This window comes from Clostridium mucosae, from assembly GCF_024622765.1.
GTDB lineage: Bacteria > Bacillota > Clostridia > Clostridiales > Clostridiaceae > Clostridium.
Genome location: NZ_JANKAF010000001.1, coordinates 576,715 through 664,193, shown reverse-complemented (window position 1 = coordinate 664,193; position 87,479 = coordinate 576,715). Strand labels below are relative to the sequence as shown.

70 protein-coding genes, 1 riboswitch and 1 other annotated feature (1 of these 72 running past the window's edge) are annotated in these 87,479 nt (G+C 26.4%); of the genes, 43 read left to right on the top strand and 27 right to left on the bottom strand.

Annotated features, from left to right (window positions below):
• Window positions 1–245: 245 nt before the first annotated feature.
• The 8 genes from NSA50_RS03285 (at window position 246) to NSA50_RS03250 (ending at window position 8,236) form a co-directional block, all read left to right on the top strand.
• Window positions 246–677 (top strand): MarR family winged helix-turn-helix transcriptional regulator, encoded by a 432-nt coding sequence (locus NSA50_RS03285; protein ID WP_195263104.1) that lies wholly within the window; start codon window positions 246–248, stop codon window positions 675–677.
• A gap of 128 nt (window positions 678–805) precedes the next feature.
• Complete coding sequence (locus NSA50_RS03280) at window positions 806–1,534, top strand: pseudouridine synthase (RefSeq protein WP_195428189.1); 729 nt, start codon at window positions 806–808, stop codon at window positions 1,532–1,534.
• Between the two features lie 8 nt (window positions 1,535–1,542).
• Window positions 1,543–2,085 carry a tRNA (mnm(5)s(2)U34)-methyltransferase gene (locus tag NSA50_RS03275; RefSeq protein ID WP_195428187.1) on the top strand — a complete coding sequence of 181 codons (543 nt, stop codon included), beginning with the start codon at window positions 1,543–1,545 and terminating at the stop codon, window positions 2,083–2,085.
• 149 nt (window positions 2,086–2,234) lie between these two features.
• Window positions 2,235–3,131 carry a MurR/RpiR family transcriptional regulator gene (locus tag NSA50_RS03270; RefSeq protein WP_195263107.1) on the top strand — a complete coding sequence of 299 codons (897 nt, stop codon included), beginning with the start codon at window positions 2,235–2,237 and terminating at the stop codon, window positions 3,129–3,131.
• Window positions 3,132–3,256: 125 nt separating this feature from the next.
• Window positions 3,257–4,477, top strand: a complete 1,221-nt coding sequence (locus tag NSA50_RS03265; protein ID WP_257442914.1) for a BaiN/RdsA family NAD(P)/FAD-dependent oxidoreductase — start codon at window positions 3,257–3,259, stop codon at window positions 4,475–4,477.
• A 78-nt stretch (window positions 4,478–4,555) separates the two neighbouring features.
• Window positions 4,556–5,209 carry a (d)CMP kinase gene (cmk, locus tag NSA50_RS03260; RefSeq protein WP_195428184.1) on the top strand — a complete coding sequence of 218 codons (654 nt, stop codon included), beginning with the start codon at window positions 4,556–4,558 and terminating at the stop codon, window positions 5,207–5,209.
• Window positions 5,210–5,287: 78 nt separating this feature from the next.
• Entirely contained in the window at window positions 5,288–7,195 is a 1,908-nt protein-coding gene (locus NSA50_RS03255; protein WP_195428182.1) for a bifunctional 4-hydroxy-3-methylbut-2-enyl diphosphate reductase/30S ribosomal protein S1, read from the top strand.
• 129 nt (window positions 7,196–7,324) lie between these two features.
• On the top strand, window positions 7,325–8,236 hold the full coding sequence (locus tag NSA50_RS03250) for a GNAT family N-acetyltransferase (RefSeq protein WP_195263111.1): 912 nt from the start codon (window positions 7,325–7,327) through the stop codon (window positions 8,234–8,236).
• Between the two features lie 92 nt (window positions 8,237–8,328).
• Here NSA50_RS03250 and NSA50_RS03245 read toward each other — a convergent pair whose 3' ends face one another.
• Window positions 8,329–9,048 carry a ferritin-like domain-containing protein gene (locus NSA50_RS03245; protein ID WP_195428179.1) on the bottom strand — a complete coding sequence of 240 codons (720 nt, stop codon included), beginning with the start codon at window positions 9,046–9,048 and terminating at the stop codon, window positions 8,329–8,331.
• A 225-nt stretch (window positions 9,049–9,273) separates the two neighbouring features.
• On the opposite strand from NSA50_RS03245, the gene miaB reads away from it, so the two are divergent.
• From miaB to pyrE, 11 genes are all read left to right on the top strand, one after another.
• Entirely contained in the window at window positions 9,274–10,608 is a 1,335-nt protein-coding gene (gene miaB, locus NSA50_RS03240; protein WP_195428177.1) for a tRNA (N6-isopentenyl adenosine(37)-C2)-methylthiotransferase MiaB, read from the top strand.
• Between the two features lie 123 nt (window positions 10,609–10,731).
• Complete coding sequence (locus NSA50_RS03235) at window positions 10,732–11,577, top strand: TerC/Alx family metal homeostasis membrane protein (protein WP_195428175.1); 846 nt, start codon at window positions 10,732–10,734, stop codon at window positions 11,575–11,577.
• A gap of 80 nt (window positions 11,578–11,657) precedes the next feature.
• Window positions 11,658–11,914: a binding site (T-box leader), on the top strand.
• 43 nt (window positions 11,915–11,957) lie between these two features.
• Window positions 11,958–12,440, top strand: a complete 483-nt coding sequence (locus NSA50_RS03230) for an Lrp/AsnC family transcriptional regulator (RefSeq protein ID WP_195263115.1) — start codon at window positions 11,958–11,960, stop codon at window positions 12,438–12,440.
• Window positions 12,437–13,603 carry an aminotransferase class I/II-fold pyridoxal phosphate-dependent enzyme gene (locus NSA50_RS03225; RefSeq protein WP_257442908.1) on the top strand — a complete coding sequence of 389 codons (1,167 nt, stop codon included), beginning with the start codon at window positions 12,437–12,439 and terminating at the stop codon, window positions 13,601–13,603. Before NSA50_RS03230 ends, NSA50_RS03225 begins: the two co-directional genes overlap by 4 nt.
• A 220-nt stretch (window positions 13,604–13,823) precedes the next feature.
• Window positions 13,824–15,155, top strand: a complete 1,332-nt coding sequence (gene glnA / locus NSA50_RS03220) for a type I glutamate--ammonia ligase (RefSeq protein ID WP_195428173.1) — start codon at window positions 13,824–13,826, stop codon at window positions 15,153–15,155.
• 25 nt (window positions 15,156–15,180) lie between these two features.
• Window positions 15,181–15,732 (top strand): ANTAR domain-containing response regulator, encoded by a 552-nt coding sequence (locus NSA50_RS03215; RefSeq protein ID WP_195428170.1) that lies wholly within the window; start codon window positions 15,181–15,183, stop codon window positions 15,730–15,732.
• Between the two features lie 96 nt (window positions 15,733–15,828).
• Window positions 15,829–20,370: a glutamate synthase large subunit gene (gene gltB, locus NSA50_RS03210; protein ID WP_257442903.1), complete on the top strand. Its 4,542-nt coding sequence runs from the start codon at window positions 15,829–15,831 to the stop codon at window positions 20,368–20,370.
• Window positions 20,370–21,845, top strand: a complete 1,476-nt coding sequence (locus tag NSA50_RS03205; RefSeq protein WP_257442901.1) for a glutamate synthase subunit beta — start codon at window positions 20,370–20,372, stop codon at window positions 21,843–21,845. The genes gltB and NSA50_RS03205 overlap by 1 nt, the downstream gene beginning before the upstream one ends.
• Before the next feature lie 24 nt (window positions 21,846–21,869).
• Window positions 21,870–22,844: an aspartate--ammonia ligase gene (gene asnA, locus NSA50_RS03200; RefSeq protein WP_195263121.1), complete on the top strand. Its 975-nt coding sequence runs from the start codon at window positions 21,870–21,872 to the stop codon at window positions 22,842–22,844.
• A 75-nt stretch (window positions 22,845–22,919) separates the two neighbouring features.
• On the top strand, window positions 22,920–23,354 hold the full coding sequence (locus NSA50_RS03195; protein ID WP_257442898.1) for a hypothetical protein: 435 nt from the start codon (window positions 22,920–22,922) through the stop codon (window positions 23,352–23,354).
• A 289-nt stretch (window positions 23,355–23,643) separates the two neighbouring features.
• Window positions 23,644–24,327: an orotate phosphoribosyltransferase gene (gene pyrE / locus NSA50_RS03190; protein WP_195428164.1), complete on the top strand. Its 684-nt coding sequence runs from the start codon at window positions 23,644–23,646 to the stop codon at window positions 24,325–24,327.
• 141 nt (window positions 24,328–24,468) lie between these two features.
• Here the strand turns inward: pyrE and NSA50_RS03185 are convergent, their stop codons facing one another.
• On the bottom strand, window positions 24,469–25,449 hold the full coding sequence (locus NSA50_RS03185) for an alpha/beta hydrolase (RefSeq protein WP_195428163.1): 981 nt from the start codon (window positions 25,447–25,449) through the stop codon (window positions 24,469–24,471).
• 165 nt (window positions 25,450–25,614) lie between these two features.
• Between NSA50_RS03185 and NSA50_RS03180 the strand changes: the two genes are divergently transcribed.
• From NSA50_RS03180 to NSA50_RS03135, 10 genes are all read left to right on the top strand, one after another.
• Entirely contained in the window at window positions 25,615–27,681 is a 2,067-nt protein-coding gene (locus NSA50_RS03180) for a hypothetical protein (RefSeq protein WP_195428162.1), read from the top strand.
• A gap of 284 nt (window positions 27,682–27,965) precedes the next feature.
• Window positions 27,966–28,466, top strand: coding sequence for a QueT transporter family protein (locus NSA50_RS03175; protein WP_195263126.1), 501 nt, complete (start codon window positions 27,966–27,968; stop codon window positions 28,464–28,466).
• Window positions 28,467–28,557: 91 nt separating this feature from the next.
• On the top strand, window positions 28,558–30,465 hold the full coding sequence (locus NSA50_RS03170) for an ABC-F family ATP-binding cassette domain-containing protein (protein WP_195263127.1): 1,908 nt from the start codon (window positions 28,558–28,560) through the stop codon (window positions 30,463–30,465).
• Between the two features lie 92 nt (window positions 30,466–30,557).
• A complete protein-coding gene (locus tag NSA50_RS03165) occupies window positions 30,558–31,028 on the top strand; it encodes a DUF4358 domain-containing protein (RefSeq protein ID WP_195428160.1) in 471 nt (156 codons plus the stop codon).
• 62 nt (window positions 31,029–31,090) lie between these two features.
• On the top strand, window positions 31,091–32,461 hold the full coding sequence (locus NSA50_RS03160; protein ID WP_257442889.1) for an MBOAT family O-acyltransferase: 1,371 nt from the start codon (window positions 31,091–31,093) through the stop codon (window positions 32,459–32,461).
• A 12-nt stretch (window positions 32,462–32,473) separates the two neighbouring features.
• Complete coding sequence (locus NSA50_RS03155; protein ID WP_257442888.1) at window positions 32,474–33,598, top strand: DHHW family protein; 1,125 nt, start codon at window positions 32,474–32,476, stop codon at window positions 33,596–33,598.
• 87 nt (window positions 33,599–33,685) lie between these two features.
• The gene (locus tag NSA50_RS03150; RefSeq protein WP_195263131.1) at window positions 33,686–34,294 is read left to right on the top strand and encodes an acetate uptake transporter; all 609 of its coding nucleotides are present in this window, start codon (window positions 33,686–33,688) and stop codon (window positions 34,292–34,294) included.
• A 137-nt stretch (window positions 34,295–34,431) separates the two neighbouring features.
• A complete protein-coding gene (locus NSA50_RS03145) occupies window positions 34,432–34,617 on the top strand; it encodes a hypothetical protein (RefSeq protein WP_195263132.1) in 186 nt (61 codons plus the stop codon).
• 260 nt (window positions 34,618–34,877) lie between these two features.
• A complete protein-coding gene (locus NSA50_RS03140; RefSeq protein WP_257442885.1) occupies window positions 34,878–36,329 on the top strand; it encodes a DUF2828 domain-containing protein in 1,452 nt (483 codons plus the stop codon).
• Between the two features lie 978 nt (window positions 36,330–37,307).
• A complete protein-coding gene (locus NSA50_RS03135; RefSeq protein WP_195428330.1) occupies window positions 37,308–38,303 on the top strand; it encodes a tyrosine recombinase XerC in 996 nt (331 codons plus the stop codon).
• Between the two features lie 86 nt (window positions 38,304–38,389).
• Here the strand turns inward: NSA50_RS03135 and NSA50_RS03130 are convergent, their stop codons facing one another.
• The gene (locus tag NSA50_RS03130) at window positions 38,390–38,773 is read right to left on the bottom strand and encodes a hypothetical protein (RefSeq protein ID WP_195263134.1); all 384 of its coding nucleotides are present in this window, start codon (window positions 38,771–38,773) and stop codon (window positions 38,390–38,392) included.
• Between the two features lie 268 nt (window positions 38,774–39,041).
• Here NSA50_RS03130 and lexA point away from each other — a divergent pair, with 268 nt between their 5' ends.
• Window positions 39,042–39,647, top strand: coding sequence for a transcriptional repressor LexA (gene lexA, locus NSA50_RS03125; RefSeq protein WP_195263135.1), 606 nt, complete (start codon window positions 39,042–39,044; stop codon window positions 39,645–39,647).
• Between the two features lie 65 nt (window positions 39,648–39,712).
• Window positions 39,713–40,477 (top strand): metalloprotease family protein, encoded by a 765-nt coding sequence (locus NSA50_RS03120; protein ID WP_257442881.1) that lies wholly within the window; start codon window positions 39,713–39,715, stop codon window positions 40,475–40,477.
• A gap of 58 nt (window positions 40,478–40,535) precedes the next feature.
• On the opposite strand, the gene NSA50_RS03115 is transcribed toward NSA50_RS03120, so the two are convergent.
• The 7 genes from NSA50_RS03115 to NSA50_RS03085 form a co-directional block, all read right to left on the bottom strand.
• Window positions 40,536–41,816, bottom strand: coding sequence for a methionine gamma-lyase family protein (locus NSA50_RS03115; protein WP_195263201.1), 1,281 nt, complete (start codon window positions 41,814–41,816; stop codon window positions 40,536–40,538).
• A gap of 265 nt (window positions 41,817–42,081) precedes the next feature.
• Entirely contained in the window at window positions 42,082–42,318 is a 237-nt protein-coding gene (gene hfq, locus NSA50_RS03110; RefSeq protein WP_257442880.1) for an RNA chaperone Hfq, read from the bottom strand.
• 39 nt (window positions 42,319–42,357) lie between these two features.
• Entirely contained in the window at window positions 42,358–43,284 is a 927-nt protein-coding gene (gene miaA, locus NSA50_RS03105; protein ID WP_195263138.1) for a tRNA (adenosine(37)-N6)-dimethylallyltransferase MiaA, read from the bottom strand.
• Window positions 43,285–43,295: 11 nt separating this feature from the next.
• The gene (gene mutL / locus NSA50_RS03100; RefSeq protein WP_257442879.1) at window positions 43,296–45,341 is read right to left on the bottom strand and encodes a DNA mismatch repair endonuclease MutL; all 2,046 of its coding nucleotides are present in this window, start codon (window positions 45,339–45,341) and stop codon (window positions 43,296–43,298) included.
• A 46-nt stretch (window positions 45,342–45,387) separates the two neighbouring features.
• The gene (mutS, locus tag NSA50_RS03095; RefSeq protein WP_257442878.1) at window positions 45,388–48,207 is read right to left on the bottom strand and encodes a DNA mismatch repair protein MutS; all 2,820 of its coding nucleotides are present in this window, start codon (window positions 48,205–48,207) and stop codon (window positions 45,388–45,390) included.
• Between the two features lie 212 nt (window positions 48,208–48,419).
• Window positions 48,420–49,577 carry a flagellin lysine-N-methylase gene (gene fliB / locus NSA50_RS03090; RefSeq protein WP_257442877.1) on the bottom strand — a complete coding sequence of 386 codons (1,158 nt, stop codon included), beginning with the start codon at window positions 49,575–49,577 and terminating at the stop codon, window positions 48,420–48,422.
• A gap of 306 nt (window positions 49,578–49,883) precedes the next feature.
• The gene (locus tag NSA50_RS03085; protein ID WP_195263143.1) at window positions 49,884–50,621 is read right to left on the bottom strand and encodes an SDR family NAD(P)-dependent oxidoreductase; all 738 of its coding nucleotides are present in this window, start codon (window positions 50,619–50,621) and stop codon (window positions 49,884–49,886) included.
• A 191-nt stretch (window positions 50,622–50,812) separates the two neighbouring features.
• Here NSA50_RS03085 and NSA50_RS03080 point away from each other — a divergent pair, with 191 nt between their 5' ends.
• Together NSA50_RS03080 and hisS are read left to right on the top strand one after the other, a co-directional pair.
• Window positions 50,813–52,072, top strand: a complete 1,260-nt coding sequence (locus NSA50_RS03080; protein WP_257442876.1) for a helix-turn-helix domain-containing protein — start codon at window positions 50,813–50,815, stop codon at window positions 52,070–52,072.
• Window positions 52,073–52,486: 414 nt separating this feature from the next.
• The gene (hisS, locus tag NSA50_RS03075) at window positions 52,487–53,785 is read left to right on the top strand and encodes a histidine--tRNA ligase (protein WP_257442874.1); all 1,299 of its coding nucleotides are present in this window, start codon (window positions 52,487–52,489) and stop codon (window positions 53,783–53,785) included.
• A gap of 114 nt (window positions 53,786–53,899) precedes the next feature.
• Here hisS and NSA50_RS03070 read toward each other — a convergent pair whose 3' ends face one another.
• The 6 genes from NSA50_RS03070 to NSA50_RS03045 all read right to left on the bottom strand — a co-directional run bounded on the left by NSA50_RS03070 (window position 53,900) and on the right by NSA50_RS03045 (window position 58,461).
• Window positions 53,900–54,274: a hypothetical protein gene (locus tag NSA50_RS03070; protein ID WP_257442872.1), complete on the bottom strand. Its 375-nt coding sequence runs from the start codon at window positions 54,272–54,274 to the stop codon at window positions 53,900–53,902.
• Between the two features lie 89 nt (window positions 54,275–54,363).
• Window positions 54,364–54,825 (bottom strand): 6,7-dimethyl-8-ribityllumazine synthase, encoded by a 462-nt coding sequence (ribH, locus tag NSA50_RS03065; RefSeq protein WP_195263163.1) that lies wholly within the window; start codon window positions 54,823–54,825, stop codon window positions 54,364–54,366.
• A 20-nt stretch (window positions 54,826–54,845) separates the two neighbouring features.
• On the bottom strand, window positions 54,846–56,042 hold the full coding sequence (locus NSA50_RS03060; protein WP_257442870.1) for a bifunctional 3,4-dihydroxy-2-butanone-4-phosphate synthase/GTP cyclohydrolase II: 1,197 nt from the start codon (window positions 56,040–56,042) through the stop codon (window positions 54,846–54,848).
• Window positions 56,043–56,054: 12 nt separating this feature from the next.
• On the bottom strand, window positions 56,055–56,720 hold the full coding sequence (locus tag NSA50_RS03055; RefSeq protein WP_195263165.1) for a riboflavin synthase: 666 nt from the start codon (window positions 56,718–56,720) through the stop codon (window positions 56,055–56,057).
• Window positions 56,721–56,724: 4 nt separating this feature from the next.
• The gene (gene ribD / locus NSA50_RS03050) at window positions 56,725–57,813 is read right to left on the bottom strand and encodes a bifunctional diaminohydroxyphosphoribosylaminopyrimidine deaminase/5-amino-6-(5-phosphoribosylamino)uracil reductase RibD (RefSeq protein ID WP_257442866.1); all 1,089 of its coding nucleotides are present in this window, start codon (window positions 57,811–57,813) and stop codon (window positions 56,725–56,727) included.
• A gap of 216 nt (window positions 57,814–58,029) precedes the next feature.
• Window positions 58,030–58,145: riboswitch (FMN riboswitch) on the bottom strand.
• A gap of 151 nt (window positions 58,146–58,296) precedes the next feature.
• Window positions 58,297–58,461: a hypothetical protein gene (locus NSA50_RS03045; RefSeq protein ID WP_257442864.1), complete on the bottom strand. Its 165-nt coding sequence runs from the start codon at window positions 58,459–58,461 to the stop codon at window positions 58,297–58,299.
• Window positions 58,462–58,628: 167 nt separating this feature from the next.
• Between NSA50_RS03045 and NSA50_RS03040 the strand changes: the two genes are divergently transcribed.
• The 4 genes from NSA50_RS03040 (at window position 58,629) to NSA50_RS03025 (ending at window position 60,278) form a co-directional block, all read left to right on the top strand.
• Complete coding sequence (locus NSA50_RS03040; protein WP_257442862.1) at window positions 58,629–58,952, top strand: hypothetical protein; 324 nt, start codon at window positions 58,629–58,631, stop codon at window positions 58,950–58,952.
• 49 nt (window positions 58,953–59,001) lie between these two features.
• Window positions 59,002–59,322 carry a hypothetical protein gene (locus NSA50_RS03035; protein WP_257442860.1) on the top strand — a complete coding sequence of 107 codons (321 nt, stop codon included), beginning with the start codon at window positions 59,002–59,004 and terminating at the stop codon, window positions 59,320–59,322.
• 277 nt (window positions 59,323–59,599) lie between these two features.
• Window positions 59,600–59,893: a zinc ribbon domain-containing protein gene (locus NSA50_RS03030; protein WP_257442858.1), complete on the top strand. Its 294-nt coding sequence runs from the start codon at window positions 59,600–59,602 to the stop codon at window positions 59,891–59,893.
• A 22-nt stretch (window positions 59,894–59,915) separates the two neighbouring features.
• On the top strand, window positions 59,916–60,278 hold the full coding sequence (locus NSA50_RS03025) for a DUF2085 domain-containing protein (RefSeq protein ID WP_257442856.1): 363 nt from the start codon (window positions 59,916–59,918) through the stop codon (window positions 60,276–60,278).
• Window positions 60,279–60,473: 195 nt separating this feature from the next.
• On the opposite strand, the gene NSA50_RS03020 is transcribed toward NSA50_RS03025, so the two are convergent.
• The 4 genes from NSA50_RS03020 to NSA50_RS03005 form a co-directional block, all read right to left on the bottom strand.
• Window positions 60,474–62,114 carry a peptide ABC transporter substrate-binding protein gene (locus NSA50_RS03020; RefSeq protein WP_257442854.1) on the bottom strand — a complete coding sequence of 547 codons (1,641 nt, stop codon included), beginning with the start codon at window positions 62,112–62,114 and terminating at the stop codon, window positions 60,474–60,476.
• Window positions 62,115–62,591: 477 nt separating this feature from the next.
• A complete protein-coding gene (locus NSA50_RS03015) occupies window positions 62,592–64,013 on the bottom strand; it encodes a hypothetical protein (RefSeq protein WP_257442853.1) in 1,422 nt (473 codons plus the stop codon).
• Between the two features lie 182 nt (window positions 64,014–64,195).
• The gene (locus NSA50_RS03010; RefSeq protein WP_257442851.1) at window positions 64,196–66,037 is read right to left on the bottom strand and encodes an ABC transporter ATP-binding protein; all 1,842 of its coding nucleotides are present in this window, start codon (window positions 66,035–66,037) and stop codon (window positions 64,196–64,198) included.
• A 4-nt stretch (window positions 66,038–66,041) separates the two neighbouring features.
• Window positions 66,042–67,769: an ABC transporter ATP-binding protein gene (locus NSA50_RS03005; RefSeq protein ID WP_257442849.1), complete on the bottom strand. Its 1,728-nt coding sequence runs from the start codon at window positions 67,767–67,769 to the stop codon at window positions 66,042–66,044.
• Window positions 67,770–67,877: 108 nt separating this feature from the next.
• Here NSA50_RS03005 and NSA50_RS03000 point away from each other — a divergent pair, with 108 nt between their 5' ends.
• Window positions 67,878–68,696 carry a MerR family transcriptional regulator gene (locus NSA50_RS03000; protein WP_257442847.1) on the top strand — a complete coding sequence of 273 codons (819 nt, stop codon included), beginning with the start codon at window positions 67,878–67,880 and terminating at the stop codon, window positions 68,694–68,696.
• A gap of 132 nt (window positions 68,697–68,828) precedes the next feature.
• On the opposite strand, the gene NSA50_RS02995 is transcribed toward NSA50_RS03000, so the two are convergent.
• The 6 genes from NSA50_RS02995 to NSA50_RS02970 all read right to left on the bottom strand — a co-directional run bounded on the left by NSA50_RS02995 (window position 68,829) and on the right by NSA50_RS02970 (window position 79,009).
• Window positions 68,829–70,235, bottom strand: a complete 1,407-nt coding sequence (locus NSA50_RS02995; protein WP_257442845.1) for a CsxC family protein — start codon at window positions 70,233–70,235, stop codon at window positions 68,829–68,831.
• A gap of 400 nt (window positions 70,236–70,635) precedes the next feature.
• Window positions 70,636–71,421: a CsxC family protein gene (locus NSA50_RS02990; protein WP_257442843.1), complete on the bottom strand. Its 786-nt coding sequence runs from the start codon at window positions 71,419–71,421 to the stop codon at window positions 70,636–70,638.
• A gap of 181 nt (window positions 71,422–71,602) precedes the next feature.
• Window positions 71,603–72,385, bottom strand: coding sequence for a DUF4489 domain-containing protein (locus NSA50_RS02985; protein WP_257442841.1), 783 nt, complete (start codon window positions 72,383–72,385; stop codon window positions 71,603–71,605).
• An 869-nt stretch (window positions 72,386–73,254) separates the two neighbouring features.
• Window positions 73,255–75,909, bottom strand: coding sequence for an amidohydrolase family protein (locus NSA50_RS02980; protein WP_257442839.1), 2,655 nt, complete (start codon window positions 75,907–75,909; stop codon window positions 73,255–73,257).
• A 23-nt stretch (window positions 75,910–75,932) separates the two neighbouring features.
• On the bottom strand, window positions 75,933–78,506 hold the full coding sequence (locus tag NSA50_RS02975; RefSeq protein WP_257442837.1) for a P-loop NTPase fold protein: 2,574 nt from the start codon (window positions 78,504–78,506) through the stop codon (window positions 75,933–75,935).
• 11 nt (window positions 78,507–78,517) lie between these two features.
• Window positions 78,518–79,009: a DUF4231 domain-containing protein gene (locus NSA50_RS02970; RefSeq protein ID WP_257442835.1), complete on the bottom strand. Its 492-nt coding sequence runs from the start codon at window positions 79,007–79,009 to the stop codon at window positions 78,518–78,520.
• A gap of 197 nt (window positions 79,010–79,206) precedes the next feature.
• Here NSA50_RS02970 and dndB point away from each other — a divergent pair, with 197 nt between their 5' ends.
• From dndB to NSA50_RS02945, 5 genes are read left to right on the top strand one after another with little or no spacing between them, the layout of a single operon-like run.
• Window positions 79,207–80,298 carry a DNA sulfur modification protein DndB gene (gene dndB, locus NSA50_RS02965; protein WP_257442833.1) on the top strand — a complete coding sequence of 364 codons (1,092 nt, stop codon included), beginning with the start codon at window positions 79,207–79,209 and terminating at the stop codon, window positions 80,296–80,298.
• Window positions 80,299–80,300: 2 nt separating this feature from the next.
• On the top strand, window positions 80,301–81,923 hold the full coding sequence (gene dndC, locus NSA50_RS02960; RefSeq protein ID WP_257442830.1) for a DNA phosphorothioation system sulfurtransferase DndC: 1,623 nt from the start codon (window positions 80,301–80,303) through the stop codon (window positions 81,921–81,923).
• Window positions 81,913–84,069, top strand: coding sequence for a DNA sulfur modification protein DndD (dndD, locus tag NSA50_RS02955; RefSeq protein WP_257442828.1), 2,157 nt, complete (start codon window positions 81,913–81,915; stop codon window positions 84,067–84,069). The genes dndC and dndD overlap by 11 nt, the downstream gene beginning before the upstream one ends.
• A gap of 2 nt (window positions 84,070–84,071) precedes the next feature.
• Window positions 84,072–84,461 (top strand): DndE family protein, encoded by a 390-nt coding sequence (locus tag NSA50_RS02950; protein ID WP_257442826.1) that lies wholly within the window; start codon window positions 84,072–84,074, stop codon window positions 84,459–84,461.
• Window positions 84,458–85,651, top strand: coding sequence for a cysteine desulfurase family protein (locus tag NSA50_RS02945; RefSeq protein ID WP_257442824.1), 1,194 nt, complete (start codon window positions 84,458–84,460; stop codon window positions 85,649–85,651). The genes NSA50_RS02950 and NSA50_RS02945 overlap by 4 nt, the downstream gene beginning before the upstream one ends.
• A 156-nt stretch (window positions 85,652–85,807) precedes the next feature.
• Here NSA50_RS02945 and NSA50_RS02940 read toward each other — a convergent pair whose 3' ends face one another.
• On the bottom strand, window positions 85,808–87,479 hold the 3' portion of the coding sequence (locus NSA50_RS02940; RefSeq protein ID WP_257442822.1) for a DUF262 domain-containing protein. Its footprint extends 5 nt past the window's final position; 1,672 of the gene's 1,677 nt are visible here — the last part of the coding sequence; its start codon lies beyond the right edge, outside the window; its stop codon occupies window positions 85,808–85,810.

Below are 87,479 nucleotides of genomic sequence, written 5' to 3'. Positions count from 1 at the left end.
CCTTGCATAAATCTCTGTTTGACATAATTAATCCTCCTAATATGCTAAGGACAAATATCAAATTAATTATATCAGATACTTTGCAAGACTAACTTCTGTTTAAGTAAAAAAACGGAAGTTACTTTTTCAATTTACAATAAAATAAAACATCTATATAATAGATATTGACATAAAAGCTTTAAAAATGTAAAATCAATTTAATTTAATAAAATTGAATTTGATATTTATATTGTAGGTGAATAACAATGAATGATTATAATAATCTAAAGTTAGATAATCAAATATGCTTTTCTCTTTATGCTGTATCACGGGAGATAATAAAACTGTATAAACCAATATTAGATGAATTTAATCTTACATATACTCAATATATAGTTATGCTTGTATTGTGGGAAGAAAGAAAAGCAACTGTAAAACATCTTGGTAATAGGCTACATTTAGATTCTGGCACCTTAACACCATTACTAAAAAAGTTGGAAGGAATGGAGCTTATAACTAGATATAGAGATGAAAATGATGATAGGGTTGTAATAGCTGAATTAACTGAAAAAGGTTCTAGTCTTCAAGAAAAAGCAAAAGATATTCCAAGTAAGATGATGTGTAATATTAATATTTCAAAGGAAAAAGCTATTGATTTAAAAAAAAATCTAGATGAATTACTTAAAAGTTTAGAATAATTTTAAATAGAGTATGTTTAGTTTTTAATTAAATATACTCTATTTTTATATATAAACAAATTTATTGCATAAAACTTTATACTAGAGTACTATATTAGGTGTTTATTAAAAAAACGGAGTGATTAATAATGGAAGAAAGATTACAAAAATATATGGCAAGATGCGGTGTAGCATCAAGAAGAAAATGTGAAGAAATCATATTAAGTGGTAAGGTAAAAATAAATGATAAGATTATAAATGAGTTAGGAGTAAAAATTGATCCTTCTAAAGATAAAGTATTTTATAACGGGAAACGAATACTTCCTGAAGAAAATAAACTATACATAATGTTAAATAAGCCTGAAGGGTATATTACTTCTGTAAAAGATGAAAAAGGTAGAAAAACTATATTAGATTTAGTAAAAGTTAATGAAAGAATATATCCTATCGGAAGATTAGATTATGATAGTTCAGGATTAATTTTATTAACTAATGATGGTGATATATATAATAAAATAATACATCCAAGAGTTGAAGTTGAAAAGAAATACATTGCCTTATGCAAAGGTATGTTTTCTGATGATGAAATTAAAAAGTTTGAAAATGGAATTGATATAGGTGGATACATAACCGCTGATGCAGAAATTAGACTAATTGACACGGAAAAAGATAAAAAAACTAATACAATTAATTCTTTAGTTGAAATTATAATTCATGAAGGGAAAAATAGACAAATAAGAAAAATGTGTTCAGCATTAGGTCATGAAGTTATAACACTAAAAAGAGTAGCTATTGGAGATATAAAATTAGGTTATTTAAAAAGAGGTGAGTGGAGAAATTTAACTAAAGAAGAATTAAATTATATAAATTCATTATAGGGGGAAATATGTACAGATACGTAGGAAATATTAGTGATTTATCACATTACATAATAAAAGATTTTGTATTAAGTAAAAGAGTAGCTATAGATGCAACATTAGGTAACGGACATGATACAGATTTTTTATCTAGCATATTCGAAAAAGTTTATTCATTTGATATCCAAAAGCAAGCTTGTGATAACTATAAATTAAAAGAAATTGAGAATGTAGAAATTATAAATGATTCTCATCACTTATTAAAAAAATACATTGATGAAAATGTTGATTGCATAATGTATAATTTAGGATTTTTACCAGGAGGAGACAAAGAAATTACTACGTTGCATAATACTTCCTTAGAGAGTATTAAAGAAGGTCTTAATATTTTAAATAGTGGTGGAATAATGACTATATGTATATATAGAGGTCATTATGAAGGTAAAATAGAAGAAACTTGCATTTTAGAGTATTTAAAAAATTTACCTAAAAATAAGTTTGGAGTTATGGTTCAATCATACCTAAACAGAGAAAATATCTCGCCTTTACTTGTAGTTATAGAGAAAAAATAAAATTGACAACTTTACAATTTGTTATAAGTTTTTATAATGAATATATAATAAAATGAAATAATTATTGATGAATTATTCAAAAAATGATAATATATAAATATAAATTTATAAGTAAAAGTTGTTAAGTTTAACGAAAAGAAGGGATACAGATGGATAATAATCTTAATGAAAACTCAAAAGATTTGATGCGATTAATACAAGCGAGGTTCCCAAGGTTAAGTAAAGGCCAAAAGTTAATTGCAGAATATATCTTAAAAAATTATGATAAGGCTGCATTTATGACTGCAGCAAAATTAGGGGTCTCTGTTGGGGTTTCAGAGTCAACAGTAGTTAGATTTGCTAATGAATTAGGTTTTTCTGGCTATCCTAAGCTTCAAAAAGCATTACAAGAATTAATAAAGAATAAACTGACAACAGTTCAAAGATTGGAACTTTCTAATGATTATGTTAGTGAGGGATATGCTCTTAAAGGCGTACTTAAAGCAGATATGGAAAATATAAGAGCAACTCTTGAAAAGATAAATTATAACACATTTGAAGAAGTTGTTAATAAGATATTTGAAGCTAAGAGAATATATATTATAGGGCTTAGAAGTTCAACAGCTTTAGCTGAGTTTTTAGGTTTTTACTTAAATATTATTTTGCAAAATGTTAAGACAGTGGGCTATGGAATTTCTGATATATTTGAACAAATGATTAATGTGGAAGAAGGAGACTTGGTAATAGGAATAGGTTTTCCTAGATATGCTTCTAGAACTATAGATGCGCTTGCATTTGCACAAGATAGAGGGGCGGATGTTGTAGCAATTACAGATAGTCTTTTATCTCCATTAGCTTCTAAAGCTGATTATGCATTAATAGCTCAAAGTAATATGGCATCATTTGTTGATTCACTTGTAGCACCTTTATCTGTAATTAATGCATTAATAATTGCTGTAGGTATGAGGGAAAAGCAAAGTATTACAGATACATTTAACAACCTTGAGTTAATTTGGAAGGATTATAATGTATATTCTTATAACAATAGAAATGTTGGAGACGATTAATAATAAAAGTGTTAAGTTATGTTTATTAAACATTTCTTAGCACTTTTTAATTACTTGTTATATTGAATTAAAGATGTTAAGATGATATATTTATTATGACAAAATAATGCATTAGGAGGATTATAATGAAAAAAGTAATAGTTATAGGAGCAGGACCAGCAGGAATGATGGCAGCTATAACAGCATCTAAAAATAATAATGTTATCTTATTAGAAGGTAACGAAAAGTTGGGTAAAAAGTTATTCATTACAGGTAAAGGAAGATGTAATGTTACAAATATTAAGGATATATCAGAATTCTTTGATTATATACCAGGTAATCCTCATTTTTTATATAGTGCATTATATACATATACAAATGAAGATACAATTAATTTTTTTGAATCTCAAGGAATAAAATTAAAAGCAGAACGTGGAGGTCGCGTTTTTCCATTTTCAGATAAATCATCTGATATAATAAAAGGTTTATCAAATGAACTTCTTAAAAATAATGTTGAAGTAAAATTGAATAGTAAAGTCACTGATATAATTTTAAAAGAAGGTAAAATAGTATCTGTAAAAGTAAATAATGAGTATTTTATAAAAGCTGATTATTTTATTATTGCAACAGGTGGCGTTTCTTATCCATTAACAGGTTCTAAAGGAGATGGATTAAGATTTTCAAGAAAGCTAGGCCATAATATAACAGAATTAAAACCATCATTGGTTCCAATAGAGTTAACAAATGGCTGGGTTAAGGAGTTAACAGGATTAACTCTTAAAAATATAGAAATATCAATTTTTGATGAAAATGTAAAAAAACCTTTATATAAAGATCAAGGAGAAATGCTATTTACAAGCTACGGAGTATCAGGACCTCTTGTTCTTAAAGAATCAAGATACATAAAAAATCAAGGTAATTACAATATTAATTTAGATTTAAAGCCTGCTTTATCAAATGAAGAGCTAGATAAGAGGATTCAAAAGGATTTTAAAAAATTTATTAATAAAGATTTTAGAAATTCGCTAGATGAATTACTTCCTAAAAAACTTATACCAATTATTATTGGACTTTCTAAAATACCAGAAAATAAGAAAGTAAATGAAATAACAAAAGAAGAAAGAAGAAATCTTGTGAATTTAATAAAGGAAATCAAATTGAAAATAAAGGGGCTCAGACCTATAGAAGAAGCAATAGTAACATCGGGTGGAGTAGATACTTTGGAAATTGATCCTTCTACTATGAGATCTAAGATAATATCTAATTTATCATTTGCAGGGGAAGTTATAGATGTTGATGCTTTTACTGGAGGATATAATGTTCAAATTGCATTATCAACAGGATTTTTAGCTGGAAGCAATATATAAAATTACTTGTTAAAAATAGATAATAATAATATAATTTATATGAAAATGTTTTTCAAATACGAAAGGTGGAATATTATTTTGAGAATATCAGTTGCTATAGATGGACCAGCAGGAGCTGGAAAAAGTACAATCGCTAAATTAGTTGCCAAAGAATTTAACTTAATGTACATAAATACAGGAGCGATGTATAGAGCTGTAGCTTTAGTTGCAAGAGAAAATAATATAAAAGATACAGATATTGAAGGTTTATGTGATTTAATTGATACACTTGAAATGAAATTTGAAAATGATGATTTGATTTTAAATGGAGTTAATGTTCAAGAACAAATAACAATGCCAGAAATAAGTGCAATAGTATCTAAATATGCGTCTATCCAAGAGGTAAGATCAAGATTAGTTAAATTACAAAGAGATATGTCAAATAAATTTGATGTTATAATGGATGGGAGAGATATTGGTACAGTGGTACTAAAAGATTCTAAATTTAAATTCTTTTTAACTGCAACACCAGAAGCTAGAGCAGAAAGAAGATATAAAGAATTAAAAGATAGAGGTTTAACTGTTGATTACTCAAATATACTTGAAGATATAATAAAAAGAGATTATATGGATAGTAATAGAGAAGTTGATCCTTTAAGAAAAGCAGATGATGCTATTGAAATTGATACAACAGGATTATCAATTTCAGAAGTAACAGAAAAAATATGCGTAAATATAAAAAATAATATTTAATAAAAATATTATAGTCTAAACATTTAAAATTATAATATACTTAAAATATAATATGTAATTAAACTTAGGAGAATTAATATGAGTAAAGTGGTATTAGCTGAAAGTGCTGGATTTTGCTTTGGAGTACAAAGAGCCGTAGAAGAAGCACTTAAAGTAAAAAAACAATATGATAAAAAGATATATACATTAGGGCCATTAATACATAATAATGATGTAGTTAGATATTTAGAAAAAAATGATATATATTCAATTGACTTTAGTGAAATTGACAAGTTAGAAAAGGGAGATGTAATAGTAATTAGATCTCATGGAGTAACAAAACAAGTTGTAAATACTTTAGAAGAAAAAGGTCTAGTAGTAGTAAACGCAACATGTCCATATGTAACTAATATTCATAAGAAGGTTAATAAATATTCAGATTTAGGATATAATATTGTTATATTAGGCGATGACAAGCATCCAGAGGTTATTGGAATAAATGGATGGTGTAATGATAGTGCTATAATAACAAAAGATGGTAGTTTCGAAGAAGAACTTCCTAAAAAGATTTGTGTTGTATCACAAACTACTGAAAAGGAAGAAACATGGAAAAAAACATTAAACAATTTATCTTCTAATTCTAAGGAATTATTAGCATTTAACACAATTTGTTCTGCTACAGAAGTAAGACAAAAAAGTGCTAATGAATTATCTCAAAATGTAGATACTATGATTGTAATTGGAGGAAGAAATAGTTCTAATACGACTAAACTTTATCAAATAGCAAAATCTAATTGTCCAAATACAATTCATGTTGAAAATGCTAAAGAACTTACTAAAGAGTTTATAGAAGAAAATAAGGGTAAAGTTGTTGGGGTTACTGCTGGTGCATCTACTCCTGACTGGATAATAAAAGAAGTAATTGATATTATGGAGGGAAAGATTAATATGGAAGATCAATTAAAGCTAATGGAAGAAATGGATAGAAGATTTAGAATTGGAGACGAAATAAAAGGTGAAATTTTATCCATTGGAAGAGAAGAACTAGTTATTTCTCTTATTGGATATAAATCAGATGGAGTTATTCCATTTAAAGAACTTACTTCTGAAGCAAATTTAGAATCATATCTTTCTTCAGTAAAAGTTGGAGATGAAATAACAGCAAAGGTTATAAAGCTTAAAAATGAAGATGGTAATGTGGTACTTTCAAGATTAGAATATGAAAAGAAAGCTACATTAAGTGAACTTGAGAACTTATTTAATAATAAAGAAGTATTTTCAGTTGTAATAAAAGACGCAAAAGAAAAAGGTGTAATAGGATATTATAAGGGTGTTAGAATATTTATACCAGCATCTCAAGTTGATATAAGATTTTCAAACGATAGAAGTAATTTAATAGGCCAAGAATTAGAAGTAAGACTAATAGACTTTTCATTAGAAAATCCTTCAAAGATAGTTGCATCAAGAAGAGTTATATTAGAAGAAGAGAAAAAGGTAAAAGAAGATGCTGCATGGGAAAATATAAATGTTGGTGATGTTGTAAAAGCTGAAATTAAGAGATTTACAAACTTTGGAGCATTTGCAGATATAAATGGAGTAGATGGATTAATACATTTATCTCAAATATCATGGAGTCATGTAAAGTCAGCAGAAAGTGTTCTTAAAAAAGGACAAATAGTTGATGTTAAGATAATAGAAGCAGATAGAGAAAATAATAGACTTTCTCTTAGCATAAAAGCATTAACTCCAGAACCATGGAGCAATATAGAAGAAAAATATCCAGAAGGTTCTGCAGTTCTAGGAAAAGTAGTAAGAATTAGTGATTTTGGTGCTTTTGTTGAATTAGAACCAGGAGTAGATGGATTAGTTCATATTTCTAAAATAACTCATGATAGAATCAATAATCCTGGAGATGTTTTAAAAATTGGAGACGAAGTAAAAGCAATAATTCTTTCAGTAGACGCAGAAAATAAAAAAATAGCATTAAGTATAAAGGATGCTGAATAAGTAATATATATATTAAGACACACATATAATTTTATGTGTGTCTTTTAGATTTTAATATTTATTATCTTGACCAGAATATTATGGAAGAAGTATACTAATTTATATAGAGAATAAAAGGGGTTTACAATAATGTTAGAGAAATTGACATTAAATAATATGGAATCTTTTAAAGGACTTTATTCTAAAAGTATGCAACATGAAAATTATGATAAAGATTTCTTTAAGTGCTATAATAATCAAAATTTCTTAATAAAATTTTTATATAGAAAATTTATGAGAATTATAAAATTGAATAATACTGATATCGGATATATATGGTACGAAACACCAATAGATAAATATATTAGAATTTGGGCATTATATATAGATTCAAATTATATAAATCTAATAAACAAATCTACATTATCTTATTTTGATAATAATACACTTTCTTATGAAGCAATAGATAATATAGAAAACTCAGTTATTTTAGAAAAATTAGGGTTTAAAAAATTTAAATATACTTCATTAATGGAAATGAATATAGAGGACTATAATAATACTGAGAGAATTTATGAAGTCTATAATAAAATGACCAAGAAATTAAACTGGAAGAAGAATATTAATTCTAGCACCTTATTTTCCACAAGAAAATTACTAGTAGGAAAAGATGAGGAGCTAAGGTGTAATATTCAAAATGAAATATTTGGCGAATGGAATAGAAGACCATTAACTGTAGAAGATATATATAACGATATGACACAAGACTATTTTCTAAAAGACTTATGTATATTTGGAATGATTAATAACTCATATATTGGGTATGGTCAAATAATATTTAATAGAGAAATGTTTACAATAGTTAATTTTGGTATAGTTAATGACTTTAGAGGGATTGGTTTAGGAAAATTATTATTGCATGAAATAATCTTATATGCTAAAAAGTCAGGGATTAAAGATTTAGCTATTAGAGTAGATTGTAATAACATAAATGCTATAAATTTATATAAATGGATAGGATTTAAGGAAAAATATAAAATAGTTATTTGGGAAAGAGAATGATATCAATAAATAAAAACTGGATCATTATATAAGCTAATAATCCAGTTTTTATTTTTGTCTTAAAGATTCATAATATACTATTAATAAATTAATTAATAAAATCTTGACATTTTACTCTTAGCTAATAGTGTAGACTCTCCTGTTTTTTCCCATTTTTCAACTTGATTAATAGCTTCTTCAGGCGCTTTTCCCAAACCAACAAGTACACCTGATAAGATAAATTCTTGATATAAATGTTCAGGATTTATACCTTCTTTTGATTCCATTAAAGCACGATCAACTAATGGGGTAATATATTTAACCCAGTCGTCTGGAGTAAATTTAGATGTATCCTGTTGAAGAGAATCCCTACTTTTTGATGACTTATTAGTATTATTTAATGAAAATAAATAGTTATATTTTGAAGCATGTTTTAATTCATCCATAATAATATCAAATAACATATCTTTATATGCTCCAATTGGAAGTGCTCTTCTAATTGCTTTATATTTATCTACAGCTTTTAATTCACCAAACAAAGCTGTTCTTATTCCATCTATAAAAAATGATGGTTTTTTTAAGTTTTCTTCATTCATCGTATTAATTTCATTACCAGTAAAGTCTTTATAAATTTTTCTGAAAAGTTGATTATGCTTACGTTCATCATTTCTAATTGACTCAATTATTTCTTTCTCTTCTTTTGTAGGAGCTAAACTAATTAAAAAGTCATAAAACAACTCATCTTCTCTTTCGCCTTGAACAGCTTTTCTTATTTCATCAAGAGCTAAAGATAATTGCGGATGAGGTTTTTGATTATTTTGTAATTCATCCATAAATATTAATAATCCTCCTACGATTAAATATGTTTTATATATTATATTAATATGAGATAAAATGGATATACTTAATGCTTATTATTTTTAAAATTATTATTAAAAAATAAATTAAAATATAGTGAATAAATATTTAATAATAATAAATATTTAGCTATTTAAAAATAATTAAATATTTATTATAATGTTATTGGGGAAAATATATTTCTAAAAAGGAGAATACTTATGAAAGAAGAAATTAAAGAATTAAAATATTACATAGAGACATGGGGATGCCAAATGAATGAAGAAGATTCGGAAAAGCTATCAGGTATGCTTAAAAGTGTAGGATACACTAAAACTGAATCAATAGAGGAAGCTGGCATAATAATATATAATACTTGCTGCGTAAGAGAAAATGCAGAAAATAAGGTTTTTGGTAATTTAGGAGAATTAAAGCACTTAAAAAAGAAAAATCCAGATTTAATAGTTGCAGTATGTGGTTGTATGATGCAACAAGAAGGAATGGCAGATAAAATACTTCAAAAGTTCCCTCATGTTAACATAATATTCGGGACACATAATGCATATAAATTCCCAGAATATTTAAACAGAGTTAGAACAGAAGGTGTTCAAGTTAAAGAAATATTTAATAAAGAATCTGAAATAGTGGAAGGCCTTCCAATAGATAGAGAAAGTGATGTAAAAGCATTTGTTACTATAATGTATGGTTGTAACAATTTCTGCACTTATTGTGTAGTTCCTTATGTTAGAGGAAGAGAAAGAAGTAGAAAATCTGAAGATATAATAAATGAAATAAAAGATTTAGTATCAAAAGGATATAAAGAAATAACTCTTTTAGGCCAAAATGTTAATTCTTACGGAAAAGGGCTAGAAGAAGACATAGACTTTGCTAAGCTTTTAAGAAAAATTAATGAAGTTGATGGATTAGAAAGAGTTAGATTTATGACATCTCATCCTAAGGATTTAAATAAAGATGTTATTTTAGCAATAAAAGAATGTGATAAGTTATGTGAACAAATTCACTTACCAGTACAAAGTGGTTCTGATAGAATTCTTAAGAAGATGAATAGACATTATACTAAAGAATACTATTTAGAATTAATAGATATGATAAAGAGAGAAATACCTGATGTATCATTAACAACTGATATTATCGTTGGTTTCCCAGGAGAAACAGAAGAAGATTTCTTAGATACATTAGATTTAGTTGAAAGAGTTGGATATGATTCAGCGTTTACATTTATATATTCAAGAAGAAATAATACACCTGCTGATATGATGTTAAATCAAGTACCAGATGCTGATAAACATAATAGATTTGATAGACTTATTAAAGTTGTTAATGAAGGTGTTATAAAGAGTAATAAGGTTTATGAAGGGAAAACAGTAGAGGTATTAGTTGAAGGCCCTAGTAAGAATGATGAAACTAAGTTAACTGGAAGAACAAGAAATGGAAAGTTAGTTAACTTCTCAGGTGAAAATGTTAAGGCTGGAGATTTAGTAAATGTTAAGATAGTTAGAGCACAACCATTTTCTCTTATTGGAGAAGTTGAATAATTAGAAATATTAATGTCAAAGAAGTTATGTATTTGCACATAACTTCTTTTTTATTTTATTGAAATAAATTTAAATTTATTTTCATATAATACCAAGAATAATGATTTAGAAAGTGGAGATTATATGAGGGTAAAAAAATCTTTTTTCAATTTAATATTTTGGATTGGACTAGCCATACTATTTAATATATACATATATTTTTCAATGGGAGCTAAACCTGCTATAGAGTTTTTAGGTGGCTATATAATAGAAATGTCTCTTAGCTTAGATAATTTATTTCTATTTTTAATGGTCTTTTCGACTTTTAACATCTCATTAGAGTATCAAGAAAGAGTACTAAAGTATGGAATAATTGGGGCAATGATATTGAGGCTCATTTTTATATTACTTGGTATAGGAATTATAAATAAATTTCATTTTATAGTATATATATTTGGAATAATTTTAATGTTTAGCGGTCTTAAAATGATATTTCATGATGATAATAATATAGATTTTAATAAAAATCCAGTTATTAAGATATTTAAAAAAATTATGCCTGTACATGACAAATTAGCAGGTCATAATTTCTTTATAAGAATAAATAGAAAGCTTTATGCAACTCCTTTATTTATAATTTTAATAATAATAGAAAGTTCAGATGTATTATTTGCTTTAGATTCGATACCAGCTATTTTTTCGATAACTCAAGATCCATTTATAGTTTATACATCTAATATTTTTGCTATAATATGTTTGAGAAGTATGTATTATATACTTAATAGATTAAATAGTATGTTTAAATTTATGAAATATGGGGTAGCTCTTATATTAATGTTTACTGGAATAAAATTGCTAGTTTTATATTTTAATATAGAGATATCTGTATCTATATCAATTTTAATAATATTAATAATTCTATTATGTAGTATTTTATTTTCACTTATTTTTTCTAATGATAATGAAAATAAAAATTTGAGAATTAGGTAATTAATAAAATTATATAGTATTTAATGATAAAATGTATTGAATTATTTTACTTTTATTATTATAATAATAAAAAACATATAAGAAAGATAATGATAAGGAAGAGTAGTTTAACTAAGCATTAAAGAGAGCTAAAGAATGGTGAAAGTTTAGTATGATATGTTAAATGAAGCAGCCTTTGAATCTCGTATTGAAAAATAAGAATACAAATTCTTAATTAGGTATTGACGTTGTTCTCACGTTATAGAGAATTGAATATTTTATATATTCAAGTTGAGTGAGTAAATTAAATTTTACTTATTAGGGTGGTACCGCGGAAGCTATATCCTTCGTCCCTTGTTTTAGGGATGGAGGGTTTATTTTTTTATATGGAGGTAGTTAAAATGGATGAAATTTTAGAAGTCTTAGAAAAAAATAGTAGGTACAGTGATGAAGAAATTGCTTTAATGACTGGTAAAACTGTTGAAGAAGTTAGAAAAGTTATAATGGATTATGAAGAAAAAAACATAATTGCAGGATACACAACTCTTATTAATTGGGAAAATACAGGTAAGGAAACAGTAACAGCTTTAATTGAAGTAAAAATTACTCCACAAAGAGGTGTGGGATTTGATAAAGTAGCAGAAAGAATATATAAATTTAAACAAGTTAAGGCTTGTTACTTAATGTCTTCAGGTGGTTTTGATTTAACTGTAATTGTAGAAGGTAAAACAATGAAAGAAGTGGCTTTATTTGTTTCAGAAAAACTTGCAGTTCAAGAATATGTAACAGGTACTGCTACACACTTTGTATTAAAAAAATATAAAGATCATGGAACTATATTCAAAGAAAGAAAAACAGAAGATAGGGAGGCTATTTTTATATGATTTTAGAAAATATGATATTAGATAATGTTAGGAATATGCCTCCCTCAGGCATAAGAAAATATTTTGATTTAATAAATGAAATGGATGATGTTATATCATTAGGAGTAGGTGAACCTGATTTTGTTACTCCTTGGAATGTTATAGAAGCAGGAATTTATTCATTAGAAAAAGGACAAACTCATTACTCATCTAATTCTGGGTTTGTTGAGTTAAGAGAAGAAATATCAAAGTATTTAAATAGAAGATTTAATTTAAAATATAATGCAACAGATGAGATATTAGTAACAGTTGGTGGAAGTGAAGGAATAGATTTAGCATTGAGAGCTCTTGTTGGGCCAGGAGATGAAGTTATAATTCCAGAGCCTAGCTTTGTTGCTTATAAAGGATGTGCAACATTTTGTGGAGCTACTCCTAAAATAATAAACTTAAGGGCAGAAGATGAATTTAAACTTACAGCTAAGCTTTTAAAAGATGCTATTACTCCTAAAACAAAGGTTGTAATAATTCCATTTCCTAATAATCCAACTGGCGCTATTATGACAAAAGAAGAGTTAAAAGAAATTGTTGATGTTTTAAAGGACAAGGATATTATAATTTTATCTGATGAAATTTATGCTGAATTATCTTATGATAAAGATCATTTTTCAATTGCTAGTTTTAGTGAAGTAAGAGATAAAACTTTAGTTATAAATGGATTCTCAAAAGCTTATGCAATGACTGGATGGAGATTAGGATATGTTTGTGGGCATAAAGTATTAATTGAAGCTTTAAAAAAGATACATCAATATGCAATAATGTGTTCTCCAACAACTGCACAATATGCTGCAATTGAAGCTCTAAAAAACGGTGATGATAGTGTAAGAGAAATGGCTAGAGAATATAATAGAAGAAGACGAATCCTTGTTGAAGGATTTAGGAAAATGGGACTGGAATGTTTTGAACCAATGGGAGCTTTATATGTCTTTCCTTGTATTAAGTCAACTGGAATGAGCTCAGATGAATTTTGTGAAAAGCTATTGATGGAAGAAAAGGTTCTTGCTGTACCAGGTAATGCTTTTGGCGAATGTGGAGAAGGTTTTATCAGAGCATGTTACGCCTCTTCAACTGAAGATTTAATAGAAGCAGTGAAAAGAATAAAGAGTTTTGTTCAAAGAATTTCATAACATATTTTACTATAATGTTAAAGAAATTATATAGATAATGAATGATTATTATGAAAAATTAAAAAAATCCAAATAATTTTCATAAAAATAGTTGCAAAATTGAAAAAATAATAATATAATGGTAAAAAATAACTTTGAACAATGGCGTTCAATAGAAGTCTTACAGAAGTCTTTCTATTGTGCGCTTTTTTTTATAAAAGATTTTAAGGGGGAATGCTTTATGGCAAAATATTCAAAAGAGGATATAAAAAAATTAGTAGAAGAAAATGGGGTTAAATTTATAAGATTGCAATTTACTGATATATTTGGGTCTCTTAAAAATGTAGCAATTACTGATAGGCAATTAGAAAAAGCTTTAAATAATGAAATTATGTTTGATGGGTCTTCTATATCTGGATTTGTTAGAATAGAAGAATCAGATATGTATTTAAGACCAAACTTAGATAGTTTTGTAATTTTTCCATGGAGACCACAACAAGGTAAAGTTGCAAGATTAATATGCGATGTATATAGACCGGACGGAACACCATTTGAAGGAGATCCAAGAAATATATTAAAGAAAGTTTTAAAAGAAGCTGCTGATTTAGGATATTCTATGAATGTTGGACCTGAGTGTGAATTTTTCTTATTAGATACTGATGAATATGGAAATCCAAAATTAAAAACTCAAGATGATGCAGGATATTTCGATTTAAGTCCTTTAGATTCAGGTGAAAATGTTAGAAGAGATATAAGCTTAGTTTTAGAAGATATGGGATTTGAAATAGAGGCATCACATCATGAAGTTGCAGCTGGTCAAAATGAAATAGATTTTAAATATGAAGATGCACTTACAACTGCAGACAATATCATGACATTTAAGTTAGTAGTAAAAACAATTGCCCAAAGACATGGTGTACATGCTACCTTTATGCCAAAACCTTTCTTTGGAATAAATGGATCAGGAATGCATGTTAATATGTCATTAAATAAAGATGGGAAAAATGCTTTTGTTGATGAAAATGATGAATTAGGATTAAGTAAAACAGCATATAGTTTTATAGCAGGATTAATAAAGAACATTAAAGGTATATCTGCAATAACTAATCCATTAGTAAATTCATATAAAAGATTAGTTCCTGGATATGAAGCTCCTGTTTATATTGCTTGGTCAGCAAAGAATAGAAGTCCTTTAATAAGAGTTCCTGCTTCAAGAGGAAATGGAACTAGAATTGAGCTTAGATGTCCAGATCCAAGTGCAAATCCGTATTTAGTACTAGCTTGCCTTTTAGCTGCTGGACTTGATGGTATAAAGAATAATTTAGTTCCACCTGAAAGAGTAGAGAAAAATATATTCAAAATGACTTTAGAAGAAAGAGATCTAGATGGAATTGATAGCTTACCAGGTAGCTTAGAAGAAGCAATTAAGTATATGGAAGAAAGTGAATTAGTAAAAGAAACTTTGGGTGATCATACATTTAATAATTATATAAAGGCTAAAAAGAATGAATGGGATGATTATAGAAGTAAAGTTCATAAATGGGAGCTAGATAACTATTTGAAACAATATTAAATTTACTTGTAAGGGAGCAATGTAGATGGCAATAGATGTAATAGTTGCAGTGAATAATGAAGAAATAGGACAAAAGATAAAAACTATTTTAATTGGAAGTGGTTATAATGTTTTAGCATTATGCACCTATGGAAATGAACTTATACGTGCTATAAGGCAACTTTCACCATCTATAGTTATTAGTGGTTATAAATTTAAAGATATGACATTAATAGATATATATAATAATGTCGGTGAAGTATGTAGTTTTCTTGCAGTAGTTAATGAACCATATAAATCCATTGTTCAAGAAGAAACTGATATATTTTGTGTATCTAGCCCTATAAATAATTCAATATTATTAACTTCATTAGATATGATTTATCAAAGTAATCGAAAAGTTAAAAAGCTAAAAGAAAAGGTAAATGTATTAGAAACAAAAATAAATGAGCGAAAAGTTATAGAAAAAGCCAAAGGTATACTTATGCAACAAAAAGGTATGACTGAAAATGAAGCTTTTAGATATATTCAAAAAAATAGCATGGACCTAGGAGTAAAAATGATAGACTTTTCAAAGAAAATTCTATTAGAAAAATAGATAAAATTTAGGTTGCTAATTCACCATAATAGGAGCTGCCTACGGCAGCTCCATAAAACTAAATTTAAATATAGGAAAAGTGAAAGGAGGATAAAAATGCATAATGATATAGGCTTATATAGAAGCTCTTTTGAGCATGATGCATGTGGAATAGGTGCAGTAGTAAATATTGATGGTAAAAAGACTCATACGGCAGTAGAAGATGCTTTAAATATTTTAATTAACTTAGAACATAGAGGTGGAACAGGAGCTGACGGTAAAACTGGAGATGGGTCAGGCATATTATTTCAAATTCCTCACAGATTTTTTAAAGAGGAAGTCCAGAGACTCGGAGTTATACTGCCAGATGAAGAAGAATATGCAGTTGGAATGTTCTTTTTACCAGTAGATGAATTTGACAAAGTAAATTGTATAAATATATTTGAAAAACTTTGCAATGAAGAAAGTCTTAAAATATTAGCATGGAGAGAAGTTCCAGTAAATCCAGCAGAGCTTGGAGATTTTGCAATTTCATCAATGCCATGTATTAAACAAGTTATAATAGAGAGACCTTATTATATTAAAGATGTTAAAGAATTTGAAAGAAAATTATATATATTAAGAAGAAGATTTGAAAAAGAATTAGTAACTGAAAATGCTTATATTTCATCTCTTTCATGTAAAACAATTGTTTATAAGGGATTACTTTTAGCTGGACAACTTAAAAACTTTTATAAAGATTTATCTAGTGCAAAAGTTGAATCTTCAATTGTAATGGTTCACTCAAGATATAGTACTAATACTGTTCCTAGTTGGAAAAGAGCACATCCTAATAGATATATAATTCATAATGGAGAAATTAATACTCTTAGAGGAAATATCAATAGCTTACTTGCTAGGGAAGGTAATTTAAAATCAAAAGTGCTCAAAGAAAACTTAAATAAAGTTCTACCTATTATAAAAGCAGAAGGATCAGATTCAGCTATACTAGATAATACCCTAGAATTTTTGATTATGAATGGAAGAAGTATTGAAGAGGCTATAATGATGTTAATTCCAGAACCATGGGATAAAAATCAATCTATTTCTAAAGAAGAAAGAGCATTTTTTGAATATAATGCAACTTTGATGGAGCCATGGGATGGGCCAGCAGCTATAGTATTTACTGATGGAGATGTAATGGGAGCAACTTTAGATAGAAATGGATTAAGGCCTGCTAGATATTATATAACTAAAGATAATAGGTTAGTACTATCTTCAGAAGTTGGTGCACTTGATATAAAAAATGAAGAAATAATTTCTAAAGGTAGATTAACACCAGGGAAAATGCTTTTAGTTGATACTAAAAATAGAAAACTTTTAAACGATTCAGAACTTAAAGAAAAGTATTATTCAAGATTACCTTATTTAAATTGGATAGAAAATAATATAATTACTCTTGATAAAATTAAAGTTTATCAAGATAATACTACTGTAATTTCAAAGGATGATAGGCATGTTTTAATGAAAGCTTTTGATTATAGTTATGATGACTTAAAAAATACTATATTACCTATGAGTGAAAATGGACAAGAACCCTTAAGCTCAATGGGGATAGATACACCACTTGCAGTTTTATCAAACTCACCACAATTGCTGTTTAATTATTTTAAACAGTTATTTGCTCAAGTAACAAATCCTCCAATAGATGCTATAAGAGAAGAAGTTATTACTTCTACTACAGTATATATAGGCTCACAAGGAAATATAGTAGAAGATTCAGAAGATAACTGTAAACAAATTAAATTATCATCTCCAATATTATCAAATGAAGATTTGTTAAAAATAAAGAATATAAATAATGAAGATTTTAAAACTAAAACAATCAGTATTTTATATGGTAAGGAAAGTGGAGAGTATGATTTAGAAAAGGCACTATATAACTTATCTTTAGAAGTAGAAAAAGCTTGTTATGAAGATTATAATATTTTAATTTTAAGTGATAGAGGATTAAATAATAAACTAATACCAATTCCTTCATTACTAGCACTTTCTTCAGTTCATAATTATCTTATTAAGAAAGGTTTAAGAAGCAAAATTGACATTTTAGTTGAAAGTGCTGAACCTAGAGAAATACATCATTTTGCAACACTCATATCCTTTGGAGCATCTGCTATAAATCCTTATTTAGCTTATGAATCTATAAAACAATTAGAAGATGATAACTTATTAAAAGAAGATTATGAGATATCAGTTAAAAAATATAATAAAGCTATACTAAAAGGATTAGTTAAGATTATATCTAAAATGGGTATTTCAACTATTCAATCTTATAGAGGAGCACAAATCTTTGAAGCTGTTGGAATTAACAGTGAAGTCATAAATAAGTATTTTACTAATACTGTTAGTAGAATTGAAGGAATATCATTAAAGGAAATACAAGAAGAAGTTTTAATAAGGCATAAAAATGCATTTAGGAAAAGTAATGTGAATTTCGACTTTGTTTTGGATTCGAAAGGAAGAGATAAATTACGTTCTGGAAAAGAAGAACACTTATATAATCCACTAACTATTCATAAATTGCAACAAGCTACAAAGACAGGTAGTTATGAAACATTCAAAGAATATTCAAATCTAGTAAATAGTGATGAAAGATTTTTTACATTAAGAAATTTAATGGATTTTAAATTTTTAAGTAATCCAATACCTATAGACGAAGTAGAGTCTATAGAATCAATTGTGAAGAGGTTTAAAACTGGAGCTATGTCATATGGGTCTATTTCTAAGGAAGCTCATGAAGCTTTAGCCATAGCAATGAATAGGATAGGTGGAAAATCTAATACTGGAGAAGGTGGAGAAGATAGTGATAGATTTACACAAGATGCAAATGGTGATTCAAGAAAATCCTCAATAAAACAAATTGCATCAGGTAGATTTGGAGTTACTTCTGAATATTTAATTAATGCAAATGAATTACAAATTAAGATGGCTCAAGGGGCAAAACCTGGAGAAGGTGGCCAACTTCCAGGTAATAAAGTATATCCTTGGATAGCTAAAACTAGAGGAGCTACTACAGGTGTTGGCCTTATATCGCCTCCTCCACATCATGATATATATTCAATTGAAGACTTAGCTCAACTTATATATGATTTAAAACAAGCTAATGATAGAGCAGATATATCTGTAAAGCTTGTTGCAGAGGCTGGCGTTGGTACAGTAGCAACTGGAGTTGCAAAAGCTGGTGCAAATGTGATATTAATTTCTGGACATGATGGAGGTACTGGTGCTTCACCTAAGACTTCAATTCAAAATGCAGGATTACCTTGGGAATTAGGACTTGCAGAAACTCATCAAACATTAATTTTAAATGGTTTAAGAGATAGAGTTAGATTAGAAACTGATGGTAAGCTTATGACAGGAAGAGATGTAGCTATAGCTGCATTATTAGGTGCAGAAGAATTTGGCTTTGCCACTGCTCCATTAATTTCTTTAGGTTGTGTTATGATGAGAGTTTGTAATTTGGATAGTTGTCCTGTAGGTATTGCTACTCAAAATAAAGAACTTAGAAATAGATTCAAGGGTAAACCTGAATATGTAATTAATTTTATGTATTTTATTGCAGAAGAATTAAGAGAGTATATGGCAAAATTGGGCTTTAGAACTGTTGAAGAAATGATAGGTAGATTTGATAGATTAAAACAAAAAGAAAATATCAAAGGCTATAAAAGGAGCAAAGTAAATTTATCATCTATCTTTGTTCAGGATAAGAAGTTCCTGAGCTTAAAAAATAAATTCAATAAAAATCATAAAATAGAACTTGCTAAAACTTTAGATAGAAGTCTATTAATTCCTATGATAGAGAAATACTTCAATGGAGAAAATACTTTAAATCTTGATATAGATATAATGAATACTGATAGAACACTTGGAACATTGCTTGGTTCAGAAATTACAAGGAAGTATGGATACAATACTTTAAAAGATGATTCCGTAATACTAAACTGTACTGGAGCAGGTGGACAAAGTATTGGTGCTTTTATACCTAAAGGAATAACAATTAAAGTTAATGGCGATTGTAATGATTATTTAGGTAAAGGCTTATCAGGTGGAAAGATAGTAGTAAAAAATCCTAAGGACTGCAATATAAAGCCTGAAGAAAATATAATTATAGGTAATGTAGCATTATATGGTGCTACTTCAGGAAAAGCATTTATAAATGGAGTTGCTGGAGAAAGATTTTGTGTTAGAAATTCTGGGGCTATAGCAGTTGTAGAAGGTGTTGGAGCTCATGGTTGTGAATATATGACTGGTGGAACGGTTGTTCTACTTGGGGAGTGTGGAATTAACTTTGCAGCTGGAATGAGTGGTGGAATTGCTTATATATATAATAAAAACAACAATTTTAATAGCAATTTAAATAAAGAAATGGTTGAAATTGAAAAATTAGATGATTCAGATATAGATAAGGTAAAATCTTTAATAGAAGAACATGTTGAAGCTACTGATTCTAATCTTGGAACGCAATTATTATTAAATTGGAGTATTGAAAGTAATAAATTCTTAAAAGTAGTTCCAAATGACTACAAAAAGATTATTACTTTAATAGATGAAAAGAAAGCAGAAGGATTAAATCATGAAGATGCTGTATTAGCAGCCTTTTATGAAAGGAGTGCAATATAATGGGAAAACCAACTGGATTTTTAGAGTTTGAAAGAAAAGTAGGTATAAATGATTCTGTAAAAGAAAGAACAACTCATTATAAAGAATTTCATAACTTACTTTCAGAAAGTGAGCAAATAAAACAAGGTGCTAGATGTATGGATTGTGGTATACCTTTTTGTCAATCAGGACTCCTTATAAATGGAATGGCATCAGGATGTCCTCTAAATAACTTAATACCAGAATTTAATGATTTAATATATAAAGAAAACTGGGATTTAGCATTACAAAGGCTATTAAAAACAAACCCATTTCCTGAGTTTACAGGAAGAGTCTGTCCAGCTCCATGTGAATCAGCTTGTACAGTTTCTATAAATTCTCCTGCTGTAAGTATAAAGGAAAATGAAAGATATATAATTGATAAAGCATTTAAAGAAGGTAAAATTAAAGCAATAGAGCCTAAATATAGAAATCACAAAAAAGTTGCTGTTATTGGATCAGGCCCATCAGGACTTGCATGTAGTTACCTTTTAAATAAATTAGGATACTACGTAGATGTATACGAAAGAGAAGATAGAGTTGGTGGATTGTTAATGTATGGCATACCTAATATGAAGTTAGATAAAGAAGTTGTAAATAGGAGAGTTGCTATCTTAAAAGATGAGGGGATTAATTTCTTTACTAACACAGATATATGCAAAGATAGTCAATTAATAGAAAAGGTATTGAAAGACTACGATGCTGTAGTTTTAGCAACTGGAGCTACAAAGCCAAGAGATTTAAATGTACCTGGAAGAAACTTTAAAGGTATAGAATTTGCAGTTAATTATTTAAAAGAAAATACTAGAAGCTTATTAAATAAAAAAAATACTGACATTTTTATTTCTTGTAAAAATAAAAATGTTTTAATAATTGGTGGTGGCGATACAGGAACAGATTGTGTTGCTACTGCTATAAGACAAGGTTGTAAATCAGTAATACAATTAGAAATAACTAATCCTCTTCCTAAAGATAGACAGAGTAATAATCCATGGCCAGAGTGGAGTAAAACACTTAAAGTTGATTATGGTCAAGAAGAATCTATAGAGTTATTTGGAAAAGATCCTAGAAGATATTGTACTAGTGTAAAAGAATTTATAGGTGATGAAGAAGGTAATGTTAAATCAGCTATTACAATAAAAGTTGAATGGATAAAAGATGAAACGGGTAAAACTACTTTTAAAGAAATACCTAATAGTGAAGAACTGATTGATGTAGATATTGTATTACTAGCAATGGGTTTTGTGGGAACAGAAGAGTATATAATAAGAGGCTTTAATTTGAAATCAGATAATAGGGGAAACATTAAAGCTGACTATGGAAGTTTTATAACTAATAAAGAAAAAGTATTTACTTGTGGGGATGCTAGAAGAGGTCAATCTTTGGTAGTTTGGGCAATAAGAGAAGGCATAGAAGCAGCAATCGCAGTTAATGGGTATTTAGATTTGAAAGAATAATTATTATAAATAGGGGGCATTTATATGACAAATTCATTAATCAAAACAGAAATCCAAATAAAAGCAATTAAAGATTTTTTTGAAAAGACTCTATCAGATAAATTAAACTTAACTAGAGTTTCAGCTCCTTTATTTGTTGAAGCAAATACAGGGATCAATGACAATTTAAATGGTATAGAAAGACCTGTTTCCTTTGATATGCTTGCAGATAAAAAGGAAGTTGAAGTAGTACATTCTTTAGCAAAGTGGAAAAGACTTAGTTTAAAGAGGTATGGCTTTCAGCCGTATTCAGGATTATATACCGATATGAATGCAATTAGAAGAGATGAAGAATTAGATAATCTTCATTCAATTTATGTAGATCAATGGGACTGGGAAAAAATAATTCTTAAAGCAGATAGGAATAAAGAATACTTAAAGAAAACTGTAAAAGATATATATAATGTTTTTAAAGAAACAGAAAAATATGTGAATGAGAATTTACAAACTATGTCTTTTCAACTACCGGAAGATATCTATTTTATAACAACCCAAGAATTAGAAGATTTATACCCAGAGTTATCTCCGAAAGAAAGAGAAAATGAAATTTGTAAGGATAAAGGTGCAGTTTTTTTAATGGAAATTGGGGATTTATTGAATTCTGGAATAAAGCATGATGGAAGAAGCCCAGATTATGATGATTGGACTTTAAATGGAGATATTTTAGTATGGTATCCTGTTTTAAATATGGCATATGAACTTTCATCTATGGGAATAAGAGTTGATGAAGAGGCTTTAGAAAGTCAATTAATTAAAAGTAATTGTGAAGATAGAAAAAAATTGCAATTTCATAAAGGAATTTTGCAAAAAGAGTTGCCTTATACAATAGGTGGAGGAATAGGTCAATCTCGTATATGTATGTTCTTTTTAAATAAACGTCATATAGGAGAAGTTCAATGTTCTATTTGGGATGAAAAAAATAAAGATTTTTGCAGAAAAAGTGAAATAGACTTATTATAGTAAAAATTTCTTCATTTAAAATTTTAGATTTTTCACATACTAATAATGTGAATATCTGAAAAGGAGGTACAAAAGATGATTAAAAAATTTGCTATGTTTTTTATTTTAACAGCTACTGTAATGAATTTCTCAAATTTGAAATACGTACAAGCTGATGACGTAAAGAATAAATCAAATGCTTTTAGAGTATCTAGCGATGCTATAGTTGATTTAGGTAAAGAAAAATTTGATGACTTTTGGACTCCAGAAAATGAAGGTTATTTTAGTGCATCACAAAAAGAAAAATTAAATGAATTAAGAGAAAAAGTAAATAATGGTGATATGTTAACTACTACTGAAAGAAATGAATTAAAAAACATGAAAGCAGAAGTAATAAAAGTTAAATTAGGTGATGCAAAATTTCAAGAGTTACAAAAACTTATTGAAAAAAGAGAAGGTTCAACTGAACTTACGCTACCAGAAAGACAGAGATTATATGAATTAAATAAAGAAGCCAAGGGCGTAAAATAAAAGATATTCACAAAGTGGAAAAGCATTAAAGATAAATTTAATGCTTTTCTTATTTTTGTAAAGTAATAGTCATGTTACTTTATTGATAAAGGCTTAAGTTTATTTCTTAAGAATCAAGAAGCATATTTAAAATGATTTGATTTTTAGTAATTACAAAGCAAGTAAATTTAAATATATACAATTTTTTATAAAAAATATTAGGATTATGTATAAAAAGATGATAAAATTATAAAAACGTATATTTTTAAAAATTATAAGTTTAATATCTGTATTGGAAGGAATGGTTATTATGGAAAAATATAAAGAAGAGTTTATTGAATTTATGGTTGAAAGTAATGTATTAAAATTTGGAGAGTTTGTTACTAAAAGTGGAAGAAAGACACCGTTCTTTATTAACACAGGTAATTATACTACTGGAAAACAATTAAAAAAGCTTGGTGAATTTTATGCAAAAGCTATAAATAAGCATTTTGGAGATAATTTTGATGTTTTATTTGGACCTGCATATAAAGGAATCCCACTTACAGTAACCACAGCAATTTCTTTAAGTGAATTATATAATATAAATGTTGAGTATTGCTCTAATAGAAAAGAAGTAAAGGATCATGGTGAAGGTGGAATTCTATTAGGTGGATCTTTAAGTGATGGAAAAAGAGTTGTTATTGTTGAAGATGTTATGACTGCAGGGACATCAATATATGAAACTACTCCTATTTTAAAATCTCAAGGAGATGTTGATATAAAGGGTCTTATTATATCAGTAGATAGAATGGAAAAAGGGAAATCAGAAAAATCTGCACAAGAAGAAATTAAAGAAGTTTTTGGAATAACTACATATCCTATAGTTACGATGAAAGAAGTTGTGAATTACTTATATAATAGAGAAGTAAACGGTAAAGTATATATAGATGATACTATGAAAAATTCTATTGAAGACTATTATAGTAAATATGGAGTTTCTTATAATAATTAATAAAGTGTTAAAATTAAAGTATTATATAGAGACATGAGTATGTCAAATGAATGAGAAAGATTATGAAATACTTTTATGAATATATAATTTGTATTTATAATTTAATAAGATAAAAAAAGGCTAGCATAACATGCTGGCCTTTTATAATGAAGTATTTTCTGTAAGAAATTTAAAAACTTCAAAAATTAGAGCTACTATTTCTTTATTTTCAAAACCATAAAAATTATGACCACCAGAATTTAAGCTAAGTAGCTTTGTATTAACATCTTGATTTTTGAGCTTATTATATAAATCTACAGAATTTGTATATGGAACTAATTCATCATTTTTGCTATGTATTATTAAAGTGCTTGGAGATGACTCATCCACATAATTGATTGGGCTATATATATCACCTAAAAATGATTTTTCCTTTAACCTTTCTATTTCATCCTTAAATTCTTTATCAGCCACCGAAAAATCTAATGTAGATAATTCTGTAGGACCAAATATATCAATTAGATAATTAACTTTAGATGGATAACTTGCTAAATCTTTATCTCCAATGAATTCATCATCACTTGTATAAGCAGATAGTAAGGATAAATGTGCCCCAGATGATATTCCAAGAAGTCCAATGTCATTAGTGTCAAAATTATATTCATCCTTGTTTTTATATACCCATCTTATGGCATCTTTTACATCACTTACAGGGTTTGAGATAGGGGTATCTTCCTTTAATAATTCATAGGATACACTTATTATACTAAATCCTCTTTTATTGAATGCATTTATTATAGGGTCTAATCCTATTGGAATTCCATTATCGCCATATATCCAACTACCGCCATGTACGTATATAATAACAGGAGAAGGCTTATTAGTAATATTAGATTTATATATGTCTAAAAACACATCCTCAGATAAACTTTCTTTATATTTTAATCCTCTTACATCCATAGATGTAGAACAATAGTAATCAGTTAATTCACTTAAGGTTGCTACACTTTTATTTGAATCTTTTAAATCTTTAATAATATCAAATGTTATTAAAATTGCACCTTTGAAGTAAAAAGCAATAATTAGGGATGTTGTCATAAATGATACTACAAATAATACTATTAATTTATATATTTTCTTCAAAAGATCAACTCCTTATTTTTAAGCTATTAGTATTATAGACAATAAATGAAAATAATAATTTAAATTTAGTTATAAATTATCATTTTTATGAATATATTGTATTAGTACTATTAACTTAAATTAAAACAGGGGGGAGTTGCTTTACATTAGCAGCGGATTTAATAAATGGTAAGTGATTTAGTTAAAGAAGAAGATATTTTAAATACATTAAGCTTTGATTATATATTTGAAAGTATTATAGAATATTTGAAGGATGATAAAGATTTAATAATTAACAATTGTAGTGAAGAATACCTAATAAATATTTTCCAAGGAATTTTATATAAGCTTTCATTTAATGAAGAACAAGTATTAATTTTATACGATGATTATATTAATAAAATTACAGATACAAAATTCATAAAAGACTTAGATAAAAAAGCTATTTATTTAAATAGTTCAACTGACTTTGAAAATAATTTAAAAGAACAATTGTTAAGTTTACCAGAAACTACTGGGAAAACAATTATAAGTAAAGTAGAAGTGTTGTCTAGAAGTATTGATAAAAAGAGTAACCAATTAGTAGATTTAATTAAGTTCTTTACATTAGAAAAGAATAAATCATTATCGCTAATAGAAAAATACAAGACAACTAAAAAGAAATTAAGCAAGTATGATTCCTTATATAAATATTATAGTATATATAGAATAAAGAAGCCTTTTGAAAAATATAGTTACTTTGAAATAACTAGTTGTGTTAATAAAATTATTAATTCTGATATAATAAAAAAATATATAAAATATAGAAGATTTATCGATAATAATAAATTTAAAATCATTAAAGAACCAATTAATTATGAAATGTTAAATTTAGCAATTTATAAAATTGATGAGTTAAATAAAGATGCGAATTTCAAAGTGCCTTTAAAGTACACTCAATATACAGATGACTTTATAGAAACTTTCTCTGTAAACCCTAAGATGCAAAGTGAAGATTTGAAGAACTTAGTTAATATAGTTAACTTAAAATATAATTATAATTTATTAAATCATCAAAAGAAAAATAAGTTATTAAGTTTATTTACTAAAAGAAAAGATAATATAGATTATGAAAATAATATAAATAAATACTCTAGCATTGAAGCTGATATCACAAGAGAGTATGAAGATAATTTAAATAATATGAATTCATATATCAATAAATTAAGCTTTTTGAAGGATATATTAAATAAGAAAGAATTTAATAGCTTATTGACTGATCTTATCAAGGGCGAAGATTTAAAGGATGATTTATTACTATATAGAAAGATATTTAATTTATCTTATGAGATAAGAAGTCTGTTAAATCTAATAAATGCTCTAAGTGAAATTGAAATTGAATTATTAAGCTATGCTTATAATAATACTGAAGACAAAAAGTATATGGAGGATATTATTATAAATATCCCTAAATTAAAACTATATTTGGAAATTGAAGAAGAGGAATTGAAATCCGCTGATACTTTAGATAAATATAATGATTTTGAAAAAATATTAAATGAATTAAATGAAGATATAACAATTAGAAATAGTTTAATACCTAAATCTATAAATTATAAATGGGACAATAAATTAAGAGAAAGACTTCAAATGGTAAAAAATAATATTGAGAAATTTGATTTTTCAAATAAAGAAATGATTGAAGGTTTATTTCCATGTATAATTTCCAAAGTAGATGAGTTACAATTAAAGAATATAGGTGAAAACAATATAAGATTTAATAAAGTAATTTATATAAGTGAAAAGAACAAACTAGATAATCAAACATTAGAAATAATAAAAAAATTAAGTGAAAATATTATAATATTCTGTGAAGATAAAATAGATGATTCTATAAATCTTAAAAGTTATACGAATTTAGATATATCAAATATAAATGAATCATTAATCTCTGAAAATTCAAGTGAAAATATTATTATTAATGAAATACAAAAATACTTAGAAGGATTAGGATATATAAGCGAAAAGAACGTATGCATAGATAAATTTGACATCAAATTATTAATAAAAGATAATAATCTAAATACAATTGCAGCATTAGAAATAGACTCTGAAATTATAAATATTGATTCAACTTATAAATTAAAAGATCTCTATTTAAATAAAGTACTAAATGATAAAAATATCAAATTATATAGAGTATGGAGTAGAGATTGGTGGATAAATAAGTCAAAAGAGTTATCTAAATTAGAGGAATTTTTACAAATGAAATAAAATATTGACTTCATAAAGTTTATACAATATAATATTATAGAAAATTAAATAAGACAGTTCGGAAGCCTCCTGTCTATAAACAAAACTACGGTTATTAATTGCAATTTATATTAAGTGTGATTTTATTCGTAGAGGGTTCATTTATGTGAGCTCTCTATTTTATTTTTACATCTATTATTATCGTAATTTTATTTCGTATGTTTTTATTTTGGAGGTGTCTATTTTAGGCACTTTTTTTATTATTTTTTTAGTAGTGTATAAATAATATTTTGGAGGAGATTACATTGAGAGAAAACGTAACTAAAAAATTAGTCAAAGCAGCATTAGTTGCAGCAATTTATGCAGCACTTACAATCGTGTTGGCACCTATAAGCTATGGACCAATACAATTTAGATTATCAGAGATTTTAGTCTTATTAGCGTTTATAGATCCTTTTTACATAGGTGGATTAACTTTCGGATGTCTTTTAGCAAATATACTAGGTGGATTAGGTATTATGGATATAGTATTTGGAACACTAGCAACATTTTTAAGTGTATCTGCAATATCACTTACAGCTAAATATATTAAATCAAAAAACTTAAGTTTAATTATCGGTTCATTATGGCCAACTATTTTTAATGGTATTATAGTAGGGTGGATGATAAGTGTTGTTTCTGAATTACCAATGGTAATAACTATGCTACAAGTTGGAATTGGTGAGTTTGTAGTTGTTACTGTAGTAGGTATACCAGTATTTAAATTAATAGAAAATAAATATAAGGGCAAAATAGCTCTACAATAAATGATAAGCTTAGATACTTTATAGTTGTCTAAGCTTACTTTTTTATTTACAATAGTTATATACTAATAGATAAATAGTTAAGGAGATATGTATGAATTTAATTACATTAGAAAATATAACTAAGACTTATAGTGAGAAAATCTTATTAAACAACGTAACATTGAATATAAATGATGGAGATAAAATTGGTTTAATAGGTTTAAATGGAGCAGGAAAATCAACATTACTTAAAATATTAACAGGAAGAGATGAATTCTTTGATGGGAAGATAGTAAAAGGGAAAAATATAAGAATAGAATATTTAGCACAAGATACAAAATATGATGATAATTCTACTATATTAGAACAGATATTTAGAGGAGATACTCCTGAAATGAAACTTTTAATGGAGTATGAAGAGTTACTAGAAAAGGTTAATAGTGATGTATCTCTTAATGATAAATTAATAGCACTTCAAAGTAAAATAGATACTATGAATTTATGGGATTTAGAAAGTGATGCTAAAACTATTTTGACTAAACTTGGAATAAGTGATTTTAATAAAAAAATGTCAGAGTTATCTGGAGGTCAAAGAAAAAGAGTATTTTTAGCTTCTTCATTAATAACCCCTTGTGAGCTACTAGTATTAGATGAGCCTACTAACCATCTTGATTCTGAGTCAATAGAGTGGTTAGAGGAGTACTTAAATTCAAGAAAAGGCGCTTTAATAATGATTACTCATGATAGGTACTTCTTAGATAGGGTAACAAATAAGATACTAGAACTAGATAGAGGAAACCTTTATTTATATGATGGAAATTATAGTGACTTTCTAGAGAAAAAAGCTGAAAGATTACAAGTGGAAGCGGCTAAAGAAGAAAAAAGACAAAAGCTTATTTTAAAAGAGTTAAAATGGGTAAGAAGAGGTGCGAAGGCTAGGACTACTAAACAAAAAGCAAGGCTCCAAAGATTTGATGAATTAGTTAATACTGAATATATAACAGTAAATACTGATATAGAAATGCCTTTTATAGGAAGAAGATTAGGTAAAAAGATAATAGAAATAAATAATATATCTAAAGCATTTGATAATAAAGTTCTAATTAAAGATTTTAATTATATTTTTTCTAAAAACGATAGAATAGGTGTAATAGGAAAAAATGGTGCTGGAAAAACTACTTTAATAAATATGATAATTGGTGCGTTAAGACCTGATAGTGGAGAGATAGAAATTGGAGATACTGTAAGTATAGGAGCTTTCTCACAAGATAATACTCATATGGATTTAAATCAAAGAGCTATAGATTATATAAAAGAAGGTGGGGAAAATATACCAACTGAAGATGGGTACAATATAACAGCATCTCAATTAGCTGAAAGATTCCTTTTTGATGGTACGCTTCAATATACTCCAATTGAAAAACTATCAGGTGGAGAAAGAAGAAGGTTACATTTACTAAGAGTGTTAATGGAATCTCCCAATGTACTTATTCTAGATGAGCCTACAAATGATTTAGATATTGAAACTCTTAAGATATTAGAAGACTTTTTAGATGAGTTCTTAGGGGTAGTAATTATAGTATCACATGATAGATATTTCTTAGATAGATTATGTAATAAAATCTTTTCATATGAAGGTAATGGAATAGTTAAACAATATGTAGGTAATTATAGTGATTATTTAATACATAAGGAATATGAGATAAAGCCTGAGAAATCTCAAACTGAAGTAAAGGAAAAGAAGTCTAATCAAAAAGAAAATAAAAATGTTTCTTCTAAACCTAAATTTACTTTTAAAGAACAAAAGGAATTTGAAGAAATTTATTCTGTTATAGATTCTTTAGAAAATGAACTTACTGTGATAGAAGATAAAATGGCAAAAAATGCTTCAAATTATGGAGCTCTAAATGAACTTATGAAAGAAAAGGAATCTATAGAAGAGGAACTTTTATTTAAATATGAGAGATTAGAATATTTAGAAGATATTGCTAATAAAATTGAAGAATATAAAAACAGATAAATTTAGAAGTAATAGCTTTCTCATTTTGCATTATTATAGTATAATATTTGTGTAACAAGACTCACAAATATAATGTGAAAAGGAGAAAAACTATGAAGAAACTTATTAAAAGTTTAAGTGTTTTATTAGTATCTTTTGTTTTAGTTGGTTGTGGTAGTAAAAGTGCTAATGTAGAATTAAAAGAAGGATTAACTGCTAAAGATGTAGTAGCAAAGGTTGGAGAAGAAGCACCTCTGCAAATGCCTCAAGAATTCGATGAACAAATGGCTACTGATATAGCTAAATTAAACTTAGATGATGTTGAAGATTATGGTATTATTAAAGCAATGGTTATTAACTCTGCGGATGTAGCAGCTGTTGTAAAGGCTAAAGAAGGAAAGGTTGAATCCGTTAAAGCTGTTTTACAAGATGTACTTGATACAGAAAAAAATAATGCATATTTACCAGATCAAAAAGAAAAGTTAGAAAAAGCTATACTTACTGTAAAAGGTAACTATGTTATATTATTAGTTAATGAGGATATTAAAGCAGCGGAGAAAGCTGTAAATGAATGTTTTAAATAAGATTAAAATCAAAAGCTAGATGAGAAAATTTTCTTATCTAGCTTTTTTAGAAAGGATTTAGTATGGTTTTCAGTAGTCTAATTTTTATATTTAGATTTTTACCTATATTTGTAGGAGTATATTATATAACTCCATATAAATATAAGAATCTTTGTATACTTATATTTAGTTTATTTTTTTATTCATTTGGAGAACCTAAGTACTTTCCTATAATGGTTTCATCAATTATTGTTGATTATACAATATCATTATTAATTCAAAAGAATTTTAAAAATAGAAGTAAATGCAAAGTTTTATTATTAATATCTACAGTATTTAATATAGGGATTTTAATTTGTTTTAAATATTCAAATTTCTTTATAGAAAATATAAATTTATTGTTTAATTCTTCAATAAGAAAAATTAACTTAACATTACCACTAGGAATAAGTTTTTATACCTTTCAGACGTTATCTTATACTATTGATGTGTATAAAGGAAAGGTTGAAGCTGAGAGAAATCTAATAGATTTTGGAGCTTTCGTTTCTTTGTTTCCACAGCTAATAGCAGGTCCAATAGTAAAATATAGTGATATAAACAAAGAAATAAAAAATCGTTCTATAACTATGAGTAATTTTGAGTTAGGATTAGAGGAATTTATAATAGGATTATCAAAAAAGGTATTAATAGCTAATAATATAGGTATGCTTTGGTCTGAAATATCTAGTAAGGAATTAGTTAATATATCAACACCTCTAGCTTGGCTTGGTATAATATCTTTTTCATTTCAGATATATTTTGACTTTAGTGGATATTCATCAATGGCTATAGGCCTTGGAAAAATGATAGGGTTCAACTTCCCGAATAATTTTAATTTTCCATACATATCTAGGAGTATAACTGAATTTTGGAGAAGGTGGCATATAACTTTAGGTTCCTGGTTTAAAGAATATGTATATATTCCTTTAGGAGGAAATAGAGTGAACAAAAGAAGGGTATTTTTTAATTTATTGATAGTCTGGTTTTTAACTGGATTCTGGCATGGTGCTGAATATACATTTATTTTGTGGGGATTATATTTCTTTGTATTACTTTATATAGAGAAAATATTTTTAGAAAAAGTTCTAAAAAAATATGTAATTTTCTCGTATTTATATACCATATTCTTTTTAATAATAGGATGGTGTTTATTTGCTATAAGTGATATTACAACTTTAAGTATTTATATAAAAAAGATGTTTGCTATGGATTTTAGAAGTGATTGGATTTACTATACTAGAAACTATTTTATAGTTATTATATTATGCATTATTTTTTCAACTCCAATAGTACTAAAAATATATAGTAAGCTGAATAAGGTGATTAAATCAATAATTATTGTATTGCTTTTTATAATGTCTGTAGCATATTTAGTAGATAGTAGTTACAATCCATTTTTGTATTTTAGGTTTTAGTAGGAGGAGAGTATGATTAAAAAGATAGTAAAGTATCCAATAAGTATATTTGTCTTAATGATAATTATAATTATTACAATATTGGATATATTCAATAGAGATAAAGACTTTTCCAACTTTGAAAATAGATCCTTAGCTCAAAAGCCAGTATTCTATTTTGACGATTTTCTTAAAGGAAGATTTACTAAAGATTATGAAAGATACATTAATGACCAATTTGTTTTTAGGGATAAGTGGATAGATTTAAAATCTAGAAGTGAATTTCTATTAGGTAAGATAGAAAATAATAATATAATTTACGGGGAAAATAATTTTTTGTTTGAAAAATATCAGAAAATAGATGAAAAAAGTTTAACTAAAAATATTGAATTCCTTTTATCTTTTATAAACAAAACACCTAAAGATAAGGTGAATTTTATGATTATTCCAAGTTCATATACTATATATAAGGATTATTTGCCTTATGGAGTAGAGTTAGTAGATCAAGAAACGTATATAAAAGATATATATAATTATTTAAATAATTATAATAATATAAATATAATATCAATAATGGATAGCTTGAAGGAGAATAAAGATAAGTATATATATTATAAAACAGATCACCATTGGACCTCATTTGGAGCATATTTAGCATATAGTGAATTTGTTAAAAATAATAATTTAACTTTAGTTGATATGAGTCATTTTAATAAGAATGAAGTTGATAATTTTTATGGAACTTACTTTTCTAAAAGTAAAAACTTTAACGCAGAAAGTGATGTAATAACTTATTATGATTTACCCAATTTAAGTGTATCTATAGATGGAGTGCCTGTTGATAATATAAATGATGACTCAAGGTGGAGCAGTAGCGATAAATATTCAGCTTTTTTAAGGGGGAATAATGGATTAACAATAATTCAAAACAATGATATTTATAATAATAATAAAATATTAGTGTTGAAAGATTCATTTGCTAATTCTTTTATTCAATATCTAGTTAATAATTATAAAGAAGTATATGTTGTTGATTTAAGAAGTTTTATTGGTAGCTTTAATGAGTTTTTTGAAAGTAATAAATTTGATGATATATTAATAATGTATAATTTTATAAATCTTGTTGAAGACGTAAATATATCTAAAATTAAATATTAATACATTTAATAACACAACTTTATTGACAATGCTATAAATATTTGATACTCTTTTAAAGGTTGATTTATATAAAAATAGGAGGAAATTATGGAAGGAACAAAAGAAGTAAAAATTTTAGTTGCTGATCCATCAGCATTAGGATTATTTGGACTAGCTGTTATAACATTAGTTGCATCATCACAAAAACTAGGACTTACAGATGGGGTATCTCTAGTATTACCTTGGGCTATCTTCTTAGGAGCTACAGCTCAATTATTAGCGTCTATAAATGATTTTAAACACAACAATACATTTGGAGCTACAGCTTTTGGAGCATACGCGTTCTTTTGGTATGCAATGGGTATGACATGGCTAATACAAAATGGAGTATTTGGAGAAAAGCTTGCATCTGCAGCTGATACAAAACAATTAGGATTTGCCTTTTTAGCATATTTAATATTTACATTATTTATGACTATTGGAGCAATGGAAACTAATAAGGTATTATTTATAATTTTTGTTTTAATTGATTTTCTATTCATAGGATTAATGTTAAATTCATTTGGAATTGTACCACATTTTGCTCATAGTTTAGCTGCGTATTCAGAACTTGGAATTGCAATTTTTTCATTCTATGGAAGTGGTGCAGCTGTACTAAACAAGCATTTTGGTAAGGTATTTTTACCAATAGGTAAGCCATTTAATATTTTTAAATAAAGAATAAATGTGATATTATAAATATAGTGTTATTGTATTAAAATATGATTAACACTATATTTTTTTGTTTTATCGAGATTTAGTATAATTTTATTCCACATACAATAGTTAATTTATTTGATATAAGGAGAAATTTTATGAAAGTATCTATATTTTTAAAAGGTAAAAAGGATCCAGTTGTATATGAAGGAGAGAGAATAGATATAATAGATTTAAATTTAAATGGTATTGATTATAAGCAAGTTAGATGTTTCAATAAAAAAGGAAGCTCTAAATCGGAATTGATTGTAAATAATTTGATAAATAAAATTATTGAGTCATAAAAGGTGCTATAACAGCACTTTTTTTTATTTATCTAGAAATTTGAATTAAACATTATATCAAATTTATATAAGTTGTATTTTTATTAAAATTAGTTCTAAATTTATAGTGTTTACAATATTATAATAATGAAAAGATACTAACAGCATAATAAAATATGTATCTTGAAAAGACACTAACAGCTAATTAATATTATGCATATGCAATGTATGATATAATCATTATATAAACGTGTCTTGTATTAATTTTTAGGAGGAAAAAGATGTCTAGTGTTTTAAGTAAAATACGAGAAGAATTATATAAAGTCTCTGAAATAGATATGGAAGAAGAAGAAATAGTTAATATAAATGCAATAGAAGAGTTTATAGATAATATAGCATATTTTAGAAATGCTTCTGAAGGAGAAATAATAGAAAATTTCAGAAGCATTTTTTACTCAGGAACTGCTTGCAGCATTAAGTTATTATTCTTTATTAGAGATAAAATAAATGGATTAGGGGAGAGAAGAATATTTAGGGTTATTTTAAGATATCTAGCAAACGAACACCCAAAGTATATAAAAGATAACTTATCTCTAATTCCTAAGTATGGTAGATGGGATGATTTATATTCTTTATTTGATACGAAGCTTGAAGATGATGTTATAGATTTATTTAAGAATCAATTACAAATAGATCTTAACTCTAATAAACCATCTACATTAGCTAAATGGTTAAAGTCAGAAAATACTTCTTCTAAAGAATCTAAAAAGCTTGGTAATAAAACAAGAAGATTGCTTGGGTATTCGCCTAAGGAATATAGACGGTTGTTATCTAGTTTAAGAAAAAAGATAGATATAGTAGAAACTAATATAAGTAGGAGAGAGTATTCTAAAATAAATTATAAGAATCTTACAAAACTAAATATAAAGAAGTATAAAAAAGCATTTTTAAGAAATGATAGAGTGAATTATGAGAAGTTTAAAATGGAAAATAATAAAAATACCTTTATATTTGAATCCATTGAGAAGATGATTTCAATTATTAGAAATGATTTGAATAATTATAATATAAACAGTATAGAAGATATGTATATTAAGAATTTAGAATATTTAATAGATATAAATATAAGGAATTTAAATTCTTTTGAAGATACTTTGATAGTTAATGGAATTGAAGGAGAGTTTACAAAAGATCAAAATAAATACTTTGATGTATTAATTGCAACAATCCTTTTATATAATAAAATGAATTCAAACAGCTTCAAAAACTATTATATGTCCTTTAAGAAGAATTCTAAATTTAATAAATTAACAGGATCGAATTATATAGAAGATATCCAAATAATTTCTAAAAACAAAGTCAATTATAATATCGATTTAAATTCTGCGTTAGACTTATTATTATTTACTAGTATAAAAAAGAATTTAAAATCTGAAGCAATTCCCAAATCTATAATGTTTATATATAATAAATCTGAAGCTATTGACTTTATAGATATTGATGAGATGAATGAAAAGTGGGGAAATTCGGGATTTAAAATTCCTAGAATAAAGTTTTGGAATTTAAATAATTTATCTCCAAAGTTTTCGATAAAATATAAAGATAGTATTACGATTATTAATGGATATAACAATTCTATATGGAAGTATTTACTTGAAAGCAAAGAGATAAGTAATGGTAATATTATTATAGATAAATTTAATAATATTGAATATAAAGATTTAATTATTTAAATTAAACAATGCTAAGCATTGTTTAATGAAATATAACTTTACATAATGTTTAATATGTTTATTATGTAAAGTAGAATTTTATGATTGATTTAAGAAATTGAAATTTAAAAGCATATGTTATATATAATATGAATATAATTATATAAATCATTATAAATAAGATTATTTTGAAATACCTTTAATGAATTAAGCTATAAAAGTAATAAAACTAAAAAATAATATAATTATAGAAATAACAAATTTATATTAATTATGAATCTATATATTAATTATGAATCTATATAAATTAAGCTGTATAAAAAATAAATTTCAAAAGCTCTTAAATTTATATATTTATATGATATAAAGACAATTTAAATTATAAAATTTGTTACATTTGAAAATAATAAGGTTTTATAAATAAAGATGTTTATAATCAAATTAATACTAATTAATATAGAAAATGAAGAGTATAAATCACCAAAATATACCAAATTATTATAAAAAACCTTAAATTTTATTTCGCTAAATATACATTTATTATATTTCGTACTATTGTAATGCGAAAATCTCTGTGATATAATAAAATCAAGGCTTTAGAGAGATTTCGGGGGTGAAAAAATGTCTACAGGACGAACGAAAACATACAAATATAAAGATTTTTCTTATACTGACGACGTAAAAAGACTTTTAAATATCGAATTATCTAATAAGGATAAGAAAAAACTTGATGCAGTTTATAGTAATTATCATGATTTAGGTGTTCAGCGAGGATATGAATTTATAATTGAAGATCTATTTAAACTTGCTGAAATAAATAAGTTATCAACTTCTCAAATTGCACAAATTTATGATACAGGAATTAGAAATGTTCAAATTTGGCTTAAAGAACTTGGAATAAATCGTACTATTAAAAAAGCTCAAAAAATTACTAAGAAAAATTCTAAGGTGGATTTAGAATTGAATTCTGTTGAAAATTTAAATTCAAATACAAATCCAATCAGAAATAAATATGGTATTGAACAAGTTCAAATTAAAAATTTGCCAGAATCGGTTACTGATTTTTTAAATTACTTAGAAACAATTAAGGGGAAATCTCCGAATACTATTAAAGGTTATGAATTAGATTTAACTTTATTCTTTAAATTTTTAAAAGTATACAAAGGACTTGTTACTGATGATTCTTTGGAGTTTTCTGAAATAGATATTAGAGATATTGATAATTCATTTGTTAGAAAAATTAAATTAACAGATCTTTATGCTTTCCTATCATTTGCAGAAAAACAAAGAGATAATGGAAATTATGCAAGAGCAAGAAAAGTTGCTTCACTTAAATCTTATTTTAAGTTTCTTAATGGAAAAGCAAAAATTATTGATGATAATCCTACTCTTGAATTAGAATCACCAAAGATAAATAAAAGGCATCCAGTTTATTTAACTTTAGATGAAAGTGTTAATTTATTAAGCTCTTTAGATAAAGATAATAAGAATTATTATAGGGATTATTGTATTTTAACTTTGTTTTTAAATTGTGGAATGCGTTTATCAGAACTTTGCAGTATTAAATTAGATAAAATTAAAGGTGATACTTTAACTATAATCGGTAAGGGAGATAAAGAAAGAACGGTTTATTTAAATGAAGCTTGCTTAAAAGCTATTGATAATTATCTATCTGTTAGAGATACTTCAAAATGCACACCTGAAGATAAAGAATATTTACTACTCTCCTCCCGTTTTAAACCTATTAATAAAAGAACGGTTGAATTGTTAGTAAAGAAGCATATATTTAATTCAGGATTAAGTAATGCAAAATATACGCCACATAAATTGAGGCATACTGCTGCTACTTTGATGTACAAGCATGGTAATGTTGATATAAGAAGTTTGCAAAGTATATTAGGTCATGAAAATATATCAACTACACAAATATACACTCACGTTGATGAAGAGATTTTAAGAGATGCTGTAAATTCAAATCCATTATCAAAATTGTAAAATGTTTAAAAAATAAAATGTATAAAAAATAAAATGTATAAATAAAAAAGGTTAAGAGAAAAAACATCTTAACCTTTTTTATTTAATTAGTACTTCCCTTTTAACTTTCTAACTCCAGGGAAGATTTCTTCTGTAGCTTCTTCTAGTGAATCATCACCTAATATATCTAAATCATCTATGTATTCAATATGATCAAAAGCATCAACATAATCACTTGATTCATTTTCTAAAGTATACTCTCCTACTTCATCAAATTCTTCAGTTGATAGCTTTTCTTCTTTTAAAGCTTCTAACATCTTTTTATATTCATTTTCTAAAAATTCATTTTCTTCAACTGTTTTAGCTATATCTTCAATTTTTATAGCTCTTACATCTATACCTTCTTCTTCTAAACAGTCGCCACAGTTATCACAAATCCTATTAGGATATATGTCACAATAATCGTCTTCTGTGAATTTCTTGAAATCCATAAATACACCACCTTTGTTTAAAGTTAAACTAAACTTAATTATACCAAATAAATATTAAATAATCAAATTATATAAAAAATAAATACTTTATGCTTTAATTTCTACTATTTATTTAATTGGAATAGATCAAATTATCCTACTAAATTTCATTAGTGATTTTATAAATTGCTATAAGAACATAAGTTTTAAGAACGTTCGTTTTGAGAACATAAGTTTGATATTATCATACTTTTATGCTATAATAATAGAAATAAAGAGAGGTGTTATAATGAACGAAGTAAAAGATAAACAATTAGAAATTTATGAGTTCTTAAAGATATATACAGAAAACAAAGGTTATCCGCCTTCAGTAAGAGAAATCTGTGATGCTGTTAATTTAAGATCTACATCGACTGTTCATGGTCATTTAAAAAGATTAGAGAAAAAAGGATTAATAAGAAGAGATCCAACTAAACCTAGAGCGTTAGAAATCATGGAAACATCAAATTCAAAGAAGGAAATGTTGAATATACCTTTAGTTGGAAGAGTTACAGCAGGAACACCTATTTTAGCAACGGAAAATATAGAAGACACATTCCCTATTCCTATGGATTACATAAAACATAATGAGGAATTATTTATGTTAAAAGTAACAGGTAATAGTATGATTAATGCAGGAATACATGATGGAGATTATGCCATTATAGAAAAAGCTCCAACAGCTAAAAATGGAGACATAGTTGTAGCACTAATTGAAAATGATGCCACTATAAAAAGATTTTTTAAAGAAAAAGATCATATAAGACTTCAACCAGAAAATGATGCACTATCTCCTATTATTGTTGAAGACTGCATTATTTTAGGTAAATTAGTTGGTTTGTTTAGAGCATATTAGAAAATAAGATTCATACAATATTGTATGAATCTTATTTTTTACTACAAATCAAGGAGGTGCAGACTTTGAAAATTTCTATTTTAAAAAGTGGTAATAATAAAAATAATGACTCCATAGATGAACATAATAAAGGTCATATTATAAAAAAGGACTTTTCTACCCTAATATTACTTATTAAAGTCATTGTAGCATCTGTTTATGCCTTTGGGCTTGGATATAGCTTATTTTTTAGTGGTGATGATTTTATTAAAGTTGGAATCAAATTTTTACTTATACTCATTGTTTTATATTTCTTAATGGAATTTCCTTATGCACTTATAAAGGCATCCTTATTACCCAATGCTTTTAAAAAAGATATAATCAATTTAAATTTAAATCCGTATAATATGAGTATATCAATATCTTCTAAGAAGGCTATATCTAAAGATAGAGTGTTGATAGCATCAATAGTTCCTTTTATAATATTAGCTTTAGCACCAACTATAATTAGTTATATATTAGAATTTAATATGTATTTGTATGCTATTGCTTCAGCTTCAGCAATAATTTCTATGCCAGACTTAGTATTTTTAATAGTTTTAATTAGAGATGAATCTGTTGGAGAAAGTTTAATAATTACTCCTTACGAATATATTAATTCAAATATAGGACCAAGCGAAACTTCAATTGATTTAGAGAAAGATGATGCTGTAGAATGCAAAGATGAATTTTGTTGTCAGTTATTAGAAAATATAGATAAAAACAAGATTGAAGATGAGTTGATTGAAAAAAATGAAAATCCTGATTATATTAAAGAAATGATTCTTAACGTTGATAATGCTGATGAATAACAAAAACACTAGCTAATTGCATAGCTAGTGTTTTTGTTAAATATAAAGCAATTTTAGATTATTCAATTATATTATTTAATGAAATTAATATACCTATCTTAGCATGATCAAAAGTAAGACCACCTTGTAAATAAGCTATGTAAGGCTCTCTAATTGGTGCATCAGCTGATAATTCAATTGAAGATCCTTGAATAAATGCTCCAGCAGCCATTATAACTTCATCATTATATCCAGGCATAGCCCAAGGTTCACATTCAACAAATGAGTCTATTGGAGAACCTTTTTGAATCCCCTTACAGAATTGTATAAGCTTTTCTTTATCACCAAACTTAATAGCTTGAATAATATCACTTCTTTTTTCATTATATTTAGGAAGAACATCAAAGCCTGCAAGTTCCATTATTCTTGAACAAAATACTGCACCCTTTACAGCTTCCATAGCTATATGTGGAGCTAAAAATAATCCTTGATATAATTGTCTCATAACGCCAAATGTTGAGCCACACTCTCCTCCGATTCCTGGAGTTGTTAATCTAAAGCTTGCTTGCTCTACACATTCCTTTTTACCAGCTATATATCCACCAGTTGGTGCAATCCCACCACCTATATTCTTTATAAGAGAACCTGCAATCAAATCAGCTCCAACGTCTGTAGGCTCTATAACATCAATAAATTCGCCATAGCAGTTATCAACAAAAACAACTACATCTTCTCTTATGCTTTTTACAAACTTTATTACTTCACCAAGCTCTTTAACTAAGAATGAATTTCTCCATCCGTAACCTGTACTTCTTTGAATATGTACAAGCTTTATAGTTTTATCTGATTCTAAAGTTTCTTTTATTTTATCTAAATCAAATTTACCATCTTTTAGGTCAACTTGCTTGTAATTAACTCCATATTCCCTTAGTGAACCTATATTTTCTTTTCCACTTATTCCTATTATGTTATGTAATGTATCATAAGGTGCTCCTGAAATACATACCATTGTATCTCCTGTTCTTAAATTACCCATTAAAGCACAACCTATTGCATGTGTACCATTAACAAAATGAGGTCTAACTAAAGCACTTTCAGTATTAAATATTCTAGCATAAACTTTATCTAATGAATCTCTACCTATATCATCATATCCATAACCAGATGAATTAGTAAAATGAGATTCACTTATCCTCTCATCTTGGAAAGCCTTTAATACTTTCAGTTGATTATATTCTCTTATTTCATCATAAGATTCAAAAACCTCTTCTACATCTTTTAAAGCTTTCTTATATAGCTCAAATGTTTGAGGCTTAAAATTGAAGTTTTTCATCATTAATTCTTCTGTTTCTCTTAGCATAACCTTATTATTACATATCATTTAATAATATGTAATTTCTCCCTTCTAAGTAATTAAATAAGCTATTATATAACATAAATAAAATATTATCATATTTTAGCATAATTTCATAGTATATATGTTGCAATAAAGACAAAGGTTTAAGATTAGCTAAAAGTAAATTATAAGGTTAAATATAAGTAAATAAAGTTTTCTTAATTCAAGATAAAAATAAAATACAATTTAAGTACAGTCATTATATAAATAAAAAGTAGGCTAATTAAGCCTACTCTTCATCATTATTAAATAAAATTGGTTTTGCTGGTGTTATAGTTGTTATTGCGTGTTTATAAACTAACATTTGCTTACCATCGCTATCAAGAACTACTGTAAAACTGTCAAATCCTTTTACATACCCTTTTAGTTGAAATCCATTAGTTAAGTATACAATAACGGAAATTTTATTTTTTCTTGCTCCATTTAAAAATATATCTTGTAAGTTGTTTGGTTGTTTATTCACCATATTCACCTCCGCATAATTCTTACAATTCTATTATACAATTTATGGTAGTAATTCACCAACTATTCTTTTAAATATCTCTTCTTCACTAAATAAATCTTTATCCAAAAAAATAGCTCTTGGGTCTCTTCTAAACCAAGTTAATTGTCTTTTAGCATAATTTCTTGAACCCTGTTTAATCATTTCTACAGCTTCATCTAGGGATATTTTACCTTCTAAATAATAAAAAATCTCTTTATATCCTATCCCCTGCATTGACTGTACAGATGAATTATACCCCATTTCTCTTAATTTTATACATTCATCAAGTAACCCTCTATCCATCATGATATCTACTCTTAAGTTTATCCTATCATATAGCTTTTCTCTATTCATGTTAAGTACATAGTAACTAACATCATATGGTCCATTATAAAACTCGTCTCCTGCATTAAATGAACTAAAAGGCTTTTTAGTTAACTTATACACTTCTAAAGCTCTAATTACTCTTTTTCTATTATTATAATGAATTTCCTTATAACTTATAGGATCAATTTCTTTAAGCATATTATGGATATATTCATTACCATGTTTTTCTGCAAGCTCTTCTAATTCATTTCTATAATCTAAATCATTTTCTGCTTCTGTAAAGTTCATATTGCAGGTTAATGCATTTATATATAAACCTGTACCACCAGTTAATATTGGAAGCTTCCCTCTAGATATAATATCTTCTATACATTTTTGTGCCATTTCCTTATAGTCAGCTACAGAAAATGGAATACTAGGATCTATTACATCTATCATATGATGTGTAACGCCACGCATTTCTTCTTTAGTAATTTTAGCAGATCCTATATCCATGTATTTGTATATTTGCATTGAATCTGTAGAAACTATTTCTCCATTTAATTCTTTTGCTAATTTTATAGATAAATCTGTTTTACCAACTGCTGTTGGACCTGCTATAACTAAAACTTTTTCTTTCATTATTTCTCCCTTTATACAATTCTCCTAAATTTTTTATCTAACTCATAGTTTGTAAATTTAATAATTACAGGTCTACCATGAGGACAATGGAATGGATCATCTATATATCTTAAATCATTTATTAGTTTTTCCATTTCCATTTGATTTAAATAATCATTAGCCTTAACAGCAGCTTTACATGCAAGTGTTGCAATTCTATTGTACTTTACTTCTGTTGTCTTTCCGCTACCTAATGATTTTATGTTATCTAATATATTAATAAATAAATTTCTTGGATCTAGCTTACCTAAGAAATAAGGTACTTCTTTTATTGCTATAGTATTTCCACCAAAATTTTCAATAGTGAATCCTGCAATAGTAAACACTTGTGAATTTTCTTCATAATAACAAAAATCATCTGTAGTTAAATCTATTAAAGTAGGTACTAGTAGTTGCTGTACTACTATATCCCCCTCTTCTATATTCTTTAAGTACTTTTCAAAAAGAATCTTTTCATGAGCCGCATGCTGATCTATCATATATAAGACTTCATCATACTCAGCTAGTATATAAGTCTTATTAAACTGTCCTATTATTCTTAAATTAGGAAACTTTGCACTTCTATTTTCTATATTATTTAAGTTTTCTTTGCTACTTATTACATCTCTATTATTTACTGTATCATAGTTAGTTGTTATATCCTTATTTATTGTATTGTTATAAGTTTCTTTCTTATCTTCACATGCTATAGCATTTGAATCATAATTTATAGGCGTATATTCAGAGACATTACTATAATCTGTACTGTCATTATTACGTGATTTAATATCTAATTTCCCAAGTTCTTTTAAGTTTTTAAGATTATTATAAAGTTCCTCTTCTCTTCTTAAATCTTCATAAGAAACTCCTGGCATATTATTTATTTCTTTTTCATTGTTTTTATTATTACTATCATCATATTGAGATAAAGGCAAGTTATTTGAATAAGTATCATTAACATTTATATTAAAAGATATTTCCTCAACTACTTCTGCTGGCACTTCATCTTTTTGTTCTTGTTCTTCTTCAGGAATATAGAAGTCATTAAAAACTTCATTTTTAAATGCCTTATGAACTGCATCAAATACCTTTTTAAATATCCCTCTATCTTCCTTAAACTTAATTTCAGCCTTTGTTGGATGTATATTAACATCTACAAACTCTGGATACACTTCAAGGAATAAAACAAAGAAAGGAAATTTATTTACTGTAGCAAAGGACTTAAAAGCATTTTCTATAGCTGCTACTATAGTTTTATTCTTTATATATCTACCATTAACAAAGATACTTTGATTATTTCTAGATCCTCTAGCTATTTCTTCTTTACCTATATATCCATATAAATGAATTGCATCTTCTGCACTTTCAAAGTATATTAAGTTTTCACTTATAGATTTTCCATATACAGTTCTAATAACATCTTTAAGGTTTCCAGTACCATAAGTATGTAATACCTTCTTACCGTTATTATAGAACTTTATAGATACATCTGGATTAGATAAGGCTATCCTTGAAACTATATCACTTATTAATGCACCTTCTCTTGAAGTAGATTTTAAAAACTTTCTTCTAGCAGGGACATTGTAAAATAAATCTCTAACTTCTATTATTGTTCCTTTATTAGTTCCTGTTTCAGATTTTGAAAGTATTTCTCCACCTTCTATTGAAATTTCAGAACCAAAGTCTTCTCCATCTATTTTACTTCTTAATAATACCTTTGCTATAGATGCTATAGATGCCAATGCTTCTCCTCTAAAGCCTAATGTCATAATAGAATATATATCCTCTACATTTTGGATCTTAGATGTTGCATGAGGCATAAAAGCCTTTTTAATATCATCTTTGTGTATTCCATTACCATCATCTATAATTCTTATTAAAGAAATACCACCTTCTTCTATTTCGATGGTGATATTTTTTGCTTCTGCATCTATTGAATTTTCTACTAATTCTTTCACAACTGAAGAAGGGCGTTCAACCACTTCTCCAGCTGCTATTTTATTAGAGGTATGTTCATCTAATAGATTTATTCTTTTCATATAATCACCTCAATTACGTACCCTATTAATTACCTTATCAAATTAATTACTTAACCCTCTTAGCTTCAAGTATTAACTTGTATAATGTATTCATTGCATCCATAGGAGTTAATGCCATAACATCTATATCAGCAAGTGAATTAATTAAATTTTCTTTTTCTATCATTGTAAAATCTATTTGATAATCGTTAATTTCATCTTTAGAATTCTTTTTCTTTTTAGAGTCTTTCTTTATATTAGTATCTTCTAATAATGTATTATTTATAGGTTCACTTTCTATTTCTATATAACTTTCATTAGATTCTTCTTTAGCACTATCTAATGAGTTATTGTCTAAATCTAAATCTGAATCTGTAACTGAAACTTCTACAACTTCTTTAATGTTAGTAGCTTTATTTACTTCATTTTTCTCAAACTTATCAGTTGCAACTTCTTTAATTGAAGTAACATCTAATGAATTACTTCCTGAAGCATTCTCTAATGAAGATAATATTTCCTTAGCTCTATCAATAACTTGAGTTGGTAATCCAGCAAGCTTTGCAACTTCTATACCATAAGATTGATCTGCTCCACCTTCTACTATCTTTCTTAAGAAGATTATATTATCATCTATTTCACTTACAGCAACAGAATAGTTCTTAACACCTTCTATTACACCTTCTAGTTTAGTTAATTCATGATAATGGGTAGCAAAAAGTGTTTTACACTTAAGGTTATTATTTTTTGATATATATTCTATTACAGACCAAGCTATACTAAGTCCATCATATGTTGATGTTCCTCTTCCAACTTCATCTAATAAAACTAAGCTTTTAGATGTAGCATTCTTTAAGATGTTAGATACTTCCCACATCTCAACCATAAAGGTAGATTTTCCCCCTGCTAAATCATCAGAAGCACCTATTCTTGTAAATATCTTATCACATATAGAAATATTAGCAGATTTAGCTGGAACAAAGGATCCTATTTGAGCCATAAGAGTTATAAGTGCCACTTGTCTCATATATGTAGATTTACCTGCCATATTAGGACCAGTGATAAGCAAAAGTCTATTATCATTTGAATTTAATGTAGTATCATTAGAAACAAATTCACCTTTCCCAATAACTTTTTCTACAACTGGATGTCTTCCTTCATTTATTTCTATGACTCCATCTTCATTTATGCTAGGTTTAACATAATCATTTTCTACAGCTATTAAAGATAATGTTGATAAAGCATCTAAGTTACCAATAATTCTAGCACTTTGTTTAAGTCTTGCAATTTCCTTTTCTATTGCTTCTCTTACTTCTATAAATAAGTCATATTCTAAAGCTACTAACTTTTCTTCTGCACCTAAGATTTTATCTTCCATTTCTTTTAATTCTTGAGTTATAAACCTTTCAGCATTTGCTAGTGTTTGCTTTCTTATATATCTACCTTCAGGAATTGAGCTATAATTAGCCTTTGATATTTCTATATAGTAGCCAAATACCTTGTTGTATCCAACCTTTAATGATCTAATTCCTGTAAAATCTCTTTCTCTATTTTCTAAAGCTGCAATCCATTCCTTACCATGAAGTTTAGCTGTTCTTAAACTATCTACCTCTTCATTGTAGCCGTCCTTAATTATGTTACCTTCCTTTAAAGCAATAGATGGATCATCTAAAATTGCATTAGATAAAAGTTCTTTAATATCAGTAAGTTCATCTAAGTCTTTATACCATTCTTTTAATAAGTTAGAAGTTGCTTCTGATAAATGACTCTTTATACCTGGTAGCTTTTCTAAGGAGCACTTAAGTGATATTAAATCCTTCGCATTAGCATTTTTATTAGAAATTTTACCTACAATTCTTTCTATATCATAAATTTCCTTAAGTAAACTTCTTAAATCTTCATTGAAGTAAGCATTATTATATAGTTCTTCTACACCTTCTAATCTTTTTTGAATTTCAGATTTTATTATAAGAGGCTCTTCAATCCACTTTCTAATTGCTCTTCCTCCCATAGAAGTAGCAGTCTTATCTAAAACCCAAATTAAGCTACCTTTTTTAGATTTTTCTTTTAGGTTTTCAGTAAGCTCTAAATTTCTTCTTGAGTTACCATCTATAGTCATATAATTAATTATGTCATAATACTCTAAAAGATTTATATTAGTTAAAGTCATCTTTTGAGTATCATATATATATTTTAGTAAGGCTTTAGATACAGTCTTAGATAAATCATTTAAGTTAGCTGTACACACTTCAGAAAATTGTTCTAGAAGCTCTTCTTCAGTGCAAATACTCTTACTTAAATCTCTCTTAGTAATTAATGCTGAAGAAATAGAAGTAATTTCTGATAATAATTCATCACTTATATTAATATCTACAATTATTTCTTTTGGAGATATCTTAGTTATCTCGTCTAATAAACTTGCCTTTATTGCTGTAAAACTAGTTACTTTAAATTCTCCAGTAGATATATCAGAAGAGGCTAACCCGTAATAGCCATTATCTTCAACTATACACATTAAATATGTATTTTTATATTCACTATCTTCAGTGTTTTCTATATATGTACCAGGAGTTATAACCTTAATAACATCTCTTTTAACAATACCTTTAGAAGCTGAAACATCTTCAACTTGTTCTCCAATTGCTACTTTATATCCTTTATTAACAAGTCTTGCTATGTAAGATGAAGCTGCATGAAATGGAATCCCACACATTGGAGCTCTTTCCTCAAGACCACAATCTCTTCCTGTTAAAACAAGTTCTAATTCTCTAGAAGCTATTTTAGCATCATCAAAGAACATTTCATAAAAGTCACCTAATCTAAAAAACAAAATACAATCTTTATAATTTTCTTTTATTTCAAAATACTGTCTCATCATTGGAGTTAGCATATTCTTATTACCTCACATCCCTAAATTTAAGTACAAACCTTGTAAACATAAGGTTTTATGACTATTATACTATAAAGTTGCTACAATAAAAAGTAATAACTTAAAAAGGAAAATTACCCTATCAAATTTTAAATTGATAAGGTAATTTTATATATAATGATCTAAAGAGCTTATTATAATTTAATTTCTAGTTTTCATCTTGTGTAGTTCCCTTAGTTTAATAGAATAACTAATAATTCTTCAATGCTAAATACATCATTAGTTTCAAATAATTCTTCTAAGGTTTCAATATTTTCTTCTAAGTGTTCTACATCTTTAGAATATGTATGAGCTATGTCTACCATATCTGCATTTGTAAATTCTTTATTTTCTAAATATCTAACTACACATAGTTCTTTTATCATTATATAGCTTATTAATGCTATTTTTACCTTAGCTAAAGCATCATAGTCAAAAACAGCCTTCATAAAGTATCTAAATACAAAGTAAACTAAAATTTGTTCAAATTCATAGTTTTTTTCTTTGTAGTATTCATTAAACTTTTCGTTGATATCTAGATAAATATCTTTATCTTCTTTACTTTGCCAAAAATATCTTAAAGCATCTTCTAAACCTAAAATATCATTAGGCTTAATATGTTTTAAATCTCTAAATACTTTTATAACTTCTTTTATATTAAGATATTTTTCAGTTGTTTTTCCCTTATATTCTTTAATATCATTAATAGTTGATTCAATAAAACTCTTATCTAAATACTTGTCTTTAACTGACTTAATTGATTGAATATCATTAGAATCTATTTTTTCTTGTACTTCATTAATAAAAATAAGAACTAAAGCACATCTTATTTTTAAATCTATTTCTCTATTTTGCATGATATCAAAAACTATTTTTCTACATTGCATAAGATTAATATATAGCATTGGATTAATATCATTGTAGCTAGTGATTTCTTCATCAATTTCACTTAATTCAAATTCTACCTTATTAGATTTTCTTAGTATTATTCTTGCAGCTTCAGGACATGATAAGGATATACCAATTTCACGAGTATTTCCAAACTCCTCTAAGTAACGAGGATATTGCTTACATGTATAACAAAGACTTTCTGCTCCTAAATTATTATATATATCACATAAATTATTTTCGTTTAAAAAAGAACATCTATCTCCATTTAAGACAAAAACATTTTCTTCATCTTCATTAATTATCTTGCTTCTTAATTCATCTCCAAATGTACCATCCACAGACAAATACTTTTTATGACTTTCTTCATCTATAACTATTCCCCATCCAGCACAACAAGTATCTTCACATTCAGAAGCTATACATTCAAATTCATCAAAGTAATCTGGCTTTCGTATTTTCATTTTTAACCTCACATCATATGTATTTATATTTCTATAACAAACTAATTTTAATACTCATTAATAATGACTTCAAGCTTTAATATTTTATGAATAGAATTTATCTTTAATAAGTTTGTAAATTCTTTAAGGATATATCAATGGATTTAAAATTATTTGTTAATATATATATATAAAGTCTTTAAATTACTTAAATAAGCAATTTAAAGACTTTTATCATTTTAATTAAAACTAGTTAATATAATCTTATTCCTTAATATGTTCTTGATTTAACTTTAAAGAATATATAGTTTGTTAATTATACTACAATCATGTGCGGAAAATACCATCAACTGTTATATTTTGTCCAGTTAAATAATTTGCTTTTTCTGATGCTAAAAATACAGCTGTTGCACCAATTTCTTCTGGCTTTCCAAGTCTTGCTGCATATACACTACCCTTTATCCAATTCTTTAATTCTTCTGGAAGAACTGATACCATATCTGTTTCTATAGCTCCAGGAGAAATAGCATTTACATTAATACCTATAGGAGCTAGATCTCTTGCAAGAGTCTTTGTTAATCCAAGAAGAGCTGATTTTGAAGAAGCATATGCTGAACTTCCCATTGCACCGATTGAAGCACTTGTAGAGGATATAAAAATAAGACTACCTGATTTTTCTTCTATCATATATGGAACTACTAATTTTGACATATAAAAAGGTCCATACGCATTAGTTTTCATAACTTGGTCAAATTTTTCTATTGAAGTATCCATAATTGAACCATTAAATTCAATTCCTGCATTGTTAACAAGCACATCAATAAATCCAAATTTACTTATTGACTCTTGAACCATTCTTTCACATTCATCATATTTAGATACATCTGCTTGACATATTAAAACTTCAGATCCCAATGCTATGCAAGCATCAGCAACCTCTTTAGCACGTTCTACATTGCTATTACAGTGAATAATAACATTATATCCTGCTGCTGCAAATTCCTTAGCACATGCTGCACCTATTCCCCTTGATGAGCCTGTTATAAGAGCAACTTTTTTCCCCATAAATTAATCATTCCTTTCATTTGATGATACTTTAATATTAAATACTTTTATAAATTTATTATTGTATTATTATTGGAATTTTGTATCAGTTTTACATAATATATCAAAATTATTTTACTTTGTGAATATTATGTATGATATAATATTTACGTTATTAAATCTTGATTATTCTTCTTTTAGGAGTGGTGTAAGTGTTTTCTAATAAAAGTAGTTTTTTGTCTTTAGATGATATTAAATATGTCTGTAAAAAAACTTTTGGAATGTTAAAAATACAAATATTCTTTTTTAATTCAAATGATGCAATTCTATTTAAATATTCTTATAAATATAGCACTAACCCTTTATATAACAATAATAAGCAATTCTTAAGTGATTTTTTAACTATTAACGATGAAAATACTCCTATAAACATTAAATCAACAATGTATTATGAAAATTATTTTATTATTAAAGTAAATACTAGTGATAATATTAGTGGAACTCTTTTAATGGGACCAACTATTCCTTCTGAAATTGATAAAAAATCCATTAATTCTATTATGAAAAAGTTTGATATCTTAATGAAATACAGAGAAAGCTTAATTAATTACTATAATAATATTGTTATAATGGATTTTAATAGCTTTATAGATGCAGGATTACTTCTTTATCATTCTATTTATCATGATAAATTAAATTTGACTAATGTAGTAAATGTAGATGAAATGCTTATTGATATTAGCTTAAAGGATAGCAAAGCTTTTTATATTTCTAGCTCAAAGAAAAGAAGAAATAGTAGATTGCACCATTCTAAAGAATTTGAAAAAGAATTATTAAAATATATAACTGAAGGAAATTTAGAAGAAGTAATAAAGTTTTTTAGAGACAATACATTTGACGGTGATATGGGAATAAACTCTAAAAACCCTTTAAGAAATCTAAAGAATATTTTTATTAGTTATACATCAATAGTATCTCGTGCAGCTATAGAAAGTGGACTTGTTTGGGAAGTATCATTAACCCTTGCTGATTTTTATTTTGAAGCTGTGGAAGATACTAATACTATAAAAGATATAAATGATTTATTTTTAAAAATGATTTTAGATTATACAGAGCATTTAAACAAAGTTAAAATGTATAACTACTCTTCTGCTATACTTAAATGTCAGAAGTATATTTTTGAACATTTATATGAGAAAATATCACTTACTCAATTAGCAGACTATACATCTATGAATCCATGTTATCTCTCACATTTATTTAAAAAAGAAGTTGGAGTATCTATTAGTGATTACATGCAAAAAGAAAGAATTGAAGAATCTAAAAAGTTAATTATATCTGGTAAAAAATCTCTCGTAGATATTTATTCACCTTTAGGCTTTATTGACCAAAGTCATTTTTCAAAGACATTTAAAAAATTTGTTGGAATAACACCTAAGGAATATAAAACGTTATATTATCATGAAAGATGACTATGTAATTTTCAATATATATAAATCACATTAACATTTCTTTCTTCAATAAAATTTATAACTTTATAATTTTATTGAAGAAAGAAATTAATTAGCTTATAATTAATTTAATAACTTTAGGAGGAATAACTATGAGAGCACAAAATAATTTATACAAATTTATACGTCATCATTGCTAGAGAGACTTGTTCTTATAAAAAGAGTGCAAGTCTATTTTAAGTGGGCTTGTGTCTCTAGGCTATGATATGTAAGTGCAATCATATTTTTAGTAAGCCATGTGGGATATTAGCCTACATGGCTTTTCAATTTAGAGGGAAATACAAATTTAAATTAATCATAGTATTACTACTATTTATTATTAGGATTAAATAGTAAATAATAAAACTAGTATACTAATATAAGGGAGAAATGAAAATGAGTAACTATAAAATTAAACCAAGTATCTTGCCAGGATTTATGGAGTTATTACCTATAGAACAAAGAAAATTTAATGATATAGTAGAAAAAATTACAAAAGTATATGAAGAAAACGGGTGTCTTCCTATAGATACTCCAATTATAGAAAAAGCTGAAGTTTTACTTGCTAAAAGTGCTGGAGAAACAGAAAAGCAAGTTTATGAATTTCAAAAAGGAACTAATAATTTGGCATTAAGATTTGATTTAACAGTTCCTTTTGCTAGATATACATCTCAATACTTCAATGATTTAACTTTTCCATTTAAAAGATATCAAATAGGTAAAGTTTATAGAGGTGAAAGAAATCAAAGAGGAAGATATAGAGAGTTTTATCAATGTGATGTTGATATTATAGGAAAAGAGAAACTAAGTGTTAAAAATGATGCTCTAGTTATAAGTTTAGCTTCAAAGGCTTTCAAATCAATAGGATTAAAAGACTATAAGTTCCAAATAAGCAATAGAAAAATACTATCTGCTTTATTAAATTCTCTAAATATAGAAAATTCTATTGATGTTATGATATTAATCGATAAATACGATAAAATTGGTGAAAAAATATTTAAAGAAGAACTAGATAAGATAGTTAATAAAGAAAGTGCAGAAATAATAAATAAAGTTATAAATATAAATGGATCTAAAGAGAATGTTTTAGAAGAATTAGAATCATTAAATATACAAGATGAAAAATTTGCTTTAGGATTAAGTGAACTCAAAGAAGTTTCTATTACACTAGAAATCCTTGGTGTTGATGATAGTGAATATATAATAAATTTAAGAATTATAAGAGGATTAGATTATTATACAGGAACAGTATTCGAGACTTTACTGATTGGTAACGAAGAATATGGTTCAATTTGCTCTGGTGGTAGATACGATAACTTAGCAGAAAACTACACTAGCAACATTTTACCTGGAGTTGGAATTTCAATTGGCTTAACTAGATTATTCTTCGTCTTAAAAGAAATAGGATTTGTTGAAACTTATCGACTTCCATCAAAAGTTGAGTATTTAATTATTCCAATTGGTGATACATTAAAATATTGCGGCGAAGTATATAAAAAATTAACTTTAGCTGGAAAAGCTGTAGAAATATATTTTGAAGATGATAAGTTAAAGAAAAAACTTAATTATGCTAATAAGCTAGAAATACCAAAAGTTATACTTTTAGGTGAGGAAGAAGAGACAAATAAGACTATAAATATTAAAAATATGATTACTGGGAATCAAGAAACTGTAAAATTTGAAGATATTGTTTAAAACAAATGGTCTATAGTAAAATAGAAAAGTAGAATATAAGTTTAAAATTAAAGGGCTGTCTTAGCAGCCCTATTTTTTAATCCTATTTAAATAATAAACCTTTAAATGAATATTTTAGAATAGTAATATTAAGTCTATAAGACTATTAGTATATTTAATTAATTCATCATAATTAAAATCATTAGTATTTTTTATAATTCCTTCTAGATTAATATTAAAATCCTTCAAATACTTTAGTAAATAATTTTTACTATTAGTATATCCTACAATAAATGAATCATTTTCTAGACTTTTTACTATATCATCTATTATTACTTTAGCCCTTGAAGCCTTAGTATTTATTTCACTTATAAACTCATCTGCAAAAGATAAGTTATTTTGAATATTTTGTCTCATAATACTTGTAATTTCTCTTAGCATATATATTTCATCATTTAAATCAACATAATTCTTCTTCCCGATTATCTTTTCTATTAACTTTCTATCCAAAATATCCTCCTCAAAATTATTAAAATTAACTTAATATAATTTTAATGTTATTGAGGATAATTTTCAATAGATTGCCCTTTATTAATATACTATATTTCTCTTAATAAATTTGCCATTTCAATAGCTGTTACTGCTGCATCGTAACCTTTGTTTCCTGCTTTAGTTCCTGCTCTTTCAATAGCTTGTTCAATTGAGTCTGTAGTTAAAATTCCAAAAATAACTGGCATTTCACTATCTAAAGAAACTGATGCAATTCCTTTTGAAGCTTCAGCACATACATAGTCAAAATGAGGTGTTGATCCTTTTATAACTGCTCCTAAACATATAATAGCATCATATTTTTTGCTTTTTGCCATTTTTTTTGCTATCAATGGTATTTCAAATGCACCTGGTACTAAAGATAATTCTATATCTTCTTCATTAACTCCATGTCTTTTTAATCCATCTAATGCTCCATCAACTAACTTAGAAACAATAAAATCATTAAATCTTCCTGCTACTATTCCAACTTTTAAATCTTTTCCTACTAAATTTCCTTCAAATACTTTCATTTTTATACCTCCAAAATTTATTAATATAAAATGTGATTCATTTTTTCCTTTTTAGTTTTTAAATAAAAATCATTCACATTATTAGCTTTAATTATGACTGGAACTCTTTCTGAAACACTTATTCCATAACCTTCTAATCCTTTGACTTTTTCAGGATTATTAGTCATAAGTTTCACATTAGAAACTTTTAAAGATTTTAATATAGAAGCTGCTATATCATAATTTCTTAAATCAGGTTGAAAACCAAGTTTTAAATTAGCTTCTACAGTATCATATCCTTCTTCTTGAAGTTTATAGGCTTTAAGTTTATTTATTAACCCAATGCCTCTTCCTTCTTGTCTCATATATAATAAAATTCCAGTACCTTCTTCTCTTATAGCTTTTAGTGCAAAATCTAATTGTTCACCACAATCGCATCTTTTTGATCCAAATATATCACCTGTTAAACATTCTGAATGTACTCTAACTAATACTGAATCAGCATTTTCAATATCTCCAAGGACTAAAGCAACATGTTCTTTGCCAGACACTTTTTCAGTAAATCCATACATTTTAAAATTTCCATATTTAGTTGGCATTTCAATTTCTGCTTCTGTTTGAATTAACAATTCCTCTTTTTGCCTATAGCTAACTAAATCATCTATAGTTATAATCTTTAAATTATGTTTCTTAGCAAATTTAAATAAATCATTTGTCCTTGCCATGCTTCCATCTTCTTTAATGATTTCACAAATCACTCCTGCTTCTTTCAAACCTGCTAATTTTGCTAAATCAACAGCTGCTTCAGTATGTCCTCTTCTTTCTAAGACACCATTTTCTTTAGCTATTAACGGAAACATATGACCTGGTCTTCTAAAATCAATAGGTGTACTATTTTCATCTAATAGCTTTTTAATTGTTAAAGATCTTTCATAGGCAGAAATACCAGTTGTAGTGTCTATATGATCTACAGATACTGTGAAGGCTGTTTCATGATTATCTGTATTTACACTTACCATGCTTCCTATATTTAACTTATCTGCTGTTTCTTTCTTTATTGGCATACATATTAAGCCTTTTCCATAGGTAGCCATAAAGTTTATAGCTTCACCTGTAACCTTTTCTGCTGCCATTAATAGGTCGCCCTCATTTTCTCTTCCTTCATCATCAATTACAATAATCATTTTACCTTCTTTGATTTCATTAATTGCTTCTTCTATTGAATTAAATTTATACATTGAAATTCCCTCCTACATAAAGCCATTTTCCTTTAAGAAACTTTCATTTATTTTATATTCTTTTTTAATCACTTTCTCATTAACTTTTTCATTAAACTTCATAAAGCTTTCGATATATTTACCTACTATGTCGCATTCAATATTTACAAAGTCTCCAACTTTTTTATAAGCTAAAGTAGTTTCGCTACTTGTATGAGGTATTATAGAAAGTAAAAACTTTTCATCATCTACATATGCTACCGTTAAGCTTATTCCATCGATGGCAATTGAGCCTTTTTCAACTATATATTTAATAACAGACGATGAGGGCTTAATTGTTATGAGTATAGCCATTTCATCTTTAGCTATAGATGTTATTTGACCTATACAATCTATATGTCCACTTACAATATGTCCTCCAAATCTACTATTTGCACTTAATGCTCTTTCTAAATTAATTTTTGATCCTATTTTAAGACTTCCTAAATTACTTCTTTTTAATGATTCTAAGACAATATCAGCTGTAAACTCAGTAGTAGTCATACTAATTACCGTTAAACAAACACCATTTACAGAAATACTATCTCCTATATTTGTATTTTCCAATACCTTCTTAGCTTGTACCTTTATCTTGCAATACTTAAGTCCTTTTTTAATTTCCTTTATAATTCCAACTTCCTCAACTATACCTGTAAACAAATTATCACCTCTTTATATATCCAGTTAATAATATATCTTCACCTAAATTTTCAGTTTTTAAATTATAGATTTTATAAGATTCACTCAATAAGTTTATTCCTTCCCCCTCAATAGAGGTTTTAGAATTTCTACCACCTATTATTTTAGGAGCAATAAATATCATTACTTTATCTACTATTTCAGCTTTTAAAGCAGAAAAATTTAATTCCCCGCCACCTTCTAAAAGAATGCCATCTATTTTTAGTTCACCTAGTTTTATCATTAAATCATTTAAATCAACCTTATTATTTAATGATTTTATAATTAAAACTTCTGCACCAAGTTCTTCTATTAATTTTTTCTTTTTTAAATCTGCATCTTTAGTAGTTGCTATTATTGTTTTATAATTATGTGAGTTTTTTAATATTTTTGAATCTAATGGAATTCTAAGATTACTATCAACTATAATTCTTATAGGATTTCTTCCATTATTAATGTTACAAGTTAAACTTGGATCATCTTGAAGCACTGTATTTATTCCTATCATAATTGCACTTAACTCATTTCTTAATTCATGTACTTTTAATCTTGAAATTTCTCCAGTAATCCACTTAGATTCACCAGTTTTAGTTGCTATTTTGCCGTCTAAAGAAATAGCAGATTTTAAAACAACATAAGGCTTTTTAGTTTTTATATACTTCATAAAAACTTCATTCAATCTAAAACATTCTTCTTCTAATACTCCAACATTAACTTCAATTCCAACTTGTTTTAGTTTATCAATGCTCTTTCCAGAAACTAATGGATTTGGATCTAAGCTACCTATTACAACTCTAGAAATTTTAGAAGAAATTAATTTATCTACACAAGGTGGAGTTTTACCATAATGATAGCAAGGCTCTAATGTTACATATATAGTTGCACCTTCAACACTTTCAGTCGAATTGTTAATTGCTTCTATTTCAGCATGATTTCCGCCATACTTTTTATGATATCCTTGTCCAATTACTTTTCTATTCTTTACAATAACTGCTCCTACTAATGGATTAGGATTGACTTTACCTTTTCCATTCTTAGCTAAGTCAATAGCTAATTGCATATATTTTTTATCCATCTTTTAACCCCCATTTTTATTTATAAAACAAAAATGCTCCGAGTAACTTAGAATTCAGAGCATTAAAATACAATAATAAAAATAATTATATAAATAAAAACTTGTTATTTTTATATCAAAGATAGTATTAAAAAAGCTCTGAAATATAAAGATATTTCAGAGCTAAATTAACAATATAACAAATAAAAGTAATTATAAATAAAAATCACTTAAATGTATTATCTTCTTCCATCCAGACTGTACTGTCGGCTTCGGAGTTTCACCGAATCATGCTAAAATAGCTCGCGGGCTTTACCGCCGGTAGGGAATTTCACCCTGCCCTGAAGATTTATTAAATTTTATATTGTTATTTTATTATCAATTCTATTATTTGTCAAGGGTAAATTTTCTAAAAATTTCAATTTCAATTTGAAATTATACCCCATTACCTTATATAATGTTGCTATTAAATTAGCTTTAAAAGTACTTAGCTTCGATATTTTACTAGTCATCACTACAAACACAAAACTTATTTTGTAAATTTATGTACTCTTCATCACTTAAACTATTTAAATACCTTATAAAATGATCTTCACTACAAAAAATTCCTATTTTATTTTCAAATGAGCTTTCAATTAATTTCTTTTTACAATACTTACATTCTTTCATTTTTATCACCTTACCAATAAATCTTACATTATTTATTTTATTTTCAAATAATATTAAACTGATATTACCTTATTATATTACTATAATTATATAATTTTATAACAATAGACCGTGATTTGTATATTTAAATTATTCTATAGCCAAACTAACGATGAAAGGTGGTTATTATGATGAAAAAATTTCTATGTACTCTTTTAATATTTTTATGCTTAAACTTTAACATTGTTAAAGCTGAGCCTCAAATACAAACTAATATTTTTAATCAAGGTGTTTATAAAGTGGAGAACATTATTAAAGTCTTAGGTGGAGATTTATCATCTATACAAAACATCTCTAGTGATAAAAGTATTTATTTTCTATTAGTGGATGAAAATCAATCAGTAATACAAGCACTAAAAATAGAACCTAATTCTGCTAAATATGAATTACATAAGCTTAAGCCTAATTATAAGATAATATTAATTGGTGAAGGATCAGCATTTTTATCTTAAAAATTTTAACTTTAAATAATGTAAAATTACCTGAAAGGCGGTTTAATTTATGAAAAAATTTATTTTTATGATATTAATTAGTTTATCATTATCTTTTAATACTGTTTATGCTGTATATCAAGCACCTTCTAAGACACTTACCGAAGGTGTTTATAATGCAAATGACCTTGGGATCCCATTAAATGAGATAAATTATGCTCAAAATGTATCAGAGAAAGGTATTACTTATATCATTATTTATGATGAAGATGATACTATAGTTCAATCAATAAAACTAATTCCTAGTTCACCTAAGGTTAAATTATATCCTCAGCTAGATCCTAGCTATAAAATAATTGTAGTTGGTGACGGTTCTATAGCTTTATCTTAAATTCAATTTAGGTATATAGGGCTAAAATGATTTTTAATAAAACGTTTAATTCTCAATATCAAATTGCAATTTCACAACCTAATTCTCCACCATCTAATAAAATCTAATAAAACCACAATAAATATGCACATTTCAAGTGATTTTATTTTAATTTTAAGCATAGAATGTATTGTTAAATGCAATCATCTTTATAAAGCAAGTGATAATTTTGCAATATCACTAATTTATATTAATCAAATGCTTATAACTACATAAAATTATAAAAGGGGGAAAAGTAATGTTCTGTAAGAATTGTGGAAAGGAAATAGATGATAATGCAGCAGTATGTATACATTGTGGTGTGGCAACAAATCCTACACCTACTGTTGTAGATAATGGTGGATTTGGATGGGGATTATTAGGATGCTGTATTCCAATTGTAGGTTTAATTTTATTTTTAGTTTGGAAAGATACTAAACCTAAAACATCTAAAGCTGCTGGTATAGGTGCTTTAGTTTCAGTTGGTATTTATATATTATTATACTTATTAATTTTTATTATAGGTGCTGCTTCAGCTCCATATGGTTACTAATAATTTTCATGGTTATTAATAAATGATTAAAAAATTTTTCTCTAAATGGTTACCAATTATATTTGGATGTCATTGTAGAGATGATAGATCTTTTTATTTTAAGAAAAAAAAATTTCCTATATGTGCTAGATGTACTGGCGAGCTAATTGGCATGATTTGTTCGCCAGTTCTATTTTCTTTTTATCATCCAAATATACTTTTAAATCTAATATTAATGATTCCAATGCTTTTAGATGGCTTTATACAATTGTTGACTCATTACGAAAGTAACAATTTAAAAAGAGTTTTAACAGGATTACTTTTTGGCTATGCTTTAAGTAATATATTTATAATATCAATAATTTTCACATGGAAATGTGGTTATAATTTTGGAAGAAACATTTAGAAAATAATATAAGATTACCTATTCTTTTATATTTTAAATTATTTAAAATACATAAGATTCATAAGTATTATTAAAAGATTAAATGATTAATGATAAAATAAAAGTTGCATAAGATTAAATGTTAATACTTAATCTTATACAACTTTTTTAATTACTTATCATTGAGTTTAATAATAGTTAGTTTTAATTATTATTTTACTTGGATTCCTCTATATATGCCTTATCAAAGTACACATGTCCAAGCATTGAAACTCTAACTCCCTTAACTTCAGGCTTAGCCCCAGTTGTTTTATTATAGAAGTAAAGTGGAATTATTGGCATATCCTCCATTAAAATATCTTCTGCTTGTTTCATCATATCCCATCTTTTATCTGCATCAGCTTCAACCTTAGCAGCATTAACTAATTCATCATACTTAGGATTTGAATAACCAGCATCGTTGTTTCCTCCACCTGTTACCCATAAATCTAAGAATGTCATAGGATCAACATAGTCTCCAAGCCAACCGTGTCTAGCAATTTGATATCCACCTTGTTGTCTAGTATTTAAGAATACTTTCCATTCTTGGTTTGCTAACTCTACATTTACTCCAATTTTAGCCCAATCTTGTTGAATTACTTGTGCTACTAAATTATGAGATCCTTCTGTGTTATACATAAATTCTAAAGTTGGCATTCCTTCTCCATTTGGATATCCAGCTTCAGCTAGTAATTTTTTAGCTTCTTCTATATTAGGCTTTGTTGCATCATAGTATTTTCTATCAGCGAAATCTTCGCCTTTAGCATTTAAGATTCCTTCTGGAACAAAAGCATATGCTGTAGTTTGTTTTGCCTTTGTAACTTCATTAACTATACCTTCTCTATCAATTGCAATAGATAAAGCTTTTCTTACTTTTGCATTACTTAAAACCTTCTTAACATCTTCAGTTAAAGTTGATTGTTTACCAACATTAAATACCAACATGTAATTTCCTAGGTTTGGATGGATTGTAACTAATCCTTCTGCTTTGCCACTTTCAATTTCTGATGGTGGTACTGTATCAACCATATCAAATTCTCCAGATTTTAATGAAGCGTAAGCAGTATTTTGATCAGTAACTAATTTATAAACTACTCCTGGAAGCTTTATTGAATTTTTGTTCCAGTAGTTTTCATTCTTTTCAAATATTAATTGATCTTTCATATCCCATTGAGTTAATTTGAAAGGTCCATTTGAAACATAAGTTTCTGGATCTAGTGCCCAACTTTCTGGATCACTAGTAACTATATCTTCTCTTAATGGCATATAAGTTGTAAATGAAGTAAGTTCTAAGAAGTAAGCTGTTGGTGCTTCTAAAGTCACTTTTAAAGTATGCTCGTCTACAACTTCAATTCCAACATCTTCTCTAGTTGCTGTACCTTCATTAAATTTTTGTGCATTCTTTATATAAAATAATTGATAATTATATTCTGCTGCTGTTTCTTTGGATATAGCTCTAATCCAAGAATATTCAAAATCCTTTGCTGTTACTGGCTCCCCATCTGACCATTTAGCATCCTTTCTTAATTTAAAAGTATAAACTAAATTGTCGTCTGAAACTTCATAGCTTTCAGCAACTCCAGGAACTGCTTTTTCATTTTCATCAAGTCTCATTAAACCTTCAAAAGCATTATCAATTACAGAACCTGATCCTGATGAAGTGTTTAATGTAGGATCTAGTGTTTCTGGATCCTCTCCTAAATTATAAATTAATTTTCTTGATTCCTCTTGTTTGCTTTGACAGCCTGCAAATACAGACATTCCAAGAGCAAATGTTAGTGCTACTGCACAAATTCTCCTTAATTTTTTTGCCTTCATAAAATTGATTCCCCCTTAATATTTATTTTCTTAATTTAATAATAAATTAAACCCCAATGATTTCTTTTCTAAAAATAAAAGAATTTAAATACAATTTAATGTTTATTTATTCTTCTTATTTATACAAATAATACTCTTTAATACATAAAATGTCAATATGTATTTTCCAAAAAAAATAATAATTTATATAAAATTTTTAAATTGTAAGTAGTTTTTATAATTAATTTATTAATAAAAAGCTTATTTCAGTATACAAATTATCAATTATGCTTAATTTCAATTTTTTTCTGTATTTCATTATATTTTTTTATAATTATAAGCTAAAATTAATCACCTTTTTAAATTTAAAACATATTAAAAATACCCCATGAACACAATTTCATAATTCTTAATCCAATATTCTTTAGAAATTTACATATAAAAAGAAAACCATGATATTGTAGTTTATTTAATTACAATATCATGATTTGCCTTAATCTAAATTAAGAATATAGCTACCAAAGTAGTAACAACCAGTCCAATTATAACAGGTTTGAAATTTTTTTTAGTAAGTTCAAAAGGATCTACTCCACATATTGCAGCTACTGGTATTACTGCCCAAGGAACTAAAGTTCCTCCACCAACCCATATTCCTGTTAATTGTCCTAAAGCTGTAAGGGTTGCTATTCCTCCACCTAGTGCAGTTGAGAATATTTGTGAAACTGACCCAACTAAAGATATCCCTGAAAAACCAGAACCATCTAACCCTGTTATTGCACCTACGATTGAAAGTGTACTTGCTGAAACAACAGAATTTATAGGTACTATATTAGCAAGGGCAAGGCCTAAATCATTTACTATTCCATGTGATGCTTCAGGAAGTATCTTACCAAAAATTTCATTAAAGGCTGAATCGCCTAAATAGAAAAATGCAGCAACAGGTATTACAACACCAAATATTTTAAAACCAAATTGCAAACCCTTTACCAAATCATTTGTTACTTTTTCAAGTGAATGTTTTCTATATGATATTACAGAAATTAAGCATAATATAAATACTGCAGTACCACCAATAAGAGCTGTTGCATCATTTCCTTGAAGGTTTGCCTTAAGCATTATAACTATATCTAAAGCAAATAACACTACAATTAACAAAGCTAAAGCTCTTCTTAATTTCTTAGATGATATCAGCTTTGTACTTTCCTTATTGCTCTCTTTATTTCCTTCTTTATTGCTTACTTCATCCTCAACCTTATATTCTAGTGTTGTTGCTCCAGATTTAATATCTTTTCTAAGAAAATAGAATCCAGCAACAGTTGTTACAACACCCATTGTTATTGTAAGAGGAACGCTAGCTGACATAACACTTGATATAGGGATACCAGCTGCATCTGCAGTAAGCTTTGGTGCTGCTTGAATAATATAATCACTTGATAAAGCAATACCATGTCCAAATAAATTCATAGCCATTGCTACTCCTATAGCTGGAAGTCCTGCTTTCTTAGCAAGTGGTAAAAATAAAGCACCTACAAGTGCCACTGCTGGTGATGGCCAAAAGAACCAAGATAAAATCATCATGACTATACCAATGACCCAATAAGCAATCCAGTAATTTTTAATTACTCCTTTAAATGGGGAAACCATTTCATCATTTATACCAGAATCAATTAAAATACTACTCATAGCCGTTATAACAGAAATGATAAATATCGTCGGCATTAGCTCTTTTGTAGCATAAACAAAACTATTAAATATACCCATAGCTGCTTTATAAAGTGAATCTGTCCCCATAAGCCCTAAAATGAATATACCTAATATACAAATTAGGGATATATCTTTCTTTTTTACCATAGCAACTATAATAACTACTATAAAAAGAAGATAAATGTAGTGTAGTGGTGTTAGAGTTACGTTTATCATGTATTTCTCCACTCTATTAATTACTATAGTATAAATTATGATAATTAAGCTTGCTTAGTTACAGAGTAAGAGTCAAAAAAATACATTTTTCTAAATTAAACTACTTTTTTTTATATCTAATATACCTCTATATAAAAGAGCAAATAACTTCATAAAGTCCCAAATAATTAAAAAGATAATAGTTAATTTGCCACTTCAAATTGACTATTATAAAGAGAAGCATAGAATCCATTTTGTGCTAGAAGATTTTCATGATTTCCTCTTTCTACAATATCACCATCTTTAACAACTAAAATCATATCGGCATTTTGGATAGTCGATAATCTATGAGCTATTACAAAACTTGTTTTATCCTTCATAAGTCTTGATAAAGCTTTTTGTATTTCTACTTCTGTCCTTGTATCTACACTTGAAGTAGCTTCATCTAATATCATAATTGTAGGATTTGTCAGCATAGCACGAGCAATTGTTAAAAGCTGCATTTGTCCTTGAGAAACGTTTGATGTTTCACTAGAAATTACTGTATCATATCCATGCTCTAATGTACGAATAAAATGGTCACAGCTAGCAGCTTTTGCAGCAGCTATTATTTCTTCACGTGTAGCATCCATCCTACCATATGCAATGTTTTCGGCTATTGTACCTTCAAATAGCCATGTATCTTGAAGTACCATACCAATTTGTCTACGTAATGTATTTCTAGGTATATCCTTAATATTAATTCCATCAATTGATATAGTTCCTTCATTTAATTCATAAAAGCGCATAATTAAGTTAATTAATGTAGTTTTTCCGCCTCCTGTTGGTCCAACAATAGCTACCATTTCATTTGGTTTTACTTCAAGATTTAAATCTTTTATTAAAGTTTTTTCAGCAGTATATCCAAATTTTACATTTTTAAAATCTACTTTTCCCATAGATATAGGATGTTCATTAAATGAAAGCTCATTGAATTTATTATCTGAAATTTCTTCTTCTTCATCTAATAGCTCAAAAACTCTTTCAGCTCCAGCAATAGCAGATTGTAAAGACATAATAACATAAGAAGCTTGAGTAACAGGCTCAGAAACTTGATTTACGTATTGTAAAAATGCCTGAATTCCACCTAAGGAAATTTGTCCATTAAGTGTCATTATTCCACCTACAATTGCTGTTGTTACAAAACCTAACTGACTTAAAAATCTAATGGTTGGGTATATAGCAAAATCCACAAATTGAGCTCTTCTATTTGCCTCAAATTGTTTTTTATTAAGCTCAGTAACTTCTTCAATTATATCTTCTTGCTTATTAAAGACTTTGATAATACGATTACCAGAATACACTTCTTCAATTTTTCCACTTAAGTCACCCATAGCAGCATAATTTTCTGCATAATAACGTTGACTTAAACTTGATACATAGTTAGTTGCAATTGCACTAATTCCAAGGACTATAAAAATTAATAAAGATAGTTTTAAATTTAATATAAGCATTAAAATAATTGTAAGTACAATTGTAAAACAAGAAGATATAAACTGCATAAATCCAACTTGCATTACTAGGGATACTTTTTCAAGATCATTTGTTACCCTGCTCATAATATCTCCTGTTTTATGTGAATCAAAGTATTTTAGTGGAAGTCTATTTAATTTTTTACTAATTTCTTTACGTAATGAAAGAGTTAAATTTTCACCAATACTAGATATTATATATTGCTGAACATAAGAAAGAAAACTGCTAAAAATAGAAGCTAGTACTAACATTAATACTGGCATAGCTAGTGCATCTGTTACCATTGATAAAACACTTACAGATCCATCAAAATTACGAATTGCTTTCACTAAATTATTAATAGCTGATCCAACAATAAGTGGAATAATTGCATAAGCTGCACTGCTAAGCAATGCAGATATTCCTACAAATATTAGCTTTTTATTTTGTGTTTTTAATTGTCTCATTAGCCTTTTAATAGTCTTTTTGGTGTTTTGAGGAATATCCTCGCTAAATGTCATTGTATCTTTTTCTTTGTTTTTATCCTTCTTCATAAAATCAAGCCTCCTTTATATTCATTTGACTTTTAGCAATTGCTTGATATACAGAACAATTTTTCATTAGTTCATCATGTTTCCCAATACCAACTAGATTCCCTTCATCTAATACAAGTATTTGGTCTGCATCCATAATTGTACTTACTCTTTGAGCAATTATTATCTTAGCTGCATCCGTCATGTTTTCTTTAAGTGATTTACGAAGTGCTGAATCTGTTTTTAAATCCAAAGCAGAAAAACTATCATCAAAAATATAAATTGGTACTTTTCTTATAAGAGCTCTTGCAATAGATAAACGTTGTTTTTGTCCACCTGAGAAATTTGAACCACCTTGAGACACTTCAGATTGTAACCCTTTAGGCAATTTATTAACAAAAGATTCTGATTGAGAAATACTTAATGCTTTCTTCATATCTTCTTTAGTTGCTTCTTTATATCCCATTTTTAGGTTATCCTCAATTGTTCCACTAAACAAAAATGCTTTTTGAGGAATATAACCAATAGTATCTCTTAATTCATTTTGTGAAAGACTTCTTATATCCACACCATTTATACGGATTTCTCCTTTGTCTATGTCATGTAATCTTAAAATAAGATTAGCAATAGTACTCTTACCAGAGCCTGTACTTCCAATAATGGCTGTTGTCTCACCTTTATTACATGAAAATGATAAATTGCTTATAACTGGTTCTTCTGCTCCATGATAAAAGAAAGATACATTTTCAAATTCAACTACTGCATGCTTATCTTTTGTACATTGCTTTTCTATATTCGAATCCTGAATCTCTGGATTAATTTCTAAAACTTCCTCTATACGATCAAGACATGATTTCATTTTAGGAAGAGTAACACTTGTTGTTGTAGCCATTATTAAATAGCTTAATGTAATAATAGAATATTCAGTAACAGCAGTTATTTGTCCAATTTCCATTGTACCCTTCATGGAAAGAATTCCACCTATCCAAACTATAATAGCTATTGAAAGACCAATTATAAGCCATATTATAGGATTTAATATAGCAAATAGCTTATTTAGTTTTATCATATCTGTAGCATAGCTTTTAAAAGCTTTACCTGATCTACCCTCTTCATATTTTTCATTTCCAAATGCACGAATAACACGAATTCCAGTAATAGATTCCCTTATTACTTGATTAATATGATCTAGTTTAGATTGAACCCTTTTAGAAATAAATATTGATTTCTTAAGTACTAATCCAGAAAAAGCAATAAATATTATCACAGATAAAATAAGTATTAAGGCTAAAGAAAAGCTAGTGTATGCTGTCATGATAATAGATGTACCAATAATAAGTGGAGCTGGAACTATAAGCTGCAAAGCTAACCCAAAGTTCTGTTGCAAATTAGAAATATCTGAAGTTGTACGTGTTATCATAGACGAAACTCCAATAGTATCAAATTCATGAATAGATAACTCCTGACTCTTACGGAAAATCTTATCTCTTAAGTAATATCCAAAAACTGCAGCAAGATCTGCAGAATAATAACTTCCAAGTACAGCTGCAATTGTTGTTATTAAAAGAACTATTATCATTTGCACCCCTATATGAAGAATCTCATTCATATCACCTTTCAAAATTCCATTGTCTACAATTCCTGCTATTAAATATGGAATTAGTAATGTTCCTACTACTTGTCCAAAAAGCATAATTAATGTTATTCCTACTTTACTTTTGCTTTCTTTTAGGAATAGTTTTAAATACTTCATAGTTTACCTCCGTTATGTAAGTAATTTTGCAAAAATTTGATTTCAGTGGTATTATAAAGCTTAAAGTAACTTTAATGTCAATAGTATAATTAAAATTTGGAGGTACTTATGAAAGATAAATCTAATATGCAAATTAAAGAATTTTCTGCTCTTACAGGTATTAAACGTGAAAATTTAAGATACTATGATCAAATAGGATTGTTATCACCAGAATTTCGTGGTGAAAATGGATATCGCTACTATACTAGAAATCAGTTAACTACAGCATATTTAATAATCTCTCTTAGGGAAATTGGAATTGGAATTGAAGAAATAAAAAGATATATCGATATACGTACTCCAGAAGAAATGTTTACTTTATTTAGTTCACAAAAAAAACATATATTAACTGAAATAAAAAAGCTTAAACGTATATTAGAAGTTATGCAACTTTATGTAGATATGGCGGAAGATGCTATTAAGTATAAAGAAAATAGCATAAATATTGAGTACAAAAAGAAAGAGCCTATTTTCCTAGGCCCAATAATTTCTAAAGATTCTATAGATGACTCACAAGATGAATCTGCTATTTCATTTTATAATTTTGCGGCTGAAAATGGAATTGACATAGGCTATCCCCTTGGTGCTATTGTTAGTAAAGAAGATATTGAATTAGGAAATCCTTTATATGCAATTCGATATTATTTTAAAGTCATAGATGACGAAAAATCCTATAAGCCTGAAGGTAAGTATGCAGTTTTTTATGGAAGATGCGCTTATGGAGAATCTGATGATCTTTATGAAAAATTATATAAATTTATTAAAGAAAATAATTTGCGTATTTGTAGTGATGCCTATGAGGAATATCCCCTAAACGAACTTTCAACTAAAGATGAAAGTAAGTACTGCGTTAAAATAGAAATAATGGTGGAGAGTGATGATCGGTAGTTTTGTGGTAAAAACAAAACTACCGACTGTTTTTGCATAAATAGCTGGTAGTTTTGAAGTAATATACTATATAAATTTTGTAGGGAACTATAGAACTTAGAGAATTTCTAAAATAACAGCTTAAGATAAATCCTATTCTATTTCTACTCTTATCTGTTGTTTTTGTAAAACTCTTAGAACTAAATTTACAATTATTCTTTCTTCAATTTTAGTAAACTCTTGCTCTGCTTTAGCATCATTAACTAAACTTTGTTTTTTATTAATATTAACATCAATAAATGTTGCTTTTATTAGTTCAGCAAAAGGTTTTTCATTAAATACTTCTGTAAATCCAATACTTTGTTCATAGGTATCATAGTTAATAATTGAATTTTCGTAAACATCACCTTCTTTAGGGTTATTATTAAAAAATTCAAATTCATTTATATTAGCTTTTTCAGTAAAAATTGGTTTCCTAATGTAAGTAATTATAGTAGTAAAATTAAAAGGTGCTTCAACTATACAGTATTTTATATTTCCATAGCTATTTTCTACCCTACCCTCTGCCTTCTCTTCATTAGAAGTTTTAGCTAGATATTCAATGTTATTTCTTATAAAACCTGTAACAAATAATACTCCAGAATTAGTATCGTGAGTATTTGATTGAAATGGAATAAGGTTGGATTTAGTTAAAAGTACATTCATTTTAATTCGCTTAATTTCACTAACTTCTTCATCTAATGAAATAGTATCTTCTACGGAAATTGTTATATTTGTTTCTGCTAATATGACAGGTAAATTAGCATATAAAGCTTCTGATTGAATGTTATTTTTTTTAGATATCTCATTTTTTACAACATTATTATAGTTTTCATTTATAAGTTTTTTATCATCCACTTTTAATAACTTTTCATAACTTTCATTTGAGTATTTTTTATCGTCTTCCTTATAGCCTTCTTTTACTTTATAACCTTCTTCTATGAATTTTTTATCATTTTCTTCACATAATTCATCATAAATTTCTTCTAATAATTTTCCCTTAGGTGAATCTGTAATATTAGTATTAATATTATTACTTTTATTATCTAAGTACTCATTCGTAGATAAATCATCATCTTTATATTCTAAATTATTCTCTTTATTATTAACTTCTGAAATTTCGGAGATACTTCTTTTTATTCTATCATCATTTATATTATTATCTTCTATGTTAAGAGTTTTAAAAAAGTCAAAAAATTCATTTTGTGTAGTATCAACAATATCATTATTTATTTTATAATTTTCTTCATCATATTTTTTATTATATAAATAATAGCTATTTTGCTTTTTAATATATTCTTCATAATTATTTTGCATATATAAATACTGTTTTTTCTGCATTTTAATATATTCTTCATAGTACTTTTTTGTATTAATATATTGCTGATTTTGCTTTTTTATATAATCCTCATAATTCCTTTTCATATATAAATAATACTTATTCAGTTTTTTAATATATTCTTCATATCGTCTTATCTTAAGTTGATTATAATTTTGCTTTGAATAGTATCTCCTTTCCATAATATCTCCTCCACTTAAGAATCTATAAATATAAGTATATAATTAACTCATTTTAAAACATTCGTTAGTATTTTCTTTATTATTATTCATTATAAAGTATCCTCCATTTTCATCTGATTTAAATGTAACTAGTTAACTATCTAATGTATAATATACAAATTTTGTGTTTATTGTACTTAATTAAACAAAAACTTTTCTTTTGCTAATAAATATGATTAAATTTATCACTCTTAATATAATTATCATATAACAAAAAAACTCCATGACAAAACTTATATTAAGTATTGTCATGGATATGATTAGTAAAGATAACTTTTATATTGAATAGTTTAGACTTTATAGATTATATTTTTAATTCAATTCTTAGATTTGTGATTCTATTCTTAGATTTCTATTTCTATTAAACTAAAGCTGTAACTCTTACTTGTTGATTTTGTAATACTTTCAAAGTTAAATTAACTACAACTTTTTCTGTAATTTTAGTGAAAAGTTGTTCTGTAGGAATTTCACAGTCCTTATATGGATCTGTGTGAATATCTACTTCAGCAATATCAGCTCTTACTAATTCAGTAAAAGGTTTTTCATTAAAGAATTCTGAATTGAAAAAGCTTTGATCACAAACATTACGTCCAATAACTGGATCTGCACAAACATCGCAACTCTTATTCTTATCTGAGAAGAATTCTACTTCAAGTGCAGGTGTATTTGTAATAAATATTGGTGGCCTTAAGAAAGTAATTCTTGTTGTAAAGTTAAAAGGTACTTCAACTGTACAATGTCTTATATCGCCACAAATATTAGGAGATCCATATCTACTGCAAGTTTTAGTTGCAAATTCTATATTCTTTCTTATAAAACCAGCTATAAATAATATTCCAGTACCAAAAAGACCATCTTGAGAAAACGGAATTACTCTAGATTGATTTAAAAATACATTCTTTCTAATTCTTTTAATTTCTATAGCAGGTTCATCTAATTTAATAGTAGCTTCTACTGGGATTGTAATATTAGTTTCAGCTATTACAACTGGAACCTTAACAACTACTGGTCCTGGTGCAATAACAGCAGGAGTTACAGGAGCTTGTTCAGTTAAAGATTGTTGTAGAGTCTTAACTTCTGCACAATGTCCTACTAAAGCTACAGTTTCAGCTGTATTTTCATTTGTATTTATCTTGTTATCATTCATAATAACACTTCCTCCATTTTATATCTCGTTAATATCGTTAGTTAAACCTTATATTATATAATATATAAAATACACATTTTGGTGCGTGTTTCTAATCTTAAAATATTTATATACTGAGAAAATTTAATCTTTCCTAATTACCTATTTTCTAATACTTTCACTAGATTGTTTCATAAAATGCTTATAAAGATAGCTCTGCCAAAGTTGCATTTGTAATAATACTAGTACCACTAGTTAGACGTTTTTCTATAACTTTTTCATTAAAAGGTATAATTGTTAAACTTATCGTTCCACTTAGAATAGAAATTTTATTCAATCCAGGTGCTTCAGTAAATATAAAGCTACCTGCTTCAATATTATTAACAGTTATAGTATTACCTGATTGAGAAATATTACCGAATAAACCTTGTATATTTATATTACCGGAAATGTTGTTCAATGTAAGAATAGTACCTGCATTAATAGTAAAAAAATTACCATCAGCTATAAAGGTAGTAGGTCCTACTAGAGTTACATTATTATTTCCACCAACAATATCTGTTAAATATAGGCTACGAAATAAACTATCAATAATAGTAGCTTTTGCAATATAGGTACATTTATTTGAACAAATATCATCGTCGCAAACAAATAATGAGAGAACATCTGCTCCATTATTTGAAACTGGATATGATAATATCCAAGGTGGTCCAATTGAAATAGATTTATAGTTATTATTAAAAAGCTTAAATATTTGAAAGCTTATAGTTCCAATAAAATTAGTGTTGATTATATTGCAAGCAAATTCTAATAATCTTCTATTTAAGTTATTTACATTAATAGAAGAAATAATATAAGAGGTTCCAATTTCAGTACCATTAGGTATTAGTACTGAACCTGTATATCCATGTTCAATATTAATATTATTATCAGTACATATGCTATTCAACTCATCTTTAAGCTTAAAATATGATAATGAATTCATAAAAAGTCCTCCATGTTATATATATGGTAAATTAAATACTGATAGATTTCTAGCAACTGTTACTATATTATATTATGTTAGCTATATTCAGTTACTATATGTTCATTTTGTTTAATGATTTAGACAATTCATTTCTTGATACTTTTAAAATACTATATAGAAGAGATATTGAATATTTACTTATAAATTTATTTATAACTTGAAATTTTATAAGATTTTAGGTAATTCCCACTTATTTTCCCTAAAAGTATTTTAAAAATTTCATTCTCCGATCTTAGTCTTGTAAATCTTCATTTTTACTTTCTTCAACCGCTTAACGATGAGGCTTTTTATTTATCATAAAAGCTATTTGGGACTTTTCATTATATTAAATTATCAATATGCCCAGTATTGATGTATTAGTTATATTTAAATCCTTACAAATTTCTTTTTGCTCTTTCTTAGTTTTATATATTCTTCAATTGTATTAATTTTAAATTTCTTTCTATAAGTTTTGTATTTTATTAGCATAAAAAATCACCCCATCATGTAATTGCAAATGACACCTTGCCTACATAATGGGGTAACTTGTTCAGGATTATTGTATAGTTTATCCTTTTTCTGATCTTAATAAAGTCTCTAGATCACTTTTAACATATCGTTAAGCTTGTATAATAAGGTCTCCATAATCATTCCATTATTATAGAATCCTTACATATTCGCTTAAATTTTAATGTAGCTAAATTAAAAAAGTAAGAGTATAAATATTCATCAAATCAATCATTTATAAGTAGAATTATATATAAATATTCCGTGCTTAATTCTAATTCATTTTATATTTTACTTTCATAACTTTAACTAAAAATTTAGTTTATCATTCTTTTTAATTACTAATCAAAATACTTTATAATATCAACAATATATTCATAATATTGTTGATTTGTAAGTTTATTATCAATAAAAGAGGTTTCCATAGAAGAAACTCTAATTTTATCTATCCATAATAGAATATTTTCTTTACTATATCCCTTTTTTATTAACGCATAATAAAGGTATGCATACTCATTACTAAGAGTTGTATTAAAAATCATTGGATCATCACTATTTATTGTCATAATTACATTACTATAATCATTATTATCTATTTTATTAATTACAAAAGCTTGATTTTCAAAAATAGTATCTATAGCTCCGATATTTGTATTTGAAGTTGGATTTACTTCTATTACTATTCCTTTGTTTGCTATTTCTTTTAAAATTATTTTTTGCATATCATTTATTATCTCAAGATCTATATTCTTAACAGATACATATATAGCTTCATTCATTTTTTCAAGAAAGCACCTACAATGCTTAGCAAAATTAAGCCGTTCTAAGGTCCATACTTGAGATGAATCATTTATCTTGCTGCAGAATTCGAGTTTTCCAACTTCAGAAATATCTGTATTATTTTTTATTTTTAAATTTTCATCTAAATAATCATTATCAAGGGCCTTAAAACTATTTATGTAATTTTCATATAACATTGATGTTGTTATACCTATATTATTAGAGTAAATTTCTTTACTAGTTTTATATATTTCTTTTTCTAAATAAAGAATAATTTGAGTATTACTATACTCAAATGAAGAATATAGATTCCATATCCATAATAGGTTATTTAGGTGTTCTATCCTTGGCATAATTACAACTGGATTTTCAGATCCCCATTTTTCTATATTTATTCCTAAAGCTGTTCCATGACCTATTCTATCTCCGGAGTGAAATTTACAATGATTAATAACTTCATCAATTCTTCTTAGTCCTGATATAATATGTCTAAAATCTTCACCTGCGTGAAAAGTAAAATATAAGCTTTTTATATTTATTAAATTCCCATTTCTATCTAATTCTATTCTCTTATCTTTAGTGCTATCCCTTGAATACTGAAAGACAGGTGCAAACACATCGATTGGAGTGTTATTTTCTAAATTGGCAGCATCTATTCCTAATATAAAATAAGAAAGTTGGGGAATTTCATTTCTTATTTTTATTAAATTAGAGATTTGTTTTATATATTTTTTCTGTAATGAACCATAGGCTAAATTATGATAAGTTTTTTCATTTTCTTTATTAAATGATATCCAGCATTTTTCATTTGGATAGGGATCTTTTTCTTTTATCAAATGAAAAATAAGTCCAAGTCTTGGATAATCTAATAATTCTTTATTAACTAAATAATCTTCATCTATAACCTCTTTATAAGCATTCATAAAATCCTTAATAAATTTCATTTGTTTTTCTTTTGTATTAGATAATGAAAATCTTAATTCTATCTTTTTTATATATTTATCTTGAAATAATGTTCTAATCATTAATTTAAAGTAATCTTTATCAGATAATTTTAATAAATTCAAAATAGATGTACTATTAGAGAAGAAATGTTGAAAATTTTCTAATCCATTAATTTCATTACTAAATGCAACATTGCGATAAAATTCATTTTTTATACGTATATATAGCATGAAAATTTTTTTGAAAATAAAATCATCTGTTTTTTTTATATATTTTAATGATTCAAATAAAAATATATTTTCTCCATAAGTTTTAACGCCTCTATATTTCATAAATAATTTGAATGTTAAATCATTAAATTCATTATCATTAGTAATATCATAATATGAATTCATTCTTTCAATATTATCTAATATTATATTTTCATCATTAACAGTTAATTTTTCAATATCCATTTTATCTAATACATAATTTACTACTGAATTTAATTCTGTATTATTATAATAATCTAATATATTATTATGATTATTATATTTTAAAAAGAATAATATTAAATTTCTTATTAATTTATTAAATTGTATAAATATATAAAGATTTTCTTCAAATAAATGATTTGTAGATTCAGATATAAGTATGTTATTGATTTTACATTTTTCAATATTATTATACATCAATATCTGCCATAAAACAGTAAAGTTAAAACTTGCATTCGCATGAATATGATTCTCAGAGAGTCCTTTATTTAATACATTATCTAGTTGCAGATCTCCTAAAGTTATATAAGAATAATAATCATTAAGCGAGTATATATCATATTGTTCATTCTGAATAATATTATTTATTAATAATAAATCCATAGAAATCCTTTTACTTATTTTTCTGAAAATCTCTATTTTATTTCCTTCATCATAGAGGCCGAAAATTTCAATATCTTCTACAGTTCCCCAATATTTATAAATTATATTTCCATCTCTAACTGAATAAAAACTTTTTGAAAGTTTATTTAGTATTAGAAAATAATAATTATAAAAATCTTCCTCTTTCATTATCTTTGTTTTTTCAAAAATGAAAGGATAAACTTTCTGTAAAATAAGATTTATTTCATCGTAATTATTAAAAATATACTCATTTTTTATTTTTTTATAAATTTTCATTAATTTCTTATCACAAAAATCTTCGTAAATAGATTGTAAAATATCTTCATTATAGAAAAATAAATCACCAAAAGAAAGAAGAATGATTGATATTATTTCATTTATTTTTTTAAACATAGTGTACTCCTAAATATAGTAATTTAGATCATATCAAATGTACTATTGGTAGAAGAGTCATTTCCATAAAAGATATCATGGAAACTTTTTTCTTCATTCAAGGCTTTATCAAAAGTATTACTTAATAATTCTTTTATATATACTTTATCTTCTTCATTATTATTTATATTTTTAAACTCATCACTGTATTTATCCAAAAATAAATAGTATTCATTTATATTATTATTGTTTATAATTTCTTTATTTTCGAAATATGAATTATTTGTCAAATAATAATATAGCTCTCTTGCTTCTTTCACACCATACCATGACCTTGAAAGAAATAATTCTTTTAATATTTCTAATATATCTAGATATTTGCTAAGAGAAATTTCATTATGAACTATATCTCCAACTTTGCTCCCTATTGAACTTTTTGCTTTTTTATAATTTGTATTACTATAACCATGTTCTCCATGTAAAAAATCTTTGATTTTTTCATTGATATTCTCTGAATAAACGCTTTGATTAAATATGTCTAATTCTTCTATATTAATTTTATTTAAATCTATATATTTCTCTTTTATTTTAATAAATAATTCATTACTTATATTTTCATTATCTTGATTTACTTTGTGTATCTTTTTAATCATTCTTTTATATATATAAGAATGATCAAAATCATTTTCAAAAATATTCTTTCTTATAGTCACTTTTATTAAACTCTCTAATATAATATAATATTGTTTCTTTTTATAAGATTCTAAATGGTTATTTTTATATATAATTAAATCATTAGCTATTATTTCCGCTTTTTTATAATTTTCAGTTATTCTTGATCGTGAATATAACAGATCAATTATTTTAGGAAAGTTATTCTTATTATTCCATATTTTTTTTAATATTAATTCTGTATATATATTTTCTTTAAATAACAATACAAGAATTTTAAAAACTATATTTTCCTCCTCTGTTTTTTTTCTTAATTCTCTACTTAATTCTCTACTTAATATAAGAGGCTCATTTTTCAATTTAGTTATAAAAGAAATCAAGAATTCAAAATTGATAGACTTAATTTCTTCTAATATAATACTTAAATAATCTTCTTTCTCTATATTTAACTCATTTTTACATATATTAATTTCATATTGAGATATACTTTCCTTATCTATGCTATCTTTTTTATTAAATAATAAACTGAGTATATATAGCAAAATAAATACACTTTTATTTTTATAATTTTCCTGACTATTTAAGTCATCAGAATTATTATATTTGAATTTTATATTTTTATATTTAATAACTGTACTTTCTTGGTCTTTCCCCCACTGTAGATAATTATCATATATTTCTTTCTTATAATTATTTAATTCTGTGGATGAATTTATTAAAGTATCTACAAATCCCTTAATAAAATTAAATTGTTCTAATATATCTGTACCTTTTTTAAAATCCTCTATTCCTTCAAGATAATATAGCACATTTATTAATCCTCGTGGAGACCTATCAAAAATTGAATATCCATAAGAGATTATTTGTTCTCCATTATTGAAAATTGTGAAATCGCCTAGAAGCTTTCGAATTCTCTTATGAAGGATTATTTCAAACTCTCCGCTGTTATCTTTCGACATAAAAGAAAAAGTTGGGATATTATTTTCATTCCACAAAACTACGTTATGCCTCAAGGAAGGTGGAAGAATTTTTTTTAAATATTCATTTGATAAGTATTTTTTTCTTTTAGTAATATTAAAACTATTTCCGAAAACTTCTTCATTAAATTCTTTACTATTAATAATTGAATTAATTAAACTTTCTTTTTCTAAAAGAGCAAGAGTTATAGATTCATTGAGTATTTCATAATCTGCTGATAGAATACATACTATATTTTTATGATTCATGTATTGAAGAACAGAATCAATGAGCTCTTTAGTTTTATTAGTTTTCAAATCAATATCATCTATAATTATAAATATTAGTGGTTCTCTATTTCCAGATATCTCTTTTTTAATACTAATTATTTTATCTATAAAATTTTTAAATTTTATGTTGAATTCATAATCAGGAGATAGCAAAAAACTATATTTTTTTCTAAAAGTACTCATATCAGTATAATTTTTTGTAAGTAATTCTCTATATTCGGGGTTTATGTAGCAATAATATTCAATCACTTCATTCATTTTAGAGCTTAGTGGATTATTTTCTATATATCTACAGTTCTTAAAATATTCGTGATTTTTCATAATATTTTCATTTCTTTTAATTTCACTCTCTATTTGACTTATTTCTGTTTTCAATATTCCAAGTATTGATCCCATTATTTGGGTTGAATCACTATATAAATCTGGTTCAATTACTGGTAGAATCAAATCTTGATTATTTTTACTTTGTATTTCTTTTATTATTGTTTTTATTATAGAAGATTTTCCAGACCCCCTTTTTCCCAATATAGCAAAATTATTATTGAATTGTTTTACAGTATCATCATCTTTATTATTCTTTGCATAATCTCTTATATCATTAATTTGATTTATAATAGTTTGATATGTTGGCAAAATCATATTTACTTCTTTTTTTTCAAGTGCTCTAGCACCTATAAAAATTTTACTCTTATTGTTCATATATACCCCCATTAATTATGTAAAGTGTCTTTATTTACAACATAATCTTTCCATGATTCCTTTTCTAGCTCTATTAAAATTTCTATCTGATTTGTAAACTCTTTTTCTGTAAAAGATTCATTTGAATAGAACTCTCTTATCAACCTTTCTATTTCCTCTGCTATTCCTCTATATTTTAACCACCTTATCTTAAAATCCATGAAAAACATTAAGGATGTTAACATGGTTAGAAATACAGATATTATAGTTATAAAAAATATATTTTTACTATCTGTTTGTGAAGATAATATTGTTATAATCCCCCCCAATATAATAGAAACTACATTTGTAAAATTGTAAAGAAATTTACCAATATTTCCTTTCCTTATATAATAAGCTAGTTTATATATAATTATATCTTCACTAGTTTTTTTTAGTTTATTTGATGAAACTATTTCATCTAGAATTTTTTCATATTTACATACTTCACCTCTATAACCAAAATCAAATTTAATATTAAACACCTCCTAATAAATATAATATATTCCTTTTTAGTACTAGTCTACCTTTTTTTGCTATAAAATGATTATATATAATAAATTAAATTTAATTGTTACATATTTCTCGTTATTAGATAAAGCGTTTAAACTTTCAATTTACGTACGTAATAAAATTTGATATAATTAACTTAAAAATGCTACGTACGTAAGGAGGTTTACTTGTGAAAAATAACTTTTTTTATACTTTCCCAGCTATCAAAGGAAATCAAGCTGGAAGAGAGTTTTTTGTTATTATGTGCCCTTTATCTATACTATCTAAGTTGTTTATTTTTAATGATGATGAACTTCCACCAGAGCATCGAGCTCAAAGGATAATTAATAAAACTAGAATACCAGAAATGGCTTCATATATAGTAAATAATCCAAAAGATTATGTATTTTCGTCACTTACAGCATCTATAGATGGGAAATTTGAATTTGCACCTTTAAATGCTAGTTTTGATGAAAAAATTGGAACTTTAAAAGTTTCCATGGATAGTAGATTATTAATTAATGATGGACAGCATAGACGAGCTGCTATTGAAGAGGCATTAAAAGATTTTCCGGATCTTGGAGATGAAACAATATCAGTAGTCTTATTTATTGATGAAGGTTTAAAAAGAAGTCAACAAATCTTTGCTGATTTGAATAAACATGCTGTTAATGTCTCTAAATCAATTGGAATTCTATATGATTCAAGAGATAAAATTGCTATGATTACGAAGAGTTTAATAGATACTAATTTTAATCTTAGAAATTTTACAGATAAAGAAAATCCTTCTTTATCTAAATTATCAAATAAATTATTTACTTTGAGTAATATTTATGAAACAAATAAGAAACTATTACGTGATTTAAATTATAATGATGCTGTAATTATTGAGTTTGTTAATGAATTCTGGAATGTATTGTGTACTTCTATGAATGAGTGGCAATTTGTTTTTAACAAAGAGATTAGTGCTTCATCATTTAGAAGTGATTATATAAGTTCACATGGTGTAGTTCTTGAGGCTTTAGGGCTGGTTGGTAATTACTTGTATAAAAACAATAAAAGCAACTGGCAATCTATTCTATCAAAGATTAATAAAATAGATTGGAATCGAACTAATTTAGATGATTGGGAATACAGAGTTATTGCTACAAATGGTAGAATAATGAAGAGTGCAACTTATGTTAGGCTTACAAACAACTTGATAAAAATGAAGTTGAATATTGAACTCACTAAAGACGAACAAAAGTTAGAAAATCAATGTATGAAGAAAAAGGAATACTAATTATGATTAAAATAGATGTAAAAATAAAAGTAGAAAATATTATTAAAGAAATGACAAGAGTTTATAAAAATGATTCTAGACCTTGGGTGATAGGCTATAGCGGTGGTAAAGATAGTACTACCGTCGTTCAATTAGCTTTCATGATGTTGCAAAAGCTACCTCCTGAAGAAAGACATAAGGACGTTTATGTTGTATCATCAGATACATTAATTGAGAATCCTGTTATATTATCATATTTAAAAGAAAATACTCAGCTTATTAATGAAGGTGCTAGAAAACTAGGTTTGCCACTTTATACACATATGGTTCATCCAGATTATAATAACACATTTTGGTCTAATGTTATTGGGAAAGGACTTCCTACCCCTACATCAATAAGATTTAGATGGTGTACTGAACGTTTAAAAATAAAACCTTCTAATAAATTTATAGAAGAAAAGGTTAGAGAAAATGGTGAAGTTGTTGTATTGCTAGGTGTTAGAAAAGCTGAGAGTATTGCCAGAGGTATAAGAATTAAGAATAGAGAAATTGATGGATATCTTCTAACTCCTCACGCTACCCTCCAAAACACTTATGTTTACAATCCAATAGTTGAATTAACGACTGATGATGTTTGGGAAATTCTATTAAGTAATAATGGTATAACACCATGGGAAACTAATAATAATGTTTTATTTGAATTATACATGGGCGGAGATGGTGGAGAGTGTCCCTTCACTACTACTAATGATAAAGAAACACCATCTTGTGGTAATTCAAGATTTGGATGTTGGATTTGTACTGTAGTTAAAGAAGATAAATCATTAACAGGATTTATAAAAACAACTGAACCTGAACTTCAATTATTATTAGACTTTCGTAATTGGCTATTAAGTATTCGTGATAAGCATGAATATAGGCAACAATATAGAAGAGACGGTAACCATTATTACAAAAAAATATACTTGGATAAATTACCGCTATTAGATAATTGCATTATTAATTCTAATCATATATTTAAAGATGATAACGATGAAGCATATGTAGATACAATAAGATCAAATGAATCCAAAGAAATGATGGATAAAATCTCTACTGATAAAGATAAAATATATTTGGAGTTATTGCCAACTATAGAATTAGATGAACACATAGCTTTAGATAAAACAAAAATATTAAATGATGAAAAAGGTGAATACATAAATATTCTTGGATATGGACCATTTAATTTTAAAGCAAGAAAAGAAATTTTGAAAAAACTTTTAGAAACACAGATTGAAATAAGAAAATATTATGATTTTGATTTAATTACAGAAGAAGAATTAGAAGCCATAGATAAAATATGGGATGATGAGGAAGATCTAAATAGGAGATCATTAGTTACTATTTATGAAAATGTTACTGGTAAAAAATTACCATGGGATGATTACAAAAAGCCTATATTTGATAACTCCACTTTAAATGAAATATCTTCATTATGTATTAAACATAATATATCTGATGATTTAATAAATAAACTGCTTATAGAAACAAATAAATATAAGCACTTTACTAATAGAACTATTTTAGATAAATCTATAAATAAGATTCTAAATCAAAGATATTTACACAAAAGTATAGTTGAGGAGATAGGCAATGATAATTAATAGTATTACATTAAAAAATTTTAGATCATATGAAGATGAAACTATCTTCTCATTTACCCCTAAAAATGAGAAGAATATTGTTTTGATTGGTGGAGAAAATGGTGCAGGAAAATCCACTTTATTTGAAGCCATAAAACTATGTATATATGGCCCTATAGCTTATGGATATATAGGACAAAATCATAATTATTTAACGAAAATAAAAAATAATATAAATGATAATGCATTTAAAAATGAAGATGTAGAAGCTTTTATAGGACTAAGTATATCATTTAAAGAAGGTACTCAAATTAAAGAATATTATTTAAAAAGATCTTGGCAATATATTAATCATAAATTACAAGAAAACTTTACAGTTTTATTTAATAATAAAGAGTTAAATGATGAAGATAAATTATATTTTGATAAATATTTAAAATCAGTATTACCTCCTTCTCTTTTTGATTTCTTCTTTTTTGATGGTGAGGAATTAAGCGAATTTTTTACAGGTAAATCTGCAAGTAATAATTTGAAAGACTCTGTCCTTCAATTATTTAATTATGATACTTTTGATGTATTAAAAAAACAGCTAATATCTTATCAACGAGCTCAATCTAAATCAAATGCTAAACTTGAAGAAGTTCAAATAAACTATGAGAATATGCTAAAGTATGTTACTGAATTAAAAGAACAGATTATTAGTTTTGAAGAAAAAATAATAGAAAATGAAGAAAATCTTGAGTCTTTAAATCTAAGAAAAGAACAGTTAGAAAAAGACTTTAGAAATAGTGGTGGAATTCTTGAGGAAGAAAGATCAGATCTTTTAACAAGAATAAATAAGTTGGAAAATGAAAGAAGTGAAATTAATCAATATATTAAAGATTTTTGTAATGATACACTTCCCTTCTTATTGATCCCAAACTTATTAAGTGAAACTAAAAATCAAATTGAAAAAGAAAATGCTATTCAGTCATATAACAGTGTTAAATCAAGGCTATCTGATGAAATTCTTGAAGTTGCATTGGACAAATATGTTAAAATATCATCTAATGTTTCGTACTCAGATATTGCTGAATCTATATTATTCTCAATGTTTACTAATGAGGAAATAGATAATTCAAAATCAATTTTAGAATTTTCTAATGAAGATATAAATTCTGTTAGCCATATAATAAGTAATATTTTATCTAATGAAGATTCATTTAAAAAATCAATTCATAAGAAATTTGATAGAACAAAAGAAATTTCATTAAGAATACGTGACTTAAAAAGTAAATTGAATTCGACTGTCTCAGTAGAAATATTAAATACTTATTTAGAAAATGAGAGCTTAGTAAATACAGAAATTAGTATGACAGTTAATGCTCTAGCTACTTTAAACTCAAAAATAGAACAGTTACGAACTGAGCTTAGTTCTAAAGAATATATGTTAACAAGGGCAAGAAATGAATATACTTCATTATTACAAAATAATAATGTGTTAGAAATCTCCAGTAACTTAACACTTTTCTTAGATGAGTTACTTAATAATCTAACAAATGATAAAATAACTTTAATTGAAGAAGAATTTATAAATATTTTTAGCAAGATTATTAGAAAGGATAACTATGTGAATAGTATAGTTATCGATGAACAATTTAATTCTACACTTTATATAAATAAAGATTATGATACTAACGAAGTTATTAATATTCTAAATAATCTTGGATTTGAAGGAACTGTAAAAAAATATGGAATTAAATTCTTAGAAGATTTATATAGCTACTATAATGTAAATAATGATAAATCATTATTAGAAAAGTTAAATAACACTATAATGGTTGAGTATTTAACTATTAGTACTAAAATAAATATAAATGATTTCTCTAAAGGAGAAAAGCAAATTTATATACTATGCTTAATTTGGGCTATTATTAAAAGTTCTGGAGTGGAAATACCTTTCATTATTGATACTCCTTATGCTCGTATTGACGAAACTCATAGAAATGCATTAACAAACATATACTTGCCAAATATAAGTAAACAAGTAATAATTTTATCTACTAACAAAGAAATTGATAATGAATTATACAGGATTGTTAAACCGCATATATGTAACGAGTATTTACTATTATATAATACAGAATTACGTAAAACTGAAGTGAAAAATGGATATTTTGAGGTGTAATTATGGGATTTAGATTAAAAACTTCAAGAAAAACAAAAACAATCTTCGAAGAAATAGGTGCTAGCTCAAATCTTAAACCTTTTGCTTTAAGTAAAATAGCAGTTTCTATGTCATTAAGAGAAGATACTCCAATAGATGAATTTGAAAGCAATGACGTAACAGGACTTGAATTACAAAGATCTACTGTTACAGGAGAATATGATGCTATATTTAAAGCACTTATTCAAATGAATCTTGGGAAAAAAATTAGTGATGATGAGTATTATCCTTACTATATGAAGTTACACATTGATAGAGGTGCAGAATTATTAGCTAATAAGTATAAGTACTCTGGTGGAAATTTAGAAAAATTTTTAACACAAATACTTAATGAAAGGAATGCTAGTATATGATTTATTTAGATAATAGTTCAACTACTCCTATTGATCCTGAAGTACTAGATGCTATGTTGCCATATTTAAAAGAAGAATATGGCAACCCTTCTAGTAGACATTACACATTAGCTGTGAATGCTGAAAAAGCTGTTGAAAAAGCAAGAGAACAAGTTGCTTCATTAATAAATGCCGATCCACGAGAGATTATATTTACATCTGGAGCTTCTGAAAGTAACAATTTTATAATTAAAGGTGTGGCTGATTATCAAAAATACTATGAAGAAAAAGGTAATCATATAATAACATCTACTGTAGAGCATAAATCAATCATTCAAACTTGTAAGTTCTTAAATGGTGATGTATTTTGGAATAAACCTGATGTCGCTTCTTCAAGTAGATTACTAAAAAAGAAAACTAATATAAAAAAAATAGATCGTGGTTATGAAGTTACTTTTCAACCTGTAAATGAATATGCACAAGTTTCAAATGATGCTTTTAAAGATTCTATAAAAGAAAATACAATTTTAGCATCATTTATATGGGGAAATAATGAAATAGGATCTTTAAATGATATTAAAACATTAGGAACAATAGCTAAAGATCATAATATTTTATTTCATTCAGATGCAACACAAGTTTTAGGGAAGATAGATATTGATGTGAAAAATTTACCTGTAGATTTTCTTTCATTCTCAGCTCATAAAATCTATGGTCCTAAAGGTATTGGTGCAGCTTTTATACGCCAATCAGCTTTAGCAGATTATAAGATTACATCATTGATACATGGAGGTCAGCAAGAAAATGGATATAGAGCTGGCACTTCCCCTGTTCATAATATAGTTGGATTTGGAAAAGCTTGCGAGATTGCCAAAAGAGATATGAGTGAATATATGCAGAAAATTACTAAACTAGAAATTGAAGCAAAGAAAGTACTTTTAGAAAAATATCCGGGTATACAGTTTTTAGGTGATCCAGATAATCATATTCCAGGTGTGATCGGAATGTTAATTCCTAATATAGTAAATGAGATGTTTATTAAGAATTTAGCTGATAAGGTTGCTATTTCAGCTGGATCTGCTTGTGGTATTGGTGAGCCATCTTATGTAATTAAAGAAGCTACTCAGAATAGTACTAACAATAACTTTATAAGAGTTGCTATTAGTAAGTTTAATTATATAAATGATTTAAATATGTTTAATAATATATAAATAATTAATGTTCTTGTATTGTGAATTAAATACCCAAAGTTCAAGTAATATTCACAATATAAGAACAAATAATCCTAATTAGTATAATATTTTTGTATAATATGTTTATCTTATGAATTAATAGTTGTCCAAGAATATTTTTTTATTAGATACATCTTATAATGACCATACAGACTCAACAATAATAGCCATTTCCTTTTGATGGTTTTCTAATTCGTGAATATCCCATTTAGTTAACTTTGATATTTTATTTGCATCCTTATATCTACTTTTTATGTAAGCCTCTTTTTTTATATCGAACAAATCATTTCCAATTTCTGAATTTGCTTCACGTTCTAGAAGTATGTAATTTCCTAATCTATATACATATTCTTCAGCATCATTAATAAATATATTATTCCATTCCTCACTAAAACTTTCAGGTAATATATGTTCTATAGTATTATCATCTGTTATTTGAGTGCCTTTACACTTTTCAATACCCTTTAATATTTCAGTTATTAATCTTTTATTATTTTTAGTCTTAATAACCTTATTTTTAAAGCTAGCAATGAATTCTTCTTTACTTACTATGAATTCTTTCATATCCTTCTCTACTTTTGAAAAATCCAATTCGTTTTTATATTTAGCAATAGCTAAACATAAATCATTATAAGCTCTTTCTAAGTCATTAGCACTTCCATTACAAATTATTATATATCTAAAAGAAATTCTAGAGCATAATCTAAATATTTTTCTTTTCAAATCTAAGTTAGAAATAAATAATTGTGCTGATAATAGAACCGGATAGCATAAATCTACTTTATATAACTTTATTTCTTCTAAAGATTTAACAATACTTGCATCTCCATTCCATATTTGGCTTTTAGGATTTGATAATGCTGAGTAGATATATGAGCACTCATTTAATTGTTTTACAAATTCTAAAACTTTTTCTTCAGTATCAATACTATCTTTTATAACTTTGAATAATTCCTTTTCTGTAACTTTTTTATGGTATGAATTCCAATAATGTCTTATGTATTTTGTAGTATTTCTTTCATCTACATTATTTACAATACTACTCCACATTCTTTTCATCAATGAATGTTTGCTATTTTTTATCTTAGAAAATAAATAATTCTTCAGTAAATCTGTTACTGTTAAATCTAATCCTCTATCATTTAATGTCTCAAATATTACATAAGCATTATGATAATCAGACGCAGTTATTTCTATTAAAATTAAATTTTGGGATATATATTTAAAGTAGTCTAATAATAGCTTGAATGATGCATTTTTTTTACCTGCCTCAGTACAAGCTTTTTTTAATTCTTTTTTAAAGTACTTAAAGCAATCTATTAATAATTTATTGCTCATTGTAAGTTGTGACTCTTCAGTAGGTAAATTATCATTTACTAAGTATTGAGAGTACATTATATTATTAGTCTCATTTAACTCTAGTTTATTCGTTGATGTAATATTATATAAATCTGTCTCACATATTAATTTTTTTATCCCTTGTGCTCTAGTAATATTGTTTTGTACATCTATACCATTATTTATTAACTCGTTAAAGTTGCTTATAATTGCAAGATATATAATTGATATTGTTGTTAACCTTTGTTGCCCATCTACAACTTCTTTATAATCACTATTTTTTACTAATACAACAGAACCTAAATAATGTTTATTATTATTTTCAAAACCATTTTTTATATCATTCCACAATTCAACCCAGTTATCCTGCTTCCATGAATAATCTCTCTGAAATATTGGAATTTTCATTTTAGGATTATCTGTTAAAACTCCTTCAATGCTTTTAGGAACTGCATTCATATTATCTGTA

Coding starts and splice junctions, on each gene's coding strand:
- NSA50_RS03025 (WP_257442856.1), top strand. CDS start 59,916: ATGATTAAAAAATTTTTCTCTAAATGGTTACCAATTATATTTGGATGT.
- asnA (WP_195263121.1), top strand. CDS start 21,870: ATGACAAATTCATTAATCAAAACAGAAATCCAAATAAAAGCAATTAAA.
- NSA50_RS03130 (WP_195263134.1), bottom strand. CDS start 38,773: ATGGATTTCAAGAAATTCACAGAAGACGATTATTGTGACATATATCCT.
- NSA50_RS03165 (WP_195428160.1), top strand. CDS start 30,558: ATGAAGAAACTTATTAAAAGTTTAAGTGTTTTATTAGTATCTTTTGTT.
- NSA50_RS03030 (WP_257442858.1), top strand. CDS start 59,600: ATGTTCTGTAAGAATTGTGGAAAGGAAATAGATGATAATGCAGCAGTA.
- hfq (WP_257442880.1), bottom strand. CDS start 42,318: ATGGTGAATAAACAACCAAACAACTTACAAGATATATTTTTAAATGGA.
- NSA50_RS03230 (WP_195263115.1), top strand. CDS start 11,958: ATGGATGAAATTTTAGAAGTCTTAGAAAAAAATAGTAGGTACAGTGAT.
- NSA50_RS02945 (WP_257442824.1), top strand. CDS start 84,458: ATGATTTATTTAGATAATAGTTCAACTACTCCTATTGATCCTGAAGTA.
- NSA50_RS03170 (WP_195263127.1), top strand. CDS start 28,558: ATGAATTTAATTACATTAGAAAATATAACTAAGACTTATAGTGAGAAA.
- lexA (WP_195263135.1), top strand. CDS start 39,042: ATGAACGAAGTAAAAGATAAACAATTAGAAATTTATGAGTTCTTAAAG.
- NSA50_RS03270 (WP_195263107.1), top strand. CDS start 2,235: ATGGATAATAATCTTAATGAAAACTCAAAAGATTTGATGCGATTAATA.
- NSA50_RS03015 (WP_257442853.1), bottom strand. CDS start 64,013: ATGATAAACGTAACTCTAACACCACTACACTACATTTATCTTCTTTTT.
- miaB (WP_195428177.1), top strand. CDS start 9,274: ATGAAAGAAGAAATTAAAGAATTAAAATATTACATAGAGACATGGGGA.
- NSA50_RS03045 (WP_257442864.1), bottom strand. CDS start 58,461: ATGAAAGAATGTAAGTATTGTAAAAAGAAATTAATTGAAAGCTCATTT.
- ribD (WP_257442866.1), bottom strand. CDS start 57,813: ATGGATAAAAAATATATGCAATTAGCTATTGACTTAGCTAAGAATGGA.
- NSA50_RS03265 (WP_257442914.1), top strand. CDS start 3,257: ATGAAAAAAGTAATAGTTATAGGAGCAGGACCAGCAGGAATGATGGCA.
- glnA (WP_195428173.1), top strand. CDS start 13,824: ATGGCAAAATATTCAAAAGAGGATATAAAAAAATTAGTAGAAGAAAAT.
- NSA50_RS02990 (WP_257442843.1), bottom strand. CDS start 71,421: ATGAATGATAACAAGATAAATACAAATGAAAATACAGCTGAAACTGTA.
- fliB (WP_257442877.1), bottom strand. CDS start 49,577: ATGAAAATACGAAAGCCAGATTACTTTGATGAATTTGAATGTATAGCT.
- NSA50_RS03225 (WP_257442908.1), top strand. CDS start 12,437: ATGATTTTAGAAAATATGATATTAGATAATGTTAGGAATATGCCTCCC.
- NSA50_RS03235 (WP_195428175.1), top strand. CDS start 10,732: ATGAGGGTAAAAAAATCTTTTTTCAATTTAATATTTTGGATTGGACTA.
- NSA50_RS03215 (WP_195428170.1), top strand. CDS start 15,181: ATGGCAATAGATGTAATAGTTGCAGTGAATAATGAAGAAATAGGACAA.
- gltB (WP_257442903.1), top strand. CDS start 15,829: ATGCATAATGATATAGGCTTATATAGAAGCTCTTTTGAGCATGATGCA.
- NSA50_RS03245 (WP_195428179.1), bottom strand. CDS start 9,048: ATGGATGAATTACAAAATAATCAAAAACCTCATCCGCAATTATCTTTA.
- NSA50_RS03195 (WP_257442898.1), top strand. CDS start 22,920: ATGATTAAAAAATTTGCTATGTTTTTTATTTTAACAGCTACTGTAATG.
- miaA (WP_195263138.1), bottom strand. CDS start 43,284: ATGAAAGAAAAAGTTTTAGTTATAGCAGGTCCAACAGCAGTTGGTAAA.
- NSA50_RS02985 (WP_257442841.1), bottom strand. CDS start 72,385: ATGAATTCATTATCATATTTTAAGCTTAAAGATGAGTTGAATAGCATA.
- NSA50_RS03115 (WP_195263201.1), bottom strand. CDS start 41,816: ATGCTAAGAGAAACAGAAGAATTAATGATGAAAAACTTCAATTTTAAG.
- NSA50_RS03150 (WP_195263131.1), top strand. CDS start 33,686: ATGGAAGGAACAAAAGAAGTAAAAATTTTAGTTGCTGATCCATCAGCA.
- NSA50_RS03160 (WP_257442889.1), top strand. CDS start 31,091: ATGGTTTTCAGTAGTCTAATTTTTATATTTAGATTTTTACCTATATTT.
- pyrE (WP_195428164.1), top strand. CDS start 23,644: ATGGAAAAATATAAAGAAGAGTTTATTGAATTTATGGTTGAAAGTAAT.
- NSA50_RS03180 (WP_195428162.1), top strand. CDS start 25,615: ATGGTAAGTGATTTAGTTAAAGAAGAAGATATTTTAAATACATTAAGC.
- NSA50_RS03005 (WP_257442849.1), bottom strand. CDS start 67,769: ATGAAGTATTTAAAACTATTCCTAAAAGAAAGCAAAAGTAAAGTAGGA.
- NSA50_RS03275 (WP_195428187.1), top strand. CDS start 1,543: ATGTACAGATACGTAGGAAATATTAGTGATTTATCACATTACATAATA.
- NSA50_RS02950 (WP_257442826.1), top strand. CDS start 84,072: ATGGGATTTAGATTAAAAACTTCAAGAAAAACAAAAACAATCTTCGAA.
- NSA50_RS03000 (WP_257442847.1), top strand. CDS start 67,878: ATGAAAGATAAATCTAATATGCAAATTAAAGAATTTTCTGCTCTTACA.
- NSA50_RS03280 (WP_195428189.1), top strand. CDS start 806: ATGGAAGAAAGATTACAAAAATATATGGCAAGATGCGGTGTAGCATCA.
- NSA50_RS03250 (WP_195263111.1), top strand. CDS start 7,325: ATGTTAGAGAAATTGACATTAAATAATATGGAATCTTTTAAAGGACTT.
- NSA50_RS03285 (WP_195263104.1), top strand. CDS start 246: ATGAATGATTATAATAATCTAAAGTTAGATAATCAAATATGCTTTTCT.
- dndD (WP_257442828.1), top strand. CDS start 81,913: ATGATAATTAATAGTATTACATTAAAAAATTTTAGATCATATGAAGAT.
- NSA50_RS02980 (WP_257442839.1), bottom strand. CDS start 75,909: ATGTTTAAAAAAATAAATGAAATAATATCAATCATTCTTCTTTCTTTT.
- NSA50_RS03040 (WP_257442862.1), top strand. CDS start 58,629: ATGATGAAAAAATTTCTATGTACTCTTTTAATATTTTTATGCTTAAAC.
- hisS (WP_257442874.1), top strand. CDS start 52,487: ATGAGTAACTATAAAATTAAACCAAGTATCTTGCCAGGATTTATGGAG.
- NSA50_RS02975 (WP_257442837.1), bottom strand. CDS start 78,506: ATGAACAATAAGAGTAAAATTTTTATAGGTGCTAGAGCACTTGAAAAA.
- NSA50_RS03140 (WP_257442885.1), top strand. CDS start 34,878: ATGTCTAGTGTTTTAAGTAAAATACGAGAAGAATTATATAAAGTCTCT.
- NSA50_RS03255 (WP_195428182.1), top strand. CDS start 5,288: ATGAGTAAAGTGGTATTAGCTGAAAGTGCTGGATTTTGCTTTGGAGTA.
- NSA50_RS03205 (WP_257442901.1), top strand. CDS start 20,370: ATGGGAAAACCAACTGGATTTTTAGAGTTTGAAAGAAAAGTAGGTATA.
- ribH (WP_195263163.1), bottom strand. CDS start 54,825: ATGAAAGTATTTGAAGGAAATTTAGTAGGAAAAGATTTAAAAGTTGGA.
- NSA50_RS03145 (WP_195263132.1), top strand. CDS start 34,432: ATGAAAGTATCTATATTTTTAAAAGGTAAAAAGGATCCAGTTGTATAT.
- NSA50_RS03035 (WP_257442860.1), top strand. CDS start 59,002: ATGAAAAAATTTATTTTTATGATATTAATTAGTTTATCATTATCTTTT.
- mutS (WP_257442878.1), bottom strand. CDS start 48,207: ATGCTAACTCCAATGATGAGACAGTATTTTGAAATAAAAGAAAATTAT.
- NSA50_RS03155 (WP_257442888.1), top strand. CDS start 32,474: ATGATTAAAAAGATAGTAAAGTATCCAATAAGTATATTTGTCTTAATG.
- NSA50_RS03060 (WP_257442870.1), bottom strand. CDS start 56,042: ATGTATAAATTTAATTCAATAGAAGAAGCAATTAATGAAATCAAAGAA.
- dndC (WP_257442830.1), top strand. CDS start 80,301: ATGATTAAAATAGATGTAAAAATAAAAGTAGAAAATATTATTAAAGAA.
- NSA50_RS02995 (WP_257442845.1), bottom strand. CDS start 70,235: ATGGAAAGGAGATACTATTCAAAGCAAAATTATAATCAACTTAAGATA.
- mutL (WP_257442879.1), bottom strand. CDS start 45,341: ATGAAAAGAATAAATCTATTAGATGAACATACCTCTAATAAAATAGCA.
- NSA50_RS03085 (WP_195263143.1), bottom strand. CDS start 50,621: ATGGGGAAAAAAGTTGCTCTTATAACAGGCTCATCAAGGGGAATAGGT.
- NSA50_RS03020 (WP_257442854.1), bottom strand. CDS start 62,114: ATGAAGGCAAAAAAATTAAGGAGAATTTGTGCAGTAGCACTAACATTT.
- NSA50_RS03010 (WP_257442851.1), bottom strand. CDS start 66,037: ATGAAGAAGGATAAAAACAAAGAAAAAGATACAATGACATTTAGCGAG.